Source organism: Streptomyces sp. NPDC088733 (genome assembly GCF_044751185.1).
Lineage (GTDB): Bacteria > Actinomycetota > Actinomycetes > Streptomycetales > Streptomycetaceae > Actinacidiphila.
This window is the reverse complement of sequence record NZ_JBIVLH010000034.1, coordinates 1-82,627: the sequence shown is the minus strand read 5'-3', so window position 1 is coordinate 82,627 and position 82,627 is coordinate 1. Positions and strand designations below refer to the sequence as shown.

Below are 82,627 nucleotides of genomic sequence, written 5' to 3'. Positions count from 1 at the left end.
GCTGGTGGTGTGACGGTGATGTCGACGCCGGGCACGTTTGTGGAGTTCAGCCGTCAGCGCGGCTTGGCGGAGGACGGTCGGGTCAAGGCGTTCGCGGCGGCTGCGGATGGCACGGGGTGGGGTGAGGGTGTTGGTCTGCTGCTGGTCGAGCGGCTGTCCGACGCCCGGCGCAACGGCCACCCGGTGTTGGCGTTGGTGCGGGGTTCGGCGATCAACCAGGACGGCGCGAGCAATGGTCTGACGGCGCCGAACGGCCCGTCGCAGCAGCGGGTGATTCGCCAGGCCCTCGCGAGTGCCGGCCTGTCGGCGACCGATGTGGACGCGGTCGAGGCGCACGGCACCGGCACGCGTCTGGGTGACCCGATCGAGGCCCAGGCGCTGCTGGCCACCTACGGCCAGAGCAGGCCCGAGGACCGGCCGCTGCTGCTCGGCTCGATCAAGTCGAACATCGGGCACACGCAGGCCGCGGCCGGTGTTGCGGGTGTGATGAAGATGGTGCTGGCGATGCAGCACGGAGTGCTGCCGCAGACCCTCCACGTTGACGAGCCGACCCCGCACGTGGACTGGACGGCCGGTGACATCGCGCTGCTCACCGAGCAGCAGGCGTGGCCGGAGACAGGCCGTCCGCGTCGGGCCGGTATCTCGTCGTTCGGGTTCAGCGGCACCAACGCCCACACCGTCATCGAACAGGCACCGCTGAACGACGACGTGGAGCAGGTCGCTCCGCAGGACGAGGAGAAGCGGTACCTCCCCCTTGCGCTCTCGGCGAAGAGTGACGGTGCCCTGCGTGAGCAGGCCGGGAATCTTCGTGCGCGGTTGGTCGCGGCTCCCGAGGTGCGGCTGTCCGACGTGGGGCGGACGCTGACGACGGGCCGTTCGGCTCTCGAACGGCGTGTGGTGGTGACGGCGCAGGGCCGTGACGATGTGCTGGCCGCGCTTGAGGCGCTGGCCGAGGGAACCCCCGTGCCCGGCACCGTGACCGGATCCCCGCTCGCGGGCAAACTCGCCTTCCTGTTCACGGGCCAGGGCAGCCAGCGCCTGGAGATGGGCCGGGAGCTCTACGGCATCTACCCGGCATTCGCCGAAGCCCTGGATGCGGTCAGCGCTCACCTCGACACCCAGCTCGAACGTCCCCTGCAGACGGTTCTGTTCGGGGATGACGCGGAGGCGCTGGACCGGACGGAGTTCACCCAGCCGGCGCTGTTCGCCGTCGAGGTGGCACTGTTCCGGCTGGTCGAGTCGTGGGGCGTGAAGCCCGACTTCCTGTCCGGCCACTCCATCGGTGAGATCGCCGCTGCCCATGTGGCCGGGGTGCTGTCTCTCGAGGACGCCTGCACGCTGGTGGCGGCGCGGGGTCGGTTGATGCAGGCGCTGCCCGGCGGCGGCGTGATGATCGCGGTGCAGGCGTCGGAGGACGAGGTCCTGCCGCTGCTCACCGACCGGGTGAGCATCGCCGCCGTCAACGGTCCGCAGGCGGTGGTGATCGCGGGTGATGAAGACGCCGCCACGGCGATCGTGGAGTCCTTCGGTGACCGGAAGTCGAAGCGACTGACGGTCAGTCACGCCTTCCACTCCCCGCACATGGACGGCATGCTCGACGCCTTCCGCGAGGTGGTGTCCGGGCTGTCCTTCGAGGCGCCGCGCATCCCCGTGGTCTCCAACCTGACCGGCGCCGTCGTCACCGACGAGCTGACGTCGGCGGACTTCTGGGCGCGGCACGTCCGCGAGGCTGTCCGCTTCCTGGACGGCGTCCGGGCCCTGGAGGCCGCCGGCGTCACGACCTACCTGGAGCTCGGCCCGGACGGCGTCCTGTCCGCGATGGCGCAGGAGTGCCTGACGGGCGAGGCGGCGACCTTCGCCCCGGTGCTGCGCAAGGGCCGCCCCGAGGGGGAGACCGCTGTCACGGCGCTCGCGCAGGCGTACGTCCGAGGCGTGGAAGTGGACTGGACCGGATTCTTCACCGGGACCGGCGGACGGCTTGTCGATCTGCCGACATACGCCTTCCAGCGGAAGCGGTACTGGCCGGACGCGGCACTGACCGGCAACGTTCCCGCCGGCGGGACCGTGGACACCATCGATGCCCGGTTCTGGGACGCCGTCGAGCGCGAGGATCTGACCTCGCTGCTGGCGGAGTTGGATGTCGCCGGCGATGCCTCGCTGGTCGAGGCGCTTCCGGCGTTGTCGGCGTGGCGTCGTCAGGGCCGGGAGCGGTCGGAGGTGGACGGCTGGCGCTACCGGGTGGTGTGGAAGCCGCTGGCCGAGGCCTCTGCTGCGCGCCAGTCCGGGGCGTGGCTGGTGGTCGTGCCGACCGGGGGCGCGGACGACGAAGCGGTCGTGGGCGCGCTGGCGGGGCGTGGCGCCGAGGTTCACCGGGTCGAGGTCGAGCCGGGCACGGACCGCGGCACGCTGGCGGGTCTGGTCGCCGGTGAGTACGCCGGTGTGGTCTCGCTGCTGGGACTCGTCGACACGGTGAGCCTGATCCAGGCGCTGGGCGATGCCGGGGTGCACGCCAGGTTGTGGTGCCTGACCCGTGGAGCCGTTTCCGTCGGCCGGTCGGACAGGTTGACCTCGCCGGAGCGGGCTCAGCTGTGGGGACTGGGCCGGGTCGCCGCCCTGGAGGTACCGGAGCGCTGGGGCGGTCTGATCGACCTGCCCGAGGTACTGGACGAACGCGCGCTGTCGCGCGTGGTCGGTGTCCTGGCCGGCTCCGGCGAGGACCAGGTGGCCGTTCGCTCCTCCGGAGTGTTCGGGCGACGGCTGGTCCGCGCGGCACTGCCGGAGGGCACGGCGTCGTGGTCGCCGTCGGGCACGGTGCTGGTGACCGGTGGCACGGGGGCGCTCGGACGTCATATCGCGCGGTGGCTGGCGGGTGCGGGCGCGGAGCGGCTGGTGCTGACCAGCCGGCGCGGCATGGAGGCGCCCGGTGCCGCGGAACTCGTTGCCGAGCTGGGCGTCGACGTCTCCGTCGTCGCCTGTGACGCCTCCGACCGCGAAGCGCTGCGCGGCGTGCTCGCCGAGCACGCAGGCTCGCTGACCGCGGTCGTCCACACCGCCGGCGTCCTGGACGACGGCGTCCTCGACTCGCTCACCCCGGACCGTGTCGACACCGTCCTGCGGGCCAAGGCCACGTCGGCGCGCAACCTGCACGAGCTGACGACCGAACTCGGCATCACCCTCGACGCCTTCGTCCTCTTCTCCTCGACGAGCGGCACGATCGGTGCCGCCGGCCAGGGCAACTACGCGGCCGCGAACGCCTACCTCGACGCCCTCGCCGAGCAGCGCCGCGCCGACGGCCTGGCCGCGACATCAATCGCCTGGGGTCCCTGGGCCCAGGGCGGCATGGCCGCCGACGAGGCGATGGCCGCCCGCATGCACCGCGGCGGCATACCGCCGATGGACGCGGCGCTTGCCGTCTCGGCCCTGCGGCGCGCGCTGGAGGCGGGGGACGCCGCCGTCGCCATCGCGGACATCGACTGGGGGCGCTTCGCCCCCGGGTTCACCTCCGTCCGTGACAGCAAGCTCCTCGCCGAACTGCCCGAGGCCCAGCGGGCCCTCGCTCCGCGTGCGGGCGAGGCCGGCGACGGCCGGGGCGACGGGGACGCGGCACACGGTTCCGACTCGCTCGCGGAACGGCTCGGGAAGCTGAACGAGCCGGAGCGGGAGCGGGCGCTGCTCGACCTCGTGCGCGGGGAGGTGGCGGCGGTCCTCGGTCACGCCGGAACGGAGACCGTCGGCGCGGAGCGGGCGTTCAAGGAACTCGGCTTCGACTCGCTGACCGCCGTCGAGCTGCGCAACCACCTGGCTGCGGCGACCGGGATGCGGCTGCCGGCGACCCTGGTCTACGACTACCCGACGTCGGCGGCCCTCGCCGACTACCTGCGAGGGGAGTTGTTCGGCACGCAGCCCGCGGTGCCGGGCCCCGTCGTCGCCGCCGTACCGGTGGACGACGATCCCATCGCGATCGTCGCGATGAGCTGCCGCTTCCCGGGCGACGTACGGACCCCGGAGGACCTCTGGCACCTGCTGGCGACCGGAACGGACGCGGTCGGGGAGTTCCCGGCGGACCGCGGCTGGGACGCGGAGGCGCTGTTCGGCTCGCAGACGGCCGGCGAGGAGGTGCCGCCGTACGCCCAGGAGGGCGGATTCCTCTACGACGTGGCGGACTTCGATCCCGGCTTCTTCGGGATCTCCCCGCGCGAGGCCGTCGCCATGGACCCGCAGCAGCGGCTGCTGCTGGAGACGTCGTGGGAGGCGTTCGAGCGGGCCGGTATCGACCCGGCCTCGCTGCGCGGCAGCCAGGCGGGCGTCTTCGTCGGCACGAACGGCCAGGACTACCTCTCCCTCGTGCTCAACTCCGCCGATCGTGACGGGGGTTTCCTCGGCACCGGCAACTCCGCGAGCGTGGTGTCGGGCCGTATTTCGTACGTCTTCGGCCTGGAGGGGCCGGCCGTGACGGTCGACACGGCGTGCTCCGCGTCCCTGGTGGCGCTGCACCTCGCGGCGCAGGCGCTGCGCAACGGCGAGTGCTCGCTCGCCCTGGCCGGTGGCGTGACAGTCATGTCGACGCCCGGCGCCTTCGTGGAGTTCAGCCGCCAGCGCGGCCTGGCGGCGGACGGCCGGGTCAAGGCCTTCGCCGCTGCCGCCGACGGCACGGGCTGGGCCGAGGGCGTCGGCATGCTGCTGGTCGAGCGCCTGTCCGACGCGCGGCGGAACGGCCACCCGGTGCTCGCCCTCGTCCGGGGCTCGGCGGTCAACCAGGACGGCGCCAGCAACGGCCTGACGGCGCCGAACGGCCCGTCGCAGCAGCGCGTGATCAGGCAGGCACTGGCGAGCGCGGGTCTTGCGGCCACCGATGTGGACGTCGTCGAGGCGCACGGCACCGGCACCCGTCTGGGTGACCCGATCGAGGCCCAGGCCCTGCTGGCCACCTATGGGCAGGGCCGCTCGCCGGAGCAGCCGCTGCTGCTCGGCTCGATCAAGTCCAACATGGGCCACACGCAGGCCGCGGCCGGTGTCGCCGGTGTGATGAAGATGGTGCTGGCGATGCAGCACGGCGTGCTGCCGCAGACGCTGCACGTGGACGCGCCGACCCCGCATGTCGACTGGTCGGCCGGCGAGATCGCCCTGCTGACCGAGCAGCGGGAGTGGCCGGACACCGGTCGCCCCCGTCGCGCCGGCATCTCGTCCTTCGGGGTGAGCGGCACCAACGCGCACACCATCGTGGAACAGGCCCCGCCCGCCCCGCAGGTCGCTGACGCGGAGCCCGATCGGACGGACGTGGAGGGCGCCGCGACGCCCTCGGTGTGGGTGCTGTCCGGCAGGACCGAGGCCGCCCTGCGCGACCAGGCGGAACGCCTGCGCGACCATCTCGCCGCCCACGGGGAGCCGCGTCCGCTCGACGTCGCCTTCGCGCTGGCGACCGGGCGGGCGGCGCTGGACCACCGCGCCGCGATCGTCGCCGATCACCGCGAGGCGTTCGCCGACGGACTCGCCGCCGTGGCGGCGGGGGACTCCGCCGCACAGGTGGTCCGGGGCGTGGCGGACACGGAACAACGGGTCGCGTTCCTGTTCACGGGGCAGGGCAGCCAGCGTCTCGGGATGGGCCGCGAGCTGTACGACACGTACCCCGTGTTCGCCGAGGCACTGGACGCGGTGTGTGCGCACCTGGACCGTCATCTCGAAGTGCCGCTCAAGGACGTGCTGTTCGGGGACGACGCCGATGTCGTGAACCGCACGGAGTTCGCGCAGCCGGCGCTCTTCGCGGTAGAGGTGGCGCTGTTCCGCCTCGTCGAGTCGTGGGGTGTGCGACCGGACTACCTCTCCGGTCACTCCATCGGTGAGGTCGCTGCCGCGCATGTGGCGGGGGTGTTGTCGCTGGGCGATGCGTGCGCGCTGGTCGCGGCTCGTGGGCGGTTGATGCAGGCGCTGCCGGGCGGCGGGGTGATGATCGCGCTGGAGGCGTCGGAGGACGAGGTTCTGCCGCTGCTGGGTGAGCGGGTGAGTATCGCGGCGGTCAACGGTCCGCGGTCGGTGGTTGTCGCGGGTGACGAGGATGCCGCGGTCGGCATTGCGGCGTCGTTCGAGGGGCGGAAGTCCAAGCGGCTGACGGTCAGTCATGCCTTCCACTCGCCGCACATGGACGGGATGCTGGCGGACTTCCGGAAGGTCGCCGAGGGGCTGTCCTACGCCACGCCCCGCATCCCGTTGGTTTCGAACCTGACCGGCTCCCTGGTCACGGACGAGGTGACGTCGCCGGACTTCTGGGTGCGGCACGTGCGTGAGGCGGTTCGCTTCCTGGACGGCGTCCGCGCGCTGGAGGCCGCAGGCGTCACCACGTACGTCGAACTCGGCCCGGACGGCGTGCTCTCGGCCATGGCCCAGGACTGTGTGACCGGGGAAGGCGCCGCCTTCGTTCCCGTCCTGCGCAAGGGCCGCCCCGAGGCCGAGACGGCCGTGACCGCCCTCGCCCAGGCCCACACCCGAGGCATCGGAGTCGACTGGGCGCGGTTCTTCGCCGGGACCGGCGCCCGCCGCCACGTCGACCTGCCCACCTACGCCTTCCAGCGCGAGCGCTACTGGGCGGAGTACCTGCCCGAGTACGAGGACGTGGCGTCGGTCGGCATCGGCACCGCCGGACACCCGCTGCTCGGGGCCGCGGTCGAGCTGCCGGGCTCGGACGGCTTCGTCTTCACCGGGCGCCTGTCCACCCGGACGCACCCCTGGCTCGCCGACCACGTCGTTGCCGACACGGTCGTCCTTCCGGGCGCGGCCTTCGTCGAACTGGCCCTGCGCGCCGGTGAGGAAGCCGGGTGCGGCGGCCTGGACGAGCTGACGGTCGAAGCGCCGCTCGTGCTCCCCGAGAAGGGTGCGGTGCAACTCCGCGTCACCGTGGGCGGGCCCGACGAACAGGGGCTCCGCCCCGTGCAGGTGCACAGCAGGCCCGACGCAGTGGTGGGCCCGGACGGACTCGCGGAAGGGGAGTGGACCCGGCACGCCGACGGTCTGCTCTCCGCCGACAGCGTGGACCAGTTGGCTGCCGACGTCGCGAACGACGAGACGGCGGGGCAGTGGCCGCCCGCCGGTGCCGAGTCGGTCGCCCTGGACGCGGTCCGCGACCGGCTGGTGGCCGCCGAGCTCTACCACGGCCCCGCCTTCCGCACGCTGACCCAGGTGTGGGTGCGCGGCGAGGAGGTCTTCGCCGAGGCCGGGCTGCCGCAGGAGCAGCAGGCGGCGGCCGGGCGGTACGCGCTGCACCCGGCGCTGCTCGACGCCGCCTCGCAGGCGCTGGCCGCCGGCCCCGCCGGCACGGGCCGGACGGCCGTCGCCTGGCGCGGTCTGCGCCTGCATGCCGTGGGCGCGGCCGCCGTGCGGCTCCACGTCGCGCCGGCCGGTGAGGACACCGTCTCCGTCGTCGTGGCCGACAGCACAGGCGGGCGGATCGCCTCCGTCGAGGCGCTGGTGACCGGGCAGCCCGACACCACCCGCTTCGCACCGGCACCCGCGGGGGCCCGCGAGTCGCTGTTCCGGCTCGACTGGACCCCCGTGCGGACGGCCGGAGCCCGAGCAGCCGCTGCCGCCCCCTTCGCGGTCGTCGGGGACTCCGCAGGCGCGCTGGAGCAGGCGGGCGTCGGCAGGGAGACGTACGCCGACCTCGCGGCGCTCGACGCGGCCGTCGCGGCGGGCGGGACGATGCCGGGCACGGTGCTCGTGCCGTTGACCGGGACGCTGACCGGGACGACCGGCGCGCGGGCCGGCATCGACACGGCCGACGGAGTCGCACGCCTCGCGGGCGAGGTGCGCGACACGGCGCACCAGGCCCTGGCCCTGGTGCAGGACTGGCTGGGCAACGGCAGGTTCGCCGGGGCGCGGCTCGTCGTCGTGACCCGCGGCGCGGTGGCCGTAGGCGCCGAAGAGGCCGAGGATCTGGCACAGGCGCCGGTGTGGGGCCTGGTGCGTACGGCGCAGACGGAGAACCCGGAGCGCTTCGTGCTCGTCGACGTCGACGGGACCGACGCCTCCTGCCGTGTGCTGCCGGACGCCATCGCCTCCACGGAGCCCGAACTCGCCGTACGCGGCGGGGCGGTGTTCGCGTCCCGCCTGGTCAGGACCGAGGTGACGGAGACCGGCGCTCGCTCCTTCGACCCCGAGGGCACCGTCCTGATCACCGGCGCCGGGGGCGGCCTGGCCGGGCTCGTCGCCCGGCATGTCGTGGAGGCGCACGGGGTGCGGCGGCTGCTGCTGGTGAGCCGGCGCGGCGCCGGGGCGGAGCACGCGGCGGAACTCACCGCGCAACTGCGGGCGTCGGGTGCGGAGGTGACGTGGGCGGCGTGCGACGTGGCCGACCGTGACGCGCTCGCCACCGTGCTCGCGGGGGTTCCCGCCGAGCATCCGCTCACCGCGGTTGTGCACACCGCGGGCGTCCTGGACGACGGGATCGTGGACCTGCTCATCCCGGAGCGGATGGACCGGGTGCTGCGGCCCAAGGCCGAGGCGGCCCTCCACCTGCACGAGCTGACCCGGGACCTCGACCTGTCGGCGTTCGTCCTCTTCTCCGCCGCGGCGGGCACGCTCGGCGGCGCCGGGCAGGCCAACTACGCCGCCGCGAACGTCTTCCTCGACGCGCTCGCGCGGCGCCGCAGCCGCGACGGACTCCCCGCGCTGTCCCTGGCCTGGGGCATGTGGGCCGAGGAGCGCGGCATGGCGGGCCGGCTGACCGAGGCGGAGCGGGGCAGGGTCGCCCGCGGCGGCATCGTGCCGCTGTCGGCGGAGGAGGGCCTGGCGCTCCTCGACGCGGCACTCTCCGCAGGGGAGCCCGTGCTCGTACCGGTCGGGATCGACCTGCCGACGCTGCGGGCGAGGGCCGCGGACGGCGCGCTCCTGCCGATGTTCCGGGGCCTGGTGCGCACCACCGCGCGCAGGACGGTGCAGGGCAGCACGGGGAACGCGGCGGCCACGGCCGCGGACGGGACCGCGGACGAGCGCACGCTGACCGAGCGCCTCACCGGGCTCCCGGCGGCGGAGCGGGAGCGGACCGTCCTGGACCTGGTGCGCGGCCAGGTGGCCGCCGTACTCGGGTACCGGTCGGCCGAAGTCGTCGGCGACGGGCAGGCGTTCAAGGAGCTCGGCTTCGACTCGCTGACGGCGGTGGAGCTGCGCAACCGCCTGAGCGCCGCGAGCGGCCTGCGGCTGCCGGCCACCTTGGTCTACGACTACCCCAACCCCGCCGCACTGGCAGAGCACCTGCTGGACGAGATGGCCCCCGAGCCGGCCGAGCGCGGGCTCTCGGTCCTGGAGGAGATCGGCCGGCTGGAGAGCACCTTCTCCGCGCTGACCCCCGAGGAACTGTCCGAGGCGGCGGCGGACGACGCCGCGCACGCGCGCGTGGCGGTGCGCCTGCAAGCGCTGCTGGCGCAGTGGAACGAGGCCCGCGGGACGGCCGGCGAGTCCGGGGCCGACGAGATCGAAGAGGCCAGCGACGACGAGCTGTTCGCGCTCATCGACAAGAAGTTCGGCAAGGCCTGACCCGACACGTCGCGGACGCACCGCCGCCTCCCGGCGGTGCGTCCGCCCCGACCCCCGAACCTCCGACCCCCGAACCGAGACATCCCGAGCACGTGCGAGAAGACTCCACGGTCTCGACCACGCGAATAGGTGAAGCGCCAGTGGCGAACGAAGCGAAGCTCCGCGAGTACCTCAAGAAGGTCACGACCGATCTCGACGAGGCGTACGGACGCCTGCGGGACATCGAGAGCCAGGCTCACGAGCCCATCGCCGTCACGGCGATGAGCTGCCGCTTCCCGGGCGGCGTACGTTCCCCCGAGGACCTGTGGGACCTGCTCGCCGCCGGCGGCGACGCGCTCACCGCGTTCCCCGCGGACCGGGGCTGGGAGCTCGACGGGCTGTTCTCCGACGACCCCGACGAACCCGGCACGTCGATCACCCGCGAGGGCGGATTCCTCACCGACGCCCCGGTCTTCGACGCCGGGTTCTTCGGGATCTCGCCGCGAGAGGCGCTGGCGATGGACCCGCAGCAGCGGCTGCTGCTGGAGACGGCGTGGGAGGCGTTCGAGCGGGCGGGCATCGACCCGGGCACCCTGCGCGGCAGCCAGGCCGGCGTGTACGTCGGGGTCAACGGATCCGACTACCTGACCCCGCTGCTGGAGGCCGCCCAGGACTACGCCGGTCACCTGGGCACCGGAAACGCCGCCAGTGTGATGTCCGGCCGCATCTCGTACACCCTCGGCCTCGAAGGCCCCGCGGTGACGGTCGACACCGCGTGCTCCGCCTCGCTGGTGGCGCTGCACCTGGCGGTGCAGGCGCTGCGGGCGGGGGAGTGCTCGCTGGCGCTGGCCGGCGGCGTCCACGTGATGTCGACGCCGGGCCTGTTCATCGAGTTCTCGCGGCAGCGCGGCCTCGCTCCGGACGGACGCTGCAAGGCGTTCTCGTCCGCTGCCGACGGCTTCGGACCGGCGGAGGGCGTGGGGCTCCTCCTGCTGGAGCGGCTGTCGGACGCGCGGCGCAACGGCCGCCCGGTGCTGGCGGTGGTGCGGGGTTCGGCGATCAACCAGGACGGCGCGAGCAACGGCCTGACGGCGCCCAACGGTCCCTCGCAGCAGCGGGTGATCCGTGCCGCCCTGGCCAACGCGCGCCTTTCGGCAGGCGACGTGGACGTGGTGGAGGCGCACGGCACGGGCACGGCGCTGGGCGACCCGATCGAGGCCCAGGCGCTGCTGGCCACGTACGGCCAGGACCGGCCGGCGGAGCGGCCCTTGCTCCTGGGCTCCGTGAAGTCGAACATCGGTCACACGCAGGCCGCGGCCGGTGTGGCGGGCGTGATGAAGATGGTGTTGGCGATGCGGCATGGTGTGGTGCCGAAGTCGCTGCACGTGGATGAGCCGTCTCCGCATGTGGATTGGGCGTCGGGTGCGGTGTCGTTGGCTTCGGATGCGGTGGTGTGGCCGGAGTCGGGGCGTGCGCGGCGGGCGGGTGTGTCGTCGTTCGGTTTCAGTGGGACGAACGCCCACGTGATCGTGGAGCAGGCGCCGGAGCCCGAGGCTGAGTCTGAGGCGCCGTCGTCGGCCGTTGGTCCTGCGGTGGTGCCGTGGGTGCTGTCGGGCAAGAGTGCGGTGGCGTTGCGGGGTCAGGCGGAGCGGTTGTCGGGCTGGCTTGCGGGTGAGGCGGGTTCGGCGGCGTCGGTGGTTGAGGTGGGGTGGTCGTTGGCGTCGTCGCGGGCGGCGTTGGAGCACCGCGCGGTGGTGCTGGGCGATCACGTGACCGGGTTGTCGGCGGTGGCGCAGGGTGTGCCGGCGGCGGGTGTGGTGACCGGGCGTGTCGTCGGTGGCAAGACGGTGTTCGTCTTCCCGGGCCAGGGCTCGCAATGGGTCGGCATGGCCGAGGAACTGCTCGATTCGTCGCCGGTGTTCGCTGCCCGGATAGGGGAGTGCGCGCGAGCCCTGGAGCCGTTGACCGGCTGGTCGCTGGTCGATGTGCTGCGCGGTGTCGAGGGCGCTCCGTCGCTGGAGCGCGTGGACGTGGTCCAGCCTGCGCTGTTCGCGGTGATGGTGTCGCTGGCGGAGGTCTGGAAGGCGGCCGGGGTGCGTCCGGCGGCGGTGATCGGGCATTCGCAGGGCGAGATCGCGGCGGCCTGTGTCGCCGGGATCCTCTCGTTGGAGGACGCGGCCCGCGTCGTGGCTCTGCGCAGTCAGGCGATCGGCCGGGTGCTGGCGGGTCTGGGCGGGATGGTGTCGGTGGCACTGCCCGCCGCGCAGGTGCGGGAGCGGATCGCGGCGTGGGGCGAGGAGCGGATCTCGGTTGCTGCGGTGAACGGCCCGTCCTCCGTGGTGGTGTCCGGTGAAGTGCAGGCGCTGGAGGAGTTGCTGGCCTCGTGTGAGGCGGATGGCGTTCGGGCGCGGCGGATCGCGGTGGACTACGCGTCGCACTCCGCTCAGGTCGACCTCCTCGAAGAAGAACTCGGGAAGCTTCTTGCGCCGATCACCCCGGGTGAGGCGCAGGTGCCGTTCCTGTCGACGGTGACCGGCGAGTGGATGACCGGGCCCGAGCTGGACGGCGGTTACTGGTTCCGCAATCTGCGTCAGACCGTTGAGCTGGAGCAGGCCGTTCGGACGCTGCTGGAGCAGGGCTTCGGTGTGTTCGTGGAGTCCAGCCCGCACCCCGTTCTCACCGTCGGGTTGCAGGAGACCGTCGAGGACGCCGGTCGTGACGCCGCCGTTCTGGGTTCGCTGCGTCGCAACGAAGGCGGGCTGGAGCGGTTCTGGCTCTCCCTCGGTGAGGCTTACGTCCACGGCGCGTCCGTGGACTGGCAGGCGGTGTTCGCCGGGACCGGCACACAGCGTGTCGACCTCCCCACCTACGCCTTCCAGCCGCAGCGGTTCTGGCCCGAGATCACCGCGGGCCCCGACGCCGACATGCCGGTGGAGAACGCGATCGACGCCCGTTTCTGGGAGGCCGTCGAACGTGAGGACCTCGAAGCCCTCGCGGGCACCCTCGCTCTCGACACCCCGGAAGCGATCGGTTCGTTGGGCGATGTCCTGCCCGGTCTGTCCTCGTGGCGTCGGCAGAGCCGTGAGCAGTCCACCGTCGACGGCTGGCGCTACCGCGTCACGTGGAAGCCCCTGCCCGAGCCCGCCTCGGCCCACCTCACCGGCACCTGGCTGCTCGCCGTCCCCGACACGCTCACCGGCACGGACGAGGAGTGGGCGGCCGCCGTCGAAAGCATGCTCACCGAGCGCGGGGCGCAGGTGCGCACGGTGCGCGTCGAGCACGGCACGGCCGACCGCGAGCAGCTGACGGCGACCGTGAAGGCCGCACTCGACGGCACCGCGCCCAGTGGCGTCCTGTCCCTCCTCGCTCTCGGCGGCGAAGGCGCGTTCGCGGGTGAACTCGCGTTCGTCCAGGCGCTTGGTGACGCCGAGGTGACCGTGCCCCTGTGGTGCGTGACGCGCGGCGCCGTCGCCGCCGGCCGCGCCGAGCAGGTGACCGATCCCGCGCAGGCACTGATCTGGGGTCTCGGGCGGGTCGCCTCGATGGAGCAGGGCGGCCGCTGGGGCGGCCTTGTCGACCTGCCCGGTACGGACACCGCGGACGACCGTACGCTGACGCGCCTGGCGGCTGTCCTCGGCGGCGACGGCGCGGAGGACCAGGTCGCGCTGAGGGCTTCCGGGATCCTCGGTCGCCGTCTGGTGCGCGCGCGGCTGGCGGAGACCAGCACGGTCCGTGAGTGGCGTCCGCAGGGCACGGTGCTGGTGACCGGCGGTACGGGCGCGCTCGGCGCGCATGTCGCCCGCTGGCTTGCGGCGAACGGCGCCGAGCACCTCGTGCTCACGAGCCGCCGGGGCGTCGACGCCCCCGGTGCCGCCGAGCTGCGTGACGAACTGACCGCGCTCGGCGCCGAAGTGACCGTTGCTGCCTGCGACGTCGCCGACCGGGATGCCCTCGCCGCGCTCCTCGGTGCCGTACCCGCCGATCGTCCCCTGACCGCCGTTGTCCACGCGGCCGCGGCGGTGGACGACGGCGTGATCGAGGCCCTGACCCCCGACCAGGTGGAGGCGGTGCTGCGCGTCAAGGTCGACGCGACCCTGCAACTGCACGAACTGACCCGCGACCTCGACCTGTCCGCCTTCGTGCTCTTCTCCTCCTTCGCCGCCACCTTCGGCGCGCCCGGACAGGGCAACCAGGCGCCGGGCAACGCCTTCCTGGACGCCTTCGCCGAGCACCGCCGGGCGGCCGGCCTGCCGGCCACGTCCGTGGCGTGGGGCCCCTGGGGCAGCGGCGAGGGCGACGGCAGCGCGGTGGGCGACCGCATGCGCCGCCACGGCATCCTGACGATGGCGCCGGAGCGCACGCTGTCCGCCCTCCAGCACGCGCTGGACCGGGACGAGACGACGCTGACCGTCGCCGACATGGACTGGAAGCGCTTCACCCTCGCCTTCACCGCGGACCGTGACCGGCAGCTGCTCGGGGAACTCCCCGAGGCCCGGCGGGTGATCGAGTCCGCCGAGCGCGAGTCCGCCGACGACCTGGCCGGGGGCGTGCCGCTGACCCGGCAGCTCGCCGGTCTCCCGGAGGCCGAGCAGGAGCGCCTGCTGCTCGACCTCGTCCGGACCGCCGTGGCCGCCGTTCTCGGGCACGCGGACCTGTCGGCCGTGGAGGCGAACCGGGCGTTCAAGGAGCTCGGCTTCGACTCGCTCACCTCGGTCGAACTCCGCAACCGCCTCGGGGCCGTGAGCGGGCTCAAGCTGCCCGCCAGCCTGGTCTTCGACCACCCCACCCCGGCCGCCGTCGCCGGTTTCCTGCGCGCCGGGATCGTCCCCGACGCCGCGGCGGGCGGCGCTCCGCTGCTGGAGGAACTGGACAAGCTGGAGGCCGTGCTGCAGCGGGGGACCGGCGACAACGTCGTCCGGGCCCGGGTGACGATGCGGCTCCAGTCGCTGCTGGCCAAGTGGAACGAGAGCGACGAGCCCGAGCCGGCCGCCGCGGCGTTGCCCGCGGGCACGGAGGGCGGCGGCGCGGACCCTGCCGGCACCGCGCTGGACGACGTGGCGCAGCTCCAGGACGCCAGCGACGAGGAGCTGTTCGCGTTCATCAACAAGGGCCTCGGCCGGGCCTGAACCGCGGACCGGGTATTCGGCCGCCGCCCGGCGGCCGAATACCCGAATCCCGGGCCGCCGGTCCCGCCCGGTCCCGCGAATTACCGAACAGATCGCGGGGCATTATTGACGGGGAAGTCTTCGCCGGTCACCATGGTCGACACCCCTTGAATTGCGGCACCGCAGCCATGTCCCGTGCAACCTGCGATCCAGGGGTCCGTAGGGGGCCGTTAGGGGTTGTCCGCCGAATCGTGAGCTGAATATTCTGACCGCTGGCCAGCCGATTTGATCACCAAAGCGGCTGCTGCGTACCAGATGCGATTCCCGGATTTCCGATAATTTTCTGACGGCGCCTGCTGCAAAATAGGTGGTTGCGTTAAATGGCGAATGAAGAGACGCTGCGGGACTACCTGAAGCTGGTGACGGCGGATCTGCATCAGACGCGTCAGCGGCTGCGGGACGCCGAGGCGAAGAGCCAGGAGCCGATCGCCATTGTGGGCATGGCGTGCCGCTACCCCGGCGGCGCGACGTCGCCCGAGGACCTGTGGCGGATCGCCGCCGAGGGCGTCGACGCGATCTCCGGGTTCCCCGCGGACCGCGGCTGGGACCTGGAGGCGGTGTTCCACCCGGACCCCGACCACCTGGGCACCAGCTACGCCGACCAGGGCGGCTTCGTCTCCGACATTGCCCGCTTCGACCCGTCGCTCTTCGGGATCTCGCCGCGTGAGGCGCTGGCGATGGACCCCCAGCAGCGGCTGCTGCTGGAGACGTCGTGGGAGGCGTTCGAGCGGGCCGGCATCGACCCGACGTCGATGCGCGGCAAGCAGGTCGGCGTGTTCGTCGGCACCAGCAACCACGACTACCTGGCGGCGCTGCTCAGTTCGTCCGAGAACATCGAGGGCTACATCGGCATCGGCAACGCGGCGAGCGTCGCGTCCGGCCGGCTCTCTTACACCTTCGGCCTGGAGGGGCCGGCGCTGACGGTCGACACCGCCTGCTCGTCCTCGCTGGTCGCCCTGCACCTGGCCGTCCAGGCGCTGCGCAACGGCGAGTGCACGCTCGCGCTCGCGGGCGGCGCCACGCTCATGTCCGCCCCCGGCACCTTCGTCGACTACAGCAAGCAGCGGGGCCTCGCCGACGACGGCCGCTGCAAGGCGTTCTCCCCGGAGGCCGACGGCTTCAGCCTCTCCGAAGGCGTCGGCGTGCTCCTGGTGGAGCGGCTGTCCGACGCCCGCCGCAAGGGGCACCCCGTCCTCGCCGTGGTCCGCGGCTCGGCCGTGAACCAGGACGGCGCCAGCAACGGCCTCACCGCTCCCAACGGCCCGTCCCAGCAGCGTGTCATCCTTCAGGCGCTCTCCAACGCCCGGCTCACCCCTGACGAGGTCGACGCCGTCGAGGCGCACGGCACCGGCACCAGCCTCGGCGACCCCATCGAGGCGCAGGCCCTGCTCGCCACTTACGGCCAGGACCGCCCCGACGGCGAGCCGCTGTGGGTCGGCTCGCTCAAGACGAACATCGGCCACGCCCAGGCCGCCGCCGGTGTGGCGGGTGTCATCAAGAGCGTGATGGCGATGCGGCACGGCGTGCTGCCGCGCCTGCTCCACCTGACCGAGCCGACGCCCCACGTGGACTGGGAGGCGGGCGAGGTGTCGCTGCTCGCCGAGGCGCGCCCGTGGCCCGAGGGCGACCGGCCGCGCCGCATCGGCGTCTCGTCCTTCGGTATGAGCGGCACCAACGCGCACGTCATCCTGGAGAGCGCCGAGACCGCGTCCGACCCGGCGGAGGCGGCGGAACCCGCCGATCACACCGGTCAGTCGACCGCGCCGGCTGTCCTGCCCGTCGTCCTGTCCGGCCGGACCGAGGCCGTCCTGCGCGCGCAGGCCGCCGCGCTGCACGCCCACGTCACCGCCCACCCGGACCTCCGCGTCGGCGACGTCGCGTACTCGCAGGCGCTCACCCGCGCCGCCCTCGACCGCCGGGCCGCGGTCGTCGCCGACGACCGCGACGGACTGCTCGCCGGACTCGCCGCACTGGCCGGGGCGGACACCTCCGCCGACGTGGTCGAGGGGAGCGCCGGCGAGGGCAAGCTCGCCTTCCTCTTCACCGGCCAGGGCAGCCAGCGGCTCGGCATGGGCCGGGAGCTGTACGAGACGTACCCGGCGTTCGCGCAGGCGCTGGACGCGGTGTGCGCGCACATGGACGCACACCTCGACAGGCCGCTGAAGGACGTGCTGTTCGGCGACGACGCGGACCTCCTCGACCGCACCGAATGGACCCAGCCGGCGCTGTTCGCCGTCGAGGTGGCCCTGTTCCGGCTCGTCGAGTCCTGGGGCATCCGGCCGGACTACCTGGCCGGGCACTCGATCGGCGAGATCGCCGCCGCGCATGCGGCCGGGGTGTTCTCGCTGGAGGACGCGTGCACGCTGGTCGCGGCCCGCGGCCGGCTGATGCAGGCGCTGCCCACCGGCGGCGTGATGATCGCGCTGGAGGCGTCGGAGGACGAGGTCCTGCCGCTGCTCACCGACCGCGTGAGCATCGCCGCCGTCAACGGCCCCCGGTCGGTGGTCATCGCCGGTGACGAGGACGCGGCCGCCCGCATCGTCGACCGGTTCGAGGGCCGCAAGTCCAAGCGGCTGACGGTCAGCCATGCCTTCCACTCGCCCCACATGGACGGCATGCTCGAAGCGTTCCGCCACGTGGTGGCCGGGCTGTCGTTCCACGCGCCCGGCATCGCGGTCGTCTCCAACCTCACCGGCGACCTGGCCGGCGAGGACATGGCCTCCGCCGACTACTGGGTGCGCCACGTCCGCGAAGCCGTCCGCTTCCTCGACGGCATCCGTCGGCTGGAGAGCCGCGAGGTCACCACGTACCTCGAACTGGGCCCCGGAGGAGTCCTCTCGGCCCTGGGCCAGGAGTGCCGGACCGTCACCGGGCACCGGGCCGCGGCCTTCCTGCCCGCGCTGCGCACCGGCCGCTCCGAGGCCCGGTCGCTGGTGGCGGCCGTCGCCGGCGCCCACGCGCGCGGGCAGTCCCCGGACTGGACCGCGCTGTTCGCCGGCACCGGCGCCCGGCGCGTCGACCTGCCCACCTACGCCTTCCAGCGCGAGGCGTACTGGCCGCGCGACGCCTTCTCCTACCTGACCGAACTCCCCGAGGACGGCCGGCCCTCCGCCACCGACGCCAGGTTCTGGGAGGTCGTCGACAGCGAGGACCTGGCCGCGCTCGCCGACACCCTCGGCATCGACGGCGACCAGCCGCTCAGCGCCGTGCTGCCCGCCCTGTCCGCCTGGCACCGCCGCCACCGCGACAGCGACCGGATCGACCGGTGGCGCTACCGCGTCCAGTGGAAGCCGCTGACCGACCTGCCGCCCGGACGGCTCACCGGGCAGTGGCTGCTCGTGCTGCCGACCGCGCACGAGGACGACCCGTGGGCGCGCGCCGCCCGCGAGATCCTGACCGCGCGCGGCGCCACCGTGCGCACGCTCGTTCTCGACCCGGCCGCCGACGACCGTACGGCCGTCGCCCGGCGCCTCGAGGAGGACGGCACCGCGCCGGGCGAGTTCGCCGGCGTCCTGTCCCTCCTCGCCCTCGACGAGCGGCCGCACCCCGAGGACCCGGCCCTGCCCGCCGGCCTCGCCGCCACCGCCGCCCTCGTCCAGGCGCTCGGCGACGCCGGAGCCGAGGCGCCGCTGTGGAACGCCACCCGGGGCGCGGTCTCCACCGGCCGCTCCGACCGCCTCGCCAGCACCGCCCAGGCCGCGGTCTGGGGCCTCGGCCGCACCGCCGCACTCGAACTGCCCGGCCGCTGGGGCGGCCTGGTCGACCTGCCGCAGACGCCCGACGACCGCGCCGCCGGCAGGCTCGCCGACATCCTCGGCGCCCCCGGCACCGAGGACCACCTCGCCGTGCGCTCCACCGGGGTCCTCGTCCGCAGGCTCGTCAGGGCCACCCGCCAGGAGCGCCCCGCCGCCGAGTGGACGACCACCGGCACCGCGCTGGTCACCGGCGGCACGGGAGCCCTCGGCCGGCATGTGGCACGCCTGCTCGCCCGCGCGGGTGCCGGCCACCTCCTGCTCGTAAGCCGCCGCGGCGCGGACGCCGAGGGCACCGGCGAACTTGCCGCAGAACTGGGCGCCCTGGGCGCCGAGGTCACCTTCGCCGCGTGCGACGTCGCCGACCGCGAGGCGGTCGCCGCCCTGCTCGCGGGCATCCCCGCCGAGCACCCCCTGACCACCGTCGTCCACGCCGCAGGCGTCCTCGACGACGGAGTCCTGGACGCCATGACGCCGCGCCGCCTCGCGGACGTCCTGCGGCCCAAGGCGTACGCCGCGCAGGTCCTGCACGAGCTGACGCGCGACCTCGACCTGTCCGCGTTCGTGCTGTTCTCCTCCGTGGCCTCCACCTTCGGCGCGGCGGGCCAGGCCAACTACGCGGCCGCCAATGCCCACTTGGACGCCCTCGCCGAGCAGCGGAGCGCCGACGGACTGCCCGCCACCGTGCTCGCCTGGGGCGCCTGGGCCGAGGGCGGCATGGCCACCGGCGAACTCGTCACCGAGCGGCTGCGCCTCGCGGGCCTGCCGGCGCTCCCGCCCGACCTCGCCGTCGCGGCGCTGCGCTCGGCGCTCGCGCTGGACGAGACCTCCGCCGTCGTCGCCGACATCGACTGGCAGCTGCTCGCCCCCGGGCTCGCCTCCGTGCGTCCCTGCCCGCTGATCGCCGACCTCCCCGAGGCCGCGCAGGCGCTCGCCGCCGCGCCCGGGACGGCCGCCGACCCCGCGGGCGACAGCGACACGTTCGCCCACCGGCTGGCCGACGCCCCGGAAGGCGAACGCGACGCCCTCGCCCTGGAGTTCGTCCGTGCCCAGGTCGCGGCCGTCCTCGGCCACGCCGGACCGGAGTCCGTCGACCCCGGCACCGTCTTCCGGGACCTCGGCTTCGACTCGCTCACGGCCGTGGAGATCCGCAACCGCCTCGCCGCCCGCACCGGCCTGCGGCTGCCCGCCACGCTGATCTTCGACTACCCCAACTCCCACACCCTCGCGGACTTCCTCCGCGGCGAGGTGCTCGGCGGCCAGGTCACGGACGCGGCCCGCCGCGCCCGCGTCACCGCCGCCCCGGCCACCGACGACGACCCCATCGCCATCGTCGCGATGAGCTGCCGCTTCCCCGGCGGCGTCCGCAGCCCCGAGGACCTGTGGCAGCTCCTCGCCGGCGGCCGCGACGCCATCACCGGCTTCCCCGCCGACCGCGGCTGGGACCTCGACGGGCTCTACGACCCCGAGGCCGCCGGCGACACCAGCTACGTCCGCGAGGGCGGGTTCCTCCAGGACGCGGCTGACTTCGACCCCGCGTTCTTCGGGATCTCGCCGCGTGAGGCGCTGGCGATGGACCCGCAGCAGCGGCTGCTGCTGGAGACATCCTGGGAGGCCTTCGAGCGCGCCGGCATCGACCCCACGACCGTCCGCGGCGAGCAGATCGGCGTCTTCACCGGCACCAACGGCCAGGACTACCTGAACGTCATCCTGGCCGCCCCCGGCGGCGCCGAGGGCTTCATCGGCACCGGCAACACCGCGAGCGTCGTCTCCGGCCGCATCTCGTACGTCCTCGGGCTGGAGGGCCCGGCGGTGACCGTCGACACCGCCTGCTCCTCGTCACTGGTCGCCCTGCACTGGGCGATGCAGGCGCTGCGCGCCGGCGAGTGCTCCATGGCCCTGGCGGGCGGCGTCACCGTGATGTCCACGCCCGCCTCCTTCATCGACTTCAGCCGTCAGCGGGGCCTGGCCGAGGACGGCCGGATCAAGGCCTTCGCGGCCGGGGCCGACGGCACGGGCTGGGGCGAGGGCGTCGGCATGCTGCTCGTCGAGCGCCTGTCGGACGCGCGGCGCAACGGCCACCCGGTGCTCGCGCTCGTCCGCGGCTCGGCCGTGAACCAGGACGGCGCCAGCAACGGCCTCACCGCGCCCAACGGCCCGTCCCAGCAGCGGGTGATCCGCCAGGCCCTGGCGAGCGCCGGTCTGGCGGCCGGCGACGTGGACGCCGTCGAGGCGCACGGCACCGGCACCACGCTCGGCGACCCCATAGAGGCCCAGGCCCTGCTCGCCACCTACGGCCAGGACCGGTCGCCCGAACAGCCCCTGTTCCTGGGGTCCGTCAAGTCCAACCTCGGGCACACGCAGGCCGCGGCCGGTGTCGCGGGCATCATGAAGATGGTGCTCGCCATGGAGCACGGCGTGCTCCCCGCGACCCTGCACGTGGACGCGCCCACCCCGCACGTCGACTGGACGACCGGCGACATCACCCTGCTCACCGAGGCCCGGCAGTGGCCCGAGACCGGGCGGCCCAAGCGGGCCGGTGTCTCCTCCTTCGGTATCAGCGGCACCAACGCCCACACGATCGTCGAACAGGCCCCGGACGCCGCTGAGTCGGCGGCTCCCGCGGCGTACCTCGCCGGCCCCGTGCCGTGGGTGCTCTCCGCCAGGACCGACGACGCCCTGCGCGACCAGGCACGCCTCCTGCACTCCCGCGCCGAGGCCGACCCCGCTCTGCGCCCGGAGGACCTGGGGTTCTCCCTCGCCACCGGCCGCACCGCCTTCGAACGGCGCGGCGCGGTCGTCGCCGCCGACGCCGCCGGACTGCTGGCCGGGCTCGCCGCACTCGCGGAGGGCCGGTCGGCCGCACAGGTGCTGACGGGCTCCCCGGCGGGCGGCAGATCGGCGTTCCTGTTCACGGGCCAGGGAAGCCAGCGGCTCGGCATGGGCCGGGAGCTGTACGCGACGTACCCGGTGTTCGCGGACGCGCTCGACGCGGTGTGCGCGCACATCGACACGCACCTCGAAGTGCCCCTGAAGGACGTGCTGTTCGGCGACGACGCGGACCTCCTCGACCGCACGGAGTTCACGCAGCCGGCGCTGTTCGCCGTCGAGGTGGCGCTGTTCCGGCTGCTGGAGTCGTGGGGCGTGCGGGCGGACTTCGTGTCGGGCCACTCCATCGGTGAGATCGCCGCCGCGCACGTGGCGGGGGTGCTGTCGCTGGAGGACGCGTGCACGGTGGTCGCCGCTCGCGGGCGGTTGATGCAGGCGCTGCCGGGCGGCGGTGTGATGATCGCCGTGCAGGCTTCGGAGGACGAGGTTCTGCCGCTGCTGACCGAGCGCGTGAGCATCGCGGCCGTCAATGGCCCCCAGGCGGTGGTGATCGCTGGTGACGAGGATGCCGCTGTCGGGATCGTGGATTCCCTCGGGGACCGGAAGTCCAAGCGTCTGACGGTCAGTCACGCGTTCCACTCGCCGCACATGGACGGCATGCTCGACGCCTTCCGCGAGGTGGTGTCCGGGCTCTCCTTCGAAGCCCCGCGCATCCCCGTGGTCTCCCATCTCACCGGCGCCCAGGTCACCGACGAGATGGCCACGCCCGACTTCTGGGTGCGGCACGTCCGCGACGCCGTACGCTTCCTTGACGGTGTCCGTGCGCTGGAGGCCGCGGGCGTCACCACGTACCTCGAACTCGGCCCCGACGGCGTGCTGTCCGCGATGGCCCAGGAGTGCCTGACCGGCGGGAACGCGACCTTCGCCCCGGTGCTGCGCTCCTCGCGCCCCGAGGCCGAGACCGCCGTCGCGGCGCTGACGCAGGCATACGTGCGAGGCGTGGCGGTGGACTGGGCCGCGTACTTCGCCGGGACCGGCGCGCGCCGCGTCGACCTGCCCACCTACGCCTTCCAGCGGCAGCGCTACTGGCCGGCCCTGCCCTCCCTCTACCTCGGCGACGTCGAGGCGATCGGCCTCGACGACACCGCGCACCCGCTGCTGACCGCCGGGGTCGCCCTGCCGGAGTCCGACGGGATGGTGTTCGCCGGACGGCTCGCCCTGTCCACCCACCCCTGGCTGGGCGACCACGCCATCCTCGGCAGCGTCCTGCTGCCCGGTACGGCCTTCGTCGAGCTCGCGATCCGTGCCGGCGACCAGCTCGGCTGCGACTACCTGGAGGAACTGACCCTCGAAGCGCCGCTGGTGCTCCCCGTGACCGGCGGCGTCCAACTGCGGCTGTGGGTCGGCGCCCCCGACCAGACCGGACGCCGTCCGCTCGCCCTGCACTCGCGCCCCGAGGGTGCCGCCGCGGAGGAGCCGTGGACCCGGCACGCCGCCGGTGTGCTCTGCGAGGGGGGCCGGCCGCCGGCCGGCGGCGGCCTCGCCGAGTGGCCCCCGGCCGGTGCCCGAGCGCTGGACCTGGACGGCCGGTACGACGGCCTCGCCGCCATCGGCTTCGCCTACGGCCCCACCTTCCGCGGCCTGCGGGCCGCCTGGCAGCGCGGCCAGGAGATCTTCGCCGAGGTACGGCTGCCCGAGGGCGTCGAGGAGGAGGCCCGCCGCTTCGGGCTGCACCCGGCCCTGCTCGACGCCGCGCTGCACGCCATCGGCCTCGGCGGCATCGGCGCCGACGACGGCCAGGGACGCCTGCCGTTCGCCTGGACCGGGGTGTCCCTGCACGCGGGCGGTGCCGCCGCGCTGCGCGTACACCTGACCCCGGCCGGGGCCGAAGGCGTCCGGCTGGAGATCGCGGACGCCTCCGGCGCGCCCGTCGCGGCCGTCGAGTCCCTGGGGCTGCGTCCGGTGACCGCCGACCAGCTGGCGGCGCGGCCCGCCTACCACGAGTCCGTCTTCCGCCCCCTCTGGACGGAACTGCCGGGCCTGACCGCCCCCGTGGACGGCTCCCCGGTCCGCTGGGCCGCCCTCGGCGACGAGGCCCGCGCCCTGCTCGCCGGTACGGACGCCGACGTCCACGCCGACCTCGCGGCGCTGATCGCGGCCGTCGACGCCGGGGCGGCCGTCCCCGACGAGGTCGTCACCGTCCTCGCCGCCCACCCGGGGACCGTTCCCGCGCCGGTCGTGCACGAGGCCGCGCACGAGGCGCTCCAACTCGCCCGGACCTGGCTCGCGGACGACCGCTTCGCCGCCTCCCGCCTGGTGGTCGTGACCCGGGGCGCGATGGCCACCGACACGGCCGGCGTGGACGACCTGGCCGCGGCGACCGTGTGGGGCCTGCTGCGCTCCGCGCAGACCGAGAACCCGGGCCGGATCGCCCTCGTCGACATCGACGCCGACGGCCACGACCGCACCGGTCGGGCCCTGCGGGCGGCCCTCGCCGGCGACGAGGAGCGGTTCGCCCTGCGCGGCGACACGGTGCTCGTGCCGCGCCTGGCACGCGTCGAGAACCGCACGACCCCTACGACAGCCACAACCGCTCAGGACGACGACGCCCGCGACCGCGGTCCCGCCTTCGGGCCCGACGGCACGGTGCTCGTCACCGGCGCCACCGGCGCGCTCGGCGGCCTCGTCGCCCGGCACCTGGCCGACCGGTACGGCGTGCGGCGGCTGCTGCTCGTCGGCAGGCGCGGCGCGGAGGCGCCCGGCGCCGCCGCGCTCGTCGCGGACCTCGCCGCCTCCGGCGCCGAGGCGACCTGGGCCGCGTGCGACGTCGCCGACCGGGACGCGCTCGCCGCCGTCCTCGCCGCAGTGCCCGCCGAGCACCCGCTGACCGGCGTCGTGCACACCGCCGGCGTCCTCGACGACGGCGTCGTCTCCTCGCTGACCCCGCAGCGGCTCTCCGCCGTCCTGCGCCCGAAGGTCGACGCCGCCCTCCACCTCCACGAGCTCACCCAGGGCGCGGACCTGACCGCGTTCGTGCTCTTCTCGTCCACCTCCGGGCTCTTCGGTGGCCCCGGGCAGGCCAACTACGCCGCCGCCAACGCCTTCCTCGACGCCCTCGCCGAGCACCGCCGGGCCCGCGGACTGCCCGCGACCTCGACGGCCTGGGGTCTGTGGGACGTCGCCGACGGCATGGCCGGGTCCCTCGCCGCCACCGACGTCAACCGGATGCGCCGCGCCGGTCTGCCGCCGCTGACCGCCGCCGACGGCCTGGAGCTGTTCGACACCGCGCTCACCCTGCCCGAGCCGTCCGTCGCCCTGATGCGGGTGGACGCCGAGGCGCTGCGCGTGCTGGCGGCGGCCGGAACGCTCGCGCCGCTGCTGCGCGGCCTCGTCCGCGGCACGGCCCGGCGCACCGTCGACGCCTCCGCCGCCACCGGCGCGGCCCAGACCGAACTGCGGGCACGGCTCTCCGCGCTGCCCGCGGCCGAGCGGGACCGCGCCGTGCTCGACCTCGTCCGCACCGAGGTCGCCGCGACCCTGGGACACGCGGGTGCCGCGTCCGTCGAGCCGGGCCGCGCCTTCAAGGAACTGGGCTTCGACTCGCTGACCGCGGTCGAGTTCCGCAACCGGCTGGCCGCCGCGACCGCGCTGCGCCTGCCCGCGACGCTGATCTTCGACTACCCCGACCCGACCGTCCTCGCCCGCCATCTGCGCGGCGAACTGACCGGTGACACGCCCGCGGCGGCCGAGGCCGCCCCGGCGCCCGCGGCCGCCGACGACGAGCCGATCGCCATCGTGGCGATGAGCTGCCGCTACCCCGGAGGCGTCCGCAGCCCCGAGGACCTGTGGGAGCTCCTGACGGCCGGCGCGGACGGCATCACGCCCCTGCCGCGCAACCGCGGCTGGGACACCGAGGCGCTGTACGACCCCGACCCCGAGAGCCGCGGCACGAGCTACGCCCGCGGCGGCGGCTTCCTGCACGACGCCGCCGAGTTCGACGCCCACTTCTTCGGCATCTCGCCGCGCGAGGCGCTGGCCATGGACCCGCAGCAGCGCCTGCTCCTGGAGACCACGTGGGAGGTCTTCGAACGGGCCGGGATCGCGCCGTCCTCCGTACGAGGCAGCCGCACCGGCGTCTTCGCCGGCGTGATGTACCACGACTACGGCGCGCGCCTGCACGCCGTGCCCGAGGGCGTCGAGGGCTACCTCGGCACCGGCAGTTCCAGCAGCGTCGTGTCGGGCCGCGTCTCGTACACCTTCGGCCTGGAGGGTCCCGCGGTCACCGTCGACACCGCGTGCTCCTCCTCGCTGGTCGCCCTGCACCTGGCGGCGCAGGCCCTGCGGCGCGGCGAGTGCTCGCTGGCCCTGGCGGGCGGCGTGACCGTGATGTTCACGCCGGGTACGTTCATCGAGTTCAGCCGCCAGCGGGGCCTGGCCGCCGACGGCCGCTGCAAGTCGTTCGCGGCCGCCGCCGACGGCACCGGCTGGGGCGAGGGCGCCGGCATGCTCCTGCTGGAACGCCTCTCCGACGCCCGCCGCAACGGCCACCCGGTCCTGGCGGTCGTGCGCGGCTCCGCCGTCAACCAGGACGGCGCCAGCAACGGCCTGACCGCGCCCAACGGCCCCTCGCAGCAGCGCGTCATCCGCGCCGCCCTCGCGGGCGCCGGTGTGGCCGCGAAGGACGTCGACGTCGTGGAGGCGCACGGCACCGGCACCACGCTCGGTGACCCCATCGAGGCGCAGGCCCTGCTCGCCACCTACGGTCAGGAGCACACCGGCGACCGCCCGCTGCTGCTCGGGTCGGTGAAGTCCAACCTCGGTCACACGCAGGCCGCCGCCGGTGTCGCGGGCGTCATCAAGATGGTGCTGGCGATGCGGCACGGCGTCGTACCGAAGACCCTCCACGTGGACGAGCCCACCCCGCACGTCGACTGGTCGTCGGGCGCGGTGTCCCTGCTCACCGAGCAGACCGCCTGGCCCGAGACCGGCCGCCCGCGGCGGGCCGGCGTGTCGTCCTTCGGCATCAGCGGCACCAACGCGCACGCCATCATCGAGCAGGCCCCCGAACCCGCCCCCGCCCCCGAGGCGGAGGCCGAGGACGGCCTCGTCCCGGTGCTCGTGTCGGCACGCGGCGAGGAGGCGCTGCGCGCCCAGGCCCGCCGCCTGTACACGCACCTGCGCGACGAACCCGCCCAGGGCGCGGGCGACATCGCCTACTCCCTGGCCGCGACCCGCTCCGCGCTGGAACAGCGCGCCGCGCTCGTCGCCGCGGACCGCGACGGCCTCCTGCGCGGCCTGGACGCCCTCGCCCGCGGCGAGGACACCGCCGGACTGCTGCGCGGCACCGCCCGCACGGGCGGCACGGCCTTCCTCTTCACCGGCCAAGGCAGCCAGCGGCCCGGCATGGGCAGCGAGCTGTACGCGACGCACCCGGTGTTCGCGGCAGCCCTGGACGAGGTCTGCGCGGAACTCGACCGGCACCTCGACCGCCCGCTCAAGGACGTCCTGTTCGCCGCCGACGCGGACCCGCTCGACCGCACCGGCTGGACCCAGCCCGCGCTCTTCGCCGTCGAGGTCGCGCTGTTCCGCCTCGTCGAATCGCTCGGTCTGAAGCCGGACTTCGTCGCCGGCCACTCCGTCGGCGAGATCGTGGCCGCCCACGTCGCGGGCGTGCTGTCCCTCCAGGACGCCGCCGAACTGGTCGCCGCCCGGGGCCGCCTGATGCAGGCGCTGCCCGCCGGGGGCGTGATGATCGCACTGCAGGCCTCGGAGGACGAGGTCCTGCCGCTGCTCACCGACCGGGTGAGCATCGCCGCCGTCAACGGGCCGCGGTCCGTGGTGATCGCCGGTGACGAGGACGCGGCGGTCGCGATCGCGGAGTCGTTCCCGGATCGCAAGTCCAAGCGCCTGAGCGTCAGTCACGCCTTCCACTCCCCGCACATGGACGGCATGCTGGCGGACTTCCGCAAGCTCGCCGAGGGCCTGGTCTACGACGCCCCCCGCATCCCGGTCGTCTCGAACCTCACCGGGGCCGTCGTCACCGACGAGATGGGCTCCGCGGACTTCTGGGTGCGGCACGTCCGCGAGGCCGTCCGCTTCCTCGACGGCGTCCGCGCCCTGGAAGCGGCCGGCGTCACCACCTACCTCGAACTCGGCCCCGACGGCGCGCTGTCCGCGATGGCCCAGGACTGCCTCACCGGCGACACCGGCGACGAGGCGGTCTTCGCCCCCGTCCTGCGCCACGACCGGCCCGAGGCCGAGACCCTCGTCACGGCCGTCGCCCGCGCCCACGTCCACGGCGCGACCGTCGACTGGGAGGCGTACTTCGCGGGCACCGGTGCCCGGCGCGTCGCCCTTCCCACCTACGCCTTCCAGCGCAAGCGCTACTGGCTCGACGTGGGCCTCGGCGCCGAGGACGTCCTGGCCGCCGGCCTCGGCACCGCCGACCACCCGCTGCTCGGCGCCGCCGTCGAACTGCCCGCCTCCGACGGGCTCGTCCTCACCGGGCGCCTGTCGCTTGCCGCGTACCCGTGGCTGGCCGAGCACACGGTCATGGACACCGTCCTGCTGCCCGGTTCGGCCTTCGTGGAACTGGCCCTGCGCGCCGGAAGCGAGTGCGGTTGCGGCACGCTGGAGGAACTCACCGTCGAGGCACCGCTCGTCCTCCCCGAACAGGGAGCCGTCCAGCTGCAGGTGGCGGTGGAGGCAGCCGACGACGAGGGCCGGCGCAGCCTGACCCTCTACGCCCGGCGGGCCGACGAGGACTCCGACACGCCCTGGACCCGGCACGCCGCCGGAATCCTCGCGTCCACCGCCGCCGCCGCGGACGCACCGGACCTGGCCGCGTGGCCGCCGCCCGGCGCGGAGCCCGTCCCCACCGAGGCGTTCTACCCGGCCGCTGCCGCCGCCGGACTCGGCTACGGCCCGGTGTTCCAGGGCCTGCGGGCCGTCTGGCGGCGCGGTGACGAGACGTTCGCGGAGATCGCCCTCGGCGAGGAGCACACCACCGACGCCGCCGAGTACGGCATCCACCCCGCGCTGCTCGACGCGGCCCTGCACGCCATCGGCCTGCGCGAGACCGCCGACAGCGAGGGGGAAGGCGCCCGGCTGCCCTTCGCCTGGACCGGCGTACGCCTGCACGCGGTCGGCGCCGCCGCCGTCCGCGTCCGCCTGACCTCCGCGGAGTCCGGGGGAGTGGCCCTGTACCTGGCGGACCTGTCCGGCGCGCCGGTCGCCTCCGTCGACTCCCTCGTCCTGCGGCCCGTCACCGCGGGGCAGATCGGCGAGGACCGGGCCGCCCACCACGAGTCGCTGTTCGGCGTGGAATGGACCAGGCTGCCCCTCCCGGCCGCCGTGATCCCCTCCGGCGAGCGCTGGACCGTCCTCGGCGAGGACGCCAACGCCCTGCGCGTCGGCGGCGAGTCCCTGAAGACCCACCCCGGACTTCCCGCGCTGCGCGCCGCGCTCGCGGCAGGCGCCCCGGCGCCGGACGTCGTCCTCGTACCGCTGACGGCCACGGACGACGGCACGCCCGCGGCGGGCGCACGCACGGCTGCCCACCACGCCCTCGCCCTGGTCAAGGACTGGCTCGCCGAGGAGCGGCTGGACGGCGCACGGCTCGTCCTCGTCACCCGCGGCGCGGTCGCCGCCGACGACAGCGAGCACGTCACCGACCTCGCCCACACCGCCGTCTGGGGTCTGGTGCGCTCCGCGCAGTCCGAGAACCCCGGGCGCTTCGTGCTGGTCGACACCGACGGCACCGACGCGTCCCTGGCGGCCCTGCCCGCCGCGCTCACCACCGACGAACCCCAGTTCGCCCTGCGGGCGGGCGAGGCCCACGCGTTCCGGCTGCGCCGCATCGCCCGCGACGCCGCCGAGGCCTCGGCTCGCGCCTTCGACCCCGACGGGACGGTGCTGGTCACCGGAGCGACCGGCACCCTGGGCGGCCTGATGGCCCGTCACCTCGCCACGGAGCGCGGTGCGCGGCACCTGCTGCTGCTCAGCCGACGCGGCTCCGACGCGCCCGGTGCCGCCGAACTCACCGCCGACATCGTCGCGTCGGGCGCTACGGTGACGTGGGCGGCGTGCGACGCCGCGGACCGTGACGCGCTGGCGGAGGTGCTGGCGGCCGTACCCGCCGGGCGTCCGCTGACCGCCGTCGTCCACACCGCCGGAGTCCTCGACGACGGCATCATCGACTCCCTCACCCCGCAGCGCCTCGACACCGTCCTGCGTCCCAAGGCCGACGCCGCGTGGAACCTCCACGAGCTGACCGCCGACGGCGCGGTGACCGCCTTCGTCCTCTTCTCGTCCGTCGCCGGCTCCTTCGGGGCGCCCGGCCAGGGCAACTACGCCGCCGCCAACGCCTTCCTGGACGCCCTCGCCCAGCACCGGCGCGCCCACGGCCTGCCCGCCACCTCCCTCGCCTGGGGCCTGTGGGCCACCGAAGGCGGCATGGCGGGAGCCCTGGAGGACACCGACCTCAGCAGGATGGCCCGCTCCGGCGTCCTCGGACTCGCCCCCGACGAGGGACTGTCCCTCTTCGACACCTCCACCGCCCTCGACGACGCCGTCCTCGTGCCCATGCGCGTCGACCTGGCGGCCCTGCGCTCCCAGGCCGCCGACGGCACCCTGCCGCCGCTGCTGCGCTCCCTGGTCCGCACCCCGGCCCGCCGTGCCGCCGGCACCGGAAGCACCGCCGGGACCCGCCCCGGCGCCGCTGCCACCGGGTCCCTGGAGGCACGCCTCGCCGGACTCACCGCCGACGAACGCGACCAGCTGCTCACGGACCTGGTCCGCACCCAGGTCGCCGCGGTCCTCGGCCACGGCGGCGCGGACGACGTGGACGCCGCCCGGGGCTTCCTCGACCTGGGCTTCGACTCCCTCACGGCGGTCGACCTGCGCAACCGGCTCACCGCGCACGCGGGACTCCGGCTGCCGGTCACCCTCATCTTCGACTACCCGTCCCCGGCAGCCCTCGCCCGCTACCTCGGCGAGCGGCTCGGCCACGACGACCAGGCACGCCCGCCCGTCCACGCGGAACTCGACCGGCTCGAAGCGGTCCTCGCGGCGGTCGGCCCCGACGACATCGAACGCGCCGGCATCACGTCCCGGCTGCGAGACCTTCTGGCGAAGTGGAACGGAACGCACAGTGCGCAGGACAGCGCCGCCGAGGAGCGGCAGATCCAGTCCGCGACCGCCGAGGAGATCTTCGACCTCCTCGACGACGAACTGGGGCTGTCCTGAACCGCCCCGCGCCGGCCGGCTCCCCGACACGACCCGGCCCGGCCCGCGGCCTCCGATCCACCGGCTCCGCGCGAGCCTTCCGACTTCGATCCCGGGGATGGCGTAAATGGTGAACGAGGAGAAGTACCTCGATTACCTCAAGCGGGCGACCACCGACCTCCGCGAGGCGCGGCGGCGGCTGCGCGAGATGGAGGAGAAGGACCAGGAGCCCATCGCCATCGTCGCGATGAGCTGCCGCTACCCCGGCGGTGTCGCCACCCCCGAGCAGCTGTGGGAGCTCGTCGCCCACGGCGGCGACGCGGTCTCCCCGTACCCCACCGACCGCGGCTGGGACACCGACGTCCTCTTCGACCCCGACCCCGACAGCGGGATCGACGCCTACGAGAAGGTCGGCGGCTTCCTCCACGACGCCGCCGACTTCGACCCAGGCTTCTTCGGCATCTCGCCGCGCGAGGCGCTGGCCATGGACCCGCAGCAGCGGCTGCTGCTGGAGATCTCGTGGGAGGCCCTCGAACGGGCCGGGATCGACCCCGCGTCACTGCGCGGCAGCCGCACCGGCGTCTTCGCCGGACTCATGTACCACGACTACGCCGCCCGGTTGTTCAGCGTCCCCGAGGAGATCGAGGGCTTCCTCGGCAACGGCAGCTCCGGCAGCATCGCCTCCGGCCGCGTCGCCTACACCCTCGGCCTGGAGGGCCCGGCGGTCACCGTCGACACCGCTTGCTCCTCCTCGCTGGTCGCCCTCCACCTCGCGGCCCAGGCGCTGCGCGGCGGCGAGTGCACGCTGGCGCTGGCGGGCGGCGTCACGGTGATGTCGACGCCCGGCACCTTCACCGAGTTCAGCCGCCAGCGGGGCCTGGCCGGCGACGGCCGCTGCAAGTCGTTCGCGGCCGCCGCCGACGGCACCGGCTGGGGCGAGGGCGCCGGCATGCTCCTGCTGGAGCGGCTCTCGGACGCCCAGCGCAACGGCCACCCCGTGCTGGCCGTCGTACGCGGCTCCGCCGTCAACCAGGACGGCGCCAGCAGCGGCCTGACCGCGCCCAACGGCCCCTCCCAGCAGCGCGTCATCCGCGCCGCCCTCGCCGGCGCCCGCCTGTCCGCCGGCCAGATCGACGTCGTGGAGGCGCACGGCACCGGCACCACCCTCGGCGACCCCATCGAGGCGCAGGCCCTGCTCGCCACCTACGGGCAGGAGCACACGCCCGAACAGCCCCTGCTGCTCGGGTCGGTGAAGTCCAACCTCGGTCACACGCAGGCCGCCGCCGGTGTCGCCGGCATCATCAAGATGGTCATGGCGATGCGGCACGGCGTCGTGCCGAAGACCCTCCACGTCGACGCGCCGACGCCCAACGTCGACTGGACCGAGGGCGCGGTCTCGCTGCTCACCGAGTCCGTCGCGTGGCCCGAGACCGGCCACCCGCGCCGGGCCGGCGTCTCCTCGTTCGGCATCAGCGGCACCAACGCCCACACGATCATCGAGCAGGCCCCCGAAGCCGACGCCGCCGAGGCCCCGGAGACCGCTGCCCCGGTGCCCGTGCCCCCGCTGTGGAACCTCTCCGGCAAGACGCCCGCGGCCCTGCGCGCCCAGGCGGCCGGACTGCGCGACCACCTGACCGCCCACCCCGATCTCGGGGCGCAGGACATCGCCCACTCCCTCGCCACCGGACGCTCCGACTTCGAGCACCGCGCCGTCCTCGCCGCGGGCGACCCGGCCGGGCTCCGCGACGCACTGGCGTCCCTCGCGGACGCGGGGGCCGACGAGGCGACCGCGACCCTCCCCGGCGTCACGCGCGGTCGCCCGGTCGCGGGCAAGACGGCGTTCCTGTTCACGGGGCAGGGGAGTCAGCGGCTCGGCATGGGGCGGGAGTTGTACCGGACGTATCCGGTGTTCGCGCGGGCGCTGGACGAGGTCTGCTCGCACCTCGGCGCACCGCTGCGGGACGTGCTGTTCGGTGACGACGCCACGGCGCTGGACCGTACGGAGTTCGCGCAGCCGGCGCTGTTCGCCGTCGAGACGGCGCTGTTCCGGCTGCTGGAGTCGTGGGGTGTGAAGCCGGACTTCGTGTCCGGCCATTCGGTGGGTGAGATCGCCGCCGCACACGTGGCGGGAGTGCTGTCGCTGGAGGACGCCTGCGCGCTGGTCGAGGCGCGCGGACGGCTGATGCAGGCGTTGCCCGGCGGCGGCGTGATGATCGCGCTGCAGGCGTCGGAGGACGAGGTCCTGCCGATGCTCACCGACCGGGTGAGCATCGCCGCCGTCAACGGCCCCCAGTCGGTCGTCATCGCCGGTGACGAGGACGCGGCACTGGAGATCGCCGCCTGGTTCGTGGGCCGCAAGTCCAAGCGCTTGACGGTCAGTCACGCGTTCCACTCCCCGCACATGGACGGGATGCTGGACGCGTTCCGTGCGGTTGTCTCCGGGTTGTCGTTCGAGGCTCCGCGTATCCCGGTGGTCTCGAACCTGACCGGAGCCGTGGTCACCGACGAGATGGGCTCGGCGGACTTCTGGGTGCGGCACGTCCGCGAGCCCGTCCGCTTCCTCGACGGCGTCCGCACCCTCGCCGGGCGCAACGTCACGCACTTCGTGGAACTCGGCCCCGACGCGGTGCTGTCCGCCATGGCCCAGGAGGGCCCGGTCGGCGAGACGGCCGCGTTCGTCCCCCTGCTCCGCACCGGCCGGCCCGAGACGGCGACCGCCACGGCCGCCCTCGCCCGGCTCCATGTCCGCGGCGTGCCCGTCGCCTGGGACGCCTACTACGCGGGCAGCGGCGCCCGGCGCGTCGACCTGCCCACCTACGCCTTCCAGCGCGAGGCGTACTGGCTCGACGCCGGCCGCCCCGCCGGGGACGTCTCGGCCGCCGGACTCGGCGCCGCCGACCACCCGCTGCTCGGCGCCGCCGTCGCGCTCGCCGGCCTCGACGGCTTCCTCTGCACCGGCCGCCTCTCCCTGGACACCCACCCGTGGCTGGCCGACCACACCGTCCACGGCACGGTCCTGCTGCCCGGCACCGCCTTCGTGGAACTCGCGATCCGCGCCGGCGACCAGGTGGGCTGCGACCTGCTGGAAGAACTCACCCTGCACGCGCCGCTGGTGCTGCCGCACGACGGCGCCGTCCAGGTCCAGGTGTGGGTCGGGGCGCCGGACGCCACGGGCCGCCGCACCCTCGGCGTGCACTCCCGGCCCGAACCGGCCGGGGACACCCCGCAGGACACCGCGAACGACGCACCGTGGACGCTCAACGCCGACGGCGTCCTCACCACCGGCGCCCCCGCCCCCGGCTTCGCCCCGGAGGTGTGGCCGCCGGCCGGCACCACCGCCGTGCCCGTGACCGACCTGTACGCCGGACTCGCCGAAGCGGGCCTGGAGTACGGACCCGCCTTCCAGGGCGTGCGCGCCGCCTGGCGCGACACCGACGGGACGACGTACGCCGAACTCGCCCTCGCCGACGAACAGCGCGCCGACGCCGCACGCTTCGGCCTGCACCCCGCCCTGCTCGACGCCGCCCTGCACACCATCGGCCTCGCCGGACTCGTCGAGGACACCGGCCGCGGCCGGCTGCCCTTCTCCTGGAACGGCGTCGCCCTGCACGCCGTGGGCGGCTCGGTGCTGCGCGCACGGCTGACGGCGGCCGGCCCCGAGGCCGTGTCACTGGCGCTCGCCGACGAGGACGGCAGGCCGGTCGCCGACGTCGCCTCGCTCACCCTCCGCCCGGTCTCCGCCGGACAGTTCGGCACCGGGTACGGCGGCCACCGCGACGCCCTGTTCGCCGTGGACTGGATGCCCCTCGACACCCCCGCGACGACGGCCGAAGACTGGGCCGTGCTCACCGGCCCGGCCTCCGGCGAGCTCCCGGTCCTGCCCGGCACCCGGCACGCCTCGACGGCCGCGCTGATCGAGGCCCGCGATGCGGGCGCCCCCGTGCCCGGCACCGTCCTCGTTCCGCACGCCGCCCCGGCGGCGCTCACCGCCGAGGCCGTCCACGAGGCCGCGCACCGCACGCTCGCCCTGCTCCAGTCCTGGGCGGCGGAGGACCGCTTCGCCGACACCCGGCTCGTCCTGCTCACCGAAGGTGCCCTCGCCGCCCGCCACGACGACGGCGTCCCCGACCCGGGCCACGCCGCCGTCTGGGGTCTGGTGCGCTCCGCGCAGTCCGAGAACCCCGGGCGCTTCGTGCTCGTCGACACCGACGGCACCGACGCGTCGCTGGCCGCCCTGCCCGTCGCGCTCGCCACCGGTGAACCCCAACTCGCCCTGCGTGACGGCATCGTGCACGCCCCCCGCCTCACCCGGGTCGCCGTGCCCGCCGAGGCCTCGGCTCCCGCGTTCGACGCCGAGGGGACGGTGCTGGTCACCGGCGCGACCGGCACCCTGGGCGGGCTGGTGGCCCGTCACCTGGTGGCGGAGCGCGGCGTGCGGCACCTGCTGCTGCTCAGCCGGCGCGGCTCCGACGCGCCCGGTGCCGGCGAACTGACCGCTGAGCTGGACGTGTTGGGTGCCTCGGTGACGTGGGCGGCGTGCGACGCCGCCGACCGTGACGCGCTGGCGGAGGTGCTGGCGGCCGTACCCGCGGAGCGTCCGCTCACCGCTGTCGTCCACACCGCGGGTGTCCTCGACGACGGCATCATCGACTCCCTCACGCCGCAGCGCCTCTCCGGCGTCCTGCGTCCCAAGGCCGACGCCGCCCTCAACCTGCACGAGCTCACCCGCGGCCTCGACCTCGCCGCCTTCGTCCTCTTCTCGTCGGCTGCGGGCGTCTTCGGCGCGCCTGGCCAGGGCAACTACGCCGCCGCCAACGCCTTCCTGGACGCCCTCGCCCAGCACCGGCGCGCCCACGGCCTGCCCGCCACCTCGCTCGCCTGGGGCCTGTGGGCGGACACCGACGGCATGGCGGGCCGGCTCGACCAGGCCGACCTGGACCGCATGAAGCGCGGCGGCGTAGAGGGCCTCACGGCCGCCGAAGGGCTTGCGCTCCTCGACCTCGCCGACGCCCTCGGTACCGGGGGAAGCGATGGCGGCGGTTCCCCCCGCGGTCTGCTCGTGCCCATGCGACTGACCCTGACCCACGGCGCGCGCGGCACCGACGTCGCACCCCTGCTGCGCGGCCTCGTCCGCGGCCCCGCCAGGCGCCTCGTCGCCAGTTCCGGGGACCGTGCCGCAGCCGGCAGCTCCGCCGCAACCGCCCTGGAGCAGCGGCTCGTCGCACTCGACCCGGCCGAGCGGGAGCGGCTGCTCCTCGACCTCGTCCGCGGCCACGTGGCCGATGTCCTCGGCCACGGCTCCCCGGACGCCATCGAGCCCGAAAACGCCTTCAGCGAGCTGGGCTTCGACTCCCTCACCGCCGTCGAACTGCGCAACCGGCTCGGCGCCTCGGTCGGCCGACGGCTGCCCGCCACCCTGATCTTCGACTACCCCACCTCGCTCTCCCTCGCCCGGCACCTGCTCGTGGAACTGGCCGGGGCGGACGCGGCCACACGCCCGGCCCTCGCCCGCGCAGCCGTCACCGACGGCGCCCTCGCGGACGACCCGATCGCCATCGTCGCGATGAGCTGCCGTTTCCCCGGCGGCGTCACCACCCCCGAGCAGCTGTGGCACCTGCTGGAGAACGGCGAGGACGCCGTCTCCGGCTTCCCCGAGGACCGCGGTTGGGACCTCGACGCCCTGTACGACCCCGACCCGGACCACCCCGGCACCTCGTACACCCGGCACGGCGGCTTCCTCCACGACGCCGCCGCGTTCGACCCCACCTTCTTCGGCATCAGCCCGCGCGACGCCGTCGGCACCGACCCGCAGCAGCGGCTCCTGCTGGAGACCACCTGGGAGGCGTTCGAGCGGGCCGGCATCGACCCGGCCACGATGCGCGGCAGCCGGACCGGTGTCTTCGCGGGCGTGATGTACCACGACTACGCCACGCTCCTCGAACGCAGCGCCGACGGCGCCGACGGCTCCCTCGGCTCGGGCAGCACCGGCAGCATCGCCTCGGGCCGCGTCTCGTACACCTTCGGCCTCGAAGGACCCGCCGTCACCATCGACACGGCGTGCTCCTCGTCGCTGGTGGCCCTGCATCTCGCCGTCCAGGCGCTGCGCAACGGCGAATGCGACATGGCCCTCGCGGGCGGCGTCACCGTCATGGCCACCCCCGGCACCTTCGTCGGCTTCAGCCGTCAGCGCGGCCTGTCCGCCGACGGTCGCTGCCGCGCCTTCTCCGCCGACGCCGACGGCACCGGCTGGGCCGAGGGCGCCGGCATGCTGCTGGTGGAACGCCTGTCCGACGCGCGCGCCAAGGGCCACCCGGTGCTCGCGGTGGTGCGGGGTTCGGCGATCAACCAGGACGGCGCCAGCAACGGCATGACCGCCCCCAACGGCCCGTCCCAGCAGCGCGTCATCCGTGCCGCCCTGGCAAGTGGCGGACTGACCGCGGCGGACGTGGACGCCGTGGAGGCGCACGGCACCGGCACGACGCTGGGCGACCCCATCGAGGCGCAGGCGCTGCTGGCGACCTACGGCCAGGAGCGCGGCGGCGAACAGCCGCTGTGGCTGGGCTCGATCAAGTCCAACTTCGGCCACACGCAGGCCGCGGCGGGTGTCGCGGGCATCATCAAGATGGTCATGGCGATGCGCCACGGCGTGCTCCCCAGGACGCTTCACGCCGACGAGCCCTCGGCGCACGTGGACTGGTCGACGGGCGCGGTGTCCCTGCTGACGGAGGCCGTCGCCTGGCCCGAGACGGGCCGTCCGCGCCGGGCCGGCGTGTCGTCGTTCGGCATCAGCGGCACCAACGCCCACACGATCATCGAGCAGGCTCCTGCCGCCCCTGCCCTGCCTGAGAGCACTGCCTCGCACGGCCCCCTGCCGCTGCGGCTCTCCGGCCGCAGCACCGACGCCCTGGCGGCCCAGGCCCGCGCCCTGCGCGCACACCTGGCCGCCCACCCGGGCACATCCCTCCACGACCTCGCGTACTCCCTGACCACGGGCCGGGCCGCCTTCGACCACCGCGCCGTCGTCGTCGCTTCGGACGACGCGTCGCTCGCCGCCGCGCTCGACGGCCTTGCCGACGGCCACCCCGCTCCCGGGCTCACGGCCGGCACGGTCAGCAAGGGCGGCCGCACGGCGTTCCTTTTCACGGGGCAGGGGAGTCAGCGGCTGGGGATGGGGCGTGAGTTGTACGCGGCCTGTCCGGTGTTCGCCGAGGCGTTGGACGCGGTGCGTGGGCGGCTCGGGCTGGATGTGCTGTTCGGTGATGACGCGGAGGCGTTGGACCGTACGGAGTTCGCGCAGCCGGCACTGTTCGCGATCGAGGTGGCGCTGTTCCGGCTGCTGGAGGGCTGGGGCGTGCGTCCGGACTTCGTGTCGGGGCATTCGGTGGGTGAGATCGCTGCCGCGCATGTGGCCGGGGTGCTGTCCCTGGAAGACGCGTGCACGCTGGTCGAGGCTCGTGGTCGGTTGATGCAGGCGCTGCCCGCGGGCGGTGTAATGATCGCGGTGCAGGCGTCGGAGGACGAGGTTCTGCCGCTGCTGACCGAGCGCGTGAGCATCGCGGCCGTCAATGGCCCGCAGGCGGTGGTGATCGCGGGTGATGAGGATGCCGCGGTCGCGATCGTGGAGTCGTTCGGGGATCGCAAGTCGAAGCGTCTGACGGTCAGTCACGCATTCCATTCGCCGCACATGGACGGGATGCTGGACGCGTTCCGTGAGGTGGTGTCCGGGCTGTCGTACGGGGCCCCGCGCATCCCGGTCGTGTCGAACCTGACGGGCGCCGTGGTCACCGATGAAATGGCTTCGGCGGACTTCTGGGTGCGGCACGTCCGTGAGACCGTGCGCTTCCTGGACGGCGTCCGCGCCCTGGAGGCCGCGGGCGTCACCACGTACCTCGAACTCGGCCCCGACGGCGTCCTGTCGGCCATGGCGCAGGAGTGCGTGACCGTCGACGGAGCGGGCTTCGCCCCGGCACTGCGCGGTGGCCGACCGGAGGCCGAAACCGTTCTCACCGCCCTGGCCCACCTGCACGTTCGTGGTGCGGCCGTGGACTGGGAGGCCCTTTTCACCGGCACCGGTGCGCAGCGGGTCGACCTGCCCACCTACGCCTTCCAGCGCGCCCGCTACTGGCCCGACGCCGCCCACCCGCTTCCCGGAGACGCCGCGGGGCTCGGGCTTGCCGCCGCTGGGCACCCCCTGCTGGGCGCGTCCGTCACCCTGGCCGATGCCGACGGCCTGGTGTTCACGGGTCGGTTGTCGTTGCGTTCGCATGCGTGGCTGGCTGATCACGTGGTGTTCGGGTCGGTGTTGTTGCCGGGGACGGCGTTCGTGGAGCTGGCTCTGCATGCGGGTGAGCGGGTGGGCTGCCCGGATCTGGCGGAGTTGACGCTTGCGGCGCCTTTGGTCGTGCCGGAGTCGGGTGCGGTTCAGGTGCAGGTGGTGGTCGGGGAGGTCGACGGATCGGGCGGTCGTCCGGTTGCGGTCTACTCCCGTCCGGACGGTGACGACGGGGCCTGGGTTCGCCATGCGGCGGGCTTGCTGACGGAGGGCATCCTGGCTGAGGCGACCGACCTGTCCGTGTGGCCCCCCGCCGGAGCCACCGCCGTGAGCGCGGCGAGCGCGTACGAGGTGCTGGACGCCGCCGGTCTCACGTACGGCCCCCTGTTCCAGGGGCTCGGTGCGGCGTGGCGGCGTGACGGCGAGCTGTTCGCGGAGGTGTCGCTCCCCGCGGAGTTGCACGGTGACGCCAAGGGGTTCGGTGTGCATCCGGCCTTGCTGGACGCGGTGCTGCACAGCCTGGCGCTGGGTGGTGTTCTCATCGGCGCTGATGAGGGTGCGCGGCTGCCGTTCGCGTGGAGTGGTGTGCGGCTGTACGCGGCTGGCGCGTCGTCGGTCCGGGTGCGGGTGGCATCGGCCGGGGACGGTGCGGTGTCGCTGGAGCTGGCGGACCCGACGGGTGCCCCGGTGGTGTCGGTCGAGTCGCTCGCGCTGCGCGCGGTCTCGCCCGACCAGATCGACGCCGTACACGACAACCGTCAGCACTCTCTCTACCGGCTCGAATGGACCGGACGTCCGGCCGAGCGGGAGCGTACTTCACCGTCGGTGACGGCCAGGTGGGCGGTCGTGGGCGCCGGGATACCGGGTCTGGACGGCCCGATCCACACCGACCTGGCTGCCCTGGCCGATGCGTCCGACGCCGTGCCGGACCTGGTGTTCGTCACCCTCGGAGAGGCCGAGGGCGAAGTGCGGGAAGCGGTGCACGCCGGGGCCGCCCGGGCGCTTGCCCTCGTGCAGGCCTGGCTGGAGGAGGACCGCTTTGCCGACTCCCGCCTCGTGTTCGTCACCCGGGGGGCTACGGCGGCCGAGGACCTTGTCGGCGCGGCGGTCTGGGGCCTGGTCCGTTCCGCCGCGACCGAGCACCCCGGCCGGTTCGGCCTGGTCGATGTCGACGACCTGACTGCGCTGCCCGTGGCGGCAGTTGCTGCCGCCCTGGCCGCGGGGGAGTCGGAGATGCGCGCCCGTGAAGGCACGGTGCAGGTGCCGCGTCTGGTGCGTGCGGTGGTGGAGCCGGAGGCCGGGGCGCTGGTGCTGGACGGCACGGTGTTGGTGACGGGTGCCAGTGGTGCGCTGGGTGGGTTGTTCGCGCGTCATCTGGTGTCCGAGTACAGGGTGCGGGATCTGCTGCTGGTGAGCCGGCGGGGTGGGGACGCCCCTGGTGCTGAGGACCTGACCGCTGAACTGGCGGAGCTGGGTGCGTCGGTGTCGTGGGCGGCGTGCGATGTGGCCGACCGGGATGCCCTGGCTGGGCTACTGGCGGGGCGTTCGTTGTCGGCGGTGGTGCACATCGCGGGTGTCCTGGACGACGGTGTGGTCGGGTCGCTGACGGCGGAGCGTCTGTCGTCGGTGCTGCGGCCGAAGGTGGACGCGGCGTGGAACCTGCACGCGCTGACGCAGGGTATGGATCTGTCGGCGTTCGTGCTGTTCTCCTCGGCTGCCGGTGTGTTCGGCAATGCGGGGCAGGCGAACTACGCGGCGGCCAACTCCTTCCTGGACGCGCTGGCCGCGCACCGCAGGGCGCAGGGCCTGGCGGCGACGTCGCTGGCGTGGGGGCTGTGGGACGGCGGCATGGCCGGCGAGGTGTCGCGCTCCGGACGCGGTGCCGTGAACGCCCTGTCGGAGGAAGAGGGCCTGGCCCTGTTCGACGCGGCCGCCGCTTCGCAGGACGCGGAGTTCGTACCGGTGAAGCTGGACCTGGGCGCGCTGCGCACGCAGGCGGCCAGCGGGATGCTGCCGCCGGTGCTGAGCGGTCTGGTCCGCGTCCCGGCCCGTCGCGCCGCGAAGGCTGTCGGCGCGGGGCCGGAGGCGGAACGCCTGGCCGGACTGTCCGTTGCCGAGCAGAAGGCTCACGTCCTGGAGCTGGTGCGCTCCGAGGTCGCGGCGGTGCTCGGTTACGCGGGTCCGGAGGGGGTGGAGCCGGATCGGTCGTTCCGTGAGCTGGGCTTCGACTCGCTGACCGCCGTCGAGCTGCGCAACCGGCTCGGTGCGGCGATCGGGCTGCGCCTGCCCGCCACACTGGTCTTCGATTACCCGACCTCCGTGGTCCTGGCCGAGCACCTGCGAGGGGAGCTCGTCGGAGCTGCCCCGGCAGCGGTGGCACCGGTCGCCGTCCCGGTCCGTGACGACGAGCCGATCGCGATCGTGGGTCTGGGCTGCCGCTACCCGGGTGGGGTGGAGAGTCCGGAGGATCTGTGGCGGCTCGTTCTTGAGGGCCGGGATGCGATTTCCGGGTTCCCTGAGGATCGTGGCTGGGATGTGGAGGCGTTGTTCGACGCGGATCCCGATCAGCAGGGGACGAGCTACGCGCGGGAGGGCGGCTTCGTTCGCGATGCGGGTCACTTCGACCCCGCTTTCTTCGGGATCTCGCCGCGTGAGGCGGTGGCGATGGATCCGCAGCAGCGGTTGCTGCTGGAGACGTCATGGGAGGCGTTCGAGCGCGCAGGCATCGACCCGACGACGATGCGGGGCAGCCGGACGGGTGTCTTCGCCGGCGTGATGTACCACGACTACGCGTCCCGCCTGTCGGTGCTCCCCGAGGGCGTCGAAGGCTTCCTCGGCACGGGCAACGCCGCGAGTGTCATCTCGGGCCGCCTCTCCTATGCGTTCGGCCTCGAAGGTCCGGCCGTCACCGTCGACACGGCGTGCTCGTCCTCGCTCGTCGCCCTGCACCTGGCGGTGCAGGCGCTGCGGAGTGGTGAGTGTGATCTGGCGCTGGCCGGTGGTGTGACGGTGATGGCGACGCCGGCGGCGTTTGTGGAGTTCAGTCGGCAGCGGGGTCTTGCGTCCGACGGTCGGTGCAAGGCCTTTTCGGCGGACGCTGATGGGACGGGCTGGGCCGAGGGTGCGGGTGTGATGGTCGTGGAGCGGCTGTCGGACGCGCGTGCCAAGGGGCATCCGGTGCTGGCGGTGGTGCGGGGTTCGGCGGTGAACCAGGATGGTGCGAGCAATGGTCTGACGGCGCCGAACGGGCCGTCGCAGCAGCGGGTGATCCGGCAGGCGCTGGCCAATGCCCGGCTTACCGCCGCTGAGATCGACGTGGTCGAGGCGCACGGCACGGGCACGACGCTGGGTGACCCGATCGAGGCGCAGGCGCTGCTGGCGACCTACGGCCAGGAGCACGGTGACGAGCAGCCGCTGTGGCTGGGTTCGATCAAGTCGAACATGGGTCACACGCAGGCCGCGGCCGGCGTGGCGGGCATCATCAAGATGGTCATGGCGATGCGGCACGGTGTGCTGCCGCGGACGCTGCACGTGGACGAGCCGTCCCCGCACGTGGACTGGTCCGAGGGCGCGGTGTCGCTGCTGGCCGAGCAGAGGGACTGGCCGCAGACCGGCCGTCCGCGCCGCGCCGCGGTGTCCTCGTTCGGCTTCAGCGGCACCAACGCCCACGCCATCATCGAACAGGCCCCCGAACCCGCACCGGTTGAAGCACGGGAGCAGGCCCCGACGGACGTCCTGCCGTACGTGCTTTCGGCGAAGACCCCGGACGCGCTGCGAGACCAGGCGGCCCGGCTCCGCGCCCACATCGAGGACGCCGACGACGTCAGTGCCGCCGTCGCCCCCTCCCTGGCCACCCAGCGCACCGCCTTCGAGCACCGCGCGGCGGTCGTCGCCTCGGACCGGGATGAACTGCTGCGCGGCCTTGCCTCACTGCAGGCCGGAGATTCGGCGCCCTCGGCCACGCGGGACACCGTGAGCACCGGCAAGCTCGCCTTCCTCTTCACCGGTCAGGGGAGCCAGCGGCTGGGCATGGGGCGTGAGTTGTACGCGGCCTATCCGGTGTTCGCGCAGGCGTTGGACGCGGTGGGTGGGCGGCTGGGGCTGGACGTGCTGTTCGGTGATGACGCTGAGGTGTTGGACCGGACGGAGTTCGCGCAGCCTGCGTTGTTCGCGGTGGAGGTCGCGCTGTTCCGGCTGCTGGAGTCGTGGGGTGTGAAGCCGGACTTCCTGTCCGGGCACTCCATCGGCGAGATTGCCGCGGCCCACGTGGCCGGGGTGCTGTCCCTGGAGGAAGCTTGCACGCTGGTTGAGGCTCGTGGGCGGTTGATGCAGGCGCTGCCTTCGGGTGGTGTGATGATCGCGGTGCAGGCTTCGGAGGACGAGGTCCTGCCGCTGCTGAACGAGCGCGTGAGCATCGCGGCCGTGAACGGTCCGCAGTCGGTGGTGATTGCCGGTGACGAGGATGCCGCTGCCGCGATCGTCGAGTCCTTCGGTGACCGGAAGTCGAAGCGCCTGACGGTCAGTCACGCATTCCACTCGCCGCACATGGACGGCATGCTCGAGGCGTTCCGTGAGGTCGTTTCCGGGCTGACGTTCGCGGCGCCGCGCATTCCGGTCGTCTCGAATCTGACCGGTGCCGTCGTTACGGACGAGATGGCGTCGGCGGACTTCTGGGTGCGGCACGTCCGTGAGGCTGTCCGCTTCCTCGACGGCGTCCGCGCCCTGGAGGCCGCGGGCGTCACCACGTACGTCGAACTCGGCCCCGACGGCGTGCTCTCGGCGATGGCGCAGGAGTGCGTTGCCGGGGAAGGCGCGGCCTTCGTGCCCGTCCTGCGCTCTGCGCGCCCCGAGGCCGAGACCGTCACCACCGCACTTGCCCAGGCCCACAACCGGGGCATCGCGGTCGACTGGCAGGCGTACTTCGCGGGCATCGGCGCTGAGACCGTCGATCTGCCCACCTACGCCTTCCAGCGGCAGCGGTACTGGCTGGAGGCCCCCGAGCTCGCCGTGACCGGGGACGTGACGTCCGCGGGTCTCGGCGCGACGGACCACCCCATGCTGGGTGCGGCTCTCGCGCTCGCGGACGCCGACGGCCTGGTGTTCACGGGTCGGTTGTCGTTGCGTTCGCATGCGTGGCTGGCTGATCACGTGGTGTTCGGGTCGGTGTTGTTGCCAGGTACGGCGTTTGTGGAGCTGGCTCTGCATGCCGGTGAGCGGGTGGGCTGCCCGGGTCTGGCGGAGTTGACGCTTGCGGCGCCTTTGGTCCTGCCGGAGTCCGGCGCGGTTCAGGTGCAGGTGGTGGTCGGGGAGGTCGACGGATCGGGCGGTCGTCCGGTTGCGGTCTACTCCCGTCCGGATGACGCGGACGCGCCGTGGGTCCGCCACGCCGTGGGTGTGCTGACGGACGACGTGCGTCCGGGTGCGGCCGATCTGTCCGTGTGGCCTCCGGCCGGCGCGAGTGCCGTCGAGGTCGATGCGGCGTACGAGGCGTTGGATGCGGCGGGCCTTGTGTACGGCCCGCTGTTCCGGGGGCTGCGTGCGGCGTGGCGGCGCGGCGACGAGCTGTTCGCCGAGGTGGCGGTGCCGGAGGAGGCGCAGCGGGACGCGGACACGTTCGGTGTGCATCCGGCGTTGCTGGATGCGGTGTTGCACAGCTTGGCCCTGGGTGGTGTTCTCGCGGGCTCGGATGAGGGTGCGCGGTTGCCGTTCGCGTGGAGTGGTGTGCGGCTGTATGCGGCCGGCGCGTCGTCGGTCCGTGTGCGGGTGGCGTCGGCCGGGGACGGTGCGGTGTCGTTGGAGTTGGCGGACCCGACGGGTGCCCCGGTGGTGTCGGTCGAGTCGCTCGCGCTGCGCGCGGTCTCGCCGGACCAGATCGACGCCGCGCACGACAACCGACGACAGGATTCACTGTTCGAGGTCGACTGGACGGCGCTGGCTCCCGTGTCGGACACCCGGCAGCCGACGGTGCAGTGGCTCGGAAGCGCGGGACTCGCCGTCCTCGCGGGCGACGGCCAGGCCGTGCCGGAGGCCGTGGTGGTACCGCTGGACCGGGCCGCTTCGGACGACCTTCCCGGTGCGGTGCATGCGGAGTCCGGTCGTGTGCTGGGTCTGGTGCAGGAGTGGCTTGATGACGAGCGGTTCGCGGCGTCGCGTCTGGTGTTCCTGACGCGGGGTGCGGTGGCTGCTGTGCCGGGTGACGAGGTCGCGGATCTGATGCACGCCCCGGTGTGGGGTCTGGTCCGTTCGGCGCAGTCGGAGAATCCGGGCCGGTTCGGTCTGATCGACCTCGACGGCGAGATCGACGCCGAGACCGTCACTGCAGCGTTGGGCTCGGGTGAGCCGGAGGTCGCGGTCAGGACGGGGACGTTCCTGGTGCCGCGTCTGGTGCGTGCGGTGGTGGAGCCGGAGGCCGGGGCGCTGGTGCTGGACGGCACGGTGTTGGTGACGGGTGCCAGTGGTGAGCTGGGCGGTTTGTTCGCGCGTCATCTGGTGTCCGAGTACGGGGTGCGGGATCTGCTGCTGGTGAGCCGGCGGGGTGGGGACGCCCCTGGTGCTGAGGACCTGACCGCTGAACTGGCGGGTCTGGGTGCGTCGGTGTCGTGGGCGGCGTGCGATGTGGCCGACCGGGATGCCCTGGCTGGGCTACTGGCGGGGCGTTCGTTGTCGGCGGTGGTGCACATCGCGGGTGTCCTGGACGACGGTGTGGTCGGGTCGCTGACGGCGGAGCGTCTGTCGTCGGTGCTGCGGCCGAAGGTGGATGCGGCGTGGAACCTGCACGCGCTGACGCAGGGTATGGATCTGTCGGCGTTCGTGCTGTTCTCCTCGGCTGCCGGTGTGTTCGGCAATGCGGGTCAGGCGAACTACGCGGCGGCAAACTCCTTCCTGGATGCGCTGGCCGCGCACCGCAGGTCGCGGGGTCTGGCGGCGACGTCGCTGGCGTGGGGCCTGTGGGACGGCGGCATGGCCGGCGAGCTGTCGCGTTCCGGACGGGGCGCCGTGAATGCCCTGACCGAGCAGGAGGGTCTGGCCCTCTTCGACACCGCGGCCGCCTCGCCGACGGCCGTGCTCGTACCGCTGAAGCTCGACCTGGCGGCCCTGCGCTCCCAGGCTTCGGGCGGCGGGGTGCTGCCGTCGCTGCTGAGCGGTCTGGTCCGCGTCCCGGCCCGCCGTGCCGCGAAGGCCGGCACCGGGTCCGTGGCCGAGCGCCTGGCCGGACTGTCCGTTGCCGAGCAGGAAGCTCACGTCCTGGAGCTGGTGCGCTCCGAGGTCGCGGCGGTGCTCGGTTACGCGGGTCCGGAGGGGGTGGAGCCGGATCGGTCGTTCCGTGAGCTGGGCTTCGACTCGTTGACCGCCGTCGAGCTGCGCAACCGGCTTGCCGCTGCCATCGGGCAGCGCCTGCCCGCCACACTGGTCTTCGACTACCCGACCGCCGCGCTTCTCGCGGAGTACGTGCGGGGCGAACTGGTCGGTACGGAAGCCGTGGTGACTGCGGCTGTGCCCGTCGCTCCGCGCGACGACGAGCCGATCGCGATCGTGGGTCTGGGCTGTCGCTATCCGGGTGGGGTGGAGAGTCCGGAGGATCTGTGGCGGCTGGTCCTTGAGGGCCGGGATGCGATTTCGGGGTTCCCTGAGGATCGTGGTTGGGATGTGGAGGCGTTGTTCGACGCCGATCCCGATCAGCAGGGGACGAGCTACGCGCGGGAGGGCGGCTTCGTCCGGGATGCGGGTCACTTCGACCCGGCCTTCTTCGGGATCTCGCCGCGTGAGGCGGTGGCGATGGATCCGCAGCAGCGGTTGCTGCTGGAGACGTCATGGGAGGCGTTCGAGCGCGCCGGGATCGACCCGACGACGATGCGGGGCAGCCGGACGGGTGTCTTCGCGGGTGTGATGTACCACGACTACGCGTCCCGGCTGAGCGTGCTGCCGGAGGGTGTTGAGGGCTTCGTCGGGACCGGCAACGCGGCGAGTGTCATCTCGGGCCGGTTGTCGTACGCCTTCGGTCTTGAGGGCCCGGCGGTCACGGTGGACACCGCGTGCTCCTCGTCCTTGGTGGCACTCCATCTGGCGGTGCAGGCGCTGCGGAGTGGTGAGTGTGATCTGGCGCTGGCCGGTGGTGTGACGGTGATGGCGACGCCGGCGGCGTTTGTGGAGTTCAGTCGGCAGCGGGGTCTTGCGTCCGACGGTCGGTGCAAGGCGTTTTCGGCGGACGCTGATGGGACGGGCTGGGCCGAGGGTGCGGGTGTGATGGTCGTGGAGCGGCTGTCGGACGCGCGTGCCAAGGGGCATCCGGTGCTGGCGGTGGTGCGGGGTTCGGCGGTGAACCAGGATGGTGCGAGCAATGGTCTGACGGCGCCGAACGGTCCGTCGCAGCAGCGGGTGATCCGGCAGGCGCTGGCCAATGCCCGGTTGAGCGCGGCCGAGATCGACGTGGTCGAGGCGCACGGCACGGGTACGACGCTGGGTGACCCGATCGAGGCGCAGGCGCTGCTGGCGACCTACGGCCAGGAGCACGGTGACGAGCAGCCGCTGTGGCTGGGTTCGATCAAGTCGAACATGGGTCACACGCAGGCCGCGGCCGGCGTGGCGGGCATCATCAAGATGGTCATGGCGATGCGGCACGGTGTGCTGCCGCGGACGCTGCACGTGGATGAGCCGTCCCCGCACGTGGACTGGTCCGAGGGCGCGGTGTCGCTGCTGGCCGAGCAGAGGGACTGGCCGCAGACCGGCCGTCCGCGCCGCGCCGCGGTGTCCTCGTTCGGCTTCAGCGGCACCAACGCCCACGCCATCATCGAACAGGCCCCCGAACCCACGCCCGTACAGCCGCAGGAACCGGAGCGGCCGACCGGCCCGCTTCCCTGGACCCTGTCCGGGAAGTCCGTCGAGGCCCTCCGCGAACAGGCCGCACGGCTGCGGGCGTTCGCCCTCGACAACGCGGACGTGACCCCGGCCGACATCGGCTGGTCCCTGACCACGACCCGTACCGCGCTGGACCGCCGCGCAGTGGTCGTCGCCGAGGACCGCGAGGGATTCCTCGCCGCGCTCGAAGCGCTGGCAGCCGGCGAGGCGAGCGCGGCAGTGACACAGGGCACGGCGGCGGCGGGCAAGGTGGCCTTCCTCTTCACCGGGCAGGGCAGCCAGCGCCTCGGCATGGGCCGCGAGCTGTACGCCGCCTGTCCCGTGTTCGCGGACGCCCTGGACGCGGTCTGCGCACACCTCGATGCGCCGCTGAAGGATGTGCTGTTCGGCGACGACGCCGAGCTGCTGAACGAGACCGCCTCCACGCAGCCGGCACTGTTCGCGGTGGAAGTGGCGCTGTTCCGGCTGCTGGAGAGCTGGGGTGTGAAGCCCGACTTCCTCTCCGGCCACTCCATCGGCGAGATCGCCGCAGCGCATGTCGCCGGAGTGCTGTCCCTGGAGGACGCCTGCACGCTGGTCGAGGCGCGCGGACGGCTGATGCAGGCGCTGCCTTCCGGCGGCGTGATGATCGCGCTGGAGGCGGCCGAGGACGAGGTCCTGCCGGTGTTGGACGACCGCGTGAGCATCGCCGCCGTCAACGGGCCGCGCTCGGTCGTCATCGCGGGTGACGAGGACACGGCCACGGCCGTCGTGGAACTGTTCCCGGACCGCAGGTCGAAGCGGCTGACGGTCAGTCACGCCTTCCACTCGCCGCACATGGACGGCATGCTGGCGGAATTCGGCGAGGTCGCCGCGGGCCTGGCCTACGCCGCCCCGCGCATCCCCGTCGTCTCCAACCTCACCGGCACCGTCGTCAGCGACGAGATGACCTCGCCCGACTTCTGGGTCCGCCACGTCCGCGAAGCCGTCCGCTTCCTCGACGGCATCCGCGCCCTGGAGGCCGCAGGCGTCACCACCTACCTCGAACTCGGCCCCGACGGAGTCCTCTCCGCCATGGCCCAGGAGTGCCTGACCGGCGAGAACGCCGTCTTCGCCCCGGTGCTGCGCTCCTCGCGCCCCGAGGCCGAGACCGTCACCACCGCCCTCGCCCACGCCCACACCCGGGGCGTCGCGGTCGACTGGCAGACCTACTTCGCCGGGACCGGCGCGCGGCGCGTCGACCTGCCCACCTACGCCTTCCAGCGGCAGCGCTACTGGCTGGAGGCCCCCGCACACGCCCTGAGCGGCGATGTGACGTCCGCGGGCCTCGGCAGCGCGGATCACCCGCTGCTCGGCGCGGCGGTCGAGCTGCCCGACTCCGACGGGTTCCTCTTCACCGGCCGGATCTCCCTGCGCACCCACCCCTGGCTGGCCGACCACCGCGTCGCGGGCACCGCGCTGCTGCCCGGGGCCGCGCTCGTCGAACTGGCCGTGCGCGTCGGGGACCACGCGGGTTGCGATCTGCTGGAGGACCTGACGCTGGAAGCGCCGCTGGTGCTGCCCGAGACGGGCGGCGTGCAGCTCCGGCTCACCGTGGCGGAGCCCGAGGCGGCGGGGCGGCGCGCCTTCCACGTGTACTCGCGGCCGGAGGAGTCCGCGGCGGACGAGCCCTGGACCCGGCACGCGGGCGGATTCCTGGCGGTCGCGACCGAGGGGACGCCCGCGGCGGAGGAAGCGGCCGCGTGGCCGCCCGCCGGGGCCGAGCCCTGCGACGTGGACGAGCTCTATGCGTCCTTCGACGCGATGGGCCTCGAGTACGGTCCGGCGTTCCGCAACCTGCGGCGCGCCTGGCGGCTCGGCGACGGCGAGGTCTGCGCCGAAGTCGCCCTCGCCGACGACGACCGGCCGGAGGGCGCGCGGTTCGGGCTCCATCCGGCGCTGCTGGACTCGGCCCTGCACGCGGCCGGTCTCGGGGATTTCTTCCCCGGCGCCGAGCGGGGCGCCCGCCTGCCCTTCGCGTGGGACTCGGTGCGGCTGCACGCCGTGGGCGCCTCCGCGCTGCGGGTCCGCATGGCGCCGGCCGGACAGGACGCCGTCTCCCTGCTGATCGCGGACGAGACGGGGCAGCCGGTGCTCAGCGTCGGCTCCCTCGTCCTGCGTCCGCTGAACGTGGACGGGATCACGGGCAGTGCCGGCGGGCCCGGTGGGGCCTTCCGGGACAGCTTGTTCCAGGTCGACTGGCCGGTGCTGCCGCTGTCTGGGGACGTGCAGCCGGAGGCCGCGGGCCGCTGGGCCTTGCTGGGCGGGGACCCGTTCAAGCTGGGTGCCGTCCTCGGCGTGCAGAGCGTCCACCCGGACCTGGCGTCGCTCGACCGAGAGATCGGCGCCGTCCCGGCCGACGAGGTGCCGGAGACCGTCCTCGTCGCCCTCGCGCCGGACGTCTCCACCGCCGGCCACCTTGCGCGCGCTACGCACAGCGCCGTCACCGCCGCGCTGGAGCTGGTCCAGGAGTGGCTGGCGGACGAGCGGTTCGCCGCGTCGCGGCTGGCCCTCGTCACCCGGGGTGCTGTCGCCGTGGACGCCGACGAGGACGTCGAAGACCTGGCGCACGCCGCGGTGTGGGGCCTGGTCCGTTCCGCGCAGGCCGAGCACCCGGGCCGGTTCGTGCTGGTCGATGTCGACTCCGAGGACGCGTCCCTCCGGGCGCTCACCGCCGCGCTCGACACCGACGAGACGCAACTGGCCGTACGGGACGGCGTCGTACGGACGCCGCGCCTCGCGCGCGCCGCCACCGCACCCGCGCAATCGGCGGACGCCTTCGACCCGGACGGCACCGTCCTGGTCACGGGTGCCGGCGGCACTCTGGGCGGACTCCTCGCCCGGCACCTGGTGGACGTCCACGGGGTGCGGCGCCTGCTGCTGGTGAGCCGGCGCGGCGCGGGGGCGGAGAACGCGGCGGAGCTCACGGAGCAACTGGGCGCATCCGGCACGGAGGTGACCTGGGCGGCGTGCGACGTGGCCGACCGCGACGCGCTCGCCACCGTACTGGCCGGCATCCCCGCGGAGCACCCGCTCACCGCGGTCGTGCACGCGGCCGGTGTCCTGGACGACGGAACGGTCGAGGCGCTGACCCCGGACCGGCTGCGGCGCGTCCTGCGGCCCAAGGTCGACGCGGCCTGGCACCTGCACGACCTGACCCGCGACCTGGACCTGTCGGCGTTCGTCCTGTTCTCCTCGGCCGCCGGTGTCCTCGGCAACGCCGGACAGGCCAACTACGCGGCGGGCAACACCTTCCTCGACGCCCTCGCCCAGCACCGAAGGGCGCAGGGACTCACGGCGGTCTCGCTGGCCTGGGGCCTGTGGGACGACGAGGCCGGCATGGCCGGGACGCTCGACGCGGCCGAGCGGCGGCGCCTGGGCCGCGGCGGCATGCTGCCGCTCTCCCCGGCGGAGGGCCTGGCCCTGTTCGACGCCGCCCTGCCCGGTGCCGCCGGGGAGGAAGCGACCGCGTCCCTCCTGGTCCCCGCCCGGCTCGACCTGGCCGAACTGCGCAGGGCCGTCGGCGACTGGACACCGCCGCTGCTGCGCGGCCTGCTCCGCGGCACCGCGCGGCGCCGGGCGGGCGACGCGTCGGCGCCGACCCCGGACTCGCTCGCGCTGCGGCTCGCCCAACTGCCCTCCGCCGAACGGGACCGGGTCCTCCTCGACCTGGTCTGTACCCAGGTGGCCCAGGTCCTCGGCCACAGCGGATCCGGCGCCATCGAACCCGGCAGCGCCTTCAAGGAACTGGGCTTCGACTCGCTGACCGCGGTGGAGCTGCGCAACCGCCTCGGAGCCGCGTCCGGGCTGAGGCTGCCCGCCACGCTGATCTTCGACTACCCGACCCCCGAAGCGCTGAGCGGCTACCTGCGCTCCGCGCTGCCCCTCGACGACGGGCCGTCGGTCCTCGGCGAACTCGACCGGCTCGAGGAGGCCTTGGGCGCGTCCGACGCGGACAGCGTCACCGCTTCGCGGATCACGATGCGCCTGCAGGCCCTCCTGGCCAAGTGGAAGGACGCGCAGGAAGCCGGCGGCACGGCCCCTGACACGGCCGACGACGACGGCGACCTCGAGACCGCCACGGACGACGAGCTCTTCGACCTGCTGGACGAGGAACTCGGCTCCTCCTGACCCTTCCTGCCGCCCCACCCGCCCCACGACCCATCCGCGCCACCGGAGACCCGGCCGGGCGCGCCGCCCCGCCCGGACGACGACCGACCGGAACGACCGCCTCTGAGGCATGGAGCCCACGCAATGGAGAACGAGGACAAGCTTCGCGACTACCTCAAGCGGGCGACCGCCGACCTGCGCCAGGCCCGCAGGCGGCTGCGCGAGGTGGAGGAGAAGAACGAGGAGCCCATCGCCATCGTCGCGATGAGCTGCCGCTACCCCGGAGGCGTGCAGACCCCCGAGGACCTGTGGCGGCTCGTCGCGAACGGCGAGGACACCATCTCCGCCTTCCCGGTCGACCGCGGCTGGGACGTCGAGTCGCTGTACGACGCCGACCCCGACAGCGCGGGATCCAGCTACGTCAGCGAGGGCGGCTTCCTCTACGACGCCGGCCGCTTCGACCCGGCCCCCTTCGGGATCTCGCCGCGCGAGGCGCTGGCGATGGACCCGCAGCAGCGGCTGCTGCTGGAGACGTCCTGGGAGGCGTTCGAGCGGGCCGGCATCGACCCGTCCTCGCTGCGCGGCAGCCGGACGGCCGTCTTCGCGGGCGTCATGTACCACGACTACACCGCGCGCCTCGACTCCGTCCCCGACGGCGTCGAGGGCTTCCTCGGCACCGGCAGCAGCGGCAGCATCGCCTCCGGGCGCGTCGCCTACACCTTCGGTCTCGAGGGCCCGGCCGTCACCATCGACACGGCCTGCTCGTCGTCGCTGGTGGCGCTGCACCTGGCGGTGCAGGCGCTGCGCGCGGGGGAGTGCTCCATGGCGCTCGCCGGCGGCGTGACCGTCATGGCCACCCCGTCGACGTTCACCGAGTTCAGCCGTCAGCGCGGTCTCGCGGCGGACGGCCGCTGCAAGCCCTTCGCGGCCGCGGCCGACGGTACGGGCTGGGGCGAGGGCGCCGGCATGCTCCTGGTCGAACGGCTGTCGGACGCGCGGCGCAACGGTCACCCGGTGCTGGCGGTGGTGCGGGGTTCCGCGATCAACCAGGACGGCGCGAGCAACGGCCTGACGGCCCCCAACGGCCCGTCCCAGCAGCGCGTCATCCACCAGGCGCTCACCAACGCGCGCCTGTCGGCCGCGGACGTCGACGTCGTCGAGGCGCACGGCACTGGCACGACGCTCGGCGACCCCATCGAGGCGCAGGCCCTCCTCGCCACCTACGGACAGGAGCACACGCCCGAACAGCCCCTGCTGCTCGGCTCGATCAAGTCGAACATCGGTCACACGCAGGCCGCGGCCGGCGTCGCCAGCATCATCAAGATGGTGCTGGCGATGCGGCATGGTGTGGTGCCGAAGTCGTTGCACGTGGATGAGCCGTCGCCGCACGTGGATTGGGCGTCGGGTGCGGTGTCGTTGGCTTCGGATGCGGTGGTGTGGCCGGAGTCGGGGCGTGTACGGCGGGCGGGTGTGTCGTCGTTCGGTTTCAGTGGGACGAATGCGCACGTGATCGTGGAGCAGGCGCCGGAGCCGGAGGCTGAGTCTGAGGCGCCGTCGTCGGCCGTTGGTCCTGCGGTGGTGCCGTGGGTGCTGTCGGGCAAGAGTGCGGTGGCGTTGCGGGGTCAGGCGGAGCGGTTGTCGGGCTGGCTGGTCGGTGAGGCGGGTTCGGCGGCTTCGGTGGCCGAGGTGGGGTGGTCGTTGGCGTCGTCTCGGGCGGCGTTGGAGCACCGTGCGGTGGTGCTGGGCGATCACGTGACCGGGTTGTCGGCGGTGGCGCAGGGTGTGCCGGCGGCGGGTGTGGTGACCGGGCGTGTCGTCGGTGGCAAGACGGTGTTCGTGTTCCCGGGCCAGGGTTCGCAGTGGGTCGGGATGGCCGTGGAACTGCTCGATTCGTCGCCGGTGTTCGCTGCCCGGATAGGGGAGTGTGCGCGCGCGCTGGAGCCGTTCACGGGCTGGTCGCTGGTGGATGTGCTGCGCGGTGTCGAGGGCGCTCCCTCGTTGGAGCGTGTGGATGTCGTGCAGCCTGCGCTGTTCGCGGTGATGGTGTCGCTGGCGGAGGTGTGGAAGGCGGCCGGTGTGCGTCCGGCGGCGGTGATCGGGCATTCGCAGGGCGAGATCGCGGCGGCCTGCGTTGCCGGGATCCTGTCGCTGGAGGACGCGGCCCGCGTCGTGGCTCTGCGGAGTCAGGCGATCGGCCGGGTGCTGGCGGGTCTGGGCGGGATGGTGTCGGTGGCGCTGCCGGCCGCGCAGGTGCGGGAGCGGATCGCTGCGTGGGGTGAGAACCGGATCTCGGTTGCCGCGGTGAACGGCCCGTCGTCCGTGGTGGTTTCCGGCGAGGTTGAGGCGCTGGAGGAGCTGCTGGCGTCGTGTGAGGCGGACGGTGTGCGGGCGCGGCGGATCGCGGTGGACTACGCGTCGCACTCCGCGCAGGTCGACCTGCTCGAAGATGAGCTCGGGAAGCTTCTTGCGCCGATCGCGCCGGGTGAGGCGCAGGTGCCGTTCTTGTCGACGGTGACCGGTGAGTGGGTGTCCGGGCCGGAGCTGGACGGCGGTTACTGGTTCCGGAATCTGCGGCAGACGGTGGAGCTGGAGCAGGCGGTTCGGACGCTGTTGGAGCAGGGCTTCGGTGTGTTCGTGGAGTCCAGCCCGCACCCGGTGCTCACCGTGGGTCTTCAGGAGACCGTCGAGGACGCGGGTCGTGAGGCGGCCGTGCTGGGTTCGCTGCGCCGCAACGAGGGTGGTCTGGAGCGGTTCTGGCTGTCGCTGGGTGAGGCCTACGTCCACGGCGCGTCCGTGGACTGGCAGGCGGTCTTCGACGGGACCGGCGCCCGCCACGTCGACCTCCCCACCTACGCCTTCCAGCGCGAGCACTACTGGCTGGAGAGCGGAACGCCCGAGGCCGCTGGGGCCGTCGCCCCCGCCGACAGCGTGGAGGCCCGCTTCTGGGAGGCCGTCGAACGCAACGATGTGGTCGCCCTGACGGCCGAGTTGGACGTGGACGGCGACCAGGCGCTGACCGCGCTGCTCCCGGCGCTGTCGTCGTGGCGCCGGCAGAGCCGTGAGCAGTCGACCGTCGACGGCTGGCGCTACCGCGTCACGTGGAAGCCCCTGCCCGAGCCCGCCTCGGCCCACCTCACCGGAACCTGGCTGCTCGCCGTCCCCGACACGCTCACCGGCGCGGACCAGGAGTGGGCGGCCGCCGTCGAGCGCACGCTCACCGACCGCGGCGCTGACGTGCGGCGGATCGCCATCGTCCGGAACAGCGACGACACCCGCGCCGAACTCGCCGCAGGCATACGTGAAGCGCTCGCCGACGGGCCCGCTGTGTCCGGTGTCGTCTGCCTGTCGACGCCCTCGGGCACCGCGGCCGGCACTGTCGTGACCACGCTCGCCGTCGTCCAGGCGCTCGGTGACGCCGAGGTGACCGCGCCCCTGTGGTGCGTGACCCGCGGTGCCGTCGCCGCCGCCCGCTCCGAGGGCTTGGAGCACCCGACGCAGGCGCTGATCTGGGGTCTCGGTCGCGTGACCGCGCTGGAGCACGGCGAGCGCTGGGGCGGCCTGGTGGACCTGCCCGGCACGGACGACGTGGACGACCGGGCACTGGCCCGGCTCGCCGGCGTCCTGGCGGGCGACGCGGCCGAGGACCAGGTCGCGGTACGCCCGGGCGGCCTGTTCGCGCGCCGTCTGGTGCGTGCGCGGCTCGCTGAGACCAAGGCGGTACGCGCGTGGCGTCCGCAGGGCACGGTGCTGGTGACCGGCGGTACGGGCGCGCTCGGCGCGCATGTCGCCCGCTGGCTCGCGGCGAACGGCGCCGAGCACCTCGTGCTCACGAGCCGCCGGGGCGTCGACGCCCCCGGCGCCGCCGAGCTGCGCGACGAACTGACCGCGCTCGGCACCGAGGTGACCGTCGCCGCCTGCGACGTCGCCGACCGGGATGCCCTCGCCGCGCTCCTCGGTGCCGTACCCGCCGATCGTCCCCTGACCGCCGTCGTCCACACCGCCGCCGTCCTCGACGACGGCGTGATCGAGGCCCTGACCCCCGACCAGGTGGAGGCGGTGCTGCGCGTCAAGGTCGACGCGACCCTGCACCTGCACGAACTGACCCGCGACCTCGACCTGTCCGCCTTTGTGCTCTTCTCCTCCTTCGCCGCCACCTTCGGCGCACCCGGACAGGGCAACTACGCGCCGGGCAACGCCTTCCTGGACGCCTTCGCCGAGCACCGCCGGGCGGCGGGCCTGCCCGCGACTGCGATCGCCTGGGGCCCCTGGGGCGACGGCGGGATGGCGGAAGGCGCGGTGGGCGACCGCATGCGCCGCCACGGCGTCATCGAGATGGACCCGGAGCGGGCCGTCGCCGCGCTCCAGCACGCCCTGGACCGGGCCGAGACGACGCTGACCGTCGCCGACATGGAGTGGAAGCGCTTCGTCCTCGCCTTCACCTCCGGCCGGTCCCGGCCGCTGCTGCACGACCTGCCCGAGGCGCGCGCCGCCGTCGAGAGCATCCGTGCCGACGCCACCGAAGGCGCGGGCGACTCGGGCGAGTTCTCCCGGCGGCTCGCGGGGCAGCCCGCGGCCGAGCAGGAGCGGCTGCTCCTCGACCTCGTCCGCACCGCCGTCGCCGCCGTGCTGGGGTACGCGGGCCCCGAAGCGGTCGAGGCCGGGCGGGCGTTCAAGGAGCTGGGCTTCGACTCACTCACCTCCGTCGAACTCCGCAACCGCCTGGTCGCCGCCAGCGGTCTCAAGCTCCCGCCCACCCTCGTCTTCGACTACCCGACGGCCACCGTCCTCGCCCGGTACCTGCGCGAGGAGATGTTCGGCCGGGAGGGCGGCGCGGCGTCCGCCGTCCCGACGCCGAGTGCCGCGGTCCTCGACGCCGAGCCCGTGGCGATCGTCGCGATGGCGTGCCGCTTCCCCGGCGGGGTGCGCACTCCCGAGGAGCTGTGGCAGCTGCTGGTCTCCGACGGCGATGCGCTCTCCCGGTTCCCCGCCGACCGCGGCTGGGACATCGAGGCGCTGTACGACCCCGACCCCGACGCGCAGGGCACCTCGTACACCCGCGAGGGCGGCTTCCTGTCCGGTGCGGCCGAGTTCGACTCCGGGTTCTTCGGGATCTCGCCGCGTGAGGCGCTGGCGATGGACCCGCAGCAGCGACTCCTGCTGGAGACGTCCTGGGAGGCGTTCGAGCGGGCCGGCATCGACCCGCAGACCCTGCGCGGCAGCCAGGCCGGTGTCTTCGTCGGCACCAACGGCTCGGACTACGCCGAACTCGCCCGCACCGCGACCGAAGGCCTCGAAGGCCATCTGGCCACCGGCAGCGCCGGCAGCGTCGTCTCCGGCCGCATCTCGTACACCTTCGGCCTGGAGGGCCCGGCGGTCACCGTCGACACCGCCTGCTCCGCCTCGCTTGTCGCCCTGCACCTCGCGGTCCAGGCGCTGCGGGCGGGGGAGTGCTCGGTGGCCCTGGCCGGCGGCGTGACGGTCATGTCGACGCCCGGCACCTTCATCGAGTTCAGCCGCCAGCGGGGACTGTCCACGGACGGCCGCTGCAAGGCGTTCTCCTCCGACGCCGACGGCTTCAGCCCCGCCGAGGGTGTCGGCATGCTGCTCGTGGAGCGGCTGTCGGACGCGCGGCGCAACGGCCACCCGGTGCTCGCCGTCGTCCGCGGCTCCGCCATCAACCAGGACGGCGCGAGCAACGGCCTCACCGCCCCCAACGGCCCGTCCCAGCAGCGCGTCATCCGTCAGGCCCTCGCCAACGCGCGCCTGTCGGCCGCCGACGTCGATGTCGTCGAGGCGCACGGCACCGGCACGACGCTCGGCGACCCCATCGAGGCGCAGGCCCTGCTCGCGACCTACGGCCAGGACCGTCCCGACGGCCGGCCCCTGCTGCTCGGCTCGATCAAGTCGAACATCGGCCACGCGCAGGCCGCTGCCGGTGTCGCCGGAGTCATGAAGATCGTGCTCGCCATGGAGCACGGCGTGCTGCCGCGCAGCCTCCACATTGCCGAGCCGACCCCGCACGTCGACTGGACCGCGGGCGACGTCGACCTCCTGACCGAGGCGCGGCCCTGGCCGGACACCCACCGCCCCTGGCGAGCGGGAGTCTCGTCGTTCGGCTTCAGCGGCACCAACGCGCATGCCATCATCGAGCAGGCCCCCGATGCCGCCGAGGACACGACCCCGGAACCGGCGCCGACACCCCTACTGGCCGGGGTGACCCCTGACGGTTCCCCGTCGGGCCCGTCGACCGCCCTGCCCTGGACCCTCACCGCACGGACGCCGAAGGCCCTGCGCGGTCAGGCCGAACGCCTCCTGACCCATCTCGCCGCCCATCCTGACCTGCGACTTGTCGACGCGGCCCACTCCCTGGCCACGACCCGCGGCGCCCTGGACGAGCGAGCCGTCGTCGTCGGTCGCGAGCGCGCCGACGTCGTCACCGCCCTGACCGCCCTGGCCACCGGGGAGACCTCACCGGCCCTGGTGCAGGGGTCCGCGATCGGGGGAAGGACGGTGTTCGTCTTCCCCGGACAGGGGTCGCAATGGGTAGGCATGGCCGAAGGGCTGTTGGACGCTTCAGCCGTGTTCGCTGCCCGGATGGAGGAGTGCGCTCAGGCGCTGGAGCCGTTGACCGGCTGGTCGCTGGTCGATGTGCTGCGCGGTGTCGAGGGCGCTCCGTCGCTGGAGCGCGTGGACGTGGTCCAGCCCGCGCTGTTCGCGGTGATGGTGTCGCTGGCGGAGGTGTGGAAGGCGGCCGGAGTCCGTCCGGCGGCGGTGATCGGGCATTCGCAGGGCGAGATCGCGGCCGCGTGTGTTGCCGGGATCCTCTCGCTTGAGGATGCCGCCCGCGTCGTGGCTCTGCGCAGTCAGGCGATCGGACGGGTGCTGGCCGGTCTGGGCGGGATGGTGTCGGTGGCGCTGCCGGCCGCGCAGGTGCGGGAGCGGATCGCGGCGTGGGGCGAGGACCGGATCTCCGTTGCCGCGGTGAACGGCCCCTCCTCGGTCGTGGTCTCCGGCGAAGTGCACGCCCTGGACGAGCTGCTGGCCTCCTGCGAGGCGGACGGCGTGCGGGCGCGGCGGATCGCCGTGGACTACGCGTCGCACTCCGCTCAGGTGGATCTGCTGCGGGACGAGCTGGCCGAGCTGCTGGCGCCGATCGCCCCGGGCGAGGCGCAGGTGCCGTTCCTGTCGACGGTGACCGGCGAGTGGATGACCGGTCCGGAGCTCAACGCCGGGTACTGGTTCCGCAACCTGCGGCAGACCGTTGAACTCGAGCAGGCCGTACGAAGCCTGCTGGAGCAGGGCTTCGGAGTGTTCATCGAGTCCAGCCCGCACCCCGTTCTCACCGTGGGTCTTCAGGAGACCGTCGAGGACGCAGGCCGTGAGGCCGCCGTCCTGGGCTCGCTGCGCCGCAACGAAGGCGGCTTGGAGCGGTTCTGGCTCTCCCTTGGCGAGGCCTATGTCCACGGCGCGTCCGTGGACTGGCAGGCGGTGTTCGCCGGGACCGGCGCACAGCGCGTGGACCTGCCCACCTACGCCTTCCAGTCGCAGCGGTTCTGGCCCGAGATCGCCCCGGCGTCCGCGTTCGAGGCGCCCGTGGAGAACGCGATCGACGCCCGTTTCTGGGCGGCCGTCGAACGCGAGGACCTCGACACGATCACCTCTGAACTCGCCGTCGACGCCGACCAGCCGCTGACCGCGCTGCTTCCGGCGCTGTCCTCGTGGCGCCGGCAGAGCCGTGAGCAGTCCACCGTCGACGGCTGGCGCTACCGCGTCACGTGGAAGCCGGTGTCCGAGCCGGCTTCGGCCCGTCTCACCGGGACCTGGCTGCTCGCCGTCCCCAGTACGCTCACCGGCACGGACGAGGAGTGGGCGGCCGCCGTCGAACGCACGCTCACCGACCGCGGAGCGCAGGTGCGCACCGTGCGGGTCGACCACGGCACCGCCGACCGCGAGCAGCTGACGGCAGCGCTGAAGGCCGCACTCGACGGCTCCGCGCCCGGCGGTGTCCTCTCCCTCCTCGCCCTCGGCGGCGCCAGCGCCCCGCTGCGCGAGCACGCCGGACTGCTGGCGACTGCCGCTCTGGTCCAGGCACTCGGCGACGCCGAGGTCACCGCGCCCCTGTGGTGCCTGACCCGCGGCGCGATCGCGACCGGCCGCTCCGAGGCGGTGACCGATCCCGCGCAGGCGCTCATCTGGGGATTCGGCCGGACGGCCGCCCTGGAGTACCCCGACCGCTGGGGCGGTCTCGTCGACCTGCCCGGCACGGACACCGCGGACGACCGTACGCTCACCCGCCTCGCGGGCCTGCTGGCCGGGGACGGTGCGGAGGACGAGGTCGCGGTCCGGGCCTCCGGCGTCTTCGCGCGCCGGCTCGCCCACGCGTCCGGTGCCGACGCGCCCACCGGCAAGGTGTGGAACCCGCACGGCACGGTGCTGGTCACCGGCGGTACGGGCGCGCTGGGTGCGCACGTCGCGCGCTGGCTCGCGTCCAACGGCGCCGAGCACCTGGTGCTGGCCGGCCGCCGGGGCATCGACGCCCCCGGCGCCGCCGAGCTGCGCGACGAACTGACCGCGCTGGGCACGGAAGTGACCGTGGCCGCCTGCGACGCCGCCGACCGTGACGCCCTGGCCGCGCTCCTCGACGCCGTCCCCGCGAACCGCCCCCTGACCGCCGTCGTCCACACCGCCGGTGTGCTCGACGACGGAGTCATCGACGCGCTCACGCCCGAGCGGTTCGCGACCGTCCTCGCCCCCAAGGCGGAGGCGGCGCTCGCCCTGCACGAGCTGACCCGCGGTCTGGACCTGTCCGCGTTCGTGCTCTTCTCCGGGGTCGCCGGCACGCTCGGCGACGGCGGACAGGGCAACTACGCGGCGGCCAACGCCTATCTGGACGCCCTCGCGGAGCAGCGGCACGCCGAGGGCCTGGCCGCGACCTCCGTGGCATGGGGCCGCTGGGGTGACAGCGGACTGGCGGCGGGCGGCGCGATCGGCGAACGCCTCGACCGCGGCGGCGTGCCGGCGATGGCGCCCGGTTCCGCGATCCGCGCGCTCCAGCAGGCTCTCGACCTGGGCGACGTGACGGTCGCGGTCGCCGACATCCAGTGGGAGCGGTTCGCGCCCGGCCACACCGCCGTGCGGCCGAGCCCGTTCCTCGCCGACCTGCCCGCGGTGCGGCGGCTGGCGGAGGCCCGTTCCGGCGCGGCGGACGGCGATCCGTCCGGTGCCGGGCTCTCCCCGGCGGAGGCCCTGCGCCGCCGCCTGGAGGTCATGCCGCGGGCCGAACAGGGCCTGGCCGTCGCCGAGCTGGTCCGTACCCACGCGGCCGCGGCACTCGGCCACCCGACCACCGACGAGGTCGGCGCGCAGCGCGCGTTCAAGGAGCTCGGCTTCGACTCCCTCATCGCGCTGGAGCTGCGCAACCGGCTGAACGCCGCGACCGGACTGCGGCTCCCGGCCACCCTCGTCTTCGACCACCCGAACCCGGCCGTCCTGGCCGACTTCCTGCTCGGTGAGATCGTCCCGGACGGCGGCCCCGGCGCCGCCCCCGGCATGGCGGAACTCGACAAGCTCGAGTCCGCGCTGTCCGTGCTCGACCCGGACGCCGCGGACACCCCGACCCGTACCGACATCGCGCTGCGTCTGCAGGCCCTCCTGGCGAAGTGGGGTGAACCGCACACCGATTCCCGTGGCGAGGCCGTCACAGAAAAGCTTCAAGAGGCCACGCCCGACGAGCTCTTCGCCTTCATCGACAAGGAGCTCGGGATTTAAGCAGGCGGACAGCAGGCAGCACTCAGCAGGCAGCAGCAGCGCGAAGGTGTGACGAGAAGCATGGGTGAGGTTCCAATGGCAGATCAGGACAAGATCCTCGGTTACCTGAAGCGGGTGACGGCCGATCTGCACCAGACCCGGCAGCGGCTCCGCGAGGTCGAGTCGGCGGAGCCGGAGCCGATCGCGATCGTCGGCATGAGCTGCCGGTTCCCCGGCGGCATCACGTCGCCGGAGGGCCTGTGGGACCTGGTCGCCCAGGGCCGCGACGCCATCACCGACTTCCCGTCCGACCGCGGCTGGGACATCGACTCGCTGTACGACGCCGACCCCGACCAGGAAGGCACCAGCTACACCCGCGAGGGCGGATTCCTCAACGGCGTCGGGGAGTTCGACGCCGCGTTCTTCGGGATCAGCCCTCGCGAGACCCTCGGCATGGACCCCCAGCAGCGCCTGCTGCTGGAGACCGCCTGGGAGACCTTCGAGCGCGCCGGGGTCGACCCGGGCACCCTGCGCGGCAGCAAGGCCGGTGTGTTCATCGGCACCAACGGCCAGGACTATCCCGAGATGCTGCACGACGTCCCCAAGGGCGTCGAGGGATACCTGATGACCGGCAACGCGGCCAGCGTCATCTCCGGCCGCCTGTCGTACACCTTCGGCCTCGAGGGCCCGGCCGTCACCGTCGACACCGCCTGCTCCGCCTCGCTCGTCGCGCTGCACCTGGCCGTCCAGGCGCTGCGCAACGACGAGTGCACGATCGCCCTCGCGGGCGGCGTCACCGTCATGTCGAGCCCGCGCGCCTTCATCCAGTTCAGCCGGCAGCGGGGGCTGGCCCCCGACGGCCGCTGCAAGCCGTTCGCCGACGGCGCCGACGGCACGGGCTGGGGCGAGGGCGTCGGCATGCTGCTCGTCGAGCGGCTCTCCGACGCCCGCCGCAACGGCCACCCCGTGCTGGCGATCGTGCGCGGCTCCGCCATCAACCAGGACGGCGCCAGCAACGGCCTCACCGCCCCCAACGGCCCGTCCCAGCAGCGCGTCATCCGCCAGGCGCTGACCAACGCCGGGCTCAGCCCCGCGCAGGTCGACGTCGTCGAGGCACACGGCACCGGCACCACCCTCGGCGACCCCATCGAGGCGCAGGCGATCCTCGCCACCTACGGCCAGAACCGTCCCGACGGGCGCCCGCTGTGGCTGGGCTCGGTCAAGTCCAACATCGGCCACACGCAGGCCGCCGCCGGTGTCGCGGGCATCATCAAGATGGTGCAGGCGATCCGGCACGGCGTCCTGCCCAAGTCGCTCCACATCGACGCGCCCTCCACCAACGTCGACTGGACCTCCGGCGACGTCGCCCTGCTCACCGAGTCGGTGCCGTGGCCCGCGACCGGGCAGCCGCGCCGCGCCGGCATCTCCTCCTTCGGTGTCAGCGGCACCAACGCGCACACCGTCATCGAGGAGGCCCCGAGCGCCGACGAGCCGCAGGAGCCCTCCGCCGAGGACGCCGCCCCCGCTGCCGAGGCCGTGCAGGGCGTCGACGGCCCGGTGCCGCTGCTGCTGTCCGGCCACGGCGACATCGCCCTGCGCGCGCAGGCGGAGCGCCTCGCCGCCCACCTGCGCACCCACCCCGAACTGGCCGCCGACGCGGCGGGCCTGACCGACCTCGGCTTCTCGCTCGCCACGAGCCGCGCCGCCCTGGACCGCAGGGCCGTGCTGTTCTCCGGCGACCGCGACGCCCTGCTCGCCGGCCTCGACCTGCTGGCGGACGCCGACCGCACCGAACAGCCCGCGGAGGCCGTCCTCGGCACGGCGGGCGAGGGCAAGACCGCGTTCCTCTTCACCGGACAGGGCAGCCAGCGCCCCGGCATGGGCCGCGACCTGTACGCGACCCACCCGGGCTTCGCGCGCGCCCTGGACGAGGTCCGCGACGAACTCGACCGGCACCTCGACACCCCCCTGTACGACGTGCTGTTCGCGCCGCAGGACAGCCCGCGCGCCGCGCTGCTGGACCAGACCGCCTACGCCCAGACCGCCCTGTTCGCGGTCGAGGTCGCCCTCTTCCGCCAGCTCGAACAGTGGGGCGTGGCCCCCGACTTCCTCATCGGCCACTCCATCGGCGAACTCACCGCCGCCCACGTCTCCGGCGTCCTCACCCTGCCCGACGCGGCCCGCCTGGTCGCCGCCCGCGGTCGGCTGATGCAGGCGCTGCCCACCGGCGGCGCCATGATCGCCGTCGAGGCCGCAGAGGAGGAAGTGACGCCGCTGCTCACCGGCCGGGTGGGCATCGCCGCCGTCAACGGCCCGCGCTCCGTCGTCGTCTCCGGCGACGAGGACGCCGCCGAGGCGATCGCGGAGGAACTGCGCGCCCAGGGCCGCAGGACCAAGCGCCTGACGGTCAGTCACGCCTTCCACTCCCCGCTGATGGACGGCATGCTGGAGGCATTCCGCGACATCGCCGGGACCATTGACTACCGGCCGCCGGTCATCCCGATCGTCTCCAACCTCACCGGTGCCTCCGTCACCGCCGACGAGATCGGCACCGCCGACTACTGGGTCCGCCACGTCCGCGAGGCCGTCCGCTTCCACGACGGCGTGCGCCGGCTGGCCGCGCAGGGCGTCACCGCCTTCGTCGAGGTGGGCCCCGGGGGTGTGCTGACCGCCCTCGCCCAGGAGTGCGTCGACGACCCGGACGCCCTGTTCGTGCCCGTCCTGCGCGCCGACCGCGCCGAATCGGCCGCCCTGGCCGGAGCGGTCGCGCAGGCCCACGTCCACGGTGTCGCCGTCGACTGGCGGGCCGTGTTCGCCGGCCGCGGCGCCGGACGCGTGGACCTGCCCACGTACGCCTTCCAGCGCGAGCTGTTCTGGCCCGAGCAGCCCACCGCCTGGGCGGGCGACGTCACCGCCGTCGGCATCGGCTCCGCCGACCACCCGCTGCTGGGCGCGGCCATCGCCCTGGCCGGCGGCGACGGCCACCTCTTCACCGGCCGCCTCTCGCTCGCCACCCACCCCTGGCTCGCCGACCACACGGTGATGGACACCGTGCTGCTGCCCGGCACCGCCATGGTCGAACTCGCCCTCCAGGCCGGTGACCACACCGGCTGCCCCCTCCTGGACGAACTCACCCTCGAAGCGCCGCTGGCGCTGCCCCCGCACGGCGGAGTGCAGATCCAGCTCGCCGTCGGCGCGCCCGACGCCGAGGGACGCCGCGCGCTGACCCTGCACTCGCGTCCCGAGGACGCCGCAGACGACACCTGGGGCGAGGGCGCCTGGACCCGCCACGCCACCGGTGTCCTCGCCCCCGCCGCGCCGGGCGCCACCGCGCCCGTGGGCGACCTCGCCGCCTGGCCGCCCGCGGGCGCCGACGAGGTCGTCGTCGACGGCCTGTACGAGTACCTGGCCGAGTCCGGCTTCGCCTACGGCCCCGTCTTCCAGGGCCTGACCGCCGCCTGGCAGCGCGGCGACGAGGTGTTCGCCGAGGTCCGCCTGCCGCAGCAGGCGCACGCCGAGGCCGGCCTGTTCGGCGTCCACCCCGCGCTCCTGGACGCGGCCCTGCACGCCGTCGGCATCGGCTCGCTCCTGGAGGACACCGAGCACGGCAGGCTCCCGTTCTCCTGGAGCGGTGTCGCCCTCCACGCCGTCGGCGCCCGCGCCCTGCGGGTCCGGCTCGCGCCCGCGGGCAACGACACCGTCTCCGTCACCCTCGCCGACGAGACCGGCGCCCCCGTCGCCTCGGTCGACGGGCTGCTGCTGCGGCCGGTCTCGCCCGAGCAGGTGCACGCCGCGCGCACGGCCTTCCACGAGTCGCTGTTCCGCGTCGAGTGGACGGGCGTCCCCGCGCCCGCCGCGACCACCGTCGCCGCCGGCCAGTGGGCCGTGCTGGGCGAGGCGGGCGGCGCGTTCACCGGCGCCCTGCCCACCGCGGCCGTCCACGCCGGCCTCGACGCGCTCGGCGCCGCCCTGGCGGCCGGCGGGCCCGTCCCGCAGGCCGTCGTCGTGCCCTTCGGCGACGGCGCGCCGACCCTCCTCGACGCCGACCTGCCGGGCGCCGTCCGCACCGCCCTGCACGACGCCCTCGCGCTCGCCCAGGCCTGGCTCGCCGACGACCGCTTCGCCGCCTCCCGCCTGGTGTTCGTCACCCGCGGCGCGGTCGCCACCACGGCCGGCTCCGACGTCGCCGACCTCGCCCACGCCCCGCTGTGGGGCATGCTGCGCTCCGCCCAGTCCGAGCACCCCGACCGCTTCGTCCTGGCCGACCTGGACGGACGCGAGGAGTCCCTGCGCGCTCTGCCCGGCGCGCTCGCCCTCGCCACCGCGGAACCCCAACTCGCCGTCCGCGACGGCAAGGTCCTCGTGCCCCGCCTGACGCGGGTCGCCGCCACGCCCGAGCAGCAGGCGCCCGCCCTCGACCCCGACGGCACCGCCCTCGTCACCGGCGCCACCGGCACCCTCGGCGGGCTCGTCGCCCGCGACCTCGTCACCCGGCACGGCATACGCCGGCTGCTGCTGACCAGCCGCCGCGGCGAGTCCGCCCCCGGCGCCGCCGAACTCCTCGCCGACCTGCGCGAGCTGGGCGCGGAGGTCACCCTCGCCGCCTGCGACACCGCCGACCGCGACGCGCTGGCCGCGCTGCTGGCGACGGTCCCCGCCGACCGTCCCCTGACCGCCGTCGTGCACACCGCGGGCGTCCTCGACGACGGCATCCTCGAAGCGCTCACCCCCGACCGCGTCGACCGCGTCCTGCCCGCCAAGGTCGACGCCGCCGTGCACCTGCACGAGCTGACCCGCGACAGCGACCTCGCCGCGTTCGTCCTGTTCTCCGCCGCCGCCGGCACCCTGGGCGGCCCCGGCCAGGCCAACTACGCCGCCGCCAACGCCTTCCTCGACGCGCTCGCCCACCGCCGCCACGCCGAGGGGCTGCCCGCCACCGCGCTCGCCTGGGGCCTGTGGGCCGAACGCAGCGGCATGACCGCCGACCTCGCCGACACCGACCTGGAGCGGATCTCCCGCGCCGGCGTGGCCGCGCTCTCCTCCGAGCAGGGCCTGGCGCTGCTCGACACCGCCCGCGCCGTCGGCGAGCCCACCGCCGTCCCCATGCACCTGGACCTGGTGTCCCTGCGCCAGGCCGACGCGAGCATGGTGCCCGCCCTGCTGCGCGCACTGGTTCGCCCCGCGGCCCGGCGTGCCGCCGACGCCGCCGAGGCCGCCCCGGCCGGCGGGCTCACCGGCCGGCTCCTGCCGCTGACCCCCGCCGAACGCGACCGCCTCCTGCTGGACACCGTCCGCGTCCAGGTCGCCGCCGTCCTCGGCTTCCCCGGCCCCGAGGCCGTCGACCCGGCACGCGCCTTCAAGGAACTCGGCTTCGACTCGCTGACCGCCGTCGAGCTGCGCAACCGCCTCGGCTCGGCGACCGGCGTGCGCCTGCCCGCCACCCTCGTCTTCGACTACCCGACCCCGAACGCGCTCGTCGCGTTCCTGCGCACCGAACTCCTCGGCGACGCCGCCGACTCGGCCCCGGTCAAGGCCGTCACCACCGTCACCGCGACCGACGACGAGCCGATCGCCATCGTCGGCATGAGCTGCCGCTACCCGGGCGGCGTCACCACCCCCGACGAGCTGTGGCAGCTCGTGGCCGGCTCGGTCGACGCCATCACCCCGTTCCCCACCGACCGCGGCTGGAACCTCGCCGCGCTCTACGACGCCGACCCCGGACGCGCGGGCACCAGCTACACCCGCGAGGGCGGCTTCCTCCACGACGCCGCCGACTTCGACCCGGACTTCTTCGGCATCAACCCGCGCGAAGCCCTCGCCATGGACCCCCACCAGCGGCTGCTGCTGGAGACGTCCTGGGAGGCCTTCGAGCGGGCCGGCATCGACCCGACCTCGATGCGCGGCAGCCGCACCGGCGTCTACGCCGGCGTGATGTACCACGACTACCTGACCCGGCTGGCCGCCCTTCCCGAGGGCCTGGAGGGCTACCTCGGCACCGGCACCGCGGGCAGCGTCGCCTCCGGCCGCGTCTCGTACACCCTCGGCCTGGAGGGCCCGGCCGTCACCGTCGACACCGCCTGCTCCTCCTCGCTGGTCGCCCTGCACCTGGCCGTCCAGGCGCTGCGCAGCGGCGAGTGCGACATGGCCCTCGCCGGCGGCGTCACGGTCATGTCGACCCCCGACACCTTCATCGACTTCAGCCGCCAGCGCGGCCTGTCCACCAACGGCCGCTGCAAGTCCTTCTCCGCCGACGCCGACGGCACCGGCTGGGCCGAGGGCGCCGGCATGCTCCTCGTCGAACGGCTCTCCGACGCCCGCCGCAACGGCCACCGCGTCCTCGCCGTCGTCCGCGGCACCGCCGTCAACCAGGACGGCGCCAGCAACGGCCTCACCGCGCCCAACGGCCCCTCCCAGCAGCGCGTCATCCGCGCCGCGCTGGCCGGGGCGGGCCTGACGACCGCCGACGTCGACGCCGTCGAGGCGCACGGCACGGGCACCACGCTCGGCGACCCCATCGAGGCGCAGGCGCTGCTCGCCACCTACGGCCAGGGCCGCGCCGCGGACCAGCCGCTGCGCCTGGGCTCCATCAAGTCCAACATCGGCCACACCCAGGCCGCCGCCGGCGCCGCCGGCATCATCAAGATGATCCTCGCCATGCGGCACGGCGTCCTGCCGCAGTCCCTGCACATCGGCGAGCCGTCCCCGCACATCGACTGGTCCGCCGGCGCCGTCTCCCTGCTGACGGAGGCCGAGCCCTGGCCGGCGACGGACCGCCCCCGCCGCGCGGGCATCTCCTCCTTCGGCGTCAGCGGCACCAACGCGCACGTCATCATCGAGGAGCCCCCCGCCGAGGCAGGGGACGTCATCACCGGCCCGGCCCCGGCGGCCGTCCCCGCGACCGCCCCGCTGCCCTTCGTGCTGTCCGGCCGCACCCCCGCCGCGCTGCGCGCCCAGGCCGCCCGCCTGGCCGCCCACCTCGCCGAGCGGCCCGAGGCCGCCCCCGCCGACATGGCGCTGTCGCTGGCCACCACCCGCACCGCCCTGGACCGCCGGGCCGCCGTCGTCGCCCACGACCGCGACGAGCTGCTCGCCGGCCTCGCCGCGCTCGCCGGGGACCAGGACGGCGCCCATGTCGTCCGGCACACCACCGCCGACGGCAGGACCGCGATCCTGTTCACCGGACAGGGCAGCCAGCGCCCCGGCATGGGCCGCGAACTGTACGACACCCACGCCGTGTTCGCCGCCGCGCTGGACGCGGTGTGCGAGGAGTTCGCCCCGTACCTCGAACGCCCCCTGAAGGACGTGCTGTTCGCGTCCGATGGGGACGAACTCGACCGCACCGCGTACACCCAGCCCGCCCTGTTCGCGCTGGAGACCGCGCTCTACCGGCTCGTCGAGTCCTGGGGCGTCCGCCCCGACTACGTCTCCGGCCACTCCATCGGCGAGATCACCGCGGCCCACGTCGGCGGTGTCCTCACGCTCTCCGACGCTGCCCGGCTGGTCGCCGCCCGCGGCCGGCTCATGCAGGCCCTCCCCGAGGGCGGCGCCATGATCGCCCTGGCGGCCGCCGAGGACGAGGTGCTGCCGCTGCTGGCCGGACACGAGGACCGGATCGGCATCGCCGCCGTCAACGCCGCCGACGCCGTCGTCATCTCCGGCGAGGAGACCCTCGCCCTGGAGATCGCCGCCGAGTTCGAGCGCCGCGGCCGCCGCACCCGGCGTCTGACCGTCAGCCACGCCTTCCACTCCCCGCTGATGGACGGCATGCTCGACGACTTCCGCGAGGTCGCCGAGTCAATCACCTACCACCGGGCGACCGTCCCCGTCGTCAGCAACCTCACCGGGCGGCTCGCCGGCGACGAACTGCGCACCGCCGGCCACTGGGTCGCGCACGTCCGCGAGGCCGTCCGCTTCCTCGACGGCATCCGCACCCTGGACGCCGAACACGTCACCACCTACCTCGAACTCGGCCCGCAGGGCGTGCTGTCCGGCCTCGGCCGCGACTGCCTCCCCGAGACCGCCGACCCCGCCGACGCCCCCGTCTTCCTGCCCGCCCTGCGCCGCGACCGCGGCGAGGCCGAGGCCGTGACCGAGGCGCTGGCCGCCGCCCACACCCGGGGCATCGCGGTCGACTGGCAGGCGTACTTCGCCGGGACCGGCGCGCACCGCGTCGATCTGCCCACCTACGCCTTCCAGCGCGAACGGTTCTGGCTGGAGACGCCGGCTGGATTCGTCGGCGACGTCGAGTCCGCCGGCCTGGGCGCCGCCCACCACCCGCTGCTCGGCGCCGCGGTCGCCCTCGCCGACGGCGAAGGGTTCCTGCTCACCGGACGCCTCTCCCTCGACACCCACCCCTGGCTCGCCGACCACGCCGTCATGGGCTCCGTCCTCCTGCCCGGCACCGCCTTCGTCGAACTCGCCGTCCGCGCGGGCGACCAGGCCGGCTGCGACCTGCTGGAGGAACTCACCCTCGAAGCCCCCCTCGTCCTCGCGCCCGGCGCCGTCGTCCGCATCCAGATCGCCGTCGGCAACCCCGACGCGACCGGCCGCCGCGCCCTGGACGTCTGGTCCACCGACCACGACGCCCCCGCCGACGAGCCGTGGACCCGGCACGCCACCGGCGTGCTCTCCGGCGGAGCACCCGCCCCTGCCTTCGACCTCACCGCCTGGCCCCCGCCGGGCGCCGAAGCCGTCGGCGTCGACGGCCTGTACGAGCACCTCGGCCAGGGCGGCTTCGCCTACGGCCCGCTCTTCCAGGGCCTGCGCGCCGCTTGGGTGGCCGGCGACAACGTCTACGCCGAAGTCGCCCTGCCCGACGACCAGCAGGGCGAGGCCGCCCGCTTCGGCCTGCACCCGGCACTGCTCGACGCCGCCCTGCACGGCACCTTCGTCCAGCCCGCCCCCGACGGCGAACGCCCCGGCCGGCTGCCCTTCTCCTGGCGCCAGGTGTCCCTGCACGCCGCCGGCGCCTCCACGCTGCGCGTCCACCTCACCAGCAGCGGCGAGGACACCCTCTCCCTTCGCATCGCCGACACCACCGGCGCACCCGTCGCCACCGTCGGCAGCCTCATGGTGCGGCCCGTCTCCGCCGACCGGATCGGCAGCGCGCGCTCCGCCCACCACGAGTCCCTGTACCGCGTCGACTGGGCCACCCTTCCCCTGCCCGCCGACGCCCCCGCCGCCGGCGCGCCGTGGGCCTGCGTCGGGCCCGACGCGCTGGACGTCCCCGGCGTCGACACCACGGCCCACAGCGGCCTGGACGCTCTCACCGCCGCCCTCGAGGCGGCCGGCGCCCCCGCGCCCGCGTACGTCCTCGCCCACCTCGCCCGCGACACGGCCCCCGACGCCCTCGCGGACTCCGTGCACACCGCCGCGCACCGGGCACTGGCCCTCGTCAAGGAGTGGCTCGCCGACGACCGGCTCGCCGCCTCCCGCCTGGTGCTCGTCACCCGCGGCGCCGTCGCCACCCAGAGCGACTGGGACGTCGCCGACCTCGCCCATGCCGCCGTGTGGGGCCTGGTCCGCACCGCGCAGTCCGAGAACCCCGACCGGTTCGTCCTCGTCGACCTCGACGGCGACCCCGCCTCCGCGCAGGCGCTGCCCGCGGCCCTCGCCACCGGAGAACCCCAACTCGCCGTCCGCCGCGGCACCGTCCACGCGCCCCGGCTTGCCCGGGTCCCCGCCACGACACCGCTGACCCCGCCCGCGGACACCAGCGCCTGGCGCATGGACATCCAGGACAAGGGCACCTTGGACAACCTCACCCTGCTGCCCAGCCCCGAGTCCGAGGCACCGCTGGAGCCCGGTCAGGTCCGCGTCGCCGTCCGCGCCGCCGGCCTCAACTTCCGCGACGTCCTCAACGCCCTCGGCATGTACCCGGGCGACCCGGGCCTCATGGGCAGCGAGGGCGCCGGCCTCGTCGTGGAGACGGGCCCCGGCGTCACCGACCTCGCCCCCGGCGACCGTGTGATGGGCATGCTGCCCGGTGCGTTCGGTCCGTTGGCCGTTGTCGACCGGCGTATGGTCGCCCCGATGCCGGACGGCTGGACGTTCGCCGAGGCGGCGTCGGTGCCGATCGTCTTCATGACGGCGTACTACGCGCTCCACGACCTCGCGGCACTGCGTGGCGGTGAGTCCGTCCTCATCCAGGCGGCCGCGGGCGGCGTCGGCATGGCCGCCGTCCAGCTCGCCCGTCACTGGGGCGCCGACGTCTACGCCACCGCCAGCCCCGGCAAGTGGGACACCCTGCGCGGACTCGGCCTCATCGACGACCGCATCGCCTCCTCCCGCACCCTCGACTTCGAGGACGCTTTCCGTACCGCCACCGGCGGCCGCGGCGTCGACGTCGTCCTCGACTCTCTGGCACGGGAGTTCGTGGACGCCTCGCTGCGGCTGCTGCCGCGCGGCGGACGCTTCGTGGAGATGGGCAAGACCGACGTCCGCTCGCCCGAGGAGGTCGCCGCCGCCCACCCCGGCGTCACCTACCAGGCCTTCGACCTGACCGAGGCCGGCCTCGACCGCATCCAGGCGATGCTCACCGAACTGCTGGCCCTCTTCGATGCCGGCGCCCTGCGGCCGGTCCCGGTCTCGGCGTGGGACCTGCGCCAGGCCCCCGAGGCCTTCCGCTACCTCAGCCAGGCCCGCCACGTCGGCAAGATCGTGCTGACCCTGCCCACCGCCTGGGACCCCGAGGGCACCGTCCTCATCACCGGCGGCACCGGCACCCTCGGCGCCCTCGTCGCCCGGCACGCCGTCACCACGCGCGGGGCCCGCCACCTGCTGCTCACCAGCCGCCGCGGTGAGTCCGCCGCCGGAGCCCGCGAACTCGCCGATGAACTGCGCGCCCTGGGTGCCCAGGTCACCATCGCCGCCTGCGACACCGCCGACCGCGACGCGCTCGCCGCCCTGCTCGACTCCGTACCGGCCGGGCACCCCCTCACCGCCGTCGTGCACACCGCGGGCGTCCTCGACGACGGCGTCATCGACTCCCTCACCCCGGAGCGCCTCGACACCGTCCTGCGGCCCAAGGTCGACGCGGCGCTCCACCTGCACGACCTCACCCGCCGGCTCGACCTCGCCGACTTCGTGCTCTTCTCCTCCGCCGCCGGCACCTTCGGCGGCGCCGGCCAGGCCAACTACGCCGCCGCCAACGCCTTCCTCGACGCCCTCGCCCGCCACCGGCAGGCCCACGGCCTCGCCGGAACCTCCCTCGCGTGGGGCCTGTGGGCCGAGGCCAGCGGCATGACCGGCGAACTCGACACCGCCGACAAGGACCGCATGACCCGCTCCGGGGTCCTCGGCCTGTCCTCCGACGAGGGCCTGGCCCTCCTCGACACCGCCCGCGGCACCGGCGACGCCCTCCTCGTCCCCATGCATCTCGACCTCGCGCCGCTGCGCCGGGCCGACGCCAGCATGGTGCCCCACCTCCTGCGCGGCCTGGTCCGCACCACGACCCGCCGCGCCGCCGCCGGGGCACCGGCGGCAGGCGGCGGAACGCCACTCGTCGACCGGCTCGTCCGCCTGCCCGAGGACGAACGCGACGCCCTCCTGCTCGACCTCGTCCGCGGCCAGGTCGCCGCCGTCCTCGGCCACGCCACCCCGGACGCCGTCGAACCCACCCGCGCCTTCAAGGACCTCGGCTTCGACTCGCTGACGGCCGTCGAGTTCCGCAACCGGCTCGGCGCGGCCGCCGGCATCCGCCTGCCCGCCACCCTCGTCTTCGACTACCCGACGCCGACGGTGCTCGCCGGCTACCTCAAGGCCGAACTCCTCGGCTCGCAGGCGGCGGTTGCCGCAGCGGCCGCCGCCGTCCCCGGCCGGGCCGCGCGCGCCGCCGAGGCCGACGACCCCATCGCGATCGTCGCCATGAGCTGCCGCTTCCCCGGCGACGTCCGCACTCCCGAGGACCTCTGGAGCCTGCTCGCCGACGGCCGCGACGGCATCGGCCACCTCCCCACCGACCGCGGCTGGGACCTCGACGGCCTCTACAACCCCGACCCCGACAGCCCCGGCACCTCCTACGCCCGCGAAGGCGGCTTCTTCTACGACGCCCACCACTTCGACCCCGCGTTCTTCGGGATCAACCCGCGCGAGGCCCTGGCCATGGACCCGCAGCAGCGGCTGCTGCTGGAGACGTCCTGGGAGGCGTTCGAGCGGGCCGGAATCGATCCGGGCGACCTCCGCGGCCGTCAGGTCGGCGTGTTCGTCGGCCAGATGCACAACGACTACGTCTCGCGGCTGAACACGGTCCCCGAAGGGGTCGAGGGCTACCTCGGCACGGGAGGCTCCAGCAGCATCGCCTCCGGCCGCGTCTCGTACACCTTCGGCTTCGAGGGCCCGGCCGTCACCGTCGACACCGCGTGCTCCTCGTCGCTGGTCGCCCTGCACCTCGCCGCGCAGGCCCTGCGCAACGGCGAGTGCACGATCGCCCTCGCGGGCGGCGTCACCATCATCACCACCCCCGACGTCTTCACCGAGTTCAGCCGCCAGCGCGGCCTCGCCGCCGACGGCCGCTGCAAGCCCTTCGCGGCCGCCGCCGACGGCACCGCGTGGGGCGAGGGCGCGGGCATGCTGCTCGTGGAGCGGCTGTCGGACGCGCGCCGCAACGGCCACCCGGTGCTGGCGGTGGTGCGCGGCTCCGCGGTCAACCAGGACGGTGCCAGCAACGGCCTGACGGCCCCCAACGGCCCGTCCCAGCAGCGGGTGATCCGCGCCGCGCTCGCGAACGCCGGCCTGACGGCCGCGGACGTCGACGCCGTCGAGGCCCACGGCACGGGCACGACCCTGGGCGACCCGATCGAGGCCCAGGCGCTCCTGGCCACCTACGGCCGCGACAAGACCGAGGACCAGCCGCTGTGGCTGGGCTCCATCAAGTCCAACTTCGGCCACACGCAGGCCGCGGCCGGTGTCGCGGGCATCATCAAGATGGTCCTCGCGATGCAGCACGGCGTGCTGCCGGAGACCCTGCACGTCGACGCGCCGAGCCCGCACGTCGACTGGTCCGAGGGCGCGGTCTCGCTGCTGACCGAGCAGATGGACTGGCCCGACACCGGCCGCCCGCGCCGCGCCGGCATCTCCTCGTTCGGCATGAGCGGCACCAACGCCCACGCCATCATCGAGCAGGCCCCCGACGCTGTCCCTGTGCCGGCCCCGGCCGGGGACGCACCCGCCGCGCGCACCCTCCCGTGGCTCCTCTCCGCCCGGACACCGGAAGCGCTGCGCGCCCAGGCCGGTGCGCTGCACGCCCACGTCGAGGCCCACCCCGACGCCCGCCCCGCCGACATCGGCCACTCCCTCGTCACCAGCCGCGCCCTGCTCGACCAGCGCGCGGCGGTCGTGGCGGCGGACCGGGACGAGCTGCTGCGCGGCCTGGCCGCTCTGGCGGCGGACGCCACGTCGGGTTCGGTGACGCGGGGCGCCGCCGGTGCCGGAAAGCTGGCGTTCCTGTTCACGGGGCAGGGGAGTCAGCGGCTGGGGATGGGGCGTGAGTTGTACAACGCCTATCCGGTGTTTGCCGAGGCGTTGGACGCGGTGGGTGAGCGGCTGGGTCTGGGTGTGCTGTTTGGTGATGACGTTGAGGTGTTGGACCGTACGGAGTTCGCGCAGCCTGCGTTGTTCGCGGTGGAGGTCGCGCTCTTCCGGCTGCTGGAGTCCTGGGGTGTGAAGCCGGACTTTGTGTTGGGCCACTCCGTGGGTGAGATTGCCGCCGCGCACGTTGCCGGGGTGCTGTCGCTTGAGGATGCGTGCACGCTGGTCGAGGCTCGTGGGCGGTTGATGCAGGCGCTGCCGGGTGGCGGTGTGATGATCGCGCTGGAGGCGTCGGAGGACGAGGTTCTGCCGCTGCTGGGTGAGCGGGTGAGCATCGCGGCGGTCAACGGTCCGCGGTCGGTGGTGATCGCGGGTGATGAGGATGCCGCGGTCGCGATCGTGGAGTCGTTCGGGGACAGGAAGTCGAAGCGGCTGACGGTCAGTCATGCGTTCCACTCGCCGCACATGGACGGGATGCTGGACGCCTTCCGCGAGGTGGTGTCCGGGCTGTCGTTCGAGGCCCCGCGTATTGCGGTCGTCTCCAACCTGACCGGTGCCGTCGTCACGGACGAGATGGCATCGCCCGACTTCTGGGTGCGTCATGTCCGTGAGGCGGTGCGCTTCCTGGACGGTGTCCGTGCCCTGGAGGCCGCGGGCGTGACCACGTATCTCGAACTCGGCCCCGACGGTGTCCTGTCGGCCATGGCGCAGGAGTGCCTGACCGGTGAGAACGCCGCCTTCGCCACGGCGCTGAGGAACGGCCGGCCGGAGGCCGAGACGCTGCTCACGGCAGCCGCGACCGCCCACGTGCGCGGTGTACCCGTCGACTGGCAGACGTACTTCGCCCCTGACCGCCCCCAGCGCGTCGACCTGCCGACCTACGCGTTCCAGCGCTCTGTCTACTGGCTGGACGCGGGTCGTACGCAGGGCGACGTCGCGTCGGCCGGTCTCGGTGCGGCGGATCATCCGTTGCTGGGTGCGGCGGTTGAGCTGCCGGATTCGGGCGGGGTGGTGTTCACCGGTCGTCTGTCGCTGACCACGCACCCGTGGCTCGCGGACCATGCGGTCATGGGCTCGGTGCTCCTGCCGGGCACTGCCTTCGTTGAGTTGGCCGTGCGTGCGGGTGAGCTGGTCGGTTGCGAGGTCCTGGAGGATCTGACGCTGGAGGCGCCGCTGGTGCTGCCGGAGCACGGTGGTGTGCAGCTGCGGTTGTCGGTGGGTGCCGCTGATGGTGAGGGCCGTCGGGCGCTGGTGCTGCATTCGCGTGTGGAGGATGCGTCGTGGGTGCGGCATGCCGCTGGTGTGCTGGCGGAGCGAGGCGCGGTGCCGGGCTTCGATCTGGCGGTGTGGCCGCCGGTCGGGGCCGAGCCGGTCGCGATTGACGGTTTGTACGAGGGTCTGGCGGATGCCGGGTTCGGTTACGGGCCGGTGTTCCGCGGTCTGCGGTCGGTGTGGCGTCTCGGTGAGGATGTGTTCGCCGAGGTACGGCTGCCGGAGTCGGCGGAGGCCGAGGCGGGTGCGTTCGGGCTGCATCCGGCGCTGCTGGACGCGGCGCTGCACGCGCTGGGCGTGAGCGGCACCGACAGCGCGGACGGTGAGGCCAAGCTGCCGTTCTCCTGGTCGGGTGTGACCGTGCACGCCGTCGGCGCGTCCGCGCTGCGCGTGCGGTTCACCTCCGTCCACGGTGACGAGGTCGCACTGCAGATCGCCGACGCCACCGGTGTGCCGGTGGCGTCCGTGGCCGGCCTCGCACTCCGCGGCGTGAGCCGCGACCAGCTGAGCACGGCCCAGGACGCCACCCGCGACGCCCTGTTCCGCGTGGACTGGCCCGAGTTCCGGACAGCCGATGCCGACGGTTCTGTGGCCGAGGACTGGATGCTGCTGGGCGCCGGATCCCAGGCGTTCGCGGATCTGGCGGCGCTGCGCGGCGTGGCCGCCGAGGGCGGGACCGTCCCGGCGGTGCTGGTCGTACCGTGCGTGACCGACGAGCCGATGAGCGACGTCGCGGATGCGGCGCATGCAGCCGCGCAGTGGGCACTGGACCTCGTGCAGGAGTGGCTGGGCGACGAGCGCTTCGGCGACTCGCGGCTGGTGTTCCTGACGCGCGGCGCCGTCGCGGCCCTGCCGGGTGAGGACGTGGCGGATCTCGCGCACGCCTCGCTGTGGGGCCTGGTGCGGTCGGCGCAGTCGGAGAACCCGGGCCGGTTCGGCCTGATCGACGTCGACACCGACATCGACTCGCTTTCCGCGGACGTTCTGCCGAAGGCGCTGGCGACCGCCGAGGCCCAGTTGGCCGTACGCGGGGACACCCTCCGCGTGCCGCGGCTGGCCGCCGCCGTGGTGGGCGCCGACACCGAGCGTGCGCTGGACGCGCAGGGCACGGTGCTCGTCACCGGTGCCAGTGGTGCGCTGGGCGGTCTGTTTGCGCGTCATCTGGTGTCCGCGTACGGGGTACGGGATCTGCTGCTGGTCAGCCGCCGTGGCGAGGACGCCCCTGGAGCTGAGGACCTGACCGCTGAACTGGCGGGTCTGGGTGCGTCGGTGGCGTGGGCGGCGTGCGATGTGGCCGACCGGGACGCCCTGGCCGGGCTACTGGCGGATCGTCCGCTGTCGGCGGTGGTGCACACCGCGGGTGTCCTTGACGACGGTGTCGTCGGGTCGCTGACGGCGGAGCGTCTGTCGGCCGTGCTGCGTCCGAAGGTGGACGCGGCGTGGAACCTGCACGAGCTGACGCAGGACATGGATCTGTCGGCCTTCGTACTGTTCTCCTCGGCCGCCGGTGTCTTCGGTGGCGCCGGTCAAGCGAACTACGCAGCGGCCAACTCCTTCCTGGACGCGCTGGCCGCGCACCGCAGGGCGCAGGGCCTCGCCGCGACATCGCTGGCCTGGGGCCTGTGGGACGGCGGCATGGGCGGGGACCTGGGGGAGACCGATCGCGAACGGATCAACCGCGGCGGCATCACCGTACTGGCCCCGGAGACCGGCCTCGCCCTCTTCGACGCCTCGCAGCGCACGACCGAGCCGCTGCTCGTCCCGCTGCCGCTGGACATGCCCGCCCTGCGCCTCCAGGCGCGCAGCGGGATGCTTCCCGACCTGCTGCGCGGGCTCGTTCGCGTCCCGGCGCGACGGGCGGCCGCGCACGGTGCCGCGGTCGGCGCGTCCGCACTGCGCGAGCGGGTGGCCAGACTCGCCGAGAACGAGCGCTCCGCGGCGGTGCTCGATGTGGTGCGGGGTGAGGTGGCGGGTGTTCTGGGTCATGGTTCGGTCGATGAGGTGCCGGCGGATCGTGCGTTCAAGGAGTTGGGCTTCGATTCGCTGACCGCGGTGGAGTTGCGGAACCGGTTGGGTTCGGTGGCGGGTGTGCGGCTGCCGGCGACGCTGGTCTTCGACTATCCGACGGCGGGGGCGCTGGCGGAGTTCTTGCTGGGCGAGGTGCTGGGTCTGGTGGAACCGGTCGGCGCGGCGTTGGTGCCGGTGCGGGCTGGGGTGCTGGACGACGAGCCGATCGCGATCGTGGGCATGAGCTGCCGTTATCCGGGTGGGGTGGAGACCCCGGAGGATCTGTGGCGGCTGGTGGTCGGTGGCGGTGATGCGATCTCGGTGTTCCCGCAGGGTCGTGGGTGGGATCTGGACGCGTTGTTCGATCCGGACCCGGACGGCCGGGGGACGAGCTACACGCAGTCGGGTGGCTTCCTGCACGACGCGGGTCGGTTCGACCCCGCGTTCTTCGGGATCTCGCCGCGTGAGGCGGTGGCGATGGATCCGCAGCAGCGTCTGCTGCTGGAGACCTCGTGGGAGGCGTTCGAGCGCGCCGGTATCGACCCGGCCGCGATGCGCGGCAGCCGTACCGGCGTCTTCGCGGGCATCATGTACCACGACTACGCCACCCGGATCACCTCCGTGCCTGACGGCGTCGAGGGATACCTCGGTACGGGTAACTCCGGGAGCATCGCGTCGGGTCGTGTGTCGTACGCGTTCGGTCTCGAGGGTCCGGCGGTCACGGTGGACACGGCGTGTTCGTCGTCGCTGGTGGCGCTGCACTGGGCGATCCAGGCGCTGCGCAACGGCGAGTGCACGATGGCGCTCGCCGGTGGTGTGACCGTCATGGCGACCCCTGGCACGTTCACCGAGTTCAGCCGGCAGCGCGGCCTGGCCCCCGACGGGCGTATCAAGTCCTTCGCTGCGGCGGCCGACGGCACGAGCTGGGCCGAGGGCGCGGGCATGCTGCTCGTGGAGCGGCTGTCCGACGCCCGCCGCAACGGCCACCCGGTCCTCGCGGTGGTCCGCGGTTCCGCGATCAACCAGGACGGCGCGAGCAACGGTCTGACGGCGCCGAACGGTCCGTCGCAGCAGCGGGTGATCCGTGCCGCGCTCGCGAGCGCGGGCCTGTCGGGCGACGAGATCGACGTGGTCGAGGCGCACGGCACGGGCACGACGCTGGGCGACCCGATCGAGGCCCAGGCGCTCCTTGCCACTTACGGCCAGGAGCACAGTGACGAGCAGCCGCTCTGGATCGGATCCATCAAGTCCAACATGGGCCACACGCAGGCCGCGGCCGGTGTCGCGGGCATCATCAAGATGATCATGGCGATGCGCCACGGCGTGCTGCCGCAGACCCTGCACGTGGACGAGCCGACCCCGCACGTCGACTGGTCCGAGGGCGCTGTCTCCCTCCTGGCCGACTCGGTTCCGTGGCCCGTGACCGGCCGCCCGCGTCGTGCCGGCATCTCGTCCTTCGGCATCAGCGGCACCAACGCCCACACGATCATCGAGCAGGCCCCCGACGACCTCGCCCCGATCACGAAGGCAAGGCCGACCCCGGCCGCTCCGGCAACCACCGCACTGCCCTACGTGCTGTCGGCGAAGACCGAGGACGCCGTGCGCGACCAGGCGGCCCGCCTGCACACGCACCTCCTCGAAGAGGCCCCGGAGATCGGCACCGCCGATGTGGCCTACTCCCTGGCCACCCGGCGCGCCGCATTCCAGCAGCGTGCGGCGGTCGTGGCGGCGGACCGCGACGAGCTGCTGCGCGGCCTGGCCGCCCTCGCCGACGGACAGGGTGCAGCGGGCCTGGTGCGGGGTTCGTCCCCGGCCACGGGCAAGCTCGCGTTCCTGTTCACGGGGCAGGGGAGTCAGCGGCTGGGGATGGGGCGTGAGTTGTACGCGGCCTATCCGGTGTTCGCGAAGGCGTTGGACGCGGTGGGTGAGCGGCTGGGTCTGGGTGTGCTGTTCGGTGATGACGCTGAGGTGTTGGACCGTACGGAGTTCGCGCAGCCTGCGTTGTTCGCGGTGGAGGTCGCGCTCTTCCGGCTTCTGGAGTCGTGGCGTGTGAAGCCGGACTTCCTGTCCGGTCACTCCGTGGGTGAGATTGCCGCCGCGCACGTTGCCGGGGTGCTGTCGCTTGAGGATGCGTGCACGCTGGTCGAGGCTCGTGGGCGGTTGATGCAGGCGCTGCCTGCGGGTGGCGTGATGATCGCGTTGCAGGCTTCGGAGGACGAGGTTCTGCCGCTGCTGAGCGAGCGGGTGAGCATTGCTGCGGTCAATGGGCCGCAGGCGGTGGTGATCGCGGGTGATGAGGATGCCGCGGTCGCGATCGTGGAGTCGTTCGGGGACAGGAAGTCGAAGCGGCTGACGGTCAGTCATGCCTTCCACTCGCCGCACATGGACGGGATGCTCGACGCGTTCCGCGAGGTGGTCGAGGGGCTGTCGTTCGAGGCTCCGCGTATCGCGGTTGTCTCGAACCTGACCGGTGCCGTGGTCACGGACGAGATGGGCTCGGCGGACTTCTGGGTGCGTCATGTCCGTGAGGCCGTGCGCTTCCTGGACGGTGTCCGTGCCCTGGAGGCCGCGGGCGTCACCACGTATCTCGAACTCGGCCCCGACGGCGTGCTGTCGGCCATGGCGCAGGAGTGCCTGACGGAGGACGGGGCCGTCTTCGCCCCGGCGCTGCGCGGCGGCCGGCCCGAGGTCGGCACCCTCACCGCGGCCGTGGCCCAGGCCTACACCGCCGGAGTCAGCGTGGACTGGGAGGCGTACTTCGCGCCGACCGGCAGTCGGCAGGTCGAACTGCCCACCTACGCCTTCCAGCGCGAGTGGTTCTGGCTCGAGTCGGGCGGAGCGCAGGCCGGCCCCGGCGATGCCACGGGATTCGGTCTCGGTGCGGCGGATCATCCGTTGCTGGGTGCGGCGGTTGAGCTGCCGGATTCGGGCGGGGTGGTGTTCACCGGGCGCCTGTCGCTGACCACGCACCCGTGGCTTGCTGATCACGCGGTGATGGGCTCGGTGCTGCTGCCGGGCACTGCCTTCGTTGAGTTGGCGGTGCGTGCGGGTGAGCTGGTGGGGTGTGAGGTCCTGGAGGATCTGACGCTGGAGGCGCCGCTGGTGCTGCCGGAGCACGGTGGTGTGCAGCTGCGGTTGTCGGTGGGTGCCGCTGATGGTGAGGGCCGTCGGGCGCTGGTGCTGCATTCGCGTGTGGAGGATGCGTCGTGGGTGCGGCATGCCGCTGGTGTGCTGGCGGAGCGAGGCGCGGTGCCGGGCTTCGATCTGGCGGTGTGGCCGCCGGTCGGGGCCGAGCCGGTTGCGATTGACGGGCTGTACGAGGGTCTGGCGGATGTCGGCTTCGGTTACGGGCCGGTGTTCCGCGGTCTGCGGTCGGTGTGGCGTCTCGGTGAGGATGTGTTCGCCGAGGTGCGGCTGCCGGAGTCGGCGGAGGCCGAGGCGGGTGCCTTCGGAGTGCATCCGGCGCTGTTGGACGCGGCGCTGCACGCGCTGGGCGTGAGCGGGACCGACAGCGCGGACGGTGCGGCCAAGCTGCCGTTCTCCTGGTCGGGTGTGACCGTGCACGCCGTCGGCGCGTCCGAGGTACGGGTGCGGTTGTCGCGTACGGGCCGTGATGTCGTGGCGCTGGAGCTGGCGGACGCCGAGGGCGTCCCGGTGGCGTCCGTGGCCGGTCTCGTGTTGCGGGCGTTCTCACCGGAGCAGTTCGCCGGGCCGGGTGCCGGTCAGGGTGATGCGCTGTTCCGCGTCGAGTGGTCGCCGGTGACTGCCGGCGGTTCGGTCGACGACTGGACGCTGGCGAGTGCCGGACTCCAGACCTTCGAGGACGATGGCGGCGTGGTTCCGGCGGTGCTGGTCGTGCCGTGCGTGGTCGACGAGCCGGTGCCGGACGTGCCCGGTGCGGTGCATGCGGAGACGGGCCGGGTGCTCGCGCTGGTGCAGGAGTGGCTGGGCGACGAGCGGTTCGCCGATTCGCGTCTGGTGTTCCTGACGCGGGGCGCGGTGGCCGCTGCACCCGGTGACGGGGTCGCGGATCTGGTGCACGCCCCGGTGTGGGGCCTGATCCGTTCGGCTCAGTCGGAGAACCCGGGCCGGTTCGGTCTGATCGACCTCGACGGTGAGATCGCCCCCGAGGTCGTCGCGGCGGCGCTGGCCACCGGTGAGCCGGAAATCGCCGTCCGGGACGGACAGTTCCTGGCGCCTCGCCTGGCGCGGGCCGTCGCGGATCCCGACGCCGAACTCCCGGTCCTTGAGGGCACGGTGCTGGTGACGGGTGCCAGTGGTGCGCTGGGCGGTCTGTTCGCGCGTCACCTGGTGTCCGAGTACGGCGTACGCGATCTGCTGCTGGT

6 protein-coding genes are annotated in these 82,627 nt (G+C 73.9%); all 6 read left to right on the top strand.

The features are described 5' to 3' along the window. A partial coding sequence (locus ACIP64_RS37645; protein ID WP_401596289.1) for a type I polyketide synthase occupies positions 1–9,522 on the top strand: 9,522 nt, incomplete at its 5' end. A gap of 92 nt (positions 9,523–9,614) precedes the next feature. After that, positions 9,615–14,627, top strand: coding sequence for a type I polyketide synthase (locus ACIP64_RS37640; protein ID WP_401596287.1), 5,013 nt, complete (start codon positions 9,615–9,617; stop codon positions 14,625–14,627). 359 nt (positions 14,628–14,986) lie between these two features. Then, positions 14,987–30,493 carry a type I polyketide synthase gene (locus ACIP64_RS37635; RefSeq protein ID WP_401596284.1) on the top strand — a complete coding sequence of 5,169 codons (15,507 nt, stop codon included), beginning with the start codon at positions 14,987–14,989 and terminating at the stop codon, positions 30,491–30,493. A 106-nt stretch (positions 30,494–30,599) separates the two neighbouring features. After that, positions 30,600–51,749 carry a type I polyketide synthase gene (locus tag ACIP64_RS37630; RefSeq protein WP_401596282.1) on the top strand — a complete coding sequence of 7,050 codons (21,150 nt, stop codon included), beginning with the start codon at positions 30,600–30,602 and terminating at the stop codon, positions 51,747–51,749. Between the two features lie 123 nt (positions 51,750–51,872). Then, positions 51,873–61,496 carry a type I polyketide synthase gene (locus ACIP64_RS37625; RefSeq protein ID WP_401596279.1) on the top strand — a complete coding sequence of 3,208 codons (9,624 nt, stop codon included), beginning with the start codon at positions 51,873–51,875 and terminating at the stop codon, positions 61,494–61,496. Between the two features lie 48 nt (positions 61,497–61,544). After that, on the top strand, positions 61,545–82,627 hold a 21,083-nt coding region (locus tag ACIP64_RS37620; RefSeq protein ID WP_401596276.1), incomplete at its 3' end, for an SDR family NAD(P)-dependent oxidoreductase.

Coding starts and splice junctions, on each gene's coding strand:
- ACIP64_RS37630 (WP_401596282.1), top strand. CDS start 30,600: ATGGTGAACGAGGAGAAGTACCTCGATTACCTCAAGCGGGCGACCACC.
- ACIP64_RS37625 (WP_401596279.1), top strand. CDS start 51,873: ATGGAGAACGAGGACAAGCTTCGCGACTACCTCAAGCGGGCGACCGCC.
- ACIP64_RS37635 (WP_401596284.1), top strand. CDS start 14,987: ATGGCGAATGAAGAGACGCTGCGGGACTACCTGAAGCTGGTGACGGCG.